General features: G+C 67.8%; 90 protein-coding genes and 4 tRNA genes (2 of these 94 cut by a window edge). 39 read left to right on the top strand and 55 right to left on the bottom strand.

Annotated features, from left to right (window positions below; translation table 11 throughout):
• Window positions 1-4,630, top strand: the 3' portion of a protein-coding gene (pks13, locus tag Q9K23_RS11195) for a polyketide synthase Pks13 (RefSeq protein ID WP_053776674.1). It extends 665 nt beyond the left edge of the window; only the last 4,630 of its 5,295 coding nucleotides appear in the window; its start codon lies off the left edge, out of view; it ends in the stop codon at window positions 4,628-4,630.
• Window positions 4,631-4,664: 34 nt separating this feature from the next.
• Window positions 4,665-6,215, top strand: coding sequence for an acyl-CoA carboxylase subunit beta (locus tag Q9K23_RS11190; RefSeq protein ID WP_053776683.1), 1,551 nt, complete (start codon window positions 4,665-4,667; stop codon window positions 6,213-6,215).
• Window positions 6,216-7,143: 928 nt separating this feature from the next.
• On the opposite strand, the gene Q9K23_RS11185 is transcribed toward Q9K23_RS11190, so the two are convergent.
• From Q9K23_RS11185 to Q9K23_RS11175, 3 genes are all read right to left on the bottom strand, one after another.
• Complete coding sequence (locus Q9K23_RS11185; protein ID WP_020793241.1) at window positions 7,144-7,893, bottom strand: VIT family protein; 750 nt, start codon at window positions 7,891-7,893, stop codon at window positions 7,144-7,146.
• Window positions 7,894-7,956: 63 nt separating this feature from the next.
• Window positions 7,957-11,244 (bottom strand): arabinosyltransferase domain-containing protein, encoded by a 3,288-nt coding sequence (locus tag Q9K23_RS11180; protein ID WP_053778637.1) that lies wholly within the window; start codon window positions 11,242-11,244, stop codon window positions 7,957-7,959.
• 103 nt (window positions 11,245-11,347) lie between these two features.
• Window positions 11,348-14,746, bottom strand: coding sequence for an arabinosyltransferase domain-containing protein (locus Q9K23_RS11175; protein WP_053778636.1), 3,399 nt, complete (start codon window positions 14,744-14,746; stop codon window positions 11,348-11,350).
• A gap of 115 nt (window positions 14,747-14,861) precedes the next feature.
• On the opposite strand from Q9K23_RS11175, the gene Q9K23_RS11170 reads away from it, so the two are divergent.
• The gene (locus Q9K23_RS11170) at window positions 14,862-18,254 is read left to right on the top strand and encodes an arabinosyltransferase domain-containing protein (protein WP_053778635.1); all 3,393 of its coding nucleotides are present in this window, start codon (window positions 14,862-14,864) and stop codon (window positions 18,252-18,254) included.
• Window positions 18,251-21,568 (top strand): arabinosyltransferase domain-containing protein, encoded by a 3,318-nt coding sequence (locus tag Q9K23_RS11165; protein ID WP_053778634.1) that lies wholly within the window; start codon window positions 18,251-18,253, stop codon window positions 21,566-21,568. Before Q9K23_RS11170 ends, Q9K23_RS11165 begins: the two co-directional genes overlap by 4 nt.
• A gap of 901 nt (window positions 21,569-22,469) precedes the next feature.
• Here Q9K23_RS11165 and Q9K23_RS11160 read toward each other — a convergent pair.
• Window positions 22,470-25,796, bottom strand: coding sequence for an arabinosyltransferase domain-containing protein (locus Q9K23_RS11160; protein ID WP_053778632.1), 3,327 nt, complete (start codon window positions 25,794-25,796; stop codon window positions 22,470-22,472).
• Between the two features lie 125 nt (window positions 25,797-25,921).
• On the opposite strand from Q9K23_RS11160, the gene aroQ reads away from it, so the two are divergent.
• The 3 genes from aroQ (at window position 25,922) to Q9K23_RS11145 (ending at window position 29,214) form a co-directional block, all read left to right on the top strand.
• Entirely contained in the window at window positions 25,922-26,386 is a 465-nt protein-coding gene (aroQ, locus tag Q9K23_RS11155) for a type II 3-dehydroquinate dehydratase (protein WP_020792182.1), read from the top strand.
• A 260-nt stretch (window positions 26,387-26,646) separates the two neighbouring features.
• On the top strand, window positions 26,647-27,924 hold the full coding sequence (locus Q9K23_RS11150) for an ISL3 family transposase (protein ID WP_261977629.1): 1,278 nt from the start codon (window positions 26,647-26,649) through the stop codon (window positions 27,922-27,924).
• Window positions 27,925-27,972: 48 nt separating this feature from the next.
• Window positions 27,973-29,214 carry an HNH endonuclease signature motif containing protein gene (locus tag Q9K23_RS11145; protein ID WP_261978112.1) on the top strand — a complete coding sequence of 414 codons (1,242 nt, stop codon included), beginning with the start codon at window positions 27,973-27,975 and terminating at the stop codon, window positions 29,212-29,214.
• Between the two features lie 602 nt (window positions 29,215-29,816).
• Here Q9K23_RS11145 and Q9K23_RS11140 read toward each other — a convergent pair.
• From Q9K23_RS11140 to Q9K23_RS11125, 4 genes are read right to left on the bottom strand one after another with little or no spacing between them, the layout of a single operon-like run.
• A complete protein-coding gene (locus Q9K23_RS11140; RefSeq protein ID WP_020791461.1) occupies window positions 29,817-30,569 on the bottom strand; it encodes an MBL fold metallo-hydrolase in 753 nt (250 codons plus the stop codon).
• 9 nt (window positions 30,570-30,578) lie between these two features.
• The gene (locus Q9K23_RS11135) at window positions 30,579-32,534 is read right to left on the bottom strand and encodes a galactan 5-O-arabinofuranosyltransferase (RefSeq protein ID WP_020791464.1); all 1,956 of its coding nucleotides are present in this window, start codon (window positions 32,532-32,534) and stop codon (window positions 30,579-30,581) included.
• 4 nt (window positions 32,535-32,538) lie between these two features.
• Complete coding sequence (locus tag Q9K23_RS11130; protein ID WP_020791467.1) at window positions 32,539-33,300, bottom strand: decaprenylphospho-beta-D-erythro-pentofuranosid-2-ulose 2-reductase; 762 nt, start codon at window positions 33,298-33,300, stop codon at window positions 32,539-32,541.
• A 45-nt stretch (window positions 33,301-33,345) separates the two neighbouring features.
• Window positions 33,346-34,770 carry an FAD-binding oxidoreductase gene (locus Q9K23_RS11125; protein WP_020791465.1) on the bottom strand — a complete coding sequence of 475 codons (1,425 nt, stop codon included), beginning with the start codon at window positions 34,768-34,770 and terminating at the stop codon, window positions 33,346-33,348.
• A gap of 229 nt (window positions 34,771-34,999) precedes the next feature.
• On the opposite strand from Q9K23_RS11125, the gene Q9K23_RS11120 reads away from it, so the two are divergent.
• A complete protein-coding gene (locus tag Q9K23_RS11120; RefSeq protein ID WP_020791460.1) occupies window positions 35,000-36,400 on the top strand; it encodes a hypothetical protein in 1,401 nt (466 codons plus the stop codon).
• Between the two features lie 136 nt (window positions 36,401-36,536).
• On the opposite strand, the gene Q9K23_RS11115 is transcribed toward Q9K23_RS11120, so the two are convergent.
• The 3 genes from Q9K23_RS11115 to Q9K23_RS11105 form a co-directional block, all read right to left on the bottom strand.
• On the bottom strand, window positions 36,537-38,156 hold the full coding sequence (locus Q9K23_RS11115; protein ID WP_020791462.1) for an NAD(P)/FAD-dependent oxidoreductase: 1,620 nt from the start codon (window positions 38,154-38,156) through the stop codon (window positions 36,537-36,539).
• Window positions 38,157-38,197: 41 nt separating this feature from the next.
• Window positions 38,198-39,415: a lipase family protein gene (locus Q9K23_RS11110; protein ID WP_020791463.1), complete on the bottom strand. Its 1,218-nt coding sequence runs from the start codon at window positions 39,413-39,415 to the stop codon at window positions 38,198-38,200.
• A gap of 84 nt (window positions 39,416-39,499) precedes the next feature.
• Window positions 39,500-40,534 carry a S9 family peptidase gene (locus tag Q9K23_RS11105; RefSeq protein ID WP_261978113.1) on the bottom strand — a complete coding sequence of 345 codons (1,035 nt, stop codon included), beginning with the start codon at window positions 40,532-40,534 and terminating at the stop codon, window positions 39,500-39,502.
• Between the two features lie 299 nt (window positions 40,535-40,833).
• Here Q9K23_RS11105 and Q9K23_RS11100 point away from each other — a divergent pair, with 299 nt between their 5' ends.
• The 4 genes from Q9K23_RS11100 (at window position 40,834) to Q9K23_RS11085 (ending at window position 45,541) form a co-directional block, all read left to right on the top strand.
• Window positions 40,834-41,664, top strand: a complete 831-nt coding sequence (locus Q9K23_RS11100) for an aldo/keto reductase (protein WP_020792561.1) — start codon at window positions 40,834-40,836, stop codon at window positions 41,662-41,664.
• Window positions 41,665-41,790: 126 nt separating this feature from the next.
• Complete coding sequence (locus Q9K23_RS11095; RefSeq protein WP_053778704.1) at window positions 41,791-42,222, top strand: GtrA family protein; 432 nt, start codon at window positions 41,791-41,793, stop codon at window positions 42,220-42,222.
• Window positions 42,223-42,228: 6 nt separating this feature from the next.
• A complete protein-coding gene (locus Q9K23_RS11090) occupies window positions 42,229-43,656 on the top strand; it encodes an NAD(P)/FAD-dependent oxidoreductase (RefSeq protein WP_053778697.1) in 1,428 nt (475 codons plus the stop codon).
• A gap of 79 nt (window positions 43,657-43,735) precedes the next feature.
• Window positions 43,736-45,541, top strand: coding sequence for a glycosyltransferase (locus Q9K23_RS11085; protein ID WP_261978114.1), 1,806 nt, complete (start codon window positions 43,736-43,738; stop codon window positions 45,539-45,541).
• Window positions 45,542-46,391: 850 nt separating this feature from the next.
• On the opposite strand, the gene Q9K23_RS11080 is transcribed toward Q9K23_RS11085, so the two are convergent.
• The 7 genes from Q9K23_RS11080 to Q9K23_RS11050 all read right to left on the bottom strand — a co-directional run bounded on the left by Q9K23_RS11080 (window position 46,392) and on the right by Q9K23_RS11050 (window position 52,006).
• On the bottom strand, window positions 46,392-47,270 hold the full coding sequence (locus Q9K23_RS11080) for a TIGR03619 family F420-dependent LLM class oxidoreductase (protein ID WP_053778698.1): 879 nt from the start codon (window positions 47,268-47,270) through the stop codon (window positions 46,392-46,394).
• A 93-nt stretch (window positions 47,271-47,363) separates the two neighbouring features.
• A complete protein-coding gene (locus Q9K23_RS11075) occupies window positions 47,364-47,837 on the bottom strand; it encodes a nuclear transport factor 2 family protein (RefSeq protein WP_020792795.1) in 474 nt (157 codons plus the stop codon).
• A complete protein-coding gene (locus Q9K23_RS11070) occupies window positions 47,830-48,618 on the bottom strand; it encodes an SDR family oxidoreductase (RefSeq protein ID WP_020792796.1) in 789 nt (262 codons plus the stop codon). The genes Q9K23_RS11075 and Q9K23_RS11070 overlap by 8 nt, the downstream gene beginning before the upstream one ends.
• A gap of 68 nt (window positions 48,619-48,686) precedes the next feature.
• Window positions 48,687-49,610 carry a glycosyltransferase family 2 protein gene (locus Q9K23_RS11065; protein ID WP_053778699.1) on the bottom strand — a complete coding sequence of 308 codons (924 nt, stop codon included), beginning with the start codon at window positions 49,608-49,610 and terminating at the stop codon, window positions 48,687-48,689.
• Entirely contained in the window at window positions 49,607-50,425 is an 819-nt protein-coding gene (locus Q9K23_RS11060) for an ABC transporter ATP-binding protein (protein ID WP_152972924.1), read from the bottom strand. The genes Q9K23_RS11065 and Q9K23_RS11060 overlap by 4 nt, the downstream gene beginning before the upstream one ends.
• 17 nt (window positions 50,426-50,442) lie before the next feature.
• Window positions 50,443-51,309, bottom strand: coding sequence for an ABC transporter permease (locus tag Q9K23_RS11055; RefSeq protein WP_053778700.1), 867 nt, complete (start codon window positions 51,307-51,309; stop codon window positions 50,443-50,445).
• 121 nt (window positions 51,310-51,430) lie between these two features.
• Entirely contained in the window at window positions 51,431-52,006 is a 576-nt protein-coding gene (locus Q9K23_RS11050; RefSeq protein WP_020790389.1) for a bacterial proteasome activator family protein, read from the bottom strand.
• Between the two features lie 120 nt (window positions 52,007-52,126).
• On the opposite strand from Q9K23_RS11050, the gene Q9K23_RS11045 reads away from it, so the two are divergent.
• Together Q9K23_RS11045 and Q9K23_RS11040 are read left to right on the top strand one after the other, a co-directional pair.
• Entirely contained in the window at window positions 52,127-53,323 is a 1,197-nt protein-coding gene (locus Q9K23_RS11045) for an aminotransferase class V-fold PLP-dependent enzyme (RefSeq protein ID WP_053778701.1), read from the top strand.
• A gap of 98 nt (window positions 53,324-53,421) precedes the next feature.
• Entirely contained in the window at window positions 53,422-53,919 is a 498-nt protein-coding gene (locus Q9K23_RS11040; RefSeq protein WP_020791626.1) for a MarR family transcriptional regulator, read from the top strand.
• Between the two features lie 226 nt (window positions 53,920-54,145).
• Here Q9K23_RS11040 and Q9K23_RS11035 read toward each other — a convergent pair whose 3' ends face one another.
• On the bottom strand, window positions 54,146-55,120 hold the full coding sequence (locus Q9K23_RS11035) for an NAD(P)H-quinone oxidoreductase (protein ID WP_053778702.1): 975 nt from the start codon (window positions 55,118-55,120) through the stop codon (window positions 54,146-54,148).
• Between the two features lie 74 nt (window positions 55,121-55,194).
• On the opposite strand from Q9K23_RS11035, the gene Q9K23_RS11030 reads away from it, so the two are divergent.
• Window positions 55,195-55,279: transfer RNA gene (locus Q9K23_RS11030), tRNA-Ser, on the top strand.
• Between the two features lie 265 nt (window positions 55,280-55,544).
• Here Q9K23_RS11030 and Q9K23_RS11025 read toward each other — a convergent pair.
• Window positions 55,545-56,645, bottom strand: coding sequence for a Fic/DOC family N-terminal domain-containing protein (locus Q9K23_RS11025; protein ID WP_053778703.1), 1,101 nt, complete (start codon window positions 56,643-56,645; stop codon window positions 55,545-55,547).
• Window positions 56,646-56,975: 330 nt separating this feature from the next.
• Between Q9K23_RS11025 and Q9K23_RS11020 the strand changes: the two genes are divergently transcribed.
• Window positions 56,976-57,146, top strand: a complete 171-nt coding sequence (locus Q9K23_RS11020) for a DUF664 domain-containing protein (protein WP_222838398.1) — start codon at window positions 56,976-56,978, stop codon at window positions 57,144-57,146.
• A gap of 104 nt (window positions 57,147-57,250) precedes the next feature.
• Here Q9K23_RS11020 and Q9K23_RS11015 read toward each other — a convergent pair whose 3' ends face one another.
• On the bottom strand, window positions 57,251-58,528 hold the full coding sequence (locus Q9K23_RS11015; RefSeq protein WP_053778630.1) for an IS256 family transposase: 1,278 nt from the start codon (window positions 58,526-58,528) through the stop codon (window positions 57,251-57,253).
• A gap of 199 nt (window positions 58,529-58,727) precedes the next feature.
• On the opposite strand from Q9K23_RS11015, the gene Q9K23_RS11010 reads away from it, so the two are divergent.
• Window positions 58,728-58,916, top strand: a complete 189-nt coding sequence (locus Q9K23_RS11010; protein WP_020792346.1) for a DUF664 domain-containing protein — start codon at window positions 58,728-58,730, stop codon at window positions 58,914-58,916.
• A 444-nt stretch (window positions 58,917-59,360) separates the two neighbouring features.
• Here Q9K23_RS11010 and Q9K23_RS11005 read toward each other — a convergent pair whose 3' ends face one another.
• Complete coding sequence (locus Q9K23_RS11005; protein WP_053777049.1) at window positions 59,361-60,911, bottom strand: FAD-binding protein; 1,551 nt, start codon at window positions 60,909-60,911, stop codon at window positions 59,361-59,363.
• A gap of 72 nt (window positions 60,912-60,983) precedes the next feature.
• Here Q9K23_RS11005 and Q9K23_RS11000 point away from each other — a divergent pair, with 72 nt between their 5' ends.
• Window positions 60,984-61,970 (top strand): alpha/beta hydrolase family protein, encoded by a 987-nt coding sequence (locus tag Q9K23_RS11000; protein ID WP_020792347.1) that lies wholly within the window; start codon window positions 60,984-60,986, stop codon window positions 61,968-61,970.
• A gap of 289 nt (window positions 61,971-62,259) precedes the next feature.
• Window positions 62,260-62,970: a YoaK family protein gene (locus Q9K23_RS10995; RefSeq protein ID WP_160319592.1), complete on the top strand. Its 711-nt coding sequence runs from the start codon at window positions 62,260-62,262 to the stop codon at window positions 62,968-62,970.
• A 65-nt stretch (window positions 62,971-63,035) separates the two neighbouring features.
• Here Q9K23_RS10995 and Q9K23_RS10990 read toward each other — a convergent pair whose 3' ends face one another.
• From Q9K23_RS10990 to Q9K23_RS10980, 3 genes are all read right to left on the bottom strand, one after another.
• Window positions 63,036-63,410 carry a hypothetical protein gene (locus Q9K23_RS10990; protein ID WP_020792236.1) on the bottom strand — a complete coding sequence of 125 codons (375 nt, stop codon included), beginning with the start codon at window positions 63,408-63,410 and terminating at the stop codon, window positions 63,036-63,038.
• A 265-nt stretch (window positions 63,411-63,675) separates the two neighbouring features.
• Window positions 63,676-64,572 (bottom strand): DUF1524 domain-containing protein, encoded by an 897-nt coding sequence (locus Q9K23_RS10985; RefSeq protein WP_305950504.1) that lies wholly within the window; start codon window positions 64,570-64,572, stop codon window positions 63,676-63,678.
• A gap of 288 nt (window positions 64,573-64,860) precedes the next feature.
• Window positions 64,861-65,166 (bottom strand): helix-turn-helix transcriptional regulator, encoded by a 306-nt coding sequence (locus Q9K23_RS10980; RefSeq protein WP_222838370.1) that lies wholly within the window; start codon window positions 65,164-65,166, stop codon window positions 64,861-64,863.
• 119 nt (window positions 65,167-65,285) lie between these two features.
• On the opposite strand from Q9K23_RS10980, the gene Q9K23_RS10975 reads away from it, so the two are divergent.
• Window positions 65,286-66,128 carry an NAD-dependent epimerase/dehydratase family protein gene (locus Q9K23_RS10975; RefSeq protein ID WP_053777018.1) on the top strand — a complete coding sequence of 281 codons (843 nt, stop codon included), beginning with the start codon at window positions 65,286-65,288 and terminating at the stop codon, window positions 66,126-66,128.
• A gap of 71 nt (window positions 66,129-66,199) precedes the next feature.
• On the opposite strand, the gene Q9K23_RS10970 is transcribed toward Q9K23_RS10975, so the two are convergent.
• Entirely contained in the window at window positions 66,200-67,309 is a 1,110-nt protein-coding gene (locus tag Q9K23_RS10970) for a magnesium transporter CorA family protein (protein ID WP_020792449.1), read from the bottom strand.
• A 26-nt stretch (window positions 67,310-67,335) separates the two neighbouring features.
• Here Q9K23_RS10970 and Q9K23_RS10965 point away from each other — a divergent pair, with 26 nt between their 5' ends.
• Both Q9K23_RS10965 and Q9K23_RS10960 read left to right on the top strand, forming a co-directional pair.
• Complete coding sequence (locus Q9K23_RS10965) at window positions 67,336-68,457, top strand: acyltransferase (RefSeq protein WP_053777019.1); 1,122 nt, start codon at window positions 67,336-67,338, stop codon at window positions 68,455-68,457.
• A gap of 87 nt (window positions 68,458-68,544) precedes the next feature.
• The gene (locus Q9K23_RS10960; protein WP_082365842.1) at window positions 68,545-69,849 is read left to right on the top strand and encodes a hypothetical protein; all 1,305 of its coding nucleotides are present in this window, start codon (window positions 68,545-68,547) and stop codon (window positions 69,847-69,849) included.
• Window positions 69,850-69,856: 7 nt separating this feature from the next.
• On the opposite strand, the gene Q9K23_RS10955 is transcribed toward Q9K23_RS10960, so the two are convergent.
• On the bottom strand, window positions 69,857-70,357 hold the full coding sequence (locus tag Q9K23_RS10955; protein WP_053777020.1) for a thioesterase family protein: 501 nt from the start codon (window positions 70,355-70,357) through the stop codon (window positions 69,857-69,859).
• Between the two features lie 131 nt (window positions 70,358-70,488).
• Here Q9K23_RS10955 and Q9K23_RS10950 point away from each other — a divergent pair, with 131 nt between their 5' ends.
• Window positions 70,489-71,487, top strand: a complete 999-nt coding sequence (locus Q9K23_RS10950) for an alpha/beta hydrolase family protein (RefSeq protein ID WP_053777052.1) — start codon at window positions 70,489-70,491, stop codon at window positions 71,485-71,487.
• A 78-nt stretch (window positions 71,488-71,565) separates the two neighbouring features.
• On the opposite strand, the gene hisC is transcribed toward Q9K23_RS10950, so the two are convergent.
• On the bottom strand, window positions 71,566-72,630 hold the full coding sequence (gene hisC, locus Q9K23_RS10945; protein WP_020789696.1) for a histidinol-phosphate transaminase: 1,065 nt from the start codon (window positions 72,628-72,630) through the stop codon (window positions 71,566-71,568).
• 156 nt (window positions 72,631-72,786) lie between these two features.
• Between hisC and Q9K23_RS10940 the strand changes: the two genes are divergently transcribed.
• Together Q9K23_RS10940 and Q9K23_RS10935 are read left to right on the top strand one after the other, a co-directional pair.
• Window positions 72,787-72,878: transfer RNA gene (locus tag Q9K23_RS10940), tRNA-Ser, on the top strand.
• 38 nt (window positions 72,879-72,916) lie between these two features.
• Window positions 72,917-72,989, top strand: a tRNA-Arg gene (locus tag Q9K23_RS10935).
• A gap of 340 nt (window positions 72,990-73,329) precedes the next feature.
• Here Q9K23_RS10935 and Q9K23_RS10930 read toward each other — a convergent pair.
• The 3 genes from Q9K23_RS10930 to Q9K23_RS10920 all read right to left on the bottom strand — a co-directional run bounded on the left by Q9K23_RS10930 (window position 73,330) and on the right by Q9K23_RS10920 (window position 75,872).
• Window positions 73,330-74,394 (bottom strand): acyl-CoA desaturase, encoded by a 1,065-nt coding sequence (locus Q9K23_RS10930; RefSeq protein WP_053777053.1) that lies wholly within the window; start codon window positions 74,392-74,394, stop codon window positions 73,330-73,332.
• 317 nt (window positions 74,395-74,711) lie between these two features.
• Window positions 74,712-74,918 carry a cold-shock protein gene (locus Q9K23_RS10925; protein ID WP_020789698.1) on the bottom strand — a complete coding sequence of 69 codons (207 nt, stop codon included), beginning with the start codon at window positions 74,916-74,918 and terminating at the stop codon, window positions 74,712-74,714.
• Window positions 74,919-75,083: 165 nt separating this feature from the next.
• Window positions 75,084-75,872: a DUF899 family protein gene (locus Q9K23_RS10920; protein WP_053777021.1), complete on the bottom strand. Its 789-nt coding sequence runs from the start codon at window positions 75,870-75,872 to the stop codon at window positions 75,084-75,086.
• Window positions 75,873-76,180: 308 nt separating this feature from the next.
• Here Q9K23_RS10920 and aqpZ point away from each other — a divergent pair, with 308 nt between their 5' ends.
• The 4 genes from aqpZ (at window position 76,181) to Q9K23_RS10900 (ending at window position 80,466) form a co-directional block, all read left to right on the top strand.
• Window positions 76,181-76,954, top strand: coding sequence for an aquaporin Z (gene aqpZ, locus Q9K23_RS10915; protein WP_020789700.1), 774 nt, complete (start codon window positions 76,181-76,183; stop codon window positions 76,952-76,954).
• Between the two features lie 163 nt (window positions 76,955-77,117).
• Window positions 77,118-78,812: a sodium:proton antiporter gene (locus Q9K23_RS10910; protein ID WP_053777022.1), complete on the top strand. Its 1,695-nt coding sequence runs from the start codon at window positions 77,118-77,120 to the stop codon at window positions 78,810-78,812.
• A gap of 88 nt (window positions 78,813-78,900) precedes the next feature.
• Window positions 78,901-79,797 carry a hypothetical protein gene (locus tag Q9K23_RS10905; RefSeq protein ID WP_152972707.1) on the top strand — a complete coding sequence of 299 codons (897 nt, stop codon included), beginning with the start codon at window positions 78,901-78,903 and terminating at the stop codon, window positions 79,795-79,797.
• A 63-nt stretch (window positions 79,798-79,860) separates the two neighbouring features.
• On the top strand, window positions 79,861-80,466 hold the full coding sequence (locus Q9K23_RS10900; protein WP_020792791.1) for a putative glycolipid-binding domain-containing protein: 606 nt from the start codon (window positions 79,861-79,863) through the stop codon (window positions 80,464-80,466).
• A gap of 71 nt (window positions 80,467-80,537) precedes the next feature.
• On the opposite strand, the gene Q9K23_RS10895 is transcribed toward Q9K23_RS10900, so the two are convergent.
• Entirely contained in the window at window positions 80,538-81,440 is a 903-nt protein-coding gene (locus Q9K23_RS10895; RefSeq protein WP_261977859.1) for a prephenate dehydrogenase, read from the bottom strand.
• Between the two features lie 163 nt (window positions 81,441-81,603).
• Here Q9K23_RS10895 and Q9K23_RS10890 point away from each other — a divergent pair, with 163 nt between their 5' ends.
• The 5 genes from Q9K23_RS10890 (at window position 81,604) to Q9K23_RS10870 (ending at window position 84,666) form a co-directional block, all read left to right on the top strand.
• Window positions 81,604-82,143: a tRNA adenosine deaminase-associated protein gene (locus tag Q9K23_RS10890; protein ID WP_020793121.1), complete on the top strand. Its 540-nt coding sequence runs from the start codon at window positions 81,604-81,606 to the stop codon at window positions 82,141-82,143.
• Window positions 82,144-82,181: 38 nt separating this feature from the next.
• Complete coding sequence (locus tag Q9K23_RS10885; protein ID WP_053777055.1) at window positions 82,182-82,616, top strand: nucleoside deaminase; 435 nt, start codon at window positions 82,182-82,184, stop codon at window positions 82,614-82,616.
• Window positions 82,617-82,712: 96 nt separating this feature from the next.
• Window positions 82,713-82,979, top strand: coding sequence for a hypothetical protein (locus Q9K23_RS10880; protein ID WP_020790234.1), 267 nt, complete (start codon window positions 82,713-82,715; stop codon window positions 82,977-82,979).
• Window positions 82,980-83,068: 89 nt separating this feature from the next.
• Window positions 83,069-83,159, top strand: a tRNA-Ser gene (locus tag Q9K23_RS10875).
• A gap of 145 nt (window positions 83,160-83,304) precedes the next feature.
• Window positions 83,305-84,666, top strand: a complete 1,362-nt coding sequence (locus tag Q9K23_RS10870) for a TIGR01777 family oxidoreductase (protein ID WP_053777024.1) — start codon at window positions 83,305-83,307, stop codon at window positions 84,664-84,666.
• Window positions 84,667-84,759: 93 nt separating this feature from the next.
• Here Q9K23_RS10870 and Q9K23_RS10865 read toward each other — a convergent pair whose 3' ends face one another.
• From Q9K23_RS10865 to Q9K23_RS10845, 5 genes are read right to left on the bottom strand one after another with little or no spacing between them, the layout of a single operon-like run.
• Complete coding sequence (locus Q9K23_RS10865; RefSeq protein ID WP_020790233.1) at window positions 84,760-85,341, bottom strand: lipocalin family protein; 582 nt, start codon at window positions 85,339-85,341, stop codon at window positions 84,760-84,762.
• Between the two features lie 37 nt (window positions 85,342-85,378).
• Window positions 85,379-86,041, bottom strand: a complete 663-nt coding sequence (locus tag Q9K23_RS10860) for a fasciclin domain-containing protein (RefSeq protein WP_053777025.1) — start codon at window positions 86,039-86,041, stop codon at window positions 85,379-85,381.
• A 52-nt stretch (window positions 86,042-86,093) separates the two neighbouring features.
• Complete coding sequence (locus Q9K23_RS10855; protein ID WP_053777026.1) at window positions 86,094-86,597, bottom strand: hypothetical protein; 504 nt, start codon at window positions 86,595-86,597, stop codon at window positions 86,094-86,096.
• Window positions 86,598-86,652: 55 nt separating this feature from the next.
• A complete protein-coding gene (locus tag Q9K23_RS10850) occupies window positions 86,653-88,308 on the bottom strand; it encodes a nitrite/sulfite reductase (RefSeq protein ID WP_020790238.1) in 1,656 nt (551 codons plus the stop codon).
• Window positions 88,305-89,135, bottom strand: coding sequence for a sulfurtransferase (locus Q9K23_RS10845; RefSeq protein WP_053777027.1), 831 nt, complete (start codon window positions 89,133-89,135; stop codon window positions 88,305-88,307). The genes Q9K23_RS10850 and Q9K23_RS10845 overlap by 4 nt, the downstream gene beginning before the upstream one ends.
• A 300-nt stretch (window positions 89,136-89,435) precedes the next feature.
• Here Q9K23_RS10845 and Q9K23_RS10840 point away from each other — a divergent pair, with 300 nt between their 5' ends.
• Window positions 89,436-90,461, top strand: a complete 1,026-nt coding sequence (locus tag Q9K23_RS10840) for a DUF4234 domain-containing protein (RefSeq protein ID WP_261977848.1) — start codon at window positions 89,436-89,438, stop codon at window positions 90,459-90,461.
• A gap of 34 nt (window positions 90,462-90,495) precedes the next feature.
• Here Q9K23_RS10840 and nuoN read toward each other — a convergent pair whose 3' ends face one another.
• The 15 genes from nuoN to Q9K23_RS10765 form a co-directional block, all read right to left on the bottom strand.
• Window positions 90,496-92,211 (bottom strand): NADH-quinone oxidoreductase subunit NuoN, encoded by a 1,716-nt coding sequence (nuoN, locus tag Q9K23_RS10835; protein ID WP_020790673.1) that lies wholly within the window; start codon window positions 92,209-92,211, stop codon window positions 90,496-90,498.
• Window positions 92,208-93,788, bottom strand: a complete 1,581-nt coding sequence (locus tag Q9K23_RS10830) for an NADH-quinone oxidoreductase subunit M (protein ID WP_020790672.1) — start codon at window positions 93,786-93,788, stop codon at window positions 92,208-92,210. Before Q9K23_RS10830 ends, nuoN begins: the two co-directional genes overlap by 4 nt.
• Window positions 93,789-93,791: 3 nt before the next feature.
• On the bottom strand, window positions 93,792-95,708 hold the full coding sequence (nuoL, locus tag Q9K23_RS10825) for an NADH-quinone oxidoreductase subunit L (RefSeq protein ID WP_053777028.1): 1,917 nt from the start codon (window positions 95,706-95,708) through the stop codon (window positions 93,792-93,794).
• A 12-nt stretch (window positions 95,709-95,720) separates the two neighbouring features.
• A complete protein-coding gene (nuoK, locus tag Q9K23_RS10820; RefSeq protein WP_020790670.1) occupies window positions 95,721-96,035 on the bottom strand; it encodes an NADH-quinone oxidoreductase subunit NuoK in 315 nt (104 codons plus the stop codon).
• Window positions 96,032-96,793: an NADH-quinone oxidoreductase subunit J gene (locus Q9K23_RS10815; protein WP_020790665.1), complete on the bottom strand. Its 762-nt coding sequence runs from the start codon at window positions 96,791-96,793 to the stop codon at window positions 96,032-96,034. Before Q9K23_RS10815 ends, nuoK begins: the two co-directional genes overlap by 4 nt.
• Window positions 96,790-97,443 carry an NADH-quinone oxidoreductase subunit NuoI gene (gene nuoI, locus Q9K23_RS10810; RefSeq protein WP_082365837.1) on the bottom strand — a complete coding sequence of 218 codons (654 nt, stop codon included), beginning with the start codon at window positions 97,441-97,443 and terminating at the stop codon, window positions 96,790-96,792. The genes Q9K23_RS10815 and nuoI overlap by 4 nt, the downstream gene beginning before the upstream one ends.
• Entirely contained in the window at window positions 97,436-98,770 is a 1,335-nt protein-coding gene (nuoH, locus tag Q9K23_RS10805) for an NADH-quinone oxidoreductase subunit NuoH (RefSeq protein ID WP_053777029.1), read from the bottom strand. The genes nuoI and nuoH overlap by 8 nt, the downstream gene beginning before the upstream one ends.
• Window positions 98,767-101,157 carry an NADH-quinone oxidoreductase subunit G gene (locus tag Q9K23_RS10800; RefSeq protein ID WP_305950503.1) on the bottom strand — a complete coding sequence of 797 codons (2,391 nt, stop codon included), beginning with the start codon at window positions 101,155-101,157 and terminating at the stop codon, window positions 98,767-98,769. Before Q9K23_RS10800 ends, nuoH begins: the two co-directional genes overlap by 4 nt.
• On the bottom strand, window positions 101,154-103,235 hold the full coding sequence (nuoF, locus tag Q9K23_RS10795) for an NADH-quinone oxidoreductase subunit NuoF (RefSeq protein ID WP_020789674.1): 2,082 nt from the start codon (window positions 103,233-103,235) through the stop codon (window positions 101,154-101,156). Before nuoF ends, Q9K23_RS10800 begins: the two co-directional genes overlap by 4 nt.
• Window positions 103,232-104,557 (bottom strand): NADH-quinone oxidoreductase subunit D, encoded by a 1,326-nt coding sequence (locus Q9K23_RS10790; RefSeq protein WP_020789675.1) that lies wholly within the window; start codon window positions 104,555-104,557, stop codon window positions 103,232-103,234. Before Q9K23_RS10790 ends, nuoF begins: the two co-directional genes overlap by 4 nt.
• Window positions 104,554-105,240, bottom strand: a complete 687-nt coding sequence (locus Q9K23_RS10785; protein WP_053777030.1) for an NADH-quinone oxidoreductase subunit C — start codon at window positions 105,238-105,240, stop codon at window positions 104,554-104,556. The genes Q9K23_RS10790 and Q9K23_RS10785 overlap by 4 nt, the downstream gene beginning before the upstream one ends.
• Window positions 105,237-105,791, bottom strand: coding sequence for an NADH-quinone oxidoreductase subunit B (locus tag Q9K23_RS10780; RefSeq protein ID WP_020792021.1), 555 nt, complete (start codon window positions 105,789-105,791; stop codon window positions 105,237-105,239). The genes Q9K23_RS10785 and Q9K23_RS10780 overlap by 4 nt, the downstream gene beginning before the upstream one ends.
• A 71-nt stretch (window positions 105,792-105,862) precedes the next feature.
• On the bottom strand, window positions 105,863-106,252 hold the full coding sequence (locus tag Q9K23_RS10775; protein ID WP_020792022.1) for an NADH-quinone oxidoreductase subunit A: 390 nt from the start codon (window positions 106,250-106,252) through the stop codon (window positions 105,863-105,865).
• A 212-nt stretch (window positions 106,253-106,464) separates the two neighbouring features.
• Window positions 106,465-106,878: a hypothetical protein gene (locus Q9K23_RS10770; protein ID WP_187343539.1), complete on the bottom strand. Its 414-nt coding sequence runs from the start codon at window positions 106,876-106,878 to the stop codon at window positions 106,465-106,467.
• Between the two features lie 30 nt (window positions 106,879-106,908).
• Window positions 106,909-107,985: a D-alanine--D-alanine ligase family protein gene (locus Q9K23_RS10765; RefSeq protein ID WP_053777031.1), complete on the bottom strand. Its 1,077-nt coding sequence runs from the start codon at window positions 107,983-107,985 to the stop codon at window positions 106,909-106,911.
• 60 nt (window positions 107,986-108,045) lie between these two features.
• On the opposite strand from Q9K23_RS10765, the gene murF reads away from it, so the two are divergent.
• A complete protein-coding gene (murF, locus tag Q9K23_RS10760; protein WP_187343540.1) occupies window positions 108,046-109,362 on the top strand; it encodes a UDP-N-acetylmuramoyl-tripeptide--D-alanyl-D-alanine ligase in 1,317 nt (438 codons plus the stop codon).
• Window positions 109,363-109,375: 13 nt separating this feature from the next.
• Here the strand turns inward: murF and Q9K23_RS10755 are convergent, their stop codons facing one another.
• Window positions 109,376-110,164 (bottom strand): MerR family transcriptional regulator, encoded by a 789-nt coding sequence (locus Q9K23_RS10755; RefSeq protein WP_020792959.1) that lies wholly within the window; start codon window positions 110,162-110,164, stop codon window positions 109,376-109,378.
• 74 nt (window positions 110,165-110,238) lie between these two features.
• Complete coding sequence (locus Q9K23_RS10750; RefSeq protein ID WP_305950502.1) at window positions 110,239-110,685, bottom strand: hypothetical protein; 447 nt, start codon at window positions 110,683-110,685, stop codon at window positions 110,239-110,241.
• Window positions 110,686-110,809: 124 nt separating this feature from the next.
• On the opposite strand from Q9K23_RS10750, the gene tgt reads away from it, so the two are divergent.
• The 3 genes from tgt to Q9K23_RS10735 all read left to right on the top strand — a co-directional run bounded on the left by tgt (window position 110,810) and on the right by Q9K23_RS10735 (window position 114,709).
• A complete protein-coding gene (tgt, locus tag Q9K23_RS10745) occupies window positions 110,810-112,072 on the top strand; it encodes a tRNA guanosine(34) transglycosylase Tgt (protein WP_152972712.1) in 1,263 nt (420 codons plus the stop codon).
• A 244-nt stretch (window positions 112,073-112,316) separates the two neighbouring features.
• Window positions 112,317-113,711 carry a hemolysin family protein gene (locus Q9K23_RS10740; protein WP_020791120.1) on the top strand — a complete coding sequence of 465 codons (1,395 nt, stop codon included), beginning with the start codon at window positions 112,317-112,319 and terminating at the stop codon, window positions 113,709-113,711.
• Window positions 113,708-114,709, top strand: a complete 1,002-nt coding sequence (locus Q9K23_RS10735; protein WP_020791115.1) for a hemolysin family protein — start codon at window positions 113,708-113,710, stop codon at window positions 114,707-114,709. Before Q9K23_RS10740 ends, Q9K23_RS10735 begins: the two co-directional genes overlap by 4 nt.
• 138 nt (window positions 114,710-114,847) lie before the next feature.
• Here the strand turns inward: Q9K23_RS10735 and gluQRS are convergent, their stop codons facing one another.
• Window positions 114,848-115,343: the 3' portion of a tRNA glutamyl-Q(34) synthetase GluQRS gene (gluQRS, locus tag Q9K23_RS10730; RefSeq protein ID WP_020791121.1), read on the bottom strand. It continues 446 nt past the right edge of the window; 496 of the gene's 942 nt are visible here — the last part of the coding sequence; its start codon lies off the right edge, out of view; its stop codon occupies window positions 114,848-114,850.

Raw genomic sequence — 115,343 nt, 5'->3', positions numbered from 1 at the left:
ACTGACCTGGGAGGCGCTCGAGCACGCCCGCATCCCGGCCAGCGACCTCAAGGGCGGCCAGGTCGGGGTCTTCGTCGGCACCTCCACCAACGACTACCAGCTGATGGCCGCGCTCGGCCTCGGCGAGGGATCGGACGAGACCGCCGCATACGCCCTGACCGGTACCGCGACCTCGATCATCGCCAACCGTGTCTCGTACTTCTTCGACTTCCACGGCCCGTCGGTCGCGATCGACACCGCCTGCTCGTCGTCGCTGGTCGCCGTGCACCAGGCGGTGCGCAGCCTGCGGTCGGGGGAGTCCGAGGTCGCCCTCGCCGGTGGCGTCAACCTGATCCTCACCCCGGCTGCCACGGTGGGCTTCGACACCATCGGAGCGGTCGCCAAGGACGGGCACATCAAGGCGTTCTCCGCCGATGCCGACGGCATGGTGCGCTCGGAGGGCGGCGGCATGTTCGTCCTCAAGCGTCTCTCGGATGCCCGCCGCGACGGCGACACCGTCCTCGCGGTGGTCGCCGGGTCGGCGGTCAACTCCGACGGTCGCTCCAACGGGATCTTCGCGCCCAATCCGGAGGCCCAGGTCGAGGTGTTGCGCGCGGCCTACGCCGACGCCGCACTCGATCCGCGCCAGGTCGACTACATCGAGGCGCACGGTACCGGCACCATCCTGGGTGACCCGATCGAGGCCGACGCGCTCGGCCGGGTGGTCGGTCGCGGCCGCGTCGTGGGCGCCCCGGCCCTGTTGGGTTCGGCCAAGACGAACTTCGGCCACATGGAGTCCGCGGCCGGCGCCGGTGCGCTGGCCAAGGTGCTGCTCTCGCTGCAGCACGACACCATCCCGGCGTCGCTGAACTACTCGGGACCCAACCCCTACATCCAGTTCGACGCCACCGGACTCAAGGTGACCGCCGAGCCCAGCGAATGGCCGCGGTACTCCGGGCACGCCATCGCCGGTGTCTCCGGCTTCGGGTTCGGCGGGACCAACGCGCACGTCATCGTGCGTGAGGTGCTGCCATCTGATCTCGCCGAAACCGTTGCGGCCGAGGATGTTCCGGCCGTCACGGAGTCTGCGGTCGTCGACGACGCCGACGACGACGAGGACTTCCTCACCGAGGCCGAGCGGGCGATCCTCGCCGCGCAGGCCACCCGGACGCCGGCGCCGGCCGCCGTCGCCGAGACCGACCCGGCCGCCGGGTTCGCCCCGGCCGCGGTCGACGGAGCGGTTGTGCCGCTGGTGATCTCGGGATTCCTGCCGTCGCGCCGCCGGAAGACCGCCGCCGATCTGGCCGACTGGCTGGAGTCGCCGGCGGGCCGGGCCACCCCGCTCGCCGACATCGGCCGGGCACTGTCGCACCGCAACCACGGCCGTTCGCGCGCCGTGGTGATGGCCCGCACCCACGACGATGCGATCGCCGGTGTCCGGGCCGTCGCCGAGGGCAAGGCCAATCCGGCCGTGTACTCGTGTGATTCGCCGGATGCGGCGTCGGCGGTGTGGCTGCTGTCGGGCTTCGGTTCCCAGCACCGCAAGATGGCCAAGCAGCTCTACACCGAGAACCCGGTGTTCGCGAAGTACGTCGACCGCGTCGATGCGCTGGTGGAGAACGAACTCGGCTACTCGATCGCCGCGATGTTCCTCGACGACGAGCAGACCTACGGCATCGAGACCAGCCAGGTGGGTATCTACACCATCCAGGTGGCCCTCGCCGACACGCTGCGGCACTTCGGCGCACAACCCGGTGTGCTGGTTCCGCATTCGATGGGTGAGGCGTCGGCGGCCTACATCTCCGGCGGTCTGTCCCTGGCGGACGCGACCCGCGTGATCTGCCAGCGGTCCCGGCTGATGGCCGAGGGCGAGGCCACCCTGACCGGCGACGACATCCGGCTGATGGCGCTGGTCGAGTACAGCGCCACCGACATCACCGATGTGCTCGCCGACTACCCCGATCTGGAGATCTGCGTCTACGCCGCTCCCACCCACACCGTCATCGGTGGGCCGGAGCCGCAGGTCGACGCGATCGTCGCGCGCGCCGAGGCCGAGGGCAAGCTCGGTCGCAAACTGCAGACCAAGGGCGCCAGCCACACCTCGCAGGTGGAACCGATCCTGGGTGAGCTCGCCTACGAGCTCACCGGGATCGAGCCGCTGCCACTGGATTTCGGCATCTACAGCTCGGTCGACCGCGAGGCCTACTACCGTCCGCACGCCGCACCGGTGCACACCGTCGAGTACTTCCTCAAGGGTCTGCGGCACAGTGTGTGGTTCTCCCAGGCCGTCGCCAAGACGGTGGAGAACGGACACCGCACCTTCATCGAGCTCTCGCCCAATCCGGCGGTGCTGATCTCGGTGGCCGCGGTGACCTTCACCGCGGGCCTGCACGACGCGGAACTCGTCGAGACGCTCAAGCGCAAGGAGGACGAGAGCCACGGCCTGGTCAACGCGCTGATGAAGCTGTACGTGCACGGACATCCGGTGGACGTCGCATCGCTGTTCGGTGCCGGTGGGTTCGCCGCGATCCCGCGGACCCGTTTCGACCGGAAGCCCTACTGGCTCAAGGCCCGGATCAGTTCCGGTGGTGGCGCCGGATCGGTGCCCGGAGCGCATGTCGCGCTGCCCGACGGCCGGCACGCCTGGGAGGTGGCCGCGGCTGCGGTCACCGATCCGCGTGAGCTCGTCCGGGCCGCCGCGGCGCAGGTGCTCTCCGGTGCCGCGGTCGGTGCGGCCGTCGCCCACGGTGAGTTCCCCGCCGAGGGAACCCTGACCACCACGCTCAGCCCGCACCCGGGCGGTGCGTCGGTCACGGTGCACGTCAAGCAGGACAAGAACTTCCGGTTGCTGTTCGAGGCCGTCGTCACCGGTGACCCGGATGCCGCGGCCACCACGGCACCCGCGGCCGTCGAGTCGGCGTCTGCCGCGGAGCCGTCCGGTGCCGCGGTCTTCGCCGACGACAAGGTGGTCGTCGAGGACGAGGTCGTCGACGACATCGGCGCCAAGTGGAACCCCGAATCCGGTGAGACGGTGGGTGACCGGCTCGCGATCATCGTCGGCGAGGCGATGGGTTACGACCCGCAGGACCTGCCGCGCGAGATCGCACTGATCGAGCTGGGCCTGGATTCGCTGATGGCCGTGCGGATCAAGAACCGCGTCGAGTTCGAGTTCGACATCCCGCAGCTACAGCTGCAGGCGATGCGTCAGGCGAACCTCGACGACGTCACCAAGTTCGTCGAGTACGCCGTCACCCACCGTGACGAGCTGGACTCGCTGACCGAGAACGTCGCCGGTGGAGGAGAACTCGACACCGCGGCGCTCAACGCCTACATCGACGAGCAGAACGCCAAGCGGGCTGCGGGATCGGAGACCGCCGCGGCTGAACCGGCGGTCGAGCCGGCCCTCGCGCCGACCCCGGAGGCCGTGGAGCCGGATACCGCCGCAGAGCCCGAACCGGCTGTGGCGCAACCGGCCCCGACGCCGGTTGCGGCAGCCCCGACCACCGACATCACCGATCAGCGGGCCGTCGCCGAGGCGGCCGGATCGGATGTCCCGCCGCGCGATGCGGCCGAGCGTCTGACCTTCGGTGTGTACGCGATGGTCACCAAGCGCTCGCCGGGCGGCATCTTCAACAAGCTGCCGGTGCTCGAAGAGGATGCGGCGCAGGCGCTCACCGACAAGCTCAACGAGCGCACCGGCGGCGAGATCGACGTCGAGGACATCCTGGACGCCGAGACCATCGAGGAGATGTCGAACTACGTTCGCGACTTCCTCGACGCGTCCGCCGACACCGACGGCTTCCTGCGGTACCTGCGGTTGTCGCCGGAGGGCAAGAAGTCCTACGACCCGGCCGCCGGTGACCCGGTGCCGATCCTGCTGTTCCATCCGGCCGGCGGCAACACCGCCGCCTACGAGGCGCTGCTGAAGCGGCTGCCCGCCGACCAGCCGGTGATCGGCTTCGACCGCGGTGTCGAGGGGACGATCGAAGAGCGTGTGCGCGAGTACCTCCCGCGTCTGCGTGAGCTGCAGCCGAACGGGCCGTACGTCCTGGTGGGATGGTCGTTCGGCGGTGCGCTGGCCTACGGCGTCGCCCAGGTGCTGCGCGAGCAGGGCGAGAACGTCGCCTTCGTCGGTCTGATCGACGTGGTCCGTCCGCGTGAGGACATGACCGAGACCCCGGACACCAAGCGTGCCCGCCTCGAACGCTGGAAGGAGTTCGCGATCCGCAACTACGATCTCGACGCCGACATCCCGATCCCGATGGATCGTCTCGTCGACGCCGACGACGAGGGGCAGTTCGCGATCATCATGGAGATGATGTCGATGTCGGGGACCAAGATCCCCGGCGGCATCATCGAACACCAGCGCACCTCGTTCATCGAGAACCGTGTGTTGAGCAACATCTCGCCGGAGCCGTATGACGGCAAGGTGGTGCTCTACCGTGCCGACAAGATGCATGCCGGCGCGATCGAACTCGAACCCCAGTGGGCCGAGATCGACGAGGACGGGCGATGGGGCGAGGTGGTCGACGACCTGGAGATCATCCACATCGGTGGCGATCACCTGTCGATCGTCGACGAGCCCTACATCGCGAAGATCGGTGCCGATCTCACCGAGCGTGTCGGTCGTATCCGACCGGACGCCCGCTGATCGCACCTGTTTCCGAACCGAAAAGAGACCGACCGTGACCGATACGACCGCCGCCAAGCTCGCCGACCTGCGCCAGAAGCTCGAACTGGCCAGGGAACCCGGCGGGGAGAAGGCGATTGCCAAGCGTGCTGCAAAGGGGATCTGTTCCCCACGTGAACGATTGGCGATGCTGTTCGACCCGGGCACCTTCATCGAGACCGGTGCGCTGGCCAAGATGCCGGGTGCCGCGGAGACCGGCTACGGCGACGGTGTGGTGACCGGTCACGGTCTGGTGCACGGGCGTCCGGTCGCGGCGTTCTCCCACGACCAGACCGTGCTCGGCGGCAGCGTCGGAGAGATGTTCGGCCGCAAGGTCTCTGCGCTGATGGAGTGGGCGGGCAAGATCGGCTGCCCGATGGTCGGTATCAACGACTCGGCCGGTGCCCGCATCCAGGACGCGGTGACCTCGCTGGCCTGGTATGCCGAGATGGGCCGCCGCAACGACCTGTTGTCGGGTCTGGCGCCGCAGATCTCGGTGATCCTCGGCAAGTGTGCCGGCGGTGCGGTGTACACCCCGGCGAACACCGACATCCTCGTCGGTGTGAGGGACCAGTCGTACATGTTCGTCACCGGCCCGGATGTGCTCAAGCAGGTCAACGGCGAGGACATCTCGGCCGAGGACCTCGGCAGTGCCCACAACCAGGCACGCTGGGGCAACATCCATCACGTGGCCGACGACGAGGCAGCGGCATTCGAGTGGGTGCGCGAGTACCTGCAGTTCATGCCGTCGAGCTGCTACGAGAAGCCGCCGGTGATCAATCCGGGTCTGGAGCCCGAGGTCACCGAGAGCGACCTGTCGCTCAACGACTTCATGCCGGACAACGACAATGCCGGCTACGACATGCACGACATCATCCTCAGGTTGTTCGACGACGGACACTTCCTCGAGGTGGGAGAGCTGTTCGCGCCCAACCTGATCACCGGTTACGCGCGCGTCGACGGCAAGTCGGTGGGTGTGGTGGCCAACCAGCCGAACGTGATGTCGGGGGTGCTCGACACCGATTCGTCGGAGAAGGCGACACGTTTCGTCCGCATCTGCAATGCCTTCAACATCCCGCTGGTGTTCCTGGTCGACACCCCCGGAATCCTGCCGGGCCTGGCCGAGGAGCAGAAGGGCACCATCCGGCGTTCGGGCAAGTTCCTGTTCGCCTACGTCGAGGCCGACGTCCCCAAGGTGACCGTGGTGTTGCGCAAGGCCTACGGCGGCGCATACGCGGTGATGGGCTGCAAGCAGCTCGGCGCCGACATCAACTTCGCCTGGCCGACCGCCAAGATCGCGGTGATGGGCGCCGAGTCCGCGGCAGCGGTGCTGACCCGCAGGCAGACCGAGGGCTTGTCGGCCGCCGACGCCGACAAGATCCGTCGCGACTTCATCGACTTCTACAACGTCATGATGGCGACGCCGTACCTGGCCGCCGAGCGAGGCTACATCGACGCGGTGATCGAGCCCGCCGACACCCGCCTGCAGTTGCGGAAGGCCTTGGCACAGTTGCAGGACAAGAACGTGCTGCGCACCCCGCGCAAGCACTACCTGATGCCCATCTGATCGGCCTTCGTAACCGATTGCACCACTGGGCGGTCTTCGTAGTGGGTTGCGCCGCTCGGTGGTCTTCACAACGGGTTGTACCGCTTGGTGGTTGAGCCGGGACCGAGCCGGAAGGGCGAGGACCCGTGTCGAAACCTGGTGGGTCGGCGTTGTCGGTGACCAGTCATCGTGGGTTGTCGGTTTTTGGTTTTCGCAACTGGTTGTAGCGCTTGGTGGTTGAGCCGGGACCGAGCCGGAAGGGCGAGGACCCGTGTCGAAACCTGGTGGGTCGGCGTTGTCGGTGACCGGGGGTTGTGGTCGGGTTGGTGTGTTTGGCTGTGGGAGATTTCGACTCGGGTCCTCGCTGCGCTCGGTCCCGGCTCAATCATCGTGAGGCGCTGGCCGATTGAGTAGGCCGTCGCTGCGTTTGTCGGTCGGGTTGGTTCTTGGTTTTCGCAACCGGTTGTACCGCTTGGTGGTTGAGCCGGGACCGAGCCGGAAGGGCGAGGACCCGTGTCGAAACCTGGTGGGTCGGCGTTGTCGGTGACCGGGGTTGTGGTCGGGTTGGTGTGCTTGGCTGTGGGAGATTTCGACTCGGGTCCTCGCTGCGCTCGGTCCCGGCTCAATCATCGTGGGTTGTGGGGTTTTTGGTTTTCGCAACTGGTTGTACGGCTTGGTGGTTGAGCCGGGACCGAGCCGGAAGGGCGAGGACCCGTGTCGAAACCTGGTGAGCCGACGTTGTCGGTGAGCAGGGGCGTGGGAGCCGTAAGGTCCCGGCTCGATCATCGTGGGTTGTTGGTTTTTGGCTCTCAAAACCGGTTGTACCGCTTGGTGGTTGAGCCGGGACCGAGCCGGAAGGGCGAGGACCCGTGTCGAAACCTCGTGAGCCGACGTTGTCGGCGACCAGGGTGTGCCGGACACAAGGCCCCCGATCGGTCACGGCAAGAACTCAACCCACCGCATGTCCGACGAGGCTGCCGATCGCGTAGGTGACGGCCATCGCGATCGCGCCACCGATCACCACCCGGGCCATCGGCCGCCACGGCCTGGAGCCGCCCAGGACGGCGCCGACCGCGCCGGTCAGTGCCAGCGCGAGGATGACGGCGACAAAGGCGATCGGAATCCGTACGCCTGCCGGTGGGACCAGGATGGCGATCAACGGCAACAGTGCGCCGACGGTGAAGGCGACCGCCGACGAGAACGCGGCCAACCACGGATTGGTCAGTTCGTCCGGGTCGATCCCGAGTTCCACGTCGACGTGCGCGGAGAACGCATCGTGGGCGGTCAGCTCCCGGGCGACCTGGCAGGCGGTGTCGTGGGAGAGGCCTTTGGCCTCGTAGAGACCGACGAGCTCGTCGAACTCGGCCTCCGGCTGCTCGGCGAGCTCGCGGCTCTCTTTGCGCAGCAATGCCTTCTCGGTGTCGCGTTGGGCGCTCACCGACACGTACTCGCCGAGCGCCATCGACACCGCACCGGCGGCCAGGGCGGCGATACCGGCGGTGAACACCGGCTCGCGCTCGACGGTCGCGGCGGCGACGCCGACGACGATGCCCGCCGTCGACACGATCCCGTCGTTCGCCCCGAGCACCCCGGCACGTAGCCAGTTCAGCCGGTTCGCGAGCGCGCCACCGGAATGCGGCTCACCCGCGTGCTGGTGCGGTGCACCGTCGGCACGGGTGTCGACACCCTCATCGGTCATACATCCAGCTAACCGTGGGGTCGGCTCGCCCGCAAGCAAGGTGAGCCGACCCTGGCCGTCGGATCAGTATCCGCTCGACCGCATCGGTGCCGGGTCGTAGAGCCCGGATCGTTTCGCGGTACCCAGCTCGAGGTGTGCCGGGGGCGCCGGATCGATCTGGGTGAAGCGTTGCAGCCCACCCCAGTCGCGTCCCCAGTTGTTGCGCAGATAGGTGGGCAGCAGGGTGGGGGTCAGCATGGCCTCGGTGATGCCGAGCGGGCCACCGGCGGTGCCGGCCATCCAGGTCTGGCTGTTCTTCCGGGTGGCCTCGGCGTCGGGCATGATCCGCCACTGCGGGACCTCGAGGACGCCGTTGCGGACCTTCATCGGCTGCTGGCACGGGAACACCAGCCCGGGCATCCAGTCGATGAACACCGGATCGGTGGTGCCGACGACGTCGTTGAGGGTACCGAGGGTGCTCACCCGCGGCGGGGTGAACGCAATCCACTCGTTGGGGGCACCGGCGGAGTCGGACACCTCGATCCGCACCACGTTCGCGCGGGCCGGGGCGTCGGCGAGCGGGAACCGCAGATTGCGCCACGTGGGTGCCTCGCCGATGTCGATCGGGCTGAGCACACCGACCGGCGTGACCTTCCCGTCCGGGCCGGTGCGGCCGAACCGGGCGACCAGCTTCTGCCCGGAGTGCACGACGCCGATCCCGTCGACCGCCTCCACCGATCCGGCCACCGCGACGGTCAGCAGCGGGGCGTCGTCGGATCGTTCCGGCAGCGAGTACCACGACGTGGTGAGATCGCCGGTGCCGGTGGGGGAGCCGTACGATCCCAGGACCGGGGTGGCGAGCGGGTCGAGGCCGAACGGCAGCTTCACCGTCGATCCGTTGACGCCGGTGGCGCCCTGCCCGCCCTCGGTACCGCCCGCCGCCGACGACGTGTCGGTGGTGGCGTCCTCGGCGCCGGCACCGGACGGGGCACTGTTGGTGGCCGAGCTCGCGGCGCTCTCGTCGACGGTCGAATCCACCGACAACTTGTTCGGGACACCGTTGGGGGAGAAGCCCGCCGGGGGCACACCGTCGGCGGTTCCGGCGAGTGCCGCCGAGACGCTCGGCGCCGGTGCCGATCCCACCGCGGCCGGCCGGAGCAGGCCTGCGGTGGGATCGGCCTCCACCAGCACATCGTTGGCCAATCCGCACGAATTGCCGCTCAGGGCACGCAGATTGGAGTTCAGCCACGACCACGAGTCGCGCTGCACATAGGCGGCCTTGGCGAACGAGGCCACCATGAAGATCACCACGAATGCCGAGATCACCGGCAGCGGCGAGAACGTCAGCCGCGAATACCAGTGCGGCGTACGGCCGGTACGGGTCGCGTCGTCGACGTAGTCGTCGCGGAAGTGGAACCACAGGCCGATCAGGGCGGTGATCACCGCCAGGGCGAGGAACACCCAACCCAGCTTGATCCAGGCGACGGCGGGCGGCCGATCCCACCAGGGGATGCCGTAGCTGCCGATGTACCACCAGCCGTTGGTGCCGGTGAACGAGATCCCGGTGACGGCCAGTACGGCCGCGGCGAAGAACGTGCGATTGCGTCGTGACCGCAGGATCGCCGGAGCCATCATCGCGCCCGCGGCCGCCGCCAGACCGGCGGCGATACCCGCATACACACCGAAGTGGTGGGTCCACTTGGTGGGCGTGAACGAGATGAAGAACATGGTGCCCAGGGTCACCGCGATCAACCGCCAGATCGGTGCGCGCGCAATCCCGTTGGGGTGCTCACGCCGGAGCAGCCGCAGCAGCACCACGATCAGGCACAGGATCATCATCAGGATGCCGTAGCGGCGGGCGAGGGTGCCGTCGGCGGTCGGGAGGATCAGGTAGTAGTACCGGACCGGCTCCTCCCACCACTCCAGGGTGGGGCCGACGTCGGTGGCCACCTTGTTGCCCTCGAGCAGCGGTGCCAGGGGTTGATCGGCGAAGATCTGGAACAGCACCGCGGTACCGGCGGCCAGGATCGGCGCCAGCATGGGCAGCAGACCGTCCCGCTTGCGGCGGGTCACCAGTGCCCGCACCACCGGCCGGATTCCGGCCAGCAGTGCGGCGACGGCCATCAGGCCGCCGGGTGCGAGTGCCAGGGTGAACGCCGCGGTGACCACCGCGATCGCATAGGGGAGCAGACGCCGGGTGGCGATGGCCCGCTCGACGCAGCACCAGGTGAGCAGCGCGCCGACGGCCTCGGCCGGTTCCGGCCGCAGACCGTTGTTGTAGGGCAACCAGATCGCGAGGAAGACGAATGCCGCCGACCACACCGCGGGGGTGCTGTTGCGCACCGCCCGGCCGAGGCGCGGGATCACCTCACGCGAGATCAGCCACCAGCCGAGCAGACCCAGCGCAAAGGCGGGCAGCCGCATCCACGGTGTGGCGGTGGAGATCTGCGTCATCCAGGAGATCACCTGGAAGTGCCAGCCGAACGGGTCCTGCGGCACGCCGAAGTAGCGGAAGTAGTTGTCGGCATACCCGGCGTCGCCGGTGATCCGGCCGACGGTGAAGTTGTAGCCGTCGTCGGAGGTGTTGGCACCGGCGATCCACCAGAACGCCAGGATCGCGAACACCGCGACGTCCGAACCGCGGATGGTCCACCACCCCGACGGCAGGAAACGCTTGTGCCCGCGCCCGTCCCGATGATCGAGGATGCCCAGCATGACCAGCGAGACCAGGGTCATCAGGATGCCGACGACGATCGCGGTCACCTTCAGCGGTGAGGGCGAACTGACGTATCGGGTGTCGATCGTGGCGTGCAGCGAGAGGCCCTCGCGCGGAGCCGATTCCGGAAGATCGGTGTAGATGCCCACGATCTGCGGGCGCATCTGGTGATCGGGGACGGAGAAGGTGTGCAGTCCGTCGCCGGCCAGGGCCGGTGCGGTCGCCGCGTCACCGGGGCCGCCGGCGAAGCGTGCCGAGACACCGGTGCCGTCGGCATGGAACAGGATGCGGCAGTCCGGGTTCTGCTGTGCGGCCGCGCGGGGCGTGGTGAGGATGACGACGTCACGGTCGGTGACGGTCAGGGTGTCGGCGGTGGCCCGGATGAACAGTGCGCGCGCACTGGCCTCCTGGCCGGCGGTGGGCAGCGTCGACAGCAACACCCCGCCGGAGGCGGGCAGGCGGGTCGCCAGCGAACACGGCACCGACAGATCCATGTCGATCGGCACGAACGACACCAGTGGTGCGGTGACGCTGCCGACCTTGTCGTCCTGCGGCCAGTTGAGCTCTGCGGTGGTCTGATTCACCGGCAGCAGCGGGGTGGCCACCGCGAGGAGGGCGCCGAGCAGGCCGGTGACCACCGCGAGGATCTTGACCATCCGTGGGCTCGGCCGCCACTGCGCCGGCCGGGTGTCGTTGCATACCGACCCCGCCTCGTCCGGTGCACCGCGCGTCCCGGGGGTGCCGTCGTCGTTGCGTGCGTCAGTCGTCATCGGACGTCTCCACCCTGATCGAACCGTTCCGCGACCATCCCCAGCGGGTCTGCGGTGATGTCGCCACCCGGGCCGGGGCGGCGTCGGGGACCAGCGGGGTGAGCCGTTCGAGCGCACCCCAGTCCTGTGTCCAGTCGTCCTTCAGATAGGTCGGCACCGCCAGCGCCGACGTCGTCGCCTCCGAGATCGCCAGCAGGCCACCGTCGTCGGCGTCCTGCCAGGTCTTCGACTGCGAGTTGGCGGTCGCATAGTCGGGCAGGATGCGCCAGCGCGGGATCTCGGCGACCCCGTTGTGCACCTGCAGCGGCTGCTGGCACGGGAAGTGCGCGGCCACCATGAAGTCGACCAGCGTGGGTGCGGAGTCGCCGACGACCTGCTGCAGGGTCTGCAGGCGCGGAGCCCGCGGCGGGGTGATCGCCAGGAACTGCTTCTCGCCGAGGTTGTTGTCCAGCAACGACAGTCGCATCACCGTCGCCGCGGGCGGAACCGCCGACATCGGTACCCGCAGATTGCGCCACGGACGGTTGGTGATGATCGGCCCCGGGTCGATCGGCAGCACGTCGGGACCGATCTGCTCGAACGAGCCGTCCGCGCCGGGCCTGCCGAACTGCACGGTCAGCTTCTGGCCGAAGACGTGCACGCCGAAGACGTCCACGGTGGCGACCGCGCCGGCGGCCGAGACCACCAGCAGCGGTGAGGCGTCGCGGTCGGGCAGGTCGTACCAGCCGGTGGTCAGGCGTGCCTCGCCGGTCGCGCCGTAGCTGCCCAGGACCGGTGTGGTGGCCGGGTCGAGTCCATACGGCAGTGCGACATTCGAGCCGTTGACCGTGGTGGGGCCGCGGCCGCCGGTGGTGCCGGCGCCGAGCCCGCCGGACACCACGAACGGCCGGGAGAACGGGTTGGCGACGTTCATCTGGCCCGGGCGGGCGCTGCCCGGCTCCGGCGACAGGTCGTCGGGCACCCCGTCGGGGGTGAATCCGACTGCGGTGGTGCCGCTTCCGGACCCCGACAACGCGGCCGTCTGCGACTGCCCGTTGGCCGGGGTCAACACCCCGGCATTCGGGTCGGATTCCACCAGCACCGCGTCGGCCATACCGCAGGTGTTGCCGCGCAAGGTGTTCAGGTTCTCGGCGAGCACCGTGGTCGCCGGATACCGCACCACCGCGGCCTTGGCGAACACCAGCAACTGCGAGATCACCATCAGCCCGGCGATCACCGCGATCGGCGACGATGCCAGGAACAGCCGACGACGATCGGCGGCCGAGTCGGCCTTCCCGGAACTGCTGTGTGCCAGACCGCGATTGGCCACATAGTCCAGACGTAGGTGCTGCCACACCGCCACCACGACGGCGAGGACGGCCAACGCCAGGAAGATCGTCGAGATCGGGATGCCGGCGAGGACCGGGGCCCGGTCGAACCACGAGATGCCGTATTCGTAGGCGAACGGCCAGGCGTTCTTGCCCGCCATCGCCGCGGCCAGGGCGAACAGCAGGCCCGCGACGAACACCGTCAGGTTGCGTCCCGACCGCGCCGCCGACTGCACCACCGCGACGGTGGCGACCGCGGCGATCGCCGCACCGAGACCGGTGAACACACCGAACTGGATGGTCCACTTGGTGGGGGTGAACGCGAACAGCAGCAGGGTGACGCCGGTGGCGCCGATCAGCCGCCACGTGGGGCCGCCGTCCACACCGCGGATCCGGCCCTGCCGCAACATCACCGCGACCGCCACCATCAGGCCGGCGAACAGCAGCAGCAGCGGGACGCGGCGGGTCAGCGCGCCGTCCTTGGTGGACACCGTCAGGAAGTAGTAGCGCAGGTACTCCTGATGCCAGCCGATGATCGGCCCGGTGACATAACGGGTCTTGATCGCCTCGAGCACTGTGGCCAGTGTCTGGTCACGGAAGACCACCACCAGCACCAGCAATCCGGCGGCGGCCAGCGGTGCGAGCAGGGCGGCCAGTCCGGCCTCACGGCGTCGGGCCACCAGGATGCGCAGCAGCGGACGGGCGGCGACGATCAGGATCGCCACCCCGATCACGCCGTGCGGGGCCAGCGCCAGGGTGAAACCGGCGGCGACGGCGGCCAGCGCGGCGGGCAGCATCCGGCGGGTCGCGATGGACCGCTCGGCCGCCCACCAGGTGAGCAGCGAGCCCAGCACGATGATCGGTTCGCTGCGCAGGCCGCTGCAGAACGGCATCCAGAACGCCAGGAAGGTCAGTGCGGCCGCCCACATCGGCCAGCCGCCACCGAGCAGCCGGGTCACCCGGCCCGTGCCGCCGCGCACCGCGGCACCGAGCCGCGGCAGCAGCACCCGCGCCAGGATGAACCACGACGCGAGGCCGGCGATCAGCGGCGGCAGATGCATCCACAGGATCGACGGGGACACGCTCGCCCAGTGCGCCAGGAAGGAGTAGTACCAGTCGAACGGCGCCTCGGGGATGCCGTAGAAGCGGTAGTAGTTCGCCAGATAGCCGAAGGAGTCGGCGGTGCGCCCCATGGTGAGGATGTAGCCGTCGTCGGGGGAGCCGGCACCCAGGAACAGCCACACCAGCAGCACACCGGTCACCACCAGGTCGGTGCCGCGGGGCCGCAGCGCCGCCCACAGGCCCGGGCGCGGCCCGATCCGGCGATGATGGCCGTACAGGCGGTCGAGCAGGGCCAGTGCGATCAGCGCGACGACGACGCACAGCACGGCCAGGATCATCACGATCTGCTTGAGCAGGGTCGGCGACGACGCATAGCGGTTGTCGATCTCGACGTGCACCCGCAGGCCGTCGGCGGCCCGGACCTGCTCGGTGCTCAGCGAGGTGAACACCCCGTCGATCTGTGGCCGCTTGCCGGGGTCGAGATCCGACGCCGGGCCGAGCCCCACGAAGCGGGCGCCGGTCGAGGTGCCCGACGACCAGATGTGCAGCGTCGAACACCGGCCCAGTTCGGCGCGCGGTGCACTCGCGGCCAGGTTGTTGCGGAAGGTCACCGAGACGGTGTCCCGCCCCGCCGACACGTACAGGGCCTTGCCCTTGCTGCCCGGCGCCGACGTCGGCATGGTCGCCAGCACCACACCGCCCTGTGCGGGCAGATCGGCCAGGGTGGCGCACGGGATGGAGATGTCCAGGGAGCGGGGCACCTGCGCGATCAGCGGTGCGGTCACACTCGCAGAATTCGCCAGCGGTTGGCCCTGCGGCCAGTCGAAGGACGCCTGGGTGGACTGCACCGGCAGCAACGGCACCACGGCACACAGGACGGCGCCCAGCACGCCGGAGACGATCGCGATCAACCGGATCATCCCGGATCGGGCGCTGAGCTGGGACGATCGTCCGTCGCCACTCGCCGGTGCGGCCGACGGGTCGGCTCCGGGGGCTGGAGACGGGGCTGACGCAGACACGAAGACTGATCGTATGTGACCTGCCCACCAGGTCATAAGCGGACGAGCGTTGCGGGCCCGTCATCCGGTGATCCCCAGAAAGCTCACAGATTCATTCCACTAGTGTTGCGGACTGATGACTGCCTCCTCGACGCCGACGTCCGCCACGCCCGATCGGCGTGGCGGTCAGCGTGTGCTGCACCTCGGTTCCCGCACCCTGCCGTCGTCGCCGCGGACCTGGGCCGTGGTCTCCGCAGTGGCCGGGTCGATCGCCGTCCTCGCGGCCGTCCTGACCCCGTTCCTGCCGGTCACAGCCCACACCGCCACCATCACCTGGCCCCAGGCCGGCGCCGCCGCGACACCGTCGGTGACCGCGCCGCTGGTCGCGCAGACCGCGTCGGGTCTCGACGCCACCATCGACTGCCGGGTGCTCACCGAGCGGCCGGCCGACGCCGACGCCACCAGCGCGGTCACCGTGCTCTCGACCATGCCCCGCGCATCCCAGAAGGCCACCGACAATGCGTTGATCGTCACGTCGGGCCCGTCGGGGGTGACCGTGACCACCCGCGGCAAGCCGCTGGCCACCGCCACCACCGATCAGCTGGGGCAATGCACCCGGCTGCACATCTGGTCGTCGTCGACCGGCGTGGGCGCCCGTTTCGACGGTGTGCCCGGCCCCGATGCGACCGGCACCGCCGAGGCGTCGGCCCAACCGCAGATCGCCGGGCTGTTCACCGCGCTGAACGCCGAGCAGGTCCGTCTCGGCGACGGCATGGCCGTGCGGATCGACGTCGACAACCGCTTCGACACCAGCCCCACCGCACTCAAACTCGTCGCGATGATCATCGGCATCCTCGCCGCGATCATCGCGTTCATCGCGATCGCCGCCCTCGACGTGATCGGCGGCCATCACCGCCGGATCGGCCGGGTGGACCTGCGCCGGTTGCTGATGCCGCGCGCCGCCGACATCGCGGTCACCGCGATCCTGGTGATCTGGCATTTCCTGGGGGCGGGCAGCTCCGACGACGGCTACATCCTGGAGATGGGCCGCAACAGCTCCGACGCCGGTTATCTGGCGAACTACTACCGCTTCTACGGGGCTCCCGAGGCGCCGTTCGACTGGTACTACTCGTTCCTGGCGCACTGGTCGTCGGTGTCGACCGCCGGTATCTGGATGCGGCTGCCCGCGCTGATCGCCGGGCTGCTCGCCTGGTTCGTGCTCAGCCGGGTGCTGCTGCCGCGGCTGGGCGGGGCGGTGCGCCGCTCGCAGTGGGCGATGTTCACCGCCGCCGCGGTCTTCCTGGCGTTCTGGATGCCGTTCTGCAGTGGCCTGCGTGCCGAGCCGATCATCGTGCTCGGCTCACTGCTGACCTGGTGGGGTGTGGAGCAGGCGGTGGCCACCCGCCGCATGCTGCCGGCCGCCGGGGCCACCCTGGCCGCGTGCCTGACCCTGGCGCTGGGCCCCCACGGTGTGATCGCGGTGGCTCTGCTGCTGGCCGGGTCGCGGCCGATGCTGCGCAATCTCCGCCGCCGCGACCGTGAACTGCGGATCACCTGGCGTGGGCGTCCGCTGCCCGGTACCGGGCTTGGGGCGCTGCTGGCCCCGATCGGGGCGGCCGTCGCCGTCGTGGTGATCGTGGTGTTCCGCGACCAGACCCTGATGAACGTGCTCGAGGCCATCCGGATCCGCTACACCGTCGGCCCCACCCTGGCCTGGAACCAGGAGTTCCTGCGCTATTACTACCTGACGCTGAGCACCCAGGACGGGTCGCTGGTGCGGCGCGTCCCGGTCACCCTGCTGGCCGCCGGACTGTTCGTCACCCTCGCGGTGATGTTGCGGCGCAAGCGTATCCGCGGCATCGACCCGTCCCCGGTGTGGCGGCTGATCGGTGCGGTGCTGCTGACGGTGCTGCTGCTGTCGTTCACCCCCACCAAGTGGACCGTCCAGTTCGGCATCTACGCCGGTCTGGCCGCGGCCCTGGCCGCCGTCGCGACCGTCGCCGTCGCCCAGTCGTCGCGGCGGTCCCCGCGCAATGTCGCGATGTACGTGGCGGTGTTGCTGTTCGCCTGCGCGGTGTCGGTGGCCGGCCAGAACGCGTGGGGCTGGTCGTATGACTTCGGTATCTCCTGGTTCGACAAGGCGCCGGTGATCGGCGGACATCCGCTGTCGACGATCTTCCTGATCCTGACCGTGGTGGCCCTCGCGGTGGCGATGTGGTTCCACCTGCGCATCGACGTCGACGCCGAGCACCACCGCGTCCGCGACGCCGGCGGCACGCCGACCCGCACACAGACCGCGATCGCGTCGTCGCCGATGCTGGTGATCGCGACGCTGGTGGTGCTCATCGAGCTGGTGCTGTTCGCCAAGGCGGCCGTCGCCCGCTCCGACACCTACTCGACCCTCGGGTCCAACCTGCGGGCGCTGACCGGCAACAGCTGCGGCATGGCCGACCGCGTACTCGTCGAGGACGACCCGAATGTCGGTGCGCTGCAACCGATCGGCACCACCGACATCTCTCGTGCGCTGGCCGGTGACGACAACGGTTTCACTGCCGACGGCGTGGCCGGTGATCTCACCCCGGATGCGACGTCGCTGGGTGCGGGCACCATCAACACCTCCGGCAATCTCGCGCAGCCGTTCGTCGTGTCCGGCGGGGCGCCCGGCACCACCGGCGGTGTGATCGCCGACCCCGGTGTCAACGGCTCGCACGCCGCGCTGCCGTTCGGGCTCGACCCGGCCACCACCCCGGTGATGGGCAGCTACGGCCACGACAACGGCACCGCCGAACTCACCACGCTGCCCTATGCGCTGCCCGCACGGGATTCGTCGCCGCTGATCGTGATCACCGCCGCCGGGCCGATCGCCTCGATCGACCAGGACGGCGTGTACACCCCGGGCCGGCTGCTGCAGGTGCAGTTCGGCCGGGTGTCCGGCACCGGTGCCTTCGAGCAGGTCGGCGAGCCGTTCACGCCGATCGATCCGGGCCCCGACCGTCCGAACCGGTCGTGGCGCAATCTGCGTATCCCGATGTCGGCGGTACCGGCCGAGGCCACCGCCCTGCGGATCCACGCCCTCGACGACAACCTCGCCAACGACCAGTGGCTGGCCATCACCCCGCCGCGCGCGCCGCGGCTGACCACCCTGCAGTCCACCGTCGGCACCACCGACCCGGTGCTGCTGGATCTGTCGGTGGGCAGCCAGTTCCCGTGCCAGCACCCGATGACGGTGTCCGACGGGATCTCCGAGATCCCGCAGTGGCGGATCGTGCCCGACCAGGTGACCACCAACTCCAAGTCCAAGACCTGGCAGGCCAGTGTCAACGGGGGCATCCTCACCACCGTCGACGCGCTCACCTCGTCGTCGACGATGGCCACCTACCTGGAGAACGACTGGTACCGCAACTGGGGTGGGCTCCAACGGCTCACACCTCTTGTGCCCGACGCGCAGCCGGCCGCGGTGAGCGTCGGTGAGCAGCGCGTGTGGGGCTGGACCCGGGACGGATCGATCAGAGTGGTGGCGCAGAAATGACCGACCGGACCGTCCGTATCGCCAAGATCGTCGCCGTGGTGACGGGTCTGATCGGCATCGTGCTGGCCGTCGCCATGCCGTTGCTGCCGGTCAGCTACACCAAGGCCACCATCACCTGGCCACAGGCCGGTCAGGTGCGCAATGTGGTGGCGCCCAACGTCTCCTACACGCCCGTCGCGATGGACATCACCGTGCCGTGTGCCCTGGCCGCAGACCTGCCCGCCGGTGGTGGCGTGCTGTTGTCGACGGTGCCGGAGAGCGGTGTGGACGCAGGCAAGGTGGGTCTGTTCGTCCGTGCCACCTCCGATCGTCTGCTGGTCACGCAGCGAAATGTGGTGCTGCTCAGCGTTCCCCGTGCCGACGCGCAACGTGCCGCCGGATGTGTGGTCGCGATCTCCGCCGACACCAGCGGGATTCGCGGTGAGATCCGCGGGCTGTCCACCGACGGCGGTGCGCCGCCGAGTTTCGCCGTCGACGACCCCAATGCGCGACCGCAGATCATCGGTGTCTACACCGATCTGCCGGAGACCGCGAATGCCGAAGGGCTCTCGTTCTCGTCGACCGTCGACACCCGGTTCGTGTCGAGTCCGACGACGCTGAAGTTCGTCGCCGCCCTGGTCGGCGTGCTGATGACGGTCGCGTCGATGATCGCCCTCGCCGTCCTCGACCGCCAGGACGGCCGCCGGTCGCGGCGCTGGCTGCCCGGCAAGACCCGCCACGGTGAACCCGGTGCGCCGCAACGTCCCTGGTGGCGTCCCACCCTGCTCGACGGCGTGGTCGTGGTGGTGCTGGTGATCTGGTTGTTCGTCGGCGGCAACACCGCCGACGACGGCTATCAGGTGACGGTCGGCCGGGTCGCCCCGGACGCCGGATACCTCGACAACTACTACCGCTATTTCGGTGTGCCGCAGGACCCATTTGGCTGGCACTACCAGTATCTGGCGCTGTGGATGCAGGTCTCCACCGCCACCCCGTGGCTTCGCCTGTTGCCGTTGCTGTTCGCACTGGCCGCCTGGTTCATGCTCTCGCGTGCGGCCTTCGGTCGGATCGGTGCGGCGGTCCGTACCTCACCGGCCGCCCGCTGGGCCGGTGCCTTCGCCTTCCTCGCGGTGTGGCTGGCGTTCAACAACGGTATCCGGGTGGAACCGTTCCTGGCGGTGGGCATCCTGCTCACCTGGCTGCTGGTGGAGCGGTTCATCGCCACCGGCCGGCTGTTCCCGCTGGCCCTGGGTATCGTGGCCGCCGCCTTCACCCTGACGGTGCATCCGGCCGGTGCGATCGCCGCGCTCGCCCTGGTGGCGGCGCTGCGCCCGATCGTCAAGCGGCTGCGTATCCGCATCCGTCGCGACGGCTGGTTGCCGGTGCTGGTGCCGATCCTGGCGTCGGGTCTGCTGGTGGTCTACGAGATCTTCGCCGATCAGCCACTCGCCTCGATCCTCGAGGGCGTCAAGGTGCAGGGCATCGTCGGACCCACCAACAAGTGGTGGACCGAGGCCATGCGGTACTACATTCTGCAGAACCCCACCACCGATGGTTCGATCGCGCGTCGCATCGGCATCTTCGTGACGTTCTTCGCGGTGCTGATCATCGTGCTCACCCTGCTGAGCCGGCGCCGGGTGCCGCGGGTGGCCACCGCCCCGCTGTGGCGCCTCGTCGCGATCCTGGCCGGAGCGGTTGCGGTGCTGGCGTTCTCGCCCACCAAGGCGACCCACCAGCTCGGTGCCTTCGCCACGCTTGCCGGTGCGCTGGTCGCCGCGGCGACGGTGCTCATCTCACCGGCGGTGATGCGACGACGCAGCAACCGCACCTTTGTCGCCGCCGCGGCCGCCTATGTGCTGGCCGTGACCTTCGCCGGACGCAACCAATGGTGGTACGTCGGCAGTTACGGCATCCCGTGGGCCGACGACACCCCGAATGTGGCCGGGGTCAACCTGTACGTCCCGATCCTCGTGGTCGCCTTCCTGCTGACCCTGCTCGGCGCGTGGCAGTACTACCGCGACGACCGTCTTGCCCAGGACGGGCAGTCGCTCGAGCCGAGGCCGGCCGGCCGCGTGCGCACCCTGTTCCGGGGGATGCCGACGTATTCGCTGGCGATCGTCCTGGCGATCGTCCTGGTGTTCACCATGATCTCGTTCGCCAAGGCGATCGTGACCCAGCGCGGCTCGTGGACGTGGGCCAGCTCCAACGTCGATGCGCTGCGCGGGCACCCCTGTGCACTGGCCGATGCGGTGCTGGTGGAGGCCGACCCCAACAAGGGTCTGCTCGCCCCGGCCGATGTTGCCGGACAGAACAATCCGTCACCGGGTGCCGCTCTCGCCGGGGCCGGGATGACCGGGTTCACCCCGGACGGTGTGGGGTCCAACCTGGAGGCCATCGCCGACGGCGATTCGTCCGAGGTCGATCGCACGCAGACCGATCCGAATGCCGCGCAGGAGGAGCCGACCGGTTCGTCGGGGTCGGCCGACACCGGTGGCGGCACCACCAACCGCAAGGGTGTCAACGGGTCGTCGGTCAAGCTGCCCTTCGGTCTGGATCAGTCGAAGGTGGCGGTGCTGGGCAGTTACGGCGCACCGAACGGCCGGGCGCAGTTGACCTCCGACTGGTATCAGATGCCGGCTCGCAGCGCCGGTGCACCGCTGGTGACGATGTCGGTGGCCGGTGCCGTCGAGTACGTCGACGAGCTCGCCGTCACCCACCCCGGCCAGAAGCTGCGCCTGGAGTTCGGTCGGGTGGAACCCGACGGCAGCGTCACCACCGTGGCGTCGATGGTTCCGCTCGGGATCGACACCGCGCCCGAATGGCGTAACCTGCGTTTCCCGCTCGACCAGGCGCCGCCGCGCGCCTCCGTCGTGCGGGTGGTGGCCGCAGACACCAGTTCCGATCCGGCCCAGTGGCTCGCCCTCACGCCCCCGCGTGTGACCACCCTGACGACGCTGAACGACCTTGTCGGTAGCGAGGATCCGGTGCTGCTCGACTGGGAGGTCGCCTTGGCCTTCCCCTGCCAGCGTCCGGCGACGGTGCGTAACGGCATCCTCGAGGTCCCGCAGTGGCGCGTCACCCCCGACGCCGACGGCGAGCGCGTGAACTCGCGCCGCTGGATGGCCGGCGACTACGGCGGCCCGCTCGGCATCGTGGAGAACGACTTGCGGCCGACGGTGCTCCCGTCCTACCTGCGCAATGCGTGGGCCAAGGACTGGGGCAGCCTGCAGCGCCTGACGCCGTTGGTGGACCAGGTTCCGGCACACCTCGAGATCACCCAGGACGTCCACACCGGTCTCTGGACCCCCGGCCCGATGCGCGCGATCAAGAACTAGCGTCAACTGCCTGCTGGGCCTTGGTGATCGAGCCGGGCGGCCTTCGGTGATCGAGCCGGGACTTCTTTCGGTGATCGAGCCGGGACTTCCTTGGGTGATCGAGCCGGGACCGAGCATCGCGAGGACCCGTGTCGAAATCTCCGCAGCGGACGTCGGGTGGTGACCACGTCGGTGGTGGTCGCGTCCGCGACTTGGCTGTCTGAGGTTTCGACTCGTCTCGTCGCTGCGCTCCTCGTCGGCTCAACCATCAATGGCCCGTTGGTGATTGAGCCGGGACTACTTTTGGTGATTGAGCCGGGACCGAGCATCGCGAGGACCCGTGTCGAAATCTGTGTAACCGACGACGGGTGGTGACCACGTCGGAGGTGGTCACGTCCGCAACTCGGCTGTCTGAGGTTTCGACTCGTCTCGTCGCTGCGCTCCTCGTCGGCTCAACCATCAATGGCCCGTTGGTGGTTGAGTTGGGAGTGGGTGGGGTGTTCTTGGGTGATTGAGCCGGGACCGAGCTTCGCGAGGACCCGTGTCGGAATCTCCGCAGCGGACGTCGGGTGGTGACCACGTCGGTGGTGGTCGCGTCCGCGACTTGGCTGTCTGAGGTTTCGACTCGTCTCGTCGCTGCGCTCCTCGTCGGCTCAACCATCAATGACCCGTTGGTGGTTGAGTTAGGAGTGGGTGGGGTGTTCTTGGGTGATTGAGCCGGGACCGAGCTTCGCGAGGACCCGTGTCGAAATCTGCGTAACCGACGTCGGGTGGTGACCACATCGTTCCTCGTCAGCTCGATCAGCAACGAGCCGTCGATGATTGACCAGGACAGCCTCGCGTGGCGAGGCCGACCGGCCGTCGGAATCCGGTGGGACACACATGTCCGCAACCAGAACCGACGTCTCCGTCACGCGCCGTGTCAGTACCGGATCGGCGCGGGGCTCCACAGTCCGCTGCGGGTTTCGGTACCGGTCGTGATCTCCGCCGGGACGGTCGTATCACCGTAGGGGACAAGCCGTTCCAGTGAACCCCAGTCGCGGCCCAGGTCGCCCTGGAGATATGTGGCCAGCGCCGTCGGGTCCAGCAACACCTGCTCCCAGCCGAGCGGGCCGCCGCCGAACGAACCCTGCCAGGCGGCGACGGCGGCTTTCAGATCGGCGCCGGGTTCGATTCGCCATTCCGGGATCTCGGCGACGCCGTCGTGGTGGGTGAACGGACGCTGGCAGGGGAACACCAGCCCCGACGTCCAGTCGACGTGCACCGGATCGTCGCTTCCGACAACCTCTTGCAGCGTCCGCATCTCGGGCACACGCGGCGGGGTGACGACGATGTAGCGGTCGGTTGCGAGGTTCTCGTCGGTGGCGGCGATCCGCACCGCGGTGAGCCCCTCCGGCAGATCCGTCGTCGGGATACGCACATTGCGCCACGACGGCCGAGGGCCGGGATCGATCATCGCGACGTCGCCGGTGGCTTTCAGATCGGCATCGCGGGTCGACGACGTGATCGGGTCATCGGTGTACTCCAGCAACAGGTCTCGCGGATTGTCGAACTGGCCTGCCACCGAGAAGCTCAGCACCGGCCGGGATCGATAGTCCGAGGGCAGTGCATACCAGCCCGACGTCAGCCGGGCAGGCACCTGATCGTTCTTGGAGTAGCTGCCCAGCACCGGTGTGGTCGCCGGATCGAGTCCGAAGGGCAGTGCGGCGTGGCTGCCGTTGACCCCGGCGGTGGCGTTGGTGCCGCCGCCGGTGCCACCGGAGTTCGCGATGAGGACGTCCGGGTCGGCGAAGGCGTCACCGGCGAGTACGCCGAGCGATCCGGCCGGCGCCTTGGTGTCGATGTCGTCGGGGATGCCGTCGGGGGTGAAACCGCTGGTGGCCGACCGCGACGATTCCGGTTGGGTGGCCGGTCCGGCGAGCGGGTCGGTGAGGGTGCCGTCGACCGGCTTCAGCTCGAAGCTGCTGGGGTTCTCCTCGACCCACACCTTGTCGGCCATGCCGCACTGTTTACCGGCGAGGGCCTCGAGGTTGGAGCGTGGCACCGAGTACGAATTGCTCTGGTGGATACCGGCGAAGGCGGCGGTGACGAGCTCGAAAAGCACCACCACGGCGGCGATCCAGGCGAGTGGGGCACCGGCCATCGAATGCCAGAGGCGCCGATACCACCGGTGATGTTCCTGTTTCCACTGTTCGTCGGGTTCGGCGACCGGATCGGTTCCGGAGAACGGTTCCCGGAAGTGGAACCACAGCGCGAGCAGCAACAGCAGCAGCGCGATCACCAGCAGCACGGTCCCCACGCGGAAGACGATGGTGACCTGTCCGACGCCCCATGGCATCCCCCACGCCGAGGAGTAGTAGTACGAGTTGGGCGCGGTGAAGGCGAGCCCGGTGATGAAGAAGACGAGTGCCGCGTACAGGGTCCGGTTGCGGCGTGAGTGCATCGCGCTCTGGCTCGCCGCGATCGCCGCGATGGCGGCCAGGGCTGCGGCGAGTCCGGCGAACACGCCGAAATGGTGGGTCCACTTGGTGGGGGTGAACATCAGGAACACCAACGACGCAAAGGTGATCCCGACGATACGTCGGGACGGCCCGAGTGCCGTCCCGGGGATCCGGGACTTGCGGATCAGCACCGCCGCCGACACCACCAGGCCGAGGATCATCGCGAGCACGGCGAAGCGGCGGGCGATGGAACCGTCGGCGGAGAACGCGAACAGCGAAGAGTAGCGGTCGATCTCGTTGTACCAGTGCAGCGACGGGCCGAGCGCCGACTTCATGCTCGACGCCTCCATGAAGGAGCGCAGCGTGAGGTTGGAGAACACGGCGAAGATCACCAGGGTGCCGGCGGCGAGGATCGGGGAGATCAACGCCAGATAGGACGTCCACCCCGAACCGATCACCCGTGCCCGTTTGAGCAGCGCGAGGATCATCGGTCGGGCACCGGCGATCAGTGCGGCGACGGCGAGCAGACCGGTGGGTCCGGCCGCCAGACTGAACGCACCGAAGATGCAGGCGATGGCGGCCGGGAGCAGTCGCCCGGTGGCGATCGACCGTTCCACCGAGCACCAGGTCAGCAGTGCGCCGAGGCAGATGATCGGTTCCGGGCGCAGACCGTTGTTGAACGGGAACCACGACGCCAGGAAGACGAAGGCCGCCGTCCAGCCGACGGCCGGACGGATCAGTGCGGCCCGGCCGAGGCGGGGCAGCACCTCGTGGCTGATGATCAGCCACGACGCGATCCCGCACAGCAGGGCGGGCAGTCGCATCCAGGGGCTGGCCACCGAGATGTGGCTGAGCATGCCGAAGACCTGGTAGTACCACCCGAACGGTGCCTCGGGTGCGCCGTACCAGCGGAAGTAGTTGGCCGTGTACTCGCTGTTCTGGGCGACCCGCGACATCGTCATCAGGTAGCCGTCGTCGGAGGTGTTGGGGCCGATGAAATGCCAGATCAGCAGGCCGCCGATGACGACATAGTCGCGGGCGTTGAGCCGCCACCACCGTGCCGGGAAGATCCGACGATGACCGCGGCCGTCGGTGGAGTCGAGTACCGCCAGCGAGGCGAGGGAGATCAGGGTGCACACGATCCCGACCGCCAGGACCAGCCACTTCAGCACGGTGGGGGTGGAGGTGTAGCGGGAGTCGATGGTGACGTGGGCGCGCAGGCCCGGCAGGTCGGCGGCGGCCCCGGACAGGTCGGTGAACAGGCCGGTGACCTGCGGTCGCTGATCGGAGCTGAACTGGTTGGTGTCGACTCCGGTGAGTGCCTCACCGGAGTCGTTGTGCATGCCGACGAACTCGGCGGTCACCTCGGAGGAGTCGGCGTGGACGACGATCTCGCGGCAGTCCTGTGACCGCATCTGGGCGACTGTCGCCGACACCAGCGGCAGATTGCGGTTGACCACCTCGACGGTCTGGCGGTCGGGGGCGTCACCGGCCTGACCGGTACGGCGGATGAACAGACCGCGTTCGGAACTCTTCTCCGCCTGCTTGGGCAGCGTCGAGAGCAACACGGACTCGCCGTCACGCAGGTCACCGACCGCCGAGCACGGGATGGCGATGTCCAGGTCGATCGGGACGTAGGCGGTCAGCGGCGCCGAGACGGAGTTGATCTGCCCGTTCTGCGGCCAACTGATCTCTGCGGTGGTCTGGTTGACCGGCATCAGAGGGGTGGCGAGGGCGAGGATCAGACCCGCCAGTCCGGTGATGATCGCGAGGAGCTTTGCTCTCCCCACCCTCGACGTTGCTGGCACAAAGAGTGATCGTAGTGGGTGAGTCTGTGCGGGCCGCGCCGTGGCAGCGGGCGGCCTCCCACCGGGCGTGACCTCAGCGGTGTCGGGCCCGGCCCGGGCCTCGGATGGACTTGTAGGCTGACCCCATGTCGACCGACCCCACCGAGTCAACCCCGCTGCCGATCCTTCTGCTCAACGGCCCCAACCTCAACACCCTGGGCTTGCGGCAGCCGGAGATCTACGGGTCCGACACCCTCGCCGACGTCGTCGACCTCGCCGAGCGCACCGCGTCCGAGCTGGGCTATGGGCTGCGTGCCGCGCAGACCAACCACGAGGGCGAGATGATCGACTGGATCCATGAGGCCCGCGGCCAGGTGTCGGGGATCGTGATCAACCCGGCCGGCTGGACCCACACGTCGGTGGCGCTGGCCGACGCGCTGGTGATCCCGGAGGTGCCGATCATGGAGGTGCACATCTCCAACGTGCACAAGCGGGAGGCGTTCCGGCATCACTCGTACGTGTCGCCGATCGCCGCCGGGATCATCGTCGGTTATGGCGTCCGCGGGTACGAGTACGCCATCCGACGTCTCGTGGAACTGATCTCGGACTGACACGAGCGCGGCACCGGCGACCGAGGGTTTCGTCCCACTCGACAGTCGCGCGGGGAGTTGCCGGTTGAGTGGTTGGCCGCAACGACCCCCAACAACCCCAGGGGTGAACCCGAATCCCCAGGGTGAACAGCTTTCACAACTTATCCACAAATACTGTTCTACTGGAGAATTCGCAGATTTCTCGTACATGTGTGGCACTACTGACGATTCTGTGGGCACCCAACGGTGCGCCTAAAGCACGCAACGCCCTGTCTCCCATAATGTTTGGTTTGCGAAGACTAAACAGAAGGAGCAAGGCGTTGCGCACGACCACTGTACTGCAGAAGCTACTGGGAGTCGAGCACCTGACGGTGCTCGATGTGGAGTTTGTCGACAATGTCGGCACGTCGGGAGTAGTGGTGACGGTCCGGGCTCACGCCCAGACGCGATCTCGATGTCCTCGATGTCATAAGCGTTGTCCTGGATACGATCAGAGCAATCAGCCACGACGTTGGCGCCACCTCGACCTCGGTGGCTGGCGCTGCTATCTGCAAGCCTCGGTACGACGAGTACGGTGTCCAGAACACGGTGTGCTCACCGAAGAAGTGCCCTGGGCCAGGCCTGGGGCCAAGGTGACCAGGGCGTTCGACGACACTGCCGCGTGGTTGACCGCGCATTGTCCGGCAACGGCGGTGTGCGAGTATCTCCGCGTGTCATGGCGGACTGTGACCCGGAGCGTCGAACGCGTCGTCACTGACTACGTCGGAACTATCGACCGCCTGGATAACCTGCGGCGCATCGGTATTGATGAGATCGCCTACCGCAAAGGTCACCGATACCTGACCGTGATCGTCGATCATGACTCCGGCCGGCTGGTATGGGCGCGAGAGGGGGCCAGGAAGGAGACCCTGCACACCTTCTTCGATGAGCTCGGGGAGCAACGCACCGCGCAGTTGACCCATGTCAGCGCTGACGCCGCCAAATACATAGCGGTGGTCGTCGCCGAGCGCGCCCCAGACGCTATCTGGTGCATGGACCCGTTTCATGTGGTCCAGTGGGCGACAAAAGCTTTGGACCGAACCCGGCAACGAGTCATGCATCGGATCACGGGCCTGAGTAAAGTTGAGCGACGGAATCTGCGGTGGGCGATGCTGAAGAATCCAGAGAACCTGACCGATACCCAGTTGCATCTGCAGCACAAAGTCGTTTCTCGGGCAAACGATGAGTTGGCCCGCGCCTATCAACTCAAAGAGCAACTGCGGTATGTATTCCACGGCAAGCACAACGACCCCTGGCGGGCGATCGGGCGGTGGATCATCTGTGCTCGAGAGAGCGGGATCATCGAGATGCGCGGACTCGCCACCAGCGTCGAGGCGCAGAAGACTCAGATTTACAACTCGATCGTGAGTGACGTGTCGAACGCGCGGGTGGAAGCCACCAACACGCACCTTCGTGCAATCACGAAACGCGCATACGGATTTCATACACCCGAAGCCCTTATCGCGATGTCGACACTCACGCGGGGAGGTGCGTGTCCTACTCTCCCGCAGCGTAATTGACCCACAGAAAGATCAATAGAGCCACATGTGTTCGCTACAATGGAACACATGCAGGGGGAGCTGGAGACCATTCTCGACGCACTCATCGATTGTCGTTTCGACGACGATCCGACCGGGCCGGACGTGTTCATGGACATGCGGACACTGGTCACCATCAGGAATGTCGTCGACGCGCTGACCGCGTCGGGAGCCGGGCATTTGGATCGGCTGGGGGTGGCGCAACGGCATGGGCACAAACCGATCGCCTTGTTGATCGAGATGGGGTACGCGCCTTCCGTCGCTGCGCGGATGCAGCGGATCGGCACCTCGGCGGTGGTGGACTGCACACTGAAACATGCGGCCGACGGCGCGATCTCGGGTGAGCATGTCGATGCGATCGTGCGTGGGCTCAACCAGATCGGCTTGCGTGCCGGGGAGGCTCCGACTGCCGAGACCTGGGCCGAGTTCGAGGGTGATCTGTTGGCGCAGGTGTTGTCGGGGGCCAAGCCTGCTGAGGTGATGGCACGGGCACACCAGTTGGGTGACCATCACTCGTCGGATGCCGAGGGTGGACGCCCGGCGAAAGAGGACCGCAATCTGAATGCCCTGGATATCGGGCGGACCGATGATGGGCGGGTCGCCGTCTCGGGGAGTCTGGATGTGGTTGTCGGCGAAAAGCTCGCGACGGCGATCGAACAACTGTCGGCGCCGGTGCCCCAGCCGGATGGTTCGAACGATCCCCGTGAAGCGCCCCGACGTCGCGCTGACGCGTTGGAGATGGTCTTGGATACGGCGGCTGGTGCGGGGGATCGGTCGGTGACCGCTCTACCGTCGGCGTTGATCAACCTGTCGGTTCCCGCGGACGCACCGGACAAGTCGGCGTTGGCGTTCGGTGGGTCGATCACCCACGGCACTTTGTTGGAAACCAGTTGTGACGGCGTGGTGGTCATGACCATCGTCGACGGCGAACGCGTCCCGTTGGATATGGGCCGGTCGAAACGGTTGTTCACCGCCGGCCAGCGGCGTGCGTTGTTCGAGCGGGATCGGTGTTGTATCAAGTGTGGTGCCCCGGCGTCGAGGACTCAGGCTCATCATATTGCGCATTGGTCGGATGGTGGTGCCACCGACCTGGCGAACGGCTGTTTGTTGTGTGCGTCGTGTCATGCCGATGTGCATCACAACGGGTGGGATGTCTATATGGGGCCGGATGCTCATCCGTGGTTGATTCCGCCTGAGGTGGTGGATCTGCGTCGTCGTCCGATTCCGGCGTATAACAGGCGGTTTGCTGATGAGTTGCCGAATGCTGCCTGACCTTTTGTAGAAGCTTGTGTTCTTTGAGAACTTCATAGAGATTTGGGTGGGTGTCGGAGCCTCCGTTGGTTGCGTTGGTGAGTTCGGCCGGTGGAGGTTTCGACACGACTTGTCGCTTCGCTCCTCGTCGGCTCAACCATCAACGGAGCGTGGCTGATTGAGCTGAGCCCTCTTGCATGATTGAGCCGCGCCTACCTTGCTGATTGAGCCGCGCCTACCTTGCTGATTGAGCCGGGACTTCTACGATGATTGAGCCGGGACCGAGCGTAGCGAGGACCCGTGTCGAAATCTCCGTAGCGTGGGTTGGGTGGTGATCACCTCGGAGGTGGTTGGGTTGGCGAGTTCGGCTGTCTGAGGTTTCGACTCGTCTTGTCGCTTCGCTCCTCGTCGGCTCAACCGTCAACGGAGCATGGCTGATTGAGCCGGGACCGAGCGTAGCGAGGACCCGTGTCGAAATCTCCGCAGCGTCCGTTGGGTGGTGTCCACTTTGGTGGTGGTCATGTTGGCGAGGTCGGCCGGCGGGGGTTTCGACTCGACTTGTCGCTGCGCTCCTCGCCGGCTCAACCACCAACGGAGAGTTGATGTTCGATCAGTAGTCGTGCTCAGCGGTTCAGCGCCGTGCGGGCCATCTCCGCAACCGAGCCGTCCACGCGTGGTCCATGCCCGGGGAACAGGACGGAGGCGTCGAGGCGGGTGAACTCCTCGATGGTGCGGCGAGCGGTGGGGACGTCGTGCTGGAACACATCAGGAAGGCACTGACACCCCGACACCGCCGAGATCGGATGGTCGCTGACCAACGCATCCCCCGACACCAAGACCTGACCGTCGGCGACGAGGTAGGCGCTGTGGCCGTCGGTATGACCGTGCGCGGCGACCGGTTTCGGTGCTCCGGGCAGGTCGAACGGGTCGGGGAAGGGCTGTGTGGCGTCGATCCCGGCATGACTCAGCACGCCGAGTGGGGTGACCATCGCCAGCCACCGCAGCACGCGGGGCCGGTAGGCGATCGCCGCGATGCCGGCCGGGGTGGCCTGCTGCAGGTAGTCGCGGCGGGCATGACCCACCTCGTCCGGATCGGCATACACCGGGAAACCATGCTGCTCCGCCAGTTTCGCGAGACCACCGAGATGGTCGACGTGCGCGTGGGTGAGCAGCGCCCCGCGGATGTCCGACGGTGATCCGCCGATCCGCCAGATCGACTCCACCACCGCGCCGGCCTGTCCGGGGTAGCCGCCGTCGATCAGGGTCAGACCCGAATCGTCCTGCAGGATCACCCAGTTCACCGCCGGTGTCGACACCAGATGTGCCGTCGACGACGCGCCGGTCACCGAACTGATCTCGAAATCGTTGCGGGACATGGAGAGCACCTACTTCCGGACTACCAGGACGAACGGGCCGACCTCGGTGACCTCGAACCGGGGGTCGTCGAACAACGTGCGGTCGAAGGTCACCGTGTAGCGCTTGACGTTCGGATCGTTGGGATAGACGTCCTCGGCCAGCCGCAGCGTGTATCCGTCGGCGGCATAGCGGAACAAGAACACATTCGGGGCCGGCCACGGCGAACGGTCGATCCGGCCGATCAGGTCGTCGGCACTGGTCGCCTCCGACCAGGCGGAGATGGTGGCGGCACGTTTGTCGAACTCGGCCAACGGGTTCGCATAATGCGAGGTGAGGCCCTGGAACCCCCAGAACGGGTAGATCGACAGGAAGCCGTAGTCGGCGGTGAGCACGATGTTCTCGGTGTCGGGCCGCCCGGTCTGCTGCTCGATCAGGTGCCGCAGTTGCGGATAGAACGATTCCGCACCGGCCGGCCGCTGGTCGGCACGCTCACCGTAGCCGTCGGTGTCGGTGTAGGCCGTGGTGATCTCGTGCGACAGGTATCCGGGGATGCCCTGGGCCAGGGTGATCGCGGCGGCGGTGGCCACCGCACCGATCACGAACCGGATGTCGCCGAATCTGCCCACCGCCCACCTCGACAGCTCGGCCACACCGAACACGCCTGCGGCGGCGAGGATCCCGACCAGGATGGGGTCGAGGCGGAAGCTCAGCAGGGTCGACCCGGTCGCCGTGCGGATCATCGACAGCAGGCAGAACAGGTAGATGCCGACCACCGCGATCCCGAACGCCAGGGCGATGGTGCGGGTGCGGAAGCGCAGCAGGATCCAGATCAGGCCGATCAAGGTGATCAGCCCGATCAGATTGGTCTGGAACATCGGAAGGGGCAGCAGGGCACCACGTTCGGGCAGGTAGTGTTCGGCGGTCCCACCGCTGGCCGGGGCGTTCCGCAGACGGTCGAGCACATACGGCGCCCACACCAGGGCCGCCACCACCATCGCGACCACGGCCATCACGACCAGCCGGACGAGGACGGCGAGGACCGCGCCGCGTCGGGTCTGCATCACGGTGTCGCCGGGTACCGCCTTGTTCCCGGCCCGCCGCCAGGCGTCGACGATCAGCACCAACGCCATGAGCACGGCAATACCGGCGAACAGGCCGGCATAGAGGGTGTAGAAGGTGGCACACAGACCCAACATCAGGCCGACCGCCACCACCGACACCCAACTCGTCCCCGCGGCGAGCGAAGCGGTCGGACCGTCGGCCAGGCGTGAGCGTCCGCGCAGCGCGTACAGCATCGGGATCAGCATCGGGATGCCGATCAGCACCAGCACCGCCGCATACGGTTCGGGGGAGGCGTACATCAGGGTGGTCACGGTGACCGCGAGCGCGATCGCCGCACCCCGGTCGCCGCCGACCATCCGGTTCCACAACACCACGGCGATCGCCGCGGCGATGGCGATGGTCAGGATCGCCCACGGCTTGTAGGCCTCCCAGGCGGGCATACCGGTGGCCTCGGCGTAACGCCCTCCCCACCAGAACCAGCCGGCCGGATAGTAGGGCGCCAGATCGATGTAGGTCATGTCCGCCAGTCGCGGACTCGACGTCAACCGGGTCAGGTACTCGGTGCGGAACTGCTGGTCCACCGACAACCCGAACAGGTACAGCCGGGTGGCACCCAGCGGCATCCCGAGGGTCACCGTGACCAGGCCGGCCACGCCGATCGTCGAACACAGTGTGGTGATCCAGCGACTGCGCCCGTACCGGTAGGCGATCGCTCCGACCAGCAGGAAGGCGATCGCGATGACCTGCCCGACGGTGGTCAGCGCACGCGTCACATTGGACGAGTTGAACGCCGGCCACTGGACGGTGTCGATCACCTTGACGCCGACGAGGCCGATGATCGCGGCGACGACGACGGCGGCGACGAGTTCGAGCAGCGTGGTCAGACGCGGATCGAGGCCGCGCCGGGTCACCGTGGAATTCACCTGATCACACCGGGAGCTTCCGGAACACCTTCCGCGGGATGTGCCGCAGCACCATCATGATGTAGCGGAACGTGCCGGGCACCCACACGATCTCCTTGTGCGCGTCGGCGGCGGCGACGGCCAGCCGGCCGACGTCCTCCTTGTTCACCGTCAGCGGGGCCTCGGCCACGTGCGCCGACAGCCGGGTGCGGACCTGGCCCGGGCGCACCACGAGGACACCGATGCCGTCGGCGGCCAGCGCCTCACCGAGACCGAGGTAGAAGCCGTCGAGGCCGGCCTTGGTGGAGCCGTACAGGAAGTTGGAACGCCGGACCCGTTCACCGGCAACCGAACTCATCGCGATGATCTGGCCGTGGCCCTGCTTGCGCAGCTTCTCGCCGAGCAGCACGCCGACACTCACCGCGGCGGTGTAGTTGATGGTCACCTCGGTGACGGCCTTGGCCTGGTCCTGCCACACGGCCTCGTCGTCGAACTGCACACCGGCGGCGACGATCGCGACGTCGATGTCGCCGTTGGCGAAGGCCTTTTCGATGACGGCCGGGTGGGTGTCGGGGGCCAGCGCGTCGAAGTCGATGACCTCGACGTCGGTGGCACCGGCCTGCTTGATGGTGGCAGAGGCGGCGTCGACGGCGGGATCACCGGGGACGGCGGCCAGCACCACGCGGGCCGGTCCGCGCTTGAGGTACTCGGCGGCGATGGCCAGGCCGATCTCGGAGCTGCCACCGAGGATGAGGATCGATTGCGGGGCGCCTACGGCGTTGAGCATGGGTGTCCTGTCTGTTCAGGGAGGAGAGTGGATTTCGGTTGCGCGTCAGGCGAGTTCGAGTCGGCGTGCCATGTCGGACATGAACACCCCGGTGGGGTCGATCTCGCGGCGCTTGGCGATCCAGGTGTCGATCTGCGGGTACATCTTGTGGAAGCTCGCCGCCGAGGTCCGCGAGTCCTTCGCGGTGTAGAGGCGTCCGCCCATCTCCATCACCCGCCGGTCGAGGTCGTTGAGGAACTCGGCCAGACCGCGCTTGACCGGGAAGTCCAGGCAGACGTTCCAGCCGGCGAACGGGAAGCTCAGCGGGGCCTTGTTGCCCTCGCCGAACAGTTTGATCACGTTGAGGAAGCTGACATTCCCCGACGCCTGGATGTCGATGATGAGCTGCTTGAACTCGGTCTCGTTGCCGGTCGGCACGATGAACTGGTACTGGGTGAATCCGCCGCCACGGCCGTAGGCGTTGTTCCACTCACCGATGATGTCGAGCATGTGGTAGAACTGCGCCAGATTCTTGATCTTGCCCTGCGAGTTGGAACCGATCCGGTAGTAGGCCTCGCCGACCAGCATGAAGTCGAGCTTGTTGGCCAGACCCCGCGGGAAGACGTTCGGCAGGCTGATCAGCGGCTTGTTGTTGAAGCTCAGCGGATCCTTCTGGTACTTCGCCGGCAGCTCGTCGAAGCTCGCGAGATCGCCACGGCTGAACGAACCACGGCCCAGCTTGGCGCCGCCGCTGATGGTGTCGAACCATCCCGAGGCGTACTCGTAGCCGTCCTCGTAGCGCTGCTCGAGGTGCAGGGCGATGGTCTCGTCGAGGTTGTCGGTGACGAACGAGTCGGCCAGGAAGAACGCCGACTCGGTGCGCTTCATCTGGATCTTGGCGCGCAGCACGATGCCGGTCAGGCCGATACCGGCGACGGTCGCCCAGAACAGCGAGCCGTCGGCGTCGTCAGGCGAACCCTCCGGCCGCAGGGTCAGGATCCGGCCGTCGGCGACGAGCAACTGCAGCTCGACGACGTGACTGCCGAAGCTGCCTGCGCTGTGGTGGTTCTTGCCGTGGATGTCGTGGGCGATCGCACCGCCGACGGTGACCTGCCGGGTTCCGGGCAGCACCGGCACCCACAGGCCGTGCGGCAGGGCGGCCATCATCAGCGCATCCAGCGACAGACCGGCGTCGACGTCGACGATGCCCGTCTCGTCGTCGATGGAGTGGATACGGGTCAGAGGCGTCATGTCGATCGTGAGGCCACCGGAGTTCTGCGCCGACTCGTTGTACGACCGGCCCAGGCCGCGGGCGATGACGCCGCGCTTGAGGTAGTCGGGCTTGTCGGCGTTGCTGTCGGCGACCCGCGCCACCGCGTCGGCGATGACCTCGGGGTACGGCGTGGAGAGCACGTGCCCTTCGATCGGGGTGGTGCGAGACCATCCCACGAGGGTGCGCGTGGTGATCGGCAAGAGCTCTTCTGTAGACATCGGCCAAGATCCTACCCGCCCGTAGCCACGGCGCCCGGGGGTTGACCAGGCGGGGGAGAGCCCGCTCACGCCCGAGTGGGTGTGGGCCGACGGCGGAATGTGCCTCGACCGAGGGAACTATCGGCGAATTGTCGGTACAGAACCGCGAATCCGACGCAGAGATGGGCGTCCGCTATTACTGTTTCGCGTGTTATGTGCGTCACATTCTTTCACTGATGAGGGAGCCGCCATGTCGACATCGATCGCCCGCAGGAACCGACGACGTGGGCGGCGCCGAGCCGCGGGAGTGCTGGTGGCCGCCGCGGCGACCACAGCGCTCGCCATCGGAGGAACCAACTCGGCCGCGCAGGCGGCCCTGGTGCCGACGGTTCCAGGGGCTTCGGCAGGATGTGATGCGGGGGACGCCGAGGTCCGGGGCGGTACGTTCCTGTTGTCGGAGGTGCTCGCGGACTGCACCGGGTCTTCTCCTTCGATCGTCGCGCAGATTGCCGACGGGCTCATCGGCGTATTCGCACCGGATCTGCCGGTGCGGTTGTCTACGTTCAACGGGGCGAACGCGACGACGGCACTCCCCGGTGTCGGTCCCTCGGCGTACGCCACGATCGAAGGCACCGGCTACGCCTCGGCTTTGGTCGCACTGGGCGGGTACGCCACCGCGAACGCTCAGAACCACGTCAGCGGTGCCATAGCGATCGCGGGCCTGGGCGGCATCAGCAACGCCGACGCCAACCTCTTGGGCCTGGCGTTGGCGCTCACCGCGGGGCCGGGGACCGCCAACGCCACTGCGTTGCCCGGCGGCATCGTCATCGTCGATGTGTTGGGTGATCTGATCCCGATCGGCGGGACCGTGACCGCGGAGGCGACCGCACTGGGTGGCATCGCGAGTGCCCTGTGGAATCCGATCGACGGCGGGCAGGCGATCTGCACCGCGGTGTACGCGACGGCGAGTGTGTCGCGAGGCGGAAACAACATCGACTCCTGCACGAGCGTGCTGTTCATCTTCCAGAAGTACCAGCACGGTGACGGTCCGGAGGTGTACGCGATCAAGAATCCGTTCTCGGTGGTGCTGGTGTCGCCGCTCTCGGATTCACTTGCCGGCTCCATCGCCGCGATCGCCGAAGCCCTGGGCATCCCCGAGGATGTCGCCGCTCTCCTTGCCGGACAGTTCATCCCGAAGTTCGACCAGGATCTGATCCGGGTGTCGTTCGGACCGGACGGACCCGACATCGGCACCGACCTGTTCTCCACGACGACGACCACGACGTCGGCCCGAGTGGCGAGTGCTCCGGTCGTCGCCGCTGCCGAGATCGCCTCCGCCGACGACGTCGTCGCCGACACCGGCGACGCGACGGTCGAGACCCCGACGGTCGAGACCCCGACGGTCGGCGATGCCGATGACACCACGCCGACCACCGAGCCCGACGCCACCGAGCCCGAGAGCACCGAGTCCGAGAGCACTGAGCCCGACGCCACCGAGTCCGAGGGCACGGAGCCCGAGGCCACCGAGCCCGAGGCGACGGATACGGAGACCACAGGCACGGGGACCACGGACACGGAGAGCACGGACACGGACAGCCCGGAAACCGAGGCCGGCGCGTCCGACAACAGCGAGCCGACCGAGGCGGAGTAACCGGCTTCCCGCGTACTGGACGTCCTTCCCGCTTGTCGGCTCCGGCGAGCGGGAAGGACGTCGGTACACCGGAACCCCGGGACCCGAGCTCAGCCAACCCGAGCTCAGCCCACCGCGATCTCAGTCCACCGCGATCTCAGCCCAGTGCCGCCATCGCGGCATTGCGGCCGGGGATGCCGCTGACGCCGCCACCGCGGCGGGCTCCGGCCCCGCACAACAGCAGTCGGGGGTGGCGGGTCTCGACACCCCAGGTGCCCACCTCGTCGTCGGTCTCGGCCCACGGCCACTGCAACGAGCGGTGGAAGATGTTGCCGCCCGGCAGGCCCAGGGTGGCCTCGAGATCGAGCGGGGTCTTGGCCTCCAGGCATGCGTTGCCGTGCACATCGGTCGCGATCACCGATGAGATGGGTTCGGCCAGAACCGAATCCACCGATCGTAGGGTGGCGTCGACGGCGTGCTGGACCGCGCCGGGCGCGGCGAACACCTCCGGCGGCAGATGCAACCCGAACAGGGTGAGCGTGTGTTTGCCGTCGAGTTCGGGGCCGAGGATGGTGCGGTCGGACAGGGTGTGGCAGTAGATCTCGCACGGCGGGACGTCGGGCACCTCGTCACGTCGCGCCTGTTCCCAGGCCGCCCGTAACTGGTCGTAGGACTCGTTGATGTGGACGGTCCCGGAGAACGCGGCCTCCGGTGCCACCGACCGGTCGCGCAGCCCGGGCAGCCGGTCGAGCAGCAGGTTGATCTTCAGCTGCGACCCCTGCGGCGCCGGTTCGGTGTCGATCGGGTCGTCGAGCATGGTGTTGAGCACGGCCGGCGCGCATGCGCCGTAGAGCATCGAGCCGCGGGCGGTCCCGATCCGCTGCCGGGTACCCCCGACAACGTATTCGACGGTGCCGTCGGCCGGGTCGACGCCGATCACCCGTGCGCCGGTGCGGATCTCGGCACCGGCAGACACCGCCGCCTGATAGAGCGCCCCCGACACCGCGCCCATCCCGCCGACCGGGACGTCCCAGTCGCCGGTTCCGCCGCCGATCAGGTGATACAGAAAACAGATGTTCTGCCGCAGGGATCGGTCGTGCAGGTCGGCAAAGGTGCCGATCAGCGCGTCGGTCGCGACGATCCCGCGGATCACGTCGTCGTCGAAGTACTTCTCGATCAGCTCGCCCAACGGCCGTTCGGTCAGCTGATCCCACAGCTCGGCGACACCCGGATCGCCGCTCGGATCGCCGCTCGGATCGCCGCTCGAATCAGCACCGACGACGAGTTCCCGGATCTGTTCGACGCCGCGCAACGGTTCGAGCATGCTGGGGAAGACGCGGCGCGCGATGGTGCCCATGCGGTCGTAGAACCGCTGCCACGCACCGAAATCGGCGTCCGAGCCGGTGACCGCACGGAATGCTGCGGCGGTGGCATCGGGGTCGGCGGTGTCGACGAGCAGGCCACGCGCCGGATCGCCGGGTACCGGGGTGTAGGAGGAGTGGCGGCGCCGGATCAGCGTGATGTCGAGGTCGAGGTCGAGGTCGGTGATGATCTGCCGTGGCAGCAACGACACCAGGTACGAATAGCGCGACAGCCGTGCCGGCATACCCGGGAAGGGCATCGCCGACACGGCTGCACCACCGACATGATCGGCCGCCTCCAGCACCAGAACAGAACGGCCTGCCCGCGCCAGATAGGTGGCGGCGGTCAGGCCGTTGTGTCCGGCACCGATGATGATGTCGTCGTGGGATTCCGGACCGATCCGTTCAGGAGTCATCGGCCCCAGAATCCCACGGACTCACCGGTGGGCGGGCGGGATCAGCGCATGATCTTCGCGAGCCACGGGGTGGAGTCGGGCATCGACGCCAGCACCGCACCCGAGTGATCCTCTTCGGGGTACACGTGCAGGGTGACCGGCTGGTTGTTCGCCTTCATCTGCGCGTACAGCGACAGCGCCGACGGTGCCGGCACATCGGCGTCCTTGAGGCCCTGGCCGAGGAAGATCGGCCGGTCGTAGCCCTTGTACGGCGTCTTCATGTACTCACGCAGGGCCGGAGCGGCACCCGGGATCGACATCAGCGGCTTGCTGAACCAGGTGTTCACCTCGTCGCCGCTGAGCTGCTGCTTGAGGATCGGGTAGCAGGTGGTGCGACCCTCTTCCAGACGCTGCAGACCCTTCTTGTTGAGCACCGAGGTGATCTTGAGGTCCGGGCGGGTCTCGTTGAAGCCGGCCAGGATGAACGCGGTGTAGGCGTTGAGGCTGCCGGGCAGGGCGAACGGCGGGACCTGCGGGCCCAGGTTCTGGTACAGGTACTCCAGGTTGGCAGGGATGCCGGTGGCGACCACGCCGCGGTAATCCAGACCCGATCCGCGGCTGAACTCGGTGGCATAGCGCGCGCCGTTGAGTGCGGCGGCCGCACCCTGCGACTGGCCGATGATGGCCCACTTCTTGCCCAGCGGCAGACCTGCCTGCTGCGAGGCGACGACGATGTCGACGATCGAATGTGCGGCGGCCTTGCCGTTCAGGTAGGCCATCAGGCCGGGGGTGCCCAGGCCGACGTAGTCGGCGGCGACGACGGCATAGCCCTGGTCCAGCCAGTGGCCGAGGTACTCCACGTCGCGGGCGCTGCGCGGGAACGCCGACGGGGTGCAGTCGTCGTTCATGCCGACGGTGCCGTGCGCCCACGAGATCACCGGCCAGCCACCGGCGGGTGCGGTGCCCTTGGGCACGAAGACCGCACCGGTGCTGGTGGCCTTCTTGTTGTGCTGGTCGAGGGTGGAGAACTGCACCCGGTAGGCCGAGCTCGCGGCGGGCAGGGTCAGCGGCTGCGCCAGCGGCACCTTGGCCATCAGCGTGCCGGGCTTCGCCGGAATGGCACCGGAGTACTCGGTGACGTCGAGGCCGGACCAGTTCGGGATGCCCACGACCACTTCGTCGTCGGCACGGGCGATCGGTGTCGCCACCGCCACGCCGAGCAAGAGCAGGAAGGGGATGACGAGCAGCCGGAACCGGCGACGTCGGGCTGTGTTGAACATGTGGCGAAGCTTAGAAACTTCTGTGGCAGATGTTAAGCCCGATCCGTGCCCGGTTCTGGTGTGATTCGTGCCCGGGGATCGCGGTCAGCGCATGATCTTCGCCAGCCACGGGGTGGAGTCGGGCATCGACTGCAGCACCGATCCCGCATGATCGGCGTCGGGGTAGACCTTCAGGGTGACCGGCTGGTCGTTGGCCTTCATCTGTGCGTACAACGACAGTGCCGACGGCGCGGGCACGTCGGCGTCGAGCAGGCCCTGGCCGAGGAAGATCGGACGGTCGTAGCCGCTGGACGGGGTCTGCATGTACTCGGTGAGTGCCGCCCGCGCATCGGGGATGTCGCTGACCGGCGCGGACAGGAACTGATCGAGCCGCACACCCTTCACCGCCGTCGCCATCTCCGCATTGCAGAGGGTGCGGGCATTGGCCACCAGTGCCCGCCCGGTGTGGGTGAGCACCCGCTCGGGGTGCAGATCGGGGCGGACGTCGGCGAATCCGGCGAAGATGTAGGCGGTGTAGGACGTGAGCGCCTCGGGTAGCGAGACCGGGACCGGTGGTGCCAGGGCCACGACCTGTTCGATGTTCGCGGGGGTGCCGGTGGCGACGACGCCGCGGTAGTCCAGTCCGCTGCCCGCCGACAACGTGGTGGCGGCATGGGCGGCGTTCAGGGCGGCCCCGGCCCCCTGTGAGTGCCCGACGATCGCCCATGTGCGCGACAGGGGTGCGTCGAGGTGCATCCGGTGGGCGGCGAGCACCGAGTGCACCACCGAGTTCGCCTCCACCTTGCCGTTCAGGTAGTCCATGATCCCCGGGGTGCCGAGTCCGACGTAGTCGGTGGACACGATCGCGTATCCCTGGTCGAGCCAGTGGTCGAGGTAGACCGGGTCGACGTCGCCGCGGGTATGCGCCGACGGTGTGCAGTCGTCGCCGAGCCCGGTGGTGCCGTGGGCCCACGCGATCACCGGATACCCGCCGGCGGGGGCGGGGGTACGGGGCAGGAACACCGCGCCGGTGCTCACCGCCGGCCGGTCGTGGGCGTCGCGGGTGGCATAGAGCACGCGGTAGGCGTGACCGGCCTTGGGCAGGCTCAGCGACTCGTCCAGCGGGACCTGGGCCAGCACCGTCCCCGGTGCGCCGATGGGGCCGGAGTACTCGCGGGCGTCGAGCCCCGACCAGATCGGGGCCGGTGTCGGGGGCGCCGTCGGCGCGTGCCGGGGTGTCGATGCCGACCAGCGTTCCGGTGACGGCCGCGGCGATCGCGGCAGCGGCGATGCGGTTCCGGATGGTGCGTGGTGCGCGCGAGTTCATATGTCCGACACTATCGTTAGGCACGCGAATGATATGCGTGGCGACGCGAACAGAAGACTGTGGGATATCCGTTTTCGGGCGGAGATGTGGTAGGGCCCACTATTCTTGACGCGTGCAGATCCCGACGGTCGACCTCACATCCGGTCAGGCCTTGCCCCTGGTCGGCCTGGGGACCTTCGACATGTTGGGAATGCCTTGTGCGCAAGCTGTTTCACATGCGATCCGGGTCGGATACCGGCTGCTCGACACCGCGTCGAGATATGCCAACGAACGCAGCGTGGGAATCGGGATCGAAGAATCCGGCATCGACCGCGCCGACATGATCGTGCAGACCAAGCTCGGCGGCGGCGATCACGGATTCGACGAGGCGATCAACGCCGCGAAAGACAGCGCCCGCCGGCTCGGGGTGTCCTACATCGACGTCTATCTGATCCACTGGCCGTGCCCGAGTCTGGGCCGCATGGTGGATTCGTGGAATGCCCTGCTGACGCTGGCCGACGAGGGGTTCATCCGGACACCGGGGGTGTCGAACTTCAAAGTCCATCACCTGCAGGCGCTCTACGACGCCACCGGCCGCTGGCCCGCGATCAACCAGATCCAGTGCTCACCGGCGCTGGCGCGGTGCGAAGTCCGGGAATTCATGGAGGCCAATGGGATTCATGCACAGGCCTGGCATCCCACCGGTCGCAAGGAAGCCATGCTCGGTGACGCCGAGATCATCCGGCTGGCACGCAAATACGGCAAATCGCCCACCCAGATCGCGTTGCGGTGGGCGGTGCAGCAGGGGATCGGTGTGGTGCCGAAGTCCTCGCACAAGGGACGCCAGCGCGAGAACATCGACCTGTTCGACTTCACCTTCGACGCCGACGACATGGCGGCCCTGGAGAGCCTCGATCGCGGGGAGCAGGCGGCCCGTGACTCCGACGTCGAAGAGGAGTTCTGACGGCACCGGGATCGCCGAAGGCATCGGGTCGACTAGGGTGGCAGGGTGTCTGACCCAGGCCACGAGCACGATCCCGCGGATCCCGTCGTCCACCATCATGAGGACTACGCCCACCGGCATGCCCCGATGCCGGTGGAGTTGCCCCTCGACGACGAGGAGGCATCGACCGACGTCGACCTGAAGACCCAGCTGATCCGGTTCGTCATCACCGGTGCCGGGTCGGCGGTTCTCGACTTCGGCCTGACCATCCTGTTGCAGTACGCGCTCGGCGCACCCTATGCCCTGTCCAAGGCGCTGGGCTTCCTGCTGGGCACCACCGTCGCCTACCTGATCAACCGGCGCTGGACCTTCCGCGCCGAGCCGAGCACCGCACGTTTCATCGCGGTGATCGTGCTGTACGCGGTGACCTTCGCGGTGAACGTCGGGCTCTACGCGTGGCTCTCGTCGCTGTGGGAGGACGGCCTGCTCTACAGCGCGATCGCGTTCGTGATCGCGCAGGGCGCCGCCACCGTGATCAACTTCGTCGTCCAGCGTGCGGTCATCTTCCGTATCCGGTGACCGGCCGTGACCGCGCGGGCGGTGGTGGTCGGGTCGGGGCCCAACGGGCTGTCGGCGGCCGTCCGGCTGGCCCAGGCCGGGGTGTCGGTACAGGTGATCGAGGGTTCCGACGAGATCGGCGGTGCCACCGGAACCGGTGAACTGTCGGTTCCCGGTGTCCGCCACGACCACTGCTCGGCCGTCCACCCGCTGGGGGTCGCCTCGCCCTACCTCGCCACGCTGCCCCTCGAACGGCACGGCCTGCGGTGGCGGTGGCCCGAGATCGACTGTGCCCACCCGCTCGACGACGGCACCGCCGGGCTGCTCCACCGCGACCTCGACACCACCGTCGCCGGTCTCGGCGCCGACGGCCGACGCTGGCGTGCCCTCGTCGGGCCGCTGACCGACCGGTTCGACGCCATCGCCGCCGACATCCTCGGTCCGGTCCTGCGCGTTCCCCGGCATCCGTTCGCCACGGCCCGATTCGGGGTCCGGGCACTCGCCCCGGCGAGCACCCTCGCCCGGACGCTGCGCACCCCTCAGGCCCGCGCCCTGCTGATCGGGATGGCCGCCCACGGCTTCACCCGGCTCGACCGGCCGGGATCGGCGGCGGTCGCGATGATGCTCGTCGCGGCCGGACACCGCAGTGGCTGGCCGGTCGCCGAGGGCGGATCGTCGGCGATCACCGCGGCGATGGCCGGCCTGCTGACCGAACTCGGCGGCACCATCACCACCGGCGTGCACATCCGGCGCCGCACCGATCTGCCCGACGCCGACCTGGTGCTGCTCGACGTGATGCCCCCGGCGGCGGCGGAGATCCTCGGGGCCGAGCAGCCCCGGCGGATCGGACGCGCCTATCGGCGTCGGCGGTCGGTGGGGGCGGCCTACAAGGTCGACTATGTGATCGACGGCGAGGTGGGTTGGACGGCAACCGATTGCGCGCGGGCCGGAACCGTCCACCTCGGCGGTTCGGCGGCCGAGATCGTCGAGGCCGAACGTCAGGTGGTCTCCGGGGTGATGCCGGAGCGGCCGTTCGTGCTGATCGGGCAGCAGTGGCTGGCCGATCCGGGCCGGGCCGCGGGACGGTTGCGCCCGCTGTGGGCGTATGCCCATGTTCCCGCGGGGTACCCCGGAGACGTCACCGATGCCGTGACTGCCCAGATTGACCGATTTGCACCAGGTTTCGCCGATCGCGTGGTAGCGGCGCATGTGACCACGCCGCAGGAATCACAGCGCCGCAATCCCAATCACGTCGACGGTGACATCGGAGGTGGCCCCAATGATCTCCGGAACTTGATCGGACGACCCAGGTTGTCGATGAACCCTTATGCCACTGGGGTTTCCGGGGTGTACCTGTGTTCGTCGGCCACTCCTCCGGGTGGTGGTGTGCACGGGATGTGCGGTGTCCACGCGGCGCAGGCGGCGCTGCGCTACCTCGCATCGGGGTCGCGGTGAGTTAGTCTCGTGGCGAGACGGGGAAGCCAGATGAGATCCCGCACGACAGGTGAGGCCCTGCATGCAGCACGAGCATCGGATGACCGTTCAACGAACACTGTTCGCCGGACCCGATCCCCGGGTGGTCCCGGGCATGTACGTCGACGCCGATCTCGCCCGAATCCGGCCCGAACGCACCGCACTACGGCTCGAACCCGGTGCCGTGGTGAGCACCAACACCTACTTCGGCAGGTTCGCCGCGAGCTACTGGCAGCGCTACACCGCCGTCACCGACGTCCGGCTGACCCTGCACCACGCGTGTGGGCCGCAGACGCTGCTACGGCTCGACGTGGTGGCCTCCGATGCGAGCGGTCGGCGCCGTCCGCTGCAGACCCGGGAGATCACCGGTCAGGGCGAGGTGAGTGTGGATCTCGAGATCCGTCGCTTCGTCGACGGTGGCGGGATCTGGTTCGAGCTGACCGCGATCGGCGGGGGCGCACAGATCTCCGAGGTCACCTGGTCGGTGCCCGCGCCGGAACGGGACCGGCGGATCTCGGTGGTGATGTGCACATACGACCGTCCCGCGGAGGCGATCTCGACCCTGCTGACCCTCGGCGGTGACGCCGCGGCCGCCGACCTGATCGACGCGGTCCACGTCGTCGACCAGGGGACCCGACGCGTCGAAGACCACGACGAGTTCCATCGCGTGAAGAGTCTGCTGGGCGATCGGCTCCACTACGTCACGCAGCCGAATCTCGGTGGGGCGGGCGGCTTCAATCGCGGCATCCGCGAACTGACCCGCTCCGGCGAGTGCAGCACCGACATCGTCGTCATGGACGACGACATCCTGTGCGAACCCGAGTCGGTGATCCGGTTGTCGGCGATGTCGGCCAACGCCACCCGCCCGATCCTGGTGGGTTCACAGATGCTGTTGCTGTCGGAGACCTACCGGGTGCACATGACCGGCGAATGGGAGGCGCTCGACGAGCTGAAGGCCGGACGTCCCAGCGCCAACGGCAGGAACGGGCTCGACGCGCTGACCGATCAGCAGGACGTCCGCACCGACGCCGGCTGGAACGGGTGGTGGTCTTGTCTGCTGCCGGCCGAGGCGGTGGCAGCCGTGGGGCTGTCGTTGCCGTTGTTCTTCCAGTGGGACGACATCGAGTTCGGCATCCGCGCCCGCAAGGCCGGTTTCCCCACCGTCACACTGCCGAATGCCGGTGTGTGGCATGCCGATTTCCACCTGAAGGACTACAACGACTGGACGCGCTACTTCAGCTGGCGCAACGCGATGATCGTGTCGGCGATCCACGGCCGGTTCGATCCGAAGCAGATCAGTGGGGTGGTCGCCCGCGAGATCACCCAGCACATCGTCTCGATGCAGTACGGCCTGGCCGAGACCTTCCTGCTCGCGGTGCGTGACTTCATCAGCGGGCCATCGGTGCTGCACGACGGCGGGCAGGCCAAGCTCGGTGAGCTGGCCCGGCTGCGGGCCGACTACCCCGACACCGTCCGCGTGGACGCCGCGACCGGACTCGCCGCCGATCCGCCGATCGTGGTGAAAGGTCCGGATCCGCAGCGGGATAGGCTGGATCAGGTGCTGGCCAAGCGGGTGGTCAAACAATATCTGGGCCGGCTCGCCCCGGGTCGCGTCGCGATCTCCGCCCACGACAATCGCTGGTGGCATGTCGGCCTGTTCGCCGAGGCCGTCGTCACCGACTCCTCCCAGACCGGTGTCCGAATCCGACGCCGGGACAAGGGTATCGCCGTCCGGCAGGCCCGTGAGCTGGCGCGCCTGTGCCTGGAGCTGCGGCGCCGGGGTCCCGAGCTGGCCGAGATGTGGCGGTCGGCGGTCCCGGAGCTCACCGGCCCCGACAACTGGCAACGCCTGTTCGACGGAGAGTGACAACCTAATACGGTGGTTGAGCCGGGACCGAGCGTAGCGAGGACCCGTGTCGAAACCTCGGTAGGGCACTTCGGGTGGTGACCACCTCGAAGTGCACGGTGCCCTCGCTACGCTCCTCGTCGGATCAACCATCCATGGTGGCAACCCAATTCGGTGGTTGAGCCGGGACCGAGCGTAGCGGGGACCCGTGTCGAAACCTGGTGAGTCGACGGTGTTGGTGACGATCTCGAGCCTGGTGGTTGTGTTCCGAATTCGGGCGGCGGAGGTTTCGACTCGTCTCGTCGCTTCGCTCCTCGTCGGCTCAACCATCCATGGTGGCAACCTAATACGGTGGTTGAGCCGGGACCGAGCGTAGCGGGGACCCGTGTCGAAACCTGGTGAGTCGACGGTGTTGGTGACGATCTCGAGCCTGGTGGTTGTGTTCCGAATTCGGGCGGCGGAGGTTTCGACTCGTCTCGTCGCTTCGCTCCTCGTCGGCTCAACCATCCATGGTGGCAACCTAATACGGTGGTTGAGCCGGGACCGAGCGTAGCGGGGACCCGTGTCGAAACCTGGTGAGTCGACGGTGTTGGTGACGATCTCGAGCCTGGTGGTTGTGTTCCGAATTCGGGCGGCGGAGGTTTCGACTCGTCTCGTCGCTTCGCTCCTCGTCGGCTCAACCATCCATGGTGGCAACCTAATACGGTGGTTGAGCCGGGACCGAGCGTAGCGAGGACCCGTGTCGAAACCTCGGTAGGTCACCTCCGATGGTGACCACCTCGAACTAAACGGTGCCCTCGCTACGCTCCTCGTCGGATCAACCATCGACGGCAGCAGCACTATTCGTTGATTGATCCAGGACGGAGAATCGCTATCGGTTCACCTTCGCGATGACGTTGTCGGCGTACCAGTTGAGGTGGTCGATCTTCTTCTGCAGCGGTTCGGTGTCCTGCCCGATGATGTAGGGCACTCGGAATCCGACGATCACGTCGGTGATCCCCTTGTCCTCCAGCCGCTTGCATCCGTCGACGGTGTAGGCGTCGAGCGAGATGACATGGATCTCGAACGGGTCGTCGGCCTTGCCCTCGGCCTTGCGGATGGCCGCGATCCGGTCGAGCAGGGCGTCGAGTTCCTCGGCGGGACCGCCGCCGTGCATCCAGCCGTCACCGCGGATCACCGCGCGGCGCAGTGCGGCGTCGGCGTGCCCGCCGACGAGCAGCGGCACCGGCTCGGTGGGTGCCGGGGTCATCTTGACCTTCGGGATGTCGTAGAACTCGCCGTGGAACTCGAAGTACTCGCCGGTGGTGAGTCCGCGGAAGATGTCCATGCACTCGTCCATGCGCTTGCCGCGGCGGGCGAAGTCCACCCCCATGACGTCGTAGTCCTCGGGCCACGGGCTGGTGCCCACACCCAGGGCCAGCCGGTTGCCGGTCAGGTATGCCACCGACGCGGCCTGCTTGGCGACCAGGGCCGGCGGGCGTACCGGAAGCTTCAGCACGAATGGGGTGAACCGGATCGACGAGGTCACCGCACCGAGTGCGGCGGCCTGGATGAAGGTCTCGATGAACGCCTTGTCCTCGAGGAACTCGCGGTTGCCGTCGGGTGTGTACGGATAGGTGGCATCCGACTCCTCCGGGTAGGCGAGTGAATCGGGGATGGTGAACCCGGCGAATCCGGCCTTCTCGGCGGCCTGCGCGAGTGGCGCATAGTAGGCGGGATCGGTCATGGCCTCGGCGAAGGTGAACCGCACGATATGCCTCCTCGGGTGGGCGGGACGACTACCACGCTAGAACACGTTCTAGTCGAAGGAATGGGGTTTGTCCGGATCGGTCGGAGTGAATCGTCAGGCGAGGGCCGGGCCGGGGGTGAGATGGAATCGCAGACCGCCGAGGTTCATCGTCGCCTCGTAGGTGCGGTCGTAGGCGGTGGCAGCGATCCGCCAGCCGTCGGCGGTGCGCCGGTAGGTGTCGCGATAGAACGCCGCACCGATCAGCATGAAATCCATCTCCGACACGATCACCCGGTCCTGCAGATACCACTCGCCGGTCGCGGTGTCGCCGTCTACGACGATGACCGGATGGGTCACCCGATGTTCGGTGATGACCGACGGCCCGAGGGTCTGGCGCATGTAGGCCACCAGGTCGGCGCGATTGTCGAAGGCGAGCGGTGTGCCGTCGACGGTGGAGCCGTATGCGGCGGTGACGTCGTCGGCGAGGGTGGCGGCGAAATCGTCCCAGTGTTTGGTGTCCAGGCCGCGCAGATACCGGTACTTGAGGCGTTCGATCGCGGTGCGGTCGGCACCGGCGGGATCAGACATCGGGGATCTCCAACTCGAAGTTGGGGGCGACGAGTCCGCCGTCGGGTTCGAGCAGCTTGCCGGTCAGATATGCCCCGGCGGGAGACGCGAGATACAGTGCGGCAGTGGCGATGTCCTCGGGTTCGCCGAGACGGCGCAGCGGGGTCTTCTGTTCGATCGCCGAGCGAAGGTTCTCGTCGGCGGCCACCACCTCCAGCGCCGAGGTGACGATGGATCCGGGTGCGATGGCGTTCACCCGGATGTGGGGATTGAGGTCGAGTGCGGCCAGTCGGGTGTAGTGCACCAGCGCGGCCTTGACCGTCCCGTAGGTGGCGAATCCGCGGCCGGAGAGGTGCCCCACGGCCGAGGCGATGTTGATGATCGATCCGCCGCCCGGTGCCTGCCTCAGATGCGGAACTGCCGCCAGTGTCAACGAATGTGCGGTCAGGACGTTGAAATCGAATGCTCGCGCAAGGTCTTTCGTGCGCGTGCGCATCAGCGGCGACGGATAGGCGCCGCCCACATTGTTGACGACTATGTCGAGACGACCGAACTCCTCGATGGTCGGTGCGACGAGATCGCCGGGTTCGGTGGCCGCCAGATCGGCGGGGACGACCAGGGCGCGGCGCCCGACTGAGCGGACCTGCTCGGCGACCGATTCGAGCTCGTCGACATTGCGGGCCGAGAGCACGACGTCGGCACCGGCCTCGGCGAAGGCGGTCGCGATGGTGGCACCGATACCCCGTCCGGCACCGGTGACGACGGCAACCCTGTCGTCGAGGCGGAAGCGGTCAAGAATCACGTTCGCAACTCTAAATTAGAACGTGTTCTACCGTCAATCGGTGGCGGTGAATGCCGATTCCGGCGCATTCACGGTCGGACGAAATGCTCTTTTCGTCCCAGTCGTTGCAGGCGCAGCCATTCGCGGAAACCGTCGACGTCGCGCTGCTGGACGAGGAAATACCACCCGAACCGCGCGTACTCCTGCGGCAGCAGTCTGCGCATACCCGGCTGGCTCATCAGGTAGCCGCGATTGCGGTAGGTGAAGAACCGTTTGGTCGCGTTGTCGGGGTACTGGGTGTGCATCCGCCCGCCGAGGATCGGCCGGAACTCGTCGGAGCCGTACGGATGCAGATACGCCGTCGTCAGGCAGGTTCCGAATGCCAGACCCGACCGCTGCAGCCGGCGGTGCATCTCCACCTCGTCGCCGCGGAAGAACAGCCGCAGGTCCGGGACGCCGATCATCTCGAGGGCCTCGGCGCGGAACAGTGCGCCGTTGAACAGCGATGCGATGTCGGGCAGCAGGTCGTCGCCGCTGTCGGCACCGTTCTCGAACAGTTCCGAACGCTTGCGGCGCCACACCAGTCCGCGTCGCAGCGGGAAGGCGAGGGTGTCGGGGTCGTCGATGTTGGCGACCACCGGCGACACCTCCGACAACTCGTGGCGCCGGGCGCAGTCGAGCAGGGTGGCGAGTACCTCGGGGCCCTCCGGGCGGCCGTCGTCGTCGGCGCACCACACCCAGTTCGCGCCCAGTGCCAGTGCGTGCAGCATGCCGAGGGCGAATCCGCCGGCCCCGCCGAGATTGCGTTTCGATCCGAGGTAGGTGGTCGGAACCGGTTGTGCGGCAACCAGGTCGGCCACCTGCTGTTCGTCGGCGTTGTCGACGACGACGATGTGGTCGACCGGGCGTGACTGCTCGGACACCACGGCCAGTGAGGCCTTCAGCAACTCGGCGCGGCGATGGGTCACCACCACCGCGACCACGGTCTCGGAGGTGCTGTGCGGCACGCTCATTCGGCGGATTCCTGTCGAGCCATCCCGGCGATCACCTCGCGGACGTGTGCGGCGGCGTCCGGGCCCTCGTAGGCGCCGACCACCTCCTCGATCCCGCCGTCCATCCGGATCTCGCCGTGGTCGACCCACAGGGCACGGTCACACAGCTGGGCGAGGAACTCGTTGGAGTGGCTGGCGAAGACCAGGATGCCCGACCGCTCGACGAGTGCGGCCAGTCGCGCGCGGGCCTTCTTCATGAACTCGGCGTCCACCGCGCCGATCCCCTCGTCGAGGATCAGGATCTCCGGATCGATGCTGGTCACCACGCCCAGCGCCAGACGCACCCGCATGCCGGTGGAGTAGGTGCGCAACGGCATCTGCAGGTAGTCGCCGAGTTCGGAGAACTCTGCGATCTCGTCGATCTTCTTGAGCATCTCCTTGCGGCTCATGCCCAGGAACATGCCGCGGATGATGATGTTCTCGTAGCCGGAGATCTCCGGGTCCATGCCCACGCCGAGGTCGAAGACCGGTGCCACCCGGCCGGTCACCTGGCAGGCGCCACGGGTGGGCTCGTAGATCCCCGACAGCAACCGCAGCAGCGTCGACTTGCCGGCGCCGTTGTGGCCGACCAGGCCGATGCGGTCGCCGTGCTCGAGATGCAGGTCGATGTTCTTGAGCGCCTCGACGACGACCACGTTGGAGGAGTTGGAGCCGATCACGCCACCGGCGGCCCCGATCACCGATTTCTTCAGCGAGCGGGTCTTGGCGTCGAAGATGGGGAAGTCGACGCAGGCGCCCCACGTGTCGACGCGGACCGAGCTGTTCATGCTGGTCATGCTCATCTGTGTCTCTCTCACACCCAGTAGGCCACGCGGGCCCGGTAGTTGCGCATCACCAGGATCGCCATCAGCCAGCCGACGGCGGTGCAGGCCAGCACGATCAGCCAGTGGTAGAAGGCCACCGACTGCCCCAGCAGCGGGCCGCGGGTGATCTCCAGGTAGTGATACATCGGGTTGAGCTCGACCAGCTTGAGCCGCTCGGACTGCTCGCCGGTCTGCCGGCCGAGGCTGTCGGTGGTCCAGATGATCGGGGTCATGAAGAACACCAGCTGCACCGCGGTGGTCAGCAGCTGACCGATGTCGCGGAATCGGGTCGACAGGATGCCGAACACGATGGTCACCCAGATGCCGTTGAGCACGAACAGCGCGATCGCCGGGATGACCAGCACCACGGTCCAGTTCAGCGGCTGCGGGAAGACGATCAGGATCACCAGGTAGATGACGATGTTGTGGGCGAAGATGATCAGCTGCCGCCACGAGTTGCGATACACGTGCACGCTCACCGGTGCGGGCAGCTGTTTGATCAGGCCCTCGTTCTTGGAGAACACCTCCGCGCCGTCGAGGATCGAGTTCTGGATGAAGTTCCAGAAGATGAACCCGAGCGTCACGTACGGCAAGAAGGTCTTGATGTCCATGTGGAACAGCTCGCCGTAGAGCAGGCCCATCGCGACGGCGGTGACGCCGGTGGCGATGGTGATCCACAGCGGACCGAGCACCGAGCGCCGGTACCGCTGCTTGATGTCCTGCCAGCCGAGATGCAGCCACAGCTCGCGGGACCGCAGGCCGGCCGCCATGTCGCTGAATGCCCGACGCAGGCTCCGCGACTGAATCCCCGGCGGGGGCGGCGGGATGATCCGCTGGTCGTTCACTTCCGCTGACACGAGCCCCCACAATACTTGCCGGTCAGAACTGCGCCGCCGCCGACCGAGGGAACCGGGCGGACACCGGCGCGCAAGCCGGGGCCGCTGCCGCGCGGGTCGTCGGCGACGGCGCAGACGATGGTCAGAGGTACTGCCCGGTGTTGCCGTGCCCGCCGACCGGCGGCGTCATCCCCGGTGGGAGCGCACCCTGACGCATCTGTTCGAGCTGTGCGCGGGCCGCCATCTGCTGGGCGAACAGCGCGGTCTGGATGCCGTGGAACAGGCCCTCCAGCCAGCCGACCAGCTGTGCCTGCGCGATCCGCAACTCGGCGTCGGACGGGGTGGCGTCGTCGGTGAACGGCAGTGCGAGGCGTTCGAGTTCTTCCCGCAGTTCCGGGGCGAGGCCGTCCTCGAGTTCCCGGATCGACGACTGGTGGATCGCCCGGAGACGGTTGCGGCTCGCATCGTCGAGCGGAGCCGCCCGGACCTCCTCGAGGAGCTGCTTGATCATGGTGCCGATCCGCATCACCTTGGCCGGCTGCTCCACCATGTCGGCGACGCTGTGGCCTTCGTCGGAGTTCTCGGCGGCCGCGGTGGCACCGAGCGGGGCACTCGCGCCGACGAGGACGACGCGGTCGTCGGGGGAGCCGTGCTCGCCGTCGGGATCGGGGTTGCCGAACGGGTTGTCGGGGTTGGCGTCGATGACCATGCGCTCCATTGTGCCAATCGTGACCGACGGCGGGGCGGGCCGACGGCGCCCGGGTGGGCGTGCCGGGGTCGGGGCGCGGGGCGGGCGATCCCGGGCGGTACGGGACCGGCCGGCGTCTATCGTGTTCGCATGGCGTTCGACGTCGCGCATGTCCGTGGACTCTTCCCCTCGCTCGGCGACGGTTGGATCCACCTCGACCCGCAGGCCGGCATGCTCATCCCGGACTCGGTGGCCAGCGCCGTGTCCACCGGGTTCCGCCAGCTCGTCGCGGCTCCCGGCGGACGGTATCCGGCCGCGGAGGCCACCGCCGAGGCACTCGACGGTGCTCGCCGGGCCCTGGCCGACCTCACCGCGACCTCCCCGGGGGCAGTGGTGCTCGGGCCGTCGCGCAGCGTGCTGCTGTGGACCCTGGCCGAGGCGATCAACCCCAACACCTGGCTGACCGGGAACGTGGTGGTCAGCCGCGCCGACGACGAACCGAACATCGTGCCGTGGGTGCGGGCGGTGGGCCGGGTGGGCGGCCGGGTGCGGTGGGCCGAGATCGACGTGGAGACCGGTGAGCTGCCCACCTGGCAGTACGACGACCTGATCGACGAGCAGACGGCGGTGGTGGCGGTGCCGCTCGCGTCGTCGACGATGGGCACGCTGACCGACGTGTCGGAGATCGCCCGGCGTACCCGCGAGGTGGGGGCGCTGCTGGTGGTCGATGCGTCGAGTGCCGCCCCGTATGTGCCGCTCGACGCCGCCGAACTCGGTGCCGACGTGCTGGTGGTGTCGGCGGAGAACTGGGGTGGGCCGCGGATGTCGGCGCTGGCCTTCGCCGACCCGCACACCCTCGACCGACTGGCCACGCTGTCCTCCGATCCGCGGACCACCGGGCCCGCACGGCTGGAGGTGGGTGAGCACCAGGGGGCGCTGCTGGCCGGGGTGGTCGCGTCGGTGGAGCATCTCGCCGGGCTCGATCCGGATGCGCTGGGCAAACGCCGACGCCGGCTGGTCACCGCGCTCGACGGGGTCGGGGAGTACCTGCAACGGCTCGGCTACTACCTGACCACCACTCTCGACCAGCTCAATCACGTCTCGGTGATCGGTGGCGGAGACCGGCGGATCCCGCTGGTCAGCTTCGCCGTCGACGGGGTCGGTGCCGACACCGTGGTGCGTCGCCTCGCCGACAACGGGATCTGTGCGCTCGCCGACCGTCCGAGCCGCGCCTTGGCCCGGATGGGGGCCGACGACTTCGGCGGAGCGGTCACCATCGGTCTCGGCCCGTATTCGGCGCCGTACGAGGTCGACCACCTGGTCCGCACCCTCGGGTCACTTGCCTGACGGGTGGAAGGTAGCTTGCCTGACGGGTGGAAGATTGTCGTCTCTCCGATGGACGCCCGATTGGGCTGAGGTCGGGGACCTGAACTATGTTGAGGAAAGTGAACACTGGGAAGTCAGATGCGGGGAGCGACGACCTACCGGCGGCAGAAGGGCGCGATCAACGCCTGGGTGCAGACCAGCTGAAGGTCTGGCACACCTTCGTCGACGGTGGGTGGGCACTGATGGCCCAGGTGCAAGCGCACTTCGGGGCGCAGGGTGTGGTGGCCACCGACATGCGGTTGCTGGAGATCATCGCCGAACGTGAGTCGGCCGGGATCAGTGAACTCGCCACCGCCATGCATGCCGGGTTGAGCACTGTGTCCCGGGTGGTCAGCCGCCTCCTCGACGAAGGGCTGCTCGATCGGGTGCCGTCGCACGTCGACGCCCGCCACCGGCTCGTGCGGATCACCGAGGCCGGCCGGGCCGAACTCGACCGGCAGCTGGTCCTGCGCGACCAGGTCATCCGACGCTGCGTCGTCGACGCGCTCAGTGAAGACGAGTACCGGCAGATCGGCGACATCTTCGCCAAGGTCCGCGACGCCTGCGTGGAACCCTAACCGGGCGCCCAACCGCGTTGACCGGGTACCCGATCTCGTTGGCCGGGCTCCCGATCCCGTTGACTGGGCACCCGATCCCGTTGACCGGGCGCCCAATCCCGTTGACTGGGCGCCCGATCCCGTTGACTGGGCGCCCAATCCCGTTGACTGGGCGCCCAATCCCGTTGACCGGGCGCCTAACCGTGTTGACTGGGCGCTCGATCGCGTTGACCGGGTACCGATCTCGTCAGTCGGCCACCCGCAGCAGGATCTTGCCGACCGCATCGCCGCTCGTCAGCCGCGAATGCGCCTGATCGGCGTCGGCGAGATCGAAGACGCCGTCGACGACGGGCCGGATCTTTCCTGCCTCGATCAGTGGCCAGGTGACCTCGCGGGTTCGGGAGACGATGTGGCCCTTGCCATCCGCGCCGTCGACCGGACGGGCGCGCAGCGTGGTGCCGATCACCGATGCGCGCTTGTTCATCAGCGTCGCGATCGACAACTCGGCCTTGGTGCCGCCCTGCATCCCGATGATCACCAGACGTCCACCGGTGGCGAGCGCGGACACGTTCTGCGCCAGATACTTTGCGCCGATGATGTCGAGGATGACGTCGGCGCCACCGTGCTCGAGCACCACCTCCGCGAAATCCTCTGCGGTGTAGTCGATCAGGATGTCGGCGCCGAATCCCGCACAACGCTCGAGCTTGTCCCGGGTGCGGGCGGTGACCGCCACCCGTGCGCCCAGGGCGTGTGCCAATTGAGTTGCATGCGTACCGATTCCGCTGGAACCTCCGTGGATCAGCAGGAGTTCGTCGGACTGCAGGTGTGCCGCCTCGACGAGATTCGACACCACTGTGCAGGCAACCTCGGGCAGGGCCGCGGCATCGCGTAGGGACACCCCGGCCGGTACCGGTAGTACCTGTGGTGCGGGGACGACGACGCGTTCAGCGTAGCCGCCGCCGGCAAGAAGGGCGCAGACCTCGTCGTCGACGGCCCAGCCGTCCACACCCTCACCGATCGCCGAGATCCGTCCCGACACCTCCAGGCCCAGGGTGTCCGGCGCACCCGGCGGCGGCGGATAGTGCCCGGCACGCTGCAGCAGATCGGCACGGTTCACCCCCGCGGCGACGACGTCGATCACCACCTCGCCGGGGCCGACGACGGGGTCGGGGATGGTGGAGATCGACAACTCACCGGACGGGGACACTGTGATCGCGCGCATGTGCCGATCGTGGCACATCTCGTCACCGAGTCGGTGTGACCCCACGTCGGGAGGTCACGTACCCTTTGCGGCAGGGAAGCGTGGCAGAGCGGCCGAATGCACTCGCCTTGAAAGCGAGCGTGGGTAAAACCACCGGGGGTTCAAATCCCTCCGCTTCCGCCGAGGCCCTCACCTGTCTGTGCAGGTAGGGCTCTTTTACCGTACGGCGGGGGCGTCTGTGGGCCTTGCTGCCCACGATTCGCCCACACCCGCTGCTGATCAGGCGAGTCCGTGGGCTACACCGACGGTATCGGGATCCTCGTCGTACAAGTCGGTCGGGAGCTGTAGTGCCAGGTCGCGAGCTCCAGATGTAACCTAGGTCACTAAAAACTGCTAACTTTGTTAGCTGTTTTTCATACTTTTTCGAGCCATGTAAACATCCTTTCTATGTCGCGACCAGGGGCTCAGGGCGAGCCAGCACACGCAGGAACTCGCGGTTGATGAACAGGCGGTCGCGCCCAACTTTGATGTCCTGAAGTAGCCCGGCTGCGGCGAGAGAACCGAGCCAGCTCGTAGCCGTCGGACGTGACACGTCACAACGCTCTACCACTGTGTTGATGCGGCAGTAGGGCTGCTCGAACAGGAGCGACTGAAACTCAGAGTGTGCGGTGCCCTTGTTGATTGCACGCGAACGCTGTCCGAAGCTTTCCTGGAGATCGCGTATGGCGTCGATCTTGCGGAGGGTCATCAACGACGTGCTCTCGATACCGGCGAGAATGTAGAGCACCCACTCTTCCCATGCGCCTTCCGACGTGACGGCGAGAAGGAGTCGGTAGTAGTTGTTCTTGGTGTCGATGATGTAGCGAGACAGGTACAGGACTGGCATCCGTAGGAGTTCTGCCTCAACCAGCATCAGGACGTTCAGAATTCGTCCGGTTCGTCCGTTGCCATCCGAGAACGGATGAATCGCTTCGAACTGGTAGTGAGCGGCAGCCATACGGACGAGGGGGTCGAGTCCGTCTTCGGCATGAACGAAGTGTTCCCATGCGTTCAGCTTCTCCACGATCAAGTCCCGCCCCTCGGGTGGGCTGTATACGACCTCGCCGGTGCCAGGGTTCGCGATTCTCGTCCCTGGGACGGCTCGTACCTTCATCTCGCGGGCCTTGATGATGCTGCACACGGCCGACGCAGTTGAGGCCGTAAGTCCCCGTTCCTGGGTAAGGGAGAACCCTCTGCGTAGGGCGGTGCGGTAACGCAGGGTCTCGCGAGTGGCTGCGTCGGCTGACGCCTCGTCGTCGTCGATGTGGCGAAACAGTTCGTCTGTCGTGGTGACGATGTTCTCGATCTCGGAGCTGGCCTGCGCCTCCAGGACGGGGATCGAGTTGATCAGGACGGTCGGGTTGGGCATTGAGAACGCAGCCTGGTCAAGCTTTGCAAGAGCAGTTCTCGCGCCGATGGCTGCTTTGAGTACAGACCTGGTCTCCAGTACGTCAACCTCGGGTGGTGGTGGTAGTGCGTTGTATGGCTTCTCGGGCTCCCAGGTCATGCGGCTGACCCTCTCACAGCTCGCCACAATATGTAAAGTTTGAGGCAAGATTTTTACATGTTTTGGTGGTATGTGAACTTAGTTTGCAGTTGTGTCGGGCCCCAACTGGGGCCTCCTCGTGGTCGAGGTGTCGGAGACGGGCCGCCCACGTGTTGCCGCAATTGCGCGCGAACAGGGGTGATGCGAACCAACCGGGGATGCTTCACAGGGCCTGGTGAGGTGTCGGTGGTGAGTGAGCATGTCTCATGGTGTGGGACCCGCATCTGACATGCCGGGGCGGTCGATGCGTCCGCGGAGGTGGCCGGTGTTTCGGTGCCCAGGAGGGCTGCGATGATCAAGCGATTGGTCGAAGACCCGCGAGTTCACCCGCCGCAGAGCGCAGGCGAACGTGCCTCGCTGACTGCGTTCCTGGACTACCACCGCGCAACGCTCGCGATGAAGTGCGAAGGGGTGACGGACGACGACCTCAAGCGCGGTGCGCCGTCCCGCCGTCTGCTCTGACACTGCTCCGGCTGATCCGACACATGGCTGCCGTGGAGATGAGCTGATTCAGCGTCGTGCTCGACGGCGCCGAGTTATTGTCAAGACCTGTGGATGGGCGAGTTTCAGGCGGCCTCCTCGGAGTCTGAGTTGGGGTCGGGTTCGACGAGTTTGCCTTTTTCGAAGGTGGCGCCGTCACGGACCAGTTTCACCAGGTGCGGTGCGTTGACCGCCCGCCATTTCGATTGGGCAGCCTCGATCAACTTGTAGGCCATCGCGATGCCGGCGGCCCGTGATCCGGGGCCTTTGGTCACCTTGGTCCGCAGTCGCACGGTCGCGAACGTGGACTCGATCGGGTTGGTGGTGCGCAGATGTATCCAGTGTTCGGCCGGGTACCGGTAGAACTCGAGTAGCACGTCGTCGTCATCGACGATCTTGGCCACGGCCTTCGGGTACTTGGCGCTGTAGGCTTTCTCGAACGCGGTGATCGCTTGGCGGGCGTGGTGTTCGTCTTCGGCGTTGTAGATTTCCTGCATCGCCTTGATCGCGTTGGGGTGGGCTGATTTCGGTAGCGCAGCAAGAACATTGGCTTGTTTGTGGAACCAGCATCGTTGCTCACGCGTGTCGGGGAACACCTCCCGGATCGCGGCCCAGAAGCCGAGCGCCCCGTCCCCGACGGCCAGAGCCGGCGCCGGCATGCCGCGGCGTTTGCACGACCGCAGCAGATCCGCCCACGACTCGGTCGATTCCCGATACCCATCAGCGACTGCGATGAGTTCCTTCTTGCCGTCGGCGCGGACCCCGATCATCACCAGCAGGCACAGCTTCTCCTGCTCCAAACGCACCTTGAGGTGGATACCGTCGACCCACAGGTACACATAGTCGGCGGTGATAGCCCGGTCGGCGAAGGCGGCGGCCTCTTTCTGCCATTGCTTGGTCAGCCGGGTGATCGTGGCCGCCGACAGTCCGGCGCCCGACCCCAGGAACTGCTCGAGCGCCGGCCCGAAATCACCCGAGGACAGCCCATGTAGATACAGCAACGGCAGCACCGCGGAGATCTCCGGACTCTTACGCGCCCACGCGGGCAAGATCTTCGACGAAAACTTGTGCCGCTCCTCGGTTTCGGGGTCGACACGCTTGTCATTGACCCGCGGTGCTTTCACCGTGACCGCACCCGCGGCGGTCATCACCTCCCGCGCGTTGTGGTACCCGTTACGGACTACCAGTCGGTGCCCGTTCTCGTCGACCTGATCGGCGAACTGGTCGATGTAGGCGGCCACCTCCGCGCGTAGCGCCGCGGCAAGCATCTGTCGGGCGCCGTCACGCACGATCTCATCGAGGATCGAGCGGCTCTGATCGTCGGCCGGGTTGGAACCTTCATTGGTGTTGACTACCGTGAGCACGAGGCGTGCCTTTCCGCCAGCGCTGCAACGCTGACTTGATCAAGTGACTACCGGGATCATATTTGCGGGAAGGCACGCCCTCCCAGATCCACAGGTCTTGATCATTCCTCGACGGCGCCGACGCCCAACCAATATGGGCGACGAGCGCCGACGGCAGCTTCGAGGTGGACGCTTCCGATGCGCGGGAGACATTCATTCGATGGCACAACGCGTGCAGGACCTCGCGCGGCGTTCTCGCGCAGCTCCCGACCTCGACTACACGGTGGAGTCTGACGGTGAGGCCTACTCGGTACGGTACGTGCTACTGCACATGATCGAGGAGCACGCCCGCCACAGCGGGCACGCCGACCTTCTTCGGGAGGCTATCGACGGTCAGGTCGGCGAGTAGCGACTATCTGACGATCGGCGCTCGCCGGACCGTCGCGCGCATCGGATGCATCAGTGACTTCTATTGCCCGCGAGCATATCTCGCAGTCTCGCTCGCCAGAATCTGTGCCTCGTCCACGGGTAGCATCATCGCCGGCCCGTCGCCGAAGCGGTGCAGGTTCGGACCCGTTACGCGGACGACGACGTGCGCGGGTGGCCCATTTGGCGGTCGGCCCGGAGGGGCGATGATCATTCCGTCGAGGCGGATGGTGGCAGGGTCGTCGAGGGAGCCCGGCGCGATGTACCAGTGTGGCCGGGTCGTTGCACGCATCCGGTGTCGAGGAGACGATTGCGCTGGGTCGGGATGCCGGTCTCGACGTCATGCCGGCCAGACGGGTGAATCGTCGATCGGGACCGTCAGAGTGCCTTGGGCACAACAGGACCGAATTCCCGCGGTGATCACGGTTCACGTCGTGACACCGAGCTCGTGGGTGAAGCAGCCGAGTGGATCCCACCGGGCTTTCGCTTCTTGTAGGCGAGCGTAGTTCGTTTGGTGGTAGAGGACATGCCAGGGCACGTCCGGGTTCCATTCCGGGGCGGCCATGTCGGAGTCGGGATAGTTGACATAGCAGCCACCGTTGGCGTCGTCGGGCTTCGGGACCCCGCCGGTGTCGGCGTAGAGAGTCCGATAGAAGTTCCGAACCCAGGCCAATTCGTCGGTGCCCGCACGTGACCGGGGCCAGGCCGCGACCATCTGCAGTTTTGCGATCGAGGACCGCTCGGCGAGCGCCGTCTGGGCGGGTGAGACCGCATTGATCTGCCCGCCCACGGTGAAGAGTTCGATACCCGACCCTCCGTCCACGATGACGGGATCGCTGAGGAACCGATGGAGTGTTCGCAGTTGCCGGTCGGAGAACGGTGCACGCAAGAAGGCCGACTTGGTCTTGATCGCGGAGGTCGCCGCGCCACGAGGTGTGCAGTACTGCAATGTGGCGTCCAGGAAGGGGCCCTCGACGGGCCGTGCCGGAACCGGTGGTGGCCATACCCCGCGCGACAGATCGGCGGCGAATTCGTCGTAGATGTGCCGTGCCTCCGCGTTGTAGTACGTCTCGACACGGACACCACCGGTGTGGAGTGACCCGGCGTGGAGCGTGCCGTACATGCTGCACCCAGGTGAACCGGGTGTGGAGTGAGCGGAAAAGTAGCGCAGGAAGTTGCCGACGAAGGCCGTGAACGCACTGATCGTGGGCACCGCGAGATGCACCTTTCCCACCCGTATCCGGGCGGGTGGTCGGGGTAGAGCGGTCCGTGGATCATGACCATCGGACCCAGCCGATCGTAGTAGGAACCTGGTGATCACCCCGAAGTTCCCACCGCCGCCACCGGTGTGTGCCCACCAGAGGTCGCGATGTGGGCCGTCGCGGGTGGCCAGGACCGGTCTTGCCTGTCCACTGCCGTCCACGACGACGACCTCGACGCCGTATACGTGGTCGGCCACTGCCCCGAACTGGCGGGACAATCCCCCGAATCCGCCCCCGCTGATATGCCCGGCCGCACCGACGCCGAGGCATGTTCCACCCGGGATCGTGACCCCCCAGCCTCGGGCAAGCCGCCGGTACGCCGTACCCAGATCTACGGAGGCACCGAGTGAAAAACTGTTGTGTTCGCGGTCGAACCCGAGGCCGCCCAACTTCTCGAGGTCGATGAGGACGCGTGTCTGAGGGCCGTCCACGAAATCCTCGAAACAGTGTCCGCCGGAGCGTAATCCGATCCGTGCCCCGGCATCGACGGCCCGCTGGACGGCGAGGATGACAGCCTTCGGGTGATGCGGCACCAAGATCTCCCGCGGCGTGGCCCTGAAACGGGGGTTGTAGCCGCGGGATGCCAGTCGCGCATATCCCGGGTCGCCCGCAGACAGCACGTCCATGTCACCACCGGGAGTCGCCATGGCACGGGTTGCCGGGCCGGTGGCAGCAAGGCCGGCGGCAGCGGCGAGAAACGCTCGGCGGGTGACCATGGTGGCCACGGTAGTCATCATCGGTGCCGACGCCAGTGCGACAGCGGAATTCGACACGACAGCGCTTCGGCGATGGCCACGATCATCGCCGAAGCCGTCGTGATCGTCGGAATCATTTGTGTACTAGCACTTTTACCGATGTCGCCGCTCCCTGCGGCCGCCCAGGCTTTCCCGAACTCTTCTCCGACGAGGGGTGAGCGGGTGAGTTCCGTTGCCGTGCATTCACCGTCGATGAATCGCGACATAGATCTCACCGTCATCACACCCGCCGACAACTCGCGGCCACGGGGCGTGCTCTACCTGATGAATGGCGCCGCCGGAGGAGAGAATGAGGCGAATTGGCTACACAAGACCGATCTGGTGCGGTTCCTGGCCGACAAGGACGTCTACGTCGTCATCCCCACTCAAGGTGCCTACACCTACTACACCGATTGGCTTCGATCTGATCCACGACTGGGTGTGAACAAGTGGTCGACATTCCTGGGTGAGGAACTGCCGTCGATCATCGACTCGCGGTATCCGACGAACGGGCACAACGTGATCGCCGGGATCTCCGGATCGGCGACGTCGGCATTGAACCTGGCCATCGAGCATCCCGGGCGGTTCCGCGCCGTCGCTTCCTACAGCGGGTGTGCGGCAACCTCGGACGCATTCGGGCAACTCGCTGTTCGTTCGGTGGTCGAGTTGCGCGGTCAGTCGGATGCGACGAACATGTGGGGCGCCTACGGGGGGCCGGTCTGGCGTGCACACGACCCTGTCGTGCACGCCGACAAGCTGCGAGGGCTGACGCTGTTCCTCTCGTCTGCATCGGGGCTACCGGGTGAGCATGACAGTTCCCGCGAGGTCCCTGATCCCGCTCACCTGATCGACCAACTCGCGGTCGGTGGTGGAATCGAGGCGGCCACGATGTACTGCACCCGGCAGTTGCAAGATCGACTCGAGAATCTGGGAATTCCCGCCACATTCGACTTCGTCACCCGCGGCACCCACTCGTGGCCGTACTTTCAGGAGGCAATGCATCGCTCGTGGCCCTTCCTGGCCCCCGCGCTCGGTGACTGATTCACCGTGGTCTGAGCCGATGGCGGCGCCTGGATCAACGTCGCGTTCTCGGTTGCTGATGTCCATCGGCGTTCCCGCCGCGACGTGCCGGCGGCGGCCCGGCCAGAAGCCGGGTCGTGGCTGTTCGGTTCGCAACTCCCCGCAAGATGATCGGATGGCCGATACTCGTCAGCGGACCCAGATCTCCGCGGACCGTCGGAGGCCGGGCCCGATGACGATGTCGTGTCCCTTGGGTGCAGGCTCTGCGGCACCACGGGGGACACGCGAGGAACTCGACCAAAGGTTGTGCGTGACTGCGAGAACCGCCCGTGCGGAGAGAAGCGCCCGCCTGGGCTCGTCGGACGTCGTCCTCGGCGTATGGCTGCTGGGTCTGGCCGGATTCGTCGACGCGATCGCATTCGTCGTGTTGCAGGGCAGCTTCGTGGCGTTCATGTCCGGCAATTCGACGATCCTCGGGTCGTCGACGGCGACCGGTCACTGGGGTCTGGTCGGGCTGACGGCGTTGCTGGTCGTCCTGTTCTTCGGGGGGTGTTTCGCCGGCGCGGCCATCGTTCGATGGGTCGGGCACGCCCATCGAGTGGTCATGGTGGCGATCGCCGTCGTGATCCTGGTCGGTGCGATCGTGGCCACCACGGCATCGGAGTGGTCGGGCATGGTGCTGATCGCCCTCGCCGGCGGCCTGATCAGTTCGGCATTGTCGGCGGGCACCGACGTGCACGTCGGGTTGACCTATGTCACCGGAACTCTGGTGAAGGCGGCCCATCAACTGGCCGCGGGCATCGGGACCGAGCACCCGTGGAGCTGGCTGTCCACCGTCGGCTACTGGTTCTCCTTTGCCGTCGGCGCGGCGCTCGGCGGGCTCGCCTTCCGCGGGTTCGGTGCGCAGGCGTTGTGGATCGCGGTGGGACTCGCGGTGGTCGCCTGCGTGCTCCCGGTGCGGCGTGAGACCGACGCGCCCGACGACGCCCCGGTGCCGGCGCCCGATCCTGAACACCGCTGACCCGGGATTCCGCATCGCCGGTCTCACACTCGGCCGGGACGCCGCGCCCACCCTGCCCCGATCGGTCAGTAGCAGCTCGCCCAGCTGTAGTACTCCGAGTTGTCGTTGGACTTGGCGACGACCCGGCCGTTGACCCAGATGGTGCACGACACCGCGCCGCCGTCCTCGTCGGTCACACTCGCCGAGGCGAAGCCGCCGTATTCGTCGGTCTCGGTGAATCGGTAGTACCGGCAGCCGTCGGACATGTCGACGAATTCCTTCTGGGAGTTGCCGTATTTGTTGGTGAACTCCAGTTCGGCGACGTCATTGTTGCCGCAGAACTGGTACTGCACCGCGTCGTACTGGTCGGTGGACTCGGCGTGCGCCGGCGTGGAAACCAAACCGATTGCTGCACAGCTCATACCGATGATGAGCGCGGCGCGCTTGGATGCCTTGGTCATTCTCGTCTCCTGGGGGAGTGGGGGGAAGAACTCCGTACGCGAGAATGTTTATCAACCGGCTCCGACAAACACGGATTCGTCGTCGTTCCACTGTCATTCGGCTGATCGACAATGGTCGAAAGGATTCCGTGACCATATCCGGGCATCGAACGAACGATGCGGTGTGCACAGGCCGCCGGCCCCTGATCGGGTCGGCGATCCGCGCACACCGCATCCGGTGTCGCTGTTGGCATGTGGGGCCGGACTCGGTGTCCGGCCGCAGTGGCTACTCGCAGGCCACGCCGTCACCGTCGCGGTCGAGGGCGGACCGGTATCCGGGCTGGCCGCGGTAGAGCGGGGCGGCGCCGGCAGCACGGGCCTGGCTGCAGTTCTTGAAGTACACCGAGCTCGGGCTGGACTGCTCGGGCGCGGACTGGCGCGGGGTGGTGGTCTGCGGAGCGGACTGCTGCGGGACCGCGGGCACCGGCTGCTGCGGTGTGACCGCGGCACCACACGACGACAGGATTCCGCGGATCGCATCCTTCTCGGCCTGGGTGACCCACAGACCGTAGGCCTTCTTCACCGATACCTGCTTGGTCACATAGGTGCAGCGGTAGGACTTGTTGGCAGGCAGCCAGGTGGCGGCGTCACCGGCACCCTTCTGCTGATTGGCCGGACCCGACACCGCGAGCAGGTTGGCCGGATCGTTGGCGAAGTTGCGGCGCTTGTCGGCGCTCCACTGCTGCGCACCCTTCTGCCACGCATCCGAGAGGGCGACGACGTGGTCGATCTGCACCGCCGACGAGGTGTTGCTGCCGCGGACGAAGTGGATGGTCTGGCCGGTGTACGGGTCGTTCAGGGTGCCCGAGGCGACCACGCAGTTCTGCGTGCCCGGCTTGATGGTGATGGCGGTGAGGTCACGCCGCAGGATGTCGTTGCGGGTGTCGCAGCCGTTGTGACCACCGGTCACCGTCACGTCGTCGGACCACGCCTGCCCGAACTGGGCCCGGTCGTAACCGGTCTTGGGGGCACGCCCCTTGACGGGAAGCGACTCGAGATCGCTCAGCGCGCTGGTGGCGTTCGCCGCGGGCGCCGCGTGGGCGGGGGTCGAGCCGGCGACCGCCGGACCTGCGAGCACCGCGGCCGCGGCGATTCCTCCGACGAGCAATGACTTGATACGCACTACCGAACACACCTTCCTGCTGCCCCACCCCGGATGCATTCTGCCCGGCCAAGGGACGCAACGGAAATCGGTTCCTGTCATTCGACCGGTGGAATTCGCCGGCGGTGTGATCCGGGCGGGGGACGTCTCGACGTCGTCGAAAAGTGTTTTTTCGCAGGAGGTTTCGGTTCTTCTCGATGCCTGCTGCGGTGGTCCGGTGCTCCGTCGGCAGGCTCGTGACACTTCCCGTCCAGCGCTCCTGGCGGGCACCGGCTCGGGTCACGGCAGCCGGCCGTCCGGAGGACAGCGCTAGCCGGCAGTCATCACGGCGTCGAGGAGTCCGGGCATCCGCTCGTCGAGGTCGGCCAGGCGTAACTGGTTGATGATCGACGTCCCCTGATAGTGCTGGCTGATGATGCCGGCCTCGCGGAGCACCCTGAAATGGTAGGTCTGCGTCGATTTGCTGACCGGGAGTGCGAACTGGCTGCAGGTCTGTGTTGCGCCGCCGTCGAGCAGTTGTCGCACGATCCGCCGACGCATCGGGTCGGCGAGCGCCGCGAGGACAGCGTCCATGGTGATCTCGTCGGTCGTGGGATGTTCCAGGGTTCGCACGATGCCTCCTCTCGCAACTGTATGACATACCCCCCTTGATCTTAGTACGAGAAATCTAGTAGTACTGGAACCGTCGTAGTACGAGATGCTACGTACTAGTCGATTCGAGAGGAGTGCATGCCATGAAGGTTCTGCTCACCGGTGGTACGGGATACATCGGCGGTGCGGTGCTCACCGAGCTCGTCGCCGCCGGGCATGAGGTGGTCGCCGCGGTGCGCAGCGACACCGCGGGACAGGCGGTCGGCGCCGCTGGGGCAACCGCGGCGATCGGTGATCTCACCGACGTCGGGTGGTTGTCCGAACAGTTGTCGGACGTCGACGCGGCCATCCACACGGCGTCGCCCGGCGATGCGTCGAGCGCCGCATTCGACACCGCGGTCGCCGATGCGGTGATCGGCGCATTCGGCGGAACGCCCAAGCCGTACCTGCACACCAGTGGCGTGTGGATCTGGGGAAACGGATCGGATCTCACCGAGGACGGCGTGCTCTCGCCACCGGACATCGTGTCGTGGCGACTGCCGCTGGAGCGGCGCCTCCTCGACTCGGACGTCGCCGTGACCCTGCCCGCTCCGGGAGTGGTGTTCGGCAACCGGCAGGGCATTGTCGCCACGTTGCTGCCTGCCGGTCACGACGGGGTGGTGCCGCTGGTGGGTACCGGTGACCAGCACTGGACACTGGTGCACGTGGACGACCTGGCCAAGCTGTATGTCCTTCTGCTACAAGCTGACTCGCCTGCCGGTCACGTACTGGGCGTGTCCGGCCTGAACGCGACGGTGCGGGAGATTGCCGCCGCTCGATCGCCGCAGGCCACGCTCACGCCCGAGACCACCGACGAGAGTGGTGCCCGTCTGGGAGAGCTGTTCGCCGAGGCGCTCCTGCTCGATCAGCAGGCTTCCGGATCGAAGGCCAGGTCGCTGGGCTGGACACCGCGATACACCTCGCTGGACGACGTCGCACGGTCCTGACCCCCGACCGACGCCGGCACCCCCGTTTCCCGGGGTGTCGGCGTCGTGCGTCGGTCGGCGGGGTGCACCGGTCAGAGCCAATCCCGACGCCGGAACTGGACATAGAGCAGCCCCACCACCACCACGATCAGCACCGTGCTGACGAGATAACCGATGGTCGTCCCGAACAGGGGGAAGTTGACGTTCTGTCCATAGAACCCGGTGATGGCGGTGGGCACCGCGATGATCGCCGCCCATCCGGTCAGCTTCTTCATCACGGTGTTGAGGCGGGCGTCGTTGAGCGCCAGATTCGTCTCGAAGACGGTGGTGATCATGTCGCGCAGCGACTCGGTCCACTCCGCCGCGCGCAGGGCGTGGTCGTAGAGGTCGGAGAAATGCGGATCGAGTTCGGCCGGGGCGTGGTTCTCGAATCGCCGACGCTGGATCGCGGCGATCACCTCGCGCATCGGCACCACCACGCGGCGCAACAGCACCAGGTCCTTGCGCAGGTCGTAGGTGCGGCGCTGCAGGGGCCGGTTGCCGGTGGACTCGTCGAAGAGCAGTTCCTCGAGTTCCTCGATGTCGGCGTCGAGGCGCTGGACGGCATCGAAGTGTCCGTCCACCACCACGTCGAGCACACCGTGCAGCAGCGCGCCGATGCCGTACTGCTCGCCGCCGACGTCGTTCCACCGATCCACCACCTCCTGGATGTCGAATCCCGGGGCCAGCCGCACCGTGATCAGGGCATTGCTCATCAGGAAGATCGAGATGCGCTGCAGGGTGAACGATTTCGCCCTGCGGGCGAACGGGGAGTGGCGGTCGACGCCGAGTGCGGTCAGGTCGACGTCGGAGTTCTCGGTGCCGCCATCGCGCGCCCCGGGATCGGTCACGCCGGGATCCTTCGGGGGCCGGGGGATGACGGCGTAGACGGTCATGAACGTGTAGTGGCCGTACACGACGGTCTTGACGCGTTCGGCGGCGGCGATGGTGTCCTGGATCGCGAACGGGTCGAGGTCGAGTTCGGTGGCCAGCGCGGTCAGGGTGCCGTGGTCGGGGCAGTCGAGATCGGCCCAGATCAGGGTGTCCGGGGCATCGAGATGCTCGGAGATCTCGTCGAGGCGAAAGCCCTCCACCGGTTTTCCGTGCCGCCAGATCTGGCCCCGCACCACTTCGCGGTGGCCGGTACCCGCTGCATCCGACATGGGCCCCATCTTGGCAGGATCGGGGGATGGCCGCGCGCGTACCCTCGCTCACCGGCGTCCGGACCGTGGCCGCGCTGTCGGTGGTGGCGACCCACGCCGCGTTCTGGGTCGGTGACTACACCGACGACTACCCGGGCCGCCTGTTCGCCCGGTTCGAGGTGGGCGTCCCCGTCTTCTTCGTCCTCTCCGGGTACCTGCTGTTCGTGCCGTGGGTACGAGCCGCCGCCGACGGCACACCCGCCCCGGACACCGGCCGCTACCTGTGGCATCGCGCCCGGCGCGTCCTGCCCGCCTACTGGCTCACCGTGATCGCGGTGTACCTGCTCTACGGCTTCGCCCCGCCGGGGGGTGTGGACTCGGCCACCGGGACGGGCTGGTGGGGATTCGTGCGCAATCTGACGCTGACCCAGGTGTACGGCCCGGGCCACCTGCACGGCGGTCTCACCCAGATGTGGAGTCTGGCCGCCGAGGTGGTCTTCTACCTGGTGCTGCCCCCGATCGGCTGGGTGCTGGTCGTCGGGCTGGCCCGCCGGAGTTGGCGACCCGATCTGCTGATCGGTGGACTCTCGGCGCTGCTGCTGGTCAGTCCGGTGTGGATCGTCGTCGTGGCCGGCAGTGACGGGCTGTCGCCGACGGCGCGGCTGTGGGCGCCGTCGTTCTTCGGCTGGTTCGTCGGCGGGATGCTGCTGGCCGCCTGCGCGCCGCTGGTGCGCCGGTGGAACACCACCGGCTGGCTGCTCACCGCCTTGGCCGCCTTCGTGCTGTCGGGGACCGCGATCGCCGGCGAGCCGACCATCACACCCACCACGGCGTCGGCCACCCTGGTCAAACACGTTCTCTACCTGGTGATCGCGGTGGGCGTGGTGGGTCCCTTGACCGCCGACGACCAGACGTCGTGGTGGACGCGACTGTGTGCGAGTCGCCCGATGGTGTGGCTCGGCGAGACCTCCTACGAGCTGTTCCTGGTGCACGTGATCGTGTTGGAGTACGTGATGGCCCTGCTCGGCTATCCGGTGTTCACCGGGCATGTGGTGCCGGCGTTCGTGGTGACCGTGCTCATCTCGGTGCCGGTGGCATGGGCGCTGCACCGGGGCACCCGCCCACTGTGGCGGGCGCGAACCCCCGGGACGCAGATTTCCCGCAGGTAGCATGGGTGGGGTCGGTTGCGAACGCAGGCGGCGGACCCATCCGGATGTCCCGCGCCGCGACGCACGACGCGGAAGTGAGGGGCGATGATGACCGACGACGGATCGACGCGGGGCGACGGGGCGCGTCCCGGTGGGAGCCGCACCGGTGGGGGACGTGCCGCGGCCGATCGGGGACGGCCCCGCAGTTTTCCGGCCCCGGGTAGCAACGACATCCGTTCCTGGTGTGACCACTCGGCGGTGCCGGGGGAGCGGCCCGAACTCTCCGACACCTCGGCCACGCTGATCGCATCGGGCTATCTGACCCCCTCCGGGCGTGCGATCCTGGTCCGCCGGATCTCGATGGGCCTGCCGATCCCGGCCCTGATGACGGGTTTCGGGGACATGCGCCGCCTGCAACGTTCGATCGCCCAACTCGAGTCACAGCTGGCCGGGCCGATGCTGCCCGGCGTGGTGGCCGCGGTGCTGCGCAACCGGCTCAACGGCCTGGTCCGGCGCCGCGAGGAGGCCCGCAAGACCATCGTCACCGGTAAGGGCGTGTTCGCCGGCAGCACCCGCGCCATCCGGCGCGAGCGCCGCGAGAACGTCTACCTCGAGATCGACGAGCGGGAACGGCTCTTCGCGGGTCTGCTGTGCACCCCGACCCCCAACGTCAACACCATGCGGTCGGTCCGGCGCGCCGGGTCGGTGGCCGTGGAGCGGATCGCCGGTGTGGTGGGTCAGGTCGCCGCGAAGTCGGGCAGCCGGCAGGTCGAGCAATGGGCCGACCAGATCGCCGCGGCCACCCCCCGGGACACCCCGGCACCCGCGGCCCCGGGCTCGGCCAATCTCGTCGACGGTTACGAGACGCTGCTGTTCGTCGCCGGCCACTACTACGACCGGATCATGATGAATCCGGCCTGGCGGTCGGATCACTTCGCGGTGCAGCGCACCCAGGTGAACCTGCATGCCGAGCTCGCCGAGATCGCCACCGACGTGATCGCGCTGCGTGCGGTGCGGGTGGATCTCGACCGGGCCAAGGCCGGTGGCGGGTTCGACCAGGCGTTCGCCGAACAGATCGATCGGCGTGAGAGCGCGCTGCGACCGGTGTGGACCGAACTGATCGACCGGGTGCAGGCGCTGAGCGAGGTCGCGCACGTGGTGGAGTCCGCCGCAACGGAATTGCGCATCCTGGCCGAGTACGACAAGGCGGCCACCATCGACGACCGGATCGACGCACTGATCGCCCGCTCCGGTGACCGGGAGATCTCGGTGGACAACGCCAAACGGCTCACCGAGCAGGTACGCTCCGGCGAGGAGCAGCTACGCATCTATCGAGATGTGTTGCAGGGCAACATTGCCCGACTGTCACCGTCGGTGCCTCGTGAACTGCCCGCACGCTACGAGCCGTCCTGACCCGGGGTCAGCGTGACCAGGTTCGCAGGTGGTCTTTCTCCATCGGCGAGAGGCGACGCAGGGTGTGTGCCTCGACGTCGACGACGGCCATCTGGGTGCTCGCGATGCAGGCGGGTTTGCTCGCGGGAGTGGCAGCGGAGCCCCGGATCTCGTAGCCGATGGTGAAATCCACCGAACGAAATCGCTTGATCCACATACCGATCTGCAGTGGCGAATCGTCGTGGCGGAGTTGCGCCTGGTAGCGGATCTCGACGTGGACGATCATCGCGCTGGTGATCAGCGGTGCATACTCGTCGCCGGCGGAGAGCAGCCACTGGATGCGGGCCTCCTCCATGAGCGTGATCATCCGCGCATGGTTGATGTGACCGAATGCATCCATATCCGACCACCGCACGGGAACCCGTGCGGTGAAAGCGAACTCGTCTGCTCCCAGGCCGCTGCCGACTGCGGTGCCGGTCGAGTTGTCCGGGCGCTGTGACGGGGTCGCATCTGGGGTCGGTGTGGTCATCTCCGGTCGCGCTCCTGATGGGTGCCTGTGAAGTGGCGCTGCCGACTGTCTGTCCGGCGGCCTCGCCAGTAGTGTGGCAGTCGACGACTGTCGCATGGCGCCCGGGGCGCGCCGTGCGCGAAGGGGATGGGATGAAGTCAAAGCGCATGGCCGTGCTGCTCGCGGCATTGGTCGGTTTCTCGGCGCTGATCGGTACCGGCTCGCTCGACCCTGCGGTCGCCGACGCCGCACCGGGCGTGCGCGTGGCCAAGCGGGTGGCCGTGAGTCCATTGCGGACCGATATCTGGGTGTACTCGCCGGCGATGCGTCAGCGGGTCAAGGTGTCGGTGCTGACCCCGGTCGGTGCCACCGGCCCTCGCCCGACGGTCTACATGCTCGACGGCGCCGGTGCCGAGGGGCAGGTCAGCGACTGGATCACCAAGGGACACGCGGGCCGGTTCTTCGCCGACAAGAACGTCAACGTCGTCCTGCCGGTCGGCGGGGCGAGCAGTTTCTACACCGACTGGCAGCGCACCGACCCCAAGGTCGGCAAGCCGATGTGGGAGACCTTCCTGACCTCCGAGCTCCCGCCGGTGATCGACAAGACCTTCAACGGCTCCGGTCGCAACGCCGTGATCGGGCTGTCGATGGGTGGGCAGTCGGCGTTCGCGCTCACCGTGCGCCATCCCGAGCTGTACCAGGGACTGGCATCGCTGAGCGGATGTCCGCCGGTCACCGGACCGGCCAACGAGGCCTACGTCCGCACCACCGTCGGCCGTTCCGGCGGTGACGCGACCAACATGTGGGGACCGTTCGGCTCTGTCGGATGGACCGCCCACGATCCTGGTTCGCACATGGACCGGTTGCGCGGTAAGGACATCTACCTCTCCGCCGGCTCCGGCGCGGTGGGTCCGCTGGATCTGCAGCGCAAGATCGACCCGGAGGAGGGGCCGCCGGTGGCGGTCACCGCGTCGTCGTCGGCGCTGGAGGCCGGTGCCTACCGCTGCTCGCTGGAGTTCGCGGTGCGGATGCGTGCGGCCAACGTGCCCTACACCGACGGTTTCCGTCTGATCGGTACCCACACCTGGGGGTACTGGGAGCAGGACCTACCCGCCGCCTGGCAGACGGTCTCGCGGCACCTGTACTACTGATTCGGCACTGCCGACGATCGGCGACGCCGGGGACCGAACGGTTCCCGACGGGGTCCCGCCGGGTGCCGCGCGGGCGGGCTACGCCTGCTGTGCCCAGGTCTCGGCAAAGGTGAGGAACTGGTCGTTCTCGGCGGCCTCGGTCACCGTCACGCGCACACCGTCGCCGTCGAAGGGTCGCACCACCACGCCGGCCTCGACGCCTGCCCGTGCGAAATCCATTGCACGTGAACCGAGGTCGAGCCAGACGAAGTTGGCCTGCGAATCGGGTACCCGGTAACCGGCGGCGCGTAGCCGCGTGATCACCCGATCCCGTTCGGCCGCAACGGCGTCGGTGCGTGCGAGAAGTTCCTCGCGGGCGTGCAGGCAGGCGATCGCGGCGGCCTGCGCGACGCTGTTCACCGAGAACGGGACGTGTGCCTTGCCGAGTGCGGTGATCACGGTCGGGTCGGCGACGGCATAGCCGACGCGCAGCCCCGCCAGCCCATAGGCCTTCGAGAACGTGCGCAGCACAACCAGGTTCGGGAACTCGCGATGCAGTGCGAGGGAATCGTAGGCGTGCTCGGCGTCGGGGCGGGTGTACTCGAAGTACGCCTCGTCGAGGGCGACGACCACGTCGGCCGGCACCTGCTCGAGGAAGGCCCGCAGTTCCGCTGCGGTGGCCACCGTGCCGGTGGGGTTGTTCGGGTTGCACACGAAGATCAGGCGGGTGCGGTCGGTGATCGCCCGGGCCATCGCGGGCAGGTCGTGCACGTCGTCGGCGGTCAGCGGGACCCGTACCGCGGTGGCCCCGATCAGCTGGGTCGCCAGGGGGTAGGTCTCGAACGAGCGCCAGCCGAACAGCACCTCGTCGCCGGGTCGGCAGGTGGTCAGGATCAGGTTCTGGCAGAGGATCACCGATCCGCAGCCCACCTGGATCTCCTCGGGACTCACGTCGAGGTTCTTGGCCAGTTCCGTGGTCAGCTCCACCATCCCGTTGTCGGGGTAGCGGTTGACCGACGACGCGGCGGCGGTGATCGCCTCCATCACGCTGGGCAGCGGCCCGAAGGTGACCTCGTTGCTCGCGAGCTTGACCGCGTCGGGGAAGGTCTTCCCCGGCACGTACACGGGCAGGTCATCGAGGTCGGGGCGGATGCGCGGGGTCACCCGTCAACTGTAGGCCCGCGGGCGACCGCCGCCGATCGCGGCCGGGTGAACGCGACACCACCGCTCGGTAAAATCGTCCTGACCAGCCGATTTGCGTCTATTGGTGCGCGGTGTGTAAGTTTCTATCCGGCAGTTCGGCAACGAACTCCCCGCTAAGGAGGCGTGCCAGAGCGGCCGAATGGGACTCACTGCTAATGAGTTGTCTCGCTAAAACGGGACCGGAGGTTCAAATCCTCTCGCCTCCGCCAACCGCGGTCGGCCGACTGCGGTACAACTGAATAGCTACGCGCCCGTAGCTCAACGGATAGAGCATCTGACTACGGATCAGAAGGTTTGGGGTTCGAATCCCTACGGGCGCACGAAGAAACCCCAGGTGAGACACCATTTCGATGGTCGGATCGCCTGGGGCTTTTTCTGTGCGAGGAGGTTCAACTGTGATCCGGTTGCGCTCGCGGCACCTTGAACCCGCACTGCTGTGGTCCACGGGAGGTGCCGGTTGCGTGAACGGCGCATGCGACGGGCAGCTCTGCGTGCACCTTCTGAACGACGGTCTCGGTCCGCAGGGGCCGGTTCGGGGTGACCGCAGCAGTAGGCCTGGCCGGCGTCAGGACGCTCGGTGAGGTGGATTGTGCGCCCCGACGACCTCGGACGGCACCGGGATGAGCGCGCAGGCCTCCGTGAGCCCGGTGGATCGTCGGCTCACCGGTACATCCGGACGAGCGGGCAGGTGAAGGGGTCGCGATCGCCGAGACCGGCCTGATTGAGGTAGCGGATGACGATCGCGTAGGACTCGAGGAGCGAAGTCTCGGTGTAGGTCACCGAATGGCGCGCACAATGGGCTCGGACGAGTGGGCGGACCTTGGCCAGGTTCGGGCGCGGCATGCTCGGAAACAGGTGATGCTCGATCTGATAGTTCAGGCCGCCCATCATGAAGTCGGTGACCCGCCCGCCTCGGATATTGCGTGACATCAGGACTTGCCTGCGCAAGAAGTCCACACGAATATCTTTGGGAACCAACGGCATTCCCTTGTGATTGGGTGCAAAAGCACCACCCAGCAGCAGGCCGAAGACCGCCAGCTGGACCAGGATGAACACGATTGCCTGGGCGACGGTCATGACCAGGAAGGGCACCGCGAATCCCACGGCGAGCCGAACGATGACCAAAGACAACTCCAGAATCCGTTGCGGGACAGGAGTTCTCGACAGAAGGCCCTGGATGCTTGCCGAATGGAGTGCCGCCGCCTCCAGTGTCAGCAGGGGGACGAAGAACCACCCCTGCCGTCGGGTGAACCATGCATACGCACCGGAGCGGGTGGCGGCGACCTCCGGGACGAATGCGATCGGGCCGCCGTCGATATCGGGGTCGACGCCGATCTGATTCGGCGATTTGTGGTGACGATTGTGCTTGTTGCGCCACCAGTGCAGTGACAGCCCGGCGCCCAGGGAGGCGACGAGGCGTGCCGTCCATTCGTTCGCCACCTTGGAGGCGAAGATCTGCTGGTGTGCGCCGTCGTGTCCGAGGAACCCGAACTGGGTGCTGATCACGGCGAGCACGACGGCGATGCCGATCTGTGCCCAGGAGCTCCCGATGAGCACGACCGCCGCCCACGCGGCCACGAAACTCACCGTGGTGGCAGTGATGCGGACGAGGTAGTAGGTGCGCCTGCGTTCGAGGAGCCCCGAGGCGCGGACCTCTGCGGCCAACTCGGTGTAGGTGCTCACATAGCGATTGCTGCGGGTACGGGTCTGGTCGGTGTGCGACAAGGCGCCTCGATGCTTTCGGCTGGGTACATGGAATTCGTCCATTGGGACACCGAGACCGGTTGTGTCAAGGCGGAGGGTTGAGAACGCACGTCGGTGCGTGGATGTACGGAATGGGGCCGCTCGGGCGGATACGCCTTCTGTTGTCTCGACAGTACAGGAGCGATGGTGCCGGCCACGCCGATTCTCGGGGCCGGTGACAGGGAAAAGGCGGGGGCGGGCGCTCACCGGTGGCGGCCGCCACGGTGGTTGACCCACCCCGGAAATGCACAACACCCCGGCACTGCCGGGGTGTTGAGGTGTCAGACGTCGACCAGAGGTCAGACGACACTCACGTTGACGGCCTGGGGTCCGCGGTTGCCCTGTTCGATCTCGAACTGAACGCGCTGGGACTCTTCGAGATTGCGGTATCCGCTGCTCGCGATGGCGGAGTAGTGGACGAAGACGTCACCCTTCGAGGTGTCGTCGGGGGCGATGAAGCCGAAGCCCTTGTCGCCGTTGAACCACTTGACGGTTCCTTGTTCCATGCTGTTGTTGCTACTTTCTTCAGTGCGTAGGGCCAAAGACTGGACCCCACGTGTCCATTGTCTCATGGATTCGCGAATCGTGCTGCGGTTGGCCCGGGAACCGACGTCACGGGCATCCACTCGGCCCACGACGGCGATCGTGGGCTGTGGCGCAGCGTGGTCGGTCTACCCCGCATCCGACCCGTCGCGTCCGAGCGTGGTCTCCGGGGTGGCGTCGGGGCGCGTCCACTGCGGTGTCGGTCGACCTGTGGGGCCCCAGGTCGCCTCACCGTCGACGTCGACCCGCCAGTACCAGCACGCATGGTTCCCCTCGGGTCTGTCGTCGGGGGTGTCCTCCCAGGTCTCGCCGCGTCCGTACGGTGTCCGGTCGAGCGCCCCGAAGGCGCCGGCCAGGGGTTCCAGGCCACGGCCGGTGGTCCGGTAGGTGAGGAAGGTGCGGTCGCCGTCGCGTAGATAGACGGTGTAGAAACCCATGTCACCGCCGATCGGCTCATCGAGTCCGCGGACCGAGAACCAGGGGATGCGGTAGTCCATGAAACCGGTGTAGGGCTCCACCTCGCCCCATGCCCCGACGGTGAAGATCGCCGGGGAGACCCCGCGTGCGGCGAGGTAGGGGGCGGCGTTCTGCAGGTGCCACGCGGTCACGGTGCAGCCTTCGCACTGGCCCTGGTGCGGGGCCCCGTCGTGCCACATGTGCTTGTAGACGGCGAGTTCGTCGCGTCCGCCGAACAGGTCGATGAACCGCACCGGGCCGGACGCGCCGACAACCTCCGCGGTGCCGTCGAACTCCACCATCGGCAGCCGTCGACGTTCGGCCGCGAGCCGGTCACCTGCGCGGGTGTGCGCCTTCTCCCGGACGAGGAGGTCGTCGACGGCGCGCTGCCAGGTGCTGTGGCCGACGATCGGTGGCCGGCCGGGCAGGTCGTCAGGGCGCGGGGTGGAGATGAAGGTCATGGTGTCCTCCCGGATGGTTCGTCCCGGATGGTTCGTCGGGCGCCGGGACTGCGGCACCCGGCTGTGGGGACAGACCGGTGGGCGGCGCAGGACTCATCGGATGGGCGATTCGACCGTTTGGCATCGGTTCGGTGACATGGGCGCCAACGGGATGGCACGGTCTGGTCTCAGAGTGGTCACCGGGACCGGTTCCGCCTAGGCGATTCACGCCGGCGGATGTTTGAATTGCGTTACGCAAGTCTCAGGAGTTGCTGATGTGACTCACGTCAGCATGCCTCACATTCCCCGTTCTGTGGAAGGTATCGCGAATGATCCCCGAACCGATCAACAAATACCTCGCCGAACTGTTCGGCACGTTCTGGCTGGTCTTCGGTGGCTGTGGCACCGCGATCTACGCGGCGAAGCAGGTGGCACAGGGCGACGACAAGGGCACGCTGATCCAGTTGGGTGTCGGTTTCCTCGGCGTCGCGCTGGCCTTCGGCCTGACCGTCGTCACCATGGCCTACGCCCTGGCACACATCTCCGGTGCCCACTTCAACCCGGCCATCACGCTGGGCGCCGCCATCAGCGGCCGGTTCGCGTGGAAAGACCTGCCCGGCTACTGGATCGCGCAGGTCGCCGGTGGGCTGCTCGCCGGCCTGGCCCTCTGGGGTATCGCCTCGGGCAAACCCGGCTGGAACGCCACCGGCAACATGGCCGCGAACGGCTACGGGGAGCACAGCCCCGGCCATTACACCCTCGCCGCGGTGATCATCGCCGAGATCCTGCTCACCGCGTTCTTCCTGATCGTGGTCCTCGGTGCCACCGACGGCCGGGCGCCCGGCGGCTTCGGGCCGCTGGCCATCGGTCTCACCCTCACCCTGATCCACCTCATCTCCATCCCGATCTCCAACACCTCGGTCAACCCTGCCCGCTCCACCGCGGTCGCCTTCTTCAACGGTGACGGCGCACCCGGCCAGCTGTGGGTCTTCTGGGTGGCACCACTGATCGGCGGACTCATCGGTGGCCTGATCTACCCACTGCTGTTCGAGGACGGAAAGTTCCGGTTCGGTGCGGCAAAGCAGGAGGTGAGTGCTTCCTAGAACACTCGACGCCGGGGCAGAAATCGCCCCTCACCAGGCGAACCGCCCGGACTCGGATGTCCGCCGCACGGACATCCCCCGGGCGGTTCGCGCCGTCGGAGATCGTTCGGTCGGTCGATTCGAGTCCGACGGAAACGGACACCGGCTGACAGAATCTGTCCTCATGGAATTGCTGATCCTCGTCCTCGTCGGCGCCGTGATCGTCACCGCGATCGCCGACCGGCGTGGCATGCAGCCCGCGCTGATCATCGTCGTCGTCGCCCTGGCGGTCTCGTTCATCCCGGGTATGCCGCACGTCGAACTCGAATCGGAGATCCTGCTCACCGTCGTGCTGCCGCCGCTGCTCTACTCGGCGGCGCTGGGCTTCTCGGTGCCCAACTTCATCCGCAACATCAAACCGATCCTCGGCCTCGGAGTCGCGATGGTGGTGATCACCGCCTTCGCCGTCGGCTGGATCACGTCGCTGGTGCTGCCGGAGTTCACCTTCGCGCTCGCCTTGCTGCTCGGCGCCATCGTCGCCCCGCCCGACGCGGTCACCGCCGTCGCGATCGGCCGCAAACTCGGTCTGCCCAAGCGGCTGATGGCCATTCTGACCGGTGAGAGCCTGGTCAACGACGCCGCGGCGCTGTCGCTGTTCGCGATCGCCATCTCCCAGATCGCCAGCACCCATGCCTTCATCGAGAACCCGTTGCTGCTGTTCGGCTACAACGCCGTACTCGGCCCGATCGTCGGGCTCGTCGTCGGCTTTCTCACCCTGTGGATTCGCCGTCATCTGCAGAACCCGGCACTGGAGACCGTGCAGGGCTTCGTGGTGCCGTTCGCCGCCTTCCTCGCCGCCGAACACATCCATGCATCCGGGGTGCTCGCGGTGGTCGTGGCCGGCTTCGTCGTCGGATCGGGGTCGGTACACGCCGGCTATCAGACCCGACTCCAAGAACGCTACGTCTGGCATTCGGTGGACGTCTTGCTCGAGGCGTTCGTCTTCGCGTATATCGGTCTGCAACTCAGGTTCATCGTCGAGGATCTCCGCGAGGCGCGAGAATCGTTGTGGCACATCATCGTAGCGTCGCTGTTGGTGCTCGTCGTGGTGTTGGTGGTGCGACCGCTGTGCATCTTCGTGATGTTCGGGCGTGGCGTGGTCAGCAGGCGCCTCGACAGCGCCGTCGACGTCGAGGTGCCGTCCAATCCGCGTCGGCCCGCCGCCGGTCGCAGCGGCGCGAAACCGTCTGCGCTGCGGGAGAAGTGGCGCAAACGCATCGACAACCGTCCGCTCACCTGGCAGGAGTCGACGGTGGTGGCGTGGACAGGGATGCGTGGCGTGGTCACCCTGGCGGCGGCGTCCGGTATCCCGCTCACGATCGCCGACGGGTCACCGTTCCCGGAGCGTTCGGCGATCCAGGCCATCGCGTTCGTCGTCGCGGTGGGCACCATCCTCATCCAGGGACCCACCCTGCCGTGGCTGATCGCCCGGGTGCACCTGCGCAACGAGGACGAGGAGCGCTACGACTTCGAGCAGACCGCCAAGGCCGAGGAGATCGTGCACTGCGCCGCCGACGCGGTGATCGACGACTTCGTGCACAACCCGCCCGCCGGACTCGACGAGGACACCGTCGCCTTCATCAAGGAGACCGTCGCCCGGCAGTCCCGTGACGCCGAGGAGATGCCCGACCCCGAGGCGCACACCGCCCGCAACGACGCCTTCGCGGCGCTCTACCGGGATGTGCTGGCGGCGCAGCGGGACGCCCTGGTCGACCAGCGCGACGCCGGGGCCGTGGAGGACGAGGCGGTGCGCGCGATGCTCGAGCGTCTCGACCTGCAGGAGGCCGGACTGTCGGCGCGCCTGGAGAGCCGCCTGTAGCGGGCGCACCCGGTGTCGGCCCGTAAGGTCGTAGAGAAGACGACCGGGCACGACGCGATGTCCGGGACCGGATTCGATGGAGGGCACGATGGCAGGGCCCGACGGGCGGCCACACGGTGGCGGATCATCCGCAGTGGGTGGACCCGCTGCCGGTGGATCCGAAGGTGGCGGATCCGGGGGCACGAAGGGTCCGCGCGACGACTACCGCGTCCCCCTGCTGCCCGGCGGCTACCCGCCGCTCGGATACTCGCCGACCGGTGCGCCCCGCTTCACCCCCGCCGACCTCGGCACGGGCATCCCGGGATCGGCGTCCGGTCCCACTGCCTCCGGCCTCATGACCCCGGGCTCGATCGGACCGGGCTCGCCTGCCGCGTCGGCGACCGGTTCTCCGACAACCCTGTCCGGACCGGCCCCCGGATCTCCGGGCGGCCCCGCCGGACCTCCGGGCGGTGACGGACCGACCCCGCCGCCCCGCCGCCTCTTCGGCATCGAACCGGGTGTCGGGACCACCGTCGGGGTGTTCGTCGTGGTGGGTGCGCTGGTCGTGGGACTGCTGCTGGTCGCGGTGAACTCGCTGCGCGACCGGCCGGAGGAGATCACCCTGCCGCCGGCCACGATCACCGACGAGTACACCCTGCCGACCCTCACCCCGAACCGGACACCCACGCCCAGCCGACCGCGGACCACCCGGCCGACGGTTCCCGGCGGGGGAGTCGGTCCGGTCGGCGAGTCGGTCACCTACACGGTGACCATCGAGGGGTCGGGCACCATCCTCTACGTCGACGACACCGGCGTGCACACCGAGTTCAGCCCGCCGCCCACGTGGACGCTGACCTTCACCGCCGACACCAATCCGCTGCGGCTGGTGGTGGTGGTCGGGCAGGGATCGTCGGCGCAGTGCTCGATCAACGTGGGGCAGGAGCAGGTGGTCACCGACACCGTCGCAGCCGATTCGACGAGGCGAACCGCCAGCTGCATCGCCTGATCGTCGTGGTCGTTTTGCGGTGCTCGTGGTGTGGGCGCGGCCCCGGGTCGCTACCGTGGTCATGTGAGTTCTCCGCAGACAGCCGGCCAGACGTCCACCGCCGGCGACCTCAAGACCCTGCTCACGTGGCGCGGCGACGAGGGTGTCAACCGCCTCGAGCAGGTTCGGCTCAACGTCAACGGCGCCCGTGTCAAGGCCTACGGACGCATCATCGCCGCAGCCCACGGCGATCAAGAAGCCTTCTCCTGCTCCTATGAGCTGGTCACCAACGACGCCGGTGTCACCAAGCGGCTGTCGATCCACCTCGTCCGCGCCGACGGCGAGAGCCAGATCGGGATCACCCGCGACGAGGAGAACAAGTGGCTCGTCCGGGCCGGTGGCGAGATGATCCGCAGTGACTTCGACGGTGCCGAGGACGTCGACGTGGCGCTCTCGCCGATGTTCAACGCACTGCCGATCCGCCGTCACCGCCTCGTGGGCGGCACCGGATCCGTCGAGGTCCCGGTGCTGTACGTGTACCTGCCGTCGTCGCGGATCGAACCGGCGACGCTGACCTACACCGCCGGCCCCGACTCCATCACCGTGGATTCCCCGGTCGCGAACTCGGCCCTGACCGTCGACGAGAACGGGTTCGTCATCGACTACCCGGGCCTGGCCACCCGCGTCTAGGTCCCGTCCGCGTCCGGTGCGGTCCGCGTCGGGCGCGGTCCCGCCAGGGGCTCCCGGCCGGGTCGTCCCGACTAGTCGTCCCGGCCCAGCCAGACACGCCCCTGATGGGCCTGCCTGCGCATATCGGCCTGCCATCCGGGCGCGCCGATCTCGACGTCGGCGATCAGTGCACGCGGCGACTGCGCCATCGACTCGTAGGCCAGCCGGGCGCGATGCCCGTCGTCGACGAGGATGCTGGTGGTCCCGTGATCGCGCAGCTCGTCGCGGGCGGCGATCAGCCGGTCGATGGTCTCGCTGAGCACATTGAGGACCGCGACCCCGTTGGCCTCGATCATCGCCCGCTGCAATGCCGGTGCGGTGCCGGCCACGCGGGTGCCGTCGCGGAAGCTGCCGGCCGCCAGCCGCAGCGCCAGATCGCTCTCCCCGGCCCCGACCGTCGCGGTGGCCGCCGCGGTCAGATGCGGTAGGTGCGAGATGGCCGCGACCGCCCGGTCGTGGGCATCGGCGGCCGCCGGTACCACCGCGGCGCCCAGCAGCAGCGCGATGTCGGCGACGGTCTCCCAGTCGGCGGCGTCGGTGGTGTCCTCGGTGGTGACCATCCACATCGCGCCGGTGAAGAGTGCCGGGTCGGTGGCCGCCCACCCGGAGTGGTTGGTGCCGGCCATCGGATGCCCGCCGACGTAGCGGGCCTGCGGGTGCACGCGGTGGACGATCTCGGCGACCGGACGCTTCACACTGATCACGTCGGTGACCAGAGCGCCGGGTGCGTGCTCGGCGATCGCCGCGAGGATCGGCTCGATCGTGGTGACCGGGGTGGCCAGCACGATCACCGCGTCGGAGTCCGCGGCGCGGCGCAGGGTGGCGACCAGATCGGTGGACGCATCATGTCCCGACGCGGTGGCGGCCTCGACGGTGGCCGCAGAACGATTGTGGCCGAACACCTCTCGGCCCGCATCGTGCAGCGCGCGCATCATCGATCCGCCGATCAGTCCGAGTCCGAGGATGCACACCGGCCGGTTGGGGAGCTCAGTCACGCCCTCCAGATTTCCACACGCGCGGTGTCCGGGGCACGGCAGTTCGGCGGATGTGACCATTCGGGACTTGGGGAGGACCCCCGATTCCGGCTACCGTGACCGCATGGCAGGTGCCGGCGCGGTTTCGGGTTCCAACAGCAAGGACGTCGTCGACGGCGTCGAGGGTTTCGCGGTCGCGGTGGTCCGCGAGGACGCGAAGTGGAAGGTGACGGCACTCAAGGAGCCGGCGCTGTCCGACCTCGCCGCAGCCGAACGGCAGTTGCTCGAATTGCGCGCGGCGGGCGCGGTGTTCGGGTTGCTCGACGTCGACGACGAGTTCTTCATCGTGATCCGGCCTGCCCCCGGCGGCGCCCGGATGCTGATCTCCGACGCCACCGCCGGAGTCGACTACGACGTCGCCGCCGACGTCCTCGAGGCCCTCAACATCGATGTCCCCGACATCGACCCCGATGAGCTCGACGACGTCGACCCCTGGGAGGAGGGGGATCTCGGCATCCTGTCGGACCTGGGATTGCCCGATGCGGTGATGGGCGTCATCGTCGGCGACACCGACCTCTACGCCGACGAGCAGATCGGGATGATCGCCGCGCGTCTGGGCTTCGCCGACGAGCTCGGGCGGGTCCTCGACACCCTCGGTCACTGATGCCCGGCGGCGCGAGCCGGCAGGTCGTGTGGGAGGCGATGATGACCTCCGCGCTCGAGGCGGCCGCGCTCTCCGGGGGTGACGACGTCCCGATCGGGGCGGTGGTCTTCGATCCCGACGGGGTGGAACTGGCGCGGGCGGCCAACCGGCGCGAGGCCGACGCAGACCCGACCGCCCACGCCGAGATCCTCGCGCTGCGGGCCGCGGCCCACGCCTTCGGTGACGGCTGGCGGCTGCCCGGCTGCACCCTGGCGGTGACCGTCGAACCGTGCACGATGTGCGCGGGGGCCATCTCGCTGTCGCGTGTCGAGCTGTTGCTCTTCGGTGCCTGGGAACCCAAGACCGGGGCCGTCGGATCGCTGTACGACGTGGTGCGCGATCCGCGACATCCGCACCGGCCGCAGGTGCGCGGCGGCATCCTCGAAGAGCCGTGCCGCGCCCTGATGGTGGACTTCTTCACCGACCGCCGGTAGCGGTTGTCGCCGGAGTGGTGCGCTGATCGGTCGTCGGTGGGAGGCTGGTGAGGGGCCGGGGAATCCGGCACATCATCCAGACCACAGGAGGACGCCATGTCCGATGCGACGGACAAGGTCAACGAGGTCATCGGCACCGCGAAGGACAAGATCACCGAGCTCGCCGGCAACCCCAAGGTGAACGAGGCGATCGACTCGGCCAAGGGCAAGCTCTCCGAGCTGGCCGAGAACGAGAAGGTCAACGAGGTCATCGGGACCGCCAAAGAGAAGATCGACGAGCTCGCCGCCAACCCCAAGGTGCACGACGCGCTCGGCGCGGCCAAGGGCAAGTTCGACGAGCTGAAGGGCAAGCTGGGCGGCTGACATCGGCCCGGCGAGGGCTGATACCGGCGATTCACCTCGCTGACCAGCCGATTTAATGCTCAGGCAGGTGCTGCGGTACAGTTTTCCGCGGTGGCGTGTCCGAGCGGCCGAAGGTGCAGCACTCGAAATGCTGTGTGCGGTAACCCCGTACCGAGGGTTCAAATCCCTCCGCCACCGCCAGAAATGGCCCCGTACTCTCGATGAGTACGGGGTCATTTCTTGTTCCCGCGCCCTGCAGTCCTGGGGCGACCGACCCGGGGCCTCAGACATAGGCAACCGCAGATTCGCCGGCCACGCTGGGGCGGTCCGCGTGAAGGGAAGCACGATGGGTATCGAGTATTCGAGTGTCGTCGACGCGCCACCGGATGAGGTGTTCGCCTGGCACGGCAGACCGGGCGCGATCCGGCGGCTGGTGCCGCCGTGGCAGCCGATGCAGGTGATCGAGGAGGCGTCGTCGTTGGCCGACGGCCGCGCGATCCTCGGGCTGCCCGGGGGTCTGCGCTGGCCCGCCGACCACCAACCCGCGGCCTACGACCCTCCGTGGCGGTTCGTCGATGAACTCGGCCGTGATGGTCTGGCCTCCCTCCCGGTCGGTCTGGTCGGCCGATGGCGACATGACCATGTGTTCGAGGCGGTCGATCCGGGGCGGACGCGGGTCGTCGACCGGGTGGACACGCCGATCCCTGGGAGATTTCTCCGGCAGACGTTCCGATACCGGCACCGGCAACTCGCCGACGACGTCGATGCCCATCATCGGGCACGGAGCTGGGCCGCGACCCCGGTGACCGTCGCCGTCACCGGCGCATCCGGGCTCGTCGGCAGTGCACTCACCGCCTTTCTGACCACCGGTGGGCATCGGGTCGTCCGACTGGTGCGGCGACCCGCGTCGGGGCCGGACGAACGGTACTGGGACCCGATGGATCCGGCCGACCACCTCCTGCAGGGGGTCGACGCCGTCGTCCATCTGGCCGGCGCGTCGATCGCCGGTCGCTTCACCGGCGGCCACCGCACCGCGATCCGTGACAGCCGGATCACACCCACCCGGTTGCTGGCCGAGCGCGCCGCGGTCAGCGGCGGACCGGGTGTGTTCGTGTCGGCGTCGGCGATCGGGCTGTACGGCTACGACCGTTGCGACGAGCTTCTCGACGAAAGCAGTTCTCGCGGTTCGGGATTCCTCGCAGACGTGGTCGCCGGCTGGGAGGCGGCGACGTCACCGGCGCAGGCGGGGGGCCTACGCGTCGTGCAGGTGCGCACCGGCATCGTGCAGTCCGGGCGGGGTGGCACGGTTGCATTGCTGCGCCCGTTGTTCACCGCGGGTATCGGCGGCCGGCTCGGCGACGGCCGGCAGTGGACGTCCTGGATCGACATCGAGGATCTGGTCGACGTCTACCACCGGGCGATTCTCGATCCGGAGCTCGCCGGACCGGTGAACGCGGTGTCACCCGAACCGGTTCGGAACGACGAGTACACCCGGACCCTGGCGCGTGTACTCAACCGACCGGCGTTGTTGCCGGTGCCGTCGCCGATCCCGGAGTTGCTCCTGGGCCGACAGGGCGCGCGGGAGTTGGCCTTTGCCGACCAGCGGGTGCAACCGCGTCTACTGCTCGAGCGCGGTCACGCCTTCCGACGCCCCGATCTCGAGGACAGCCTGCGTCACCAACTGGGCCACATTCGTGGGTCGGGGTGACTGCGCGGCCGCGGTCGTCGGAGCCGAACGCACGAGTGGCCGGTGACCTCACCGGGTCACCGGCCACCTCGACGGGTCAGGCCCTCGGCCCGCTCACACGGTGCACAATGGCTTGATCTCCTGTAGACCCTGCGTGGTCGGCGACGTCAGCATCAGGCACGAGTTGTACCCCGAGGCCTCGACGACTCGACGGATCTTCTGCCAGGCCGCCTTGTCGACCGCCGGAGACCGGGACAGGACGAAGCCGGACACACGGCTGGGATCGCCGACGAGTGCCCAGGAGTAATCATCGGCGAGGTAGGTCACCAGGTAGTTGCTGGGTCCGTCGAGCGACTCCTGCGTGGGCACTCCGGGGAAGGAGACGTGCAGTGACGCAACGCCGTTGACGCGTGCGTTGCCGACGATCCCCCGCCGCTGGCCGGTGATCGTCGTACACGAATTCTCCACGCGCACATCCCGTTCACCGAGGAGGGTGTACTTCGCGGTGGTGTCGCGCACACAATCCAGGTTGTAGGGCGCCGGATTGGCGGCGAGCTGATACCACGTCCCGACGTAGCGTTCGACGTCGAGTTGCGGTACCGGTGTCAGCGGTCCCGCGTGAGCGGGAGCGGCGGACACCGCGAAACCGGCCGCGGCGAGGACTGCGGTGAACAGTCCCAGAACAATTCTCCTCATCGGATCTCCGTTTCTCGATGCCTCGTGGATGCGGTGATCACTGCGGGGGCAGCAGCACGCCGTCGATCAGGTACACGGTCGCGTTCTGGGTCTTGATACCACCGCAGACCAGGCCGGCATCGTTGAACTTCAGACTGTCTCCGGACCCGGTGACGGTGACCTTCGCGCCCTCGACGGTGGTCTGGTCGCCGGCGATGTCGGCGGGTGCGATCTGACCCGGGATCACGTGGTAGGTCAGGACCGAGGTGAGCAGGTCGGAGTCGGTCTTGAGCTTCTCCATCGTGGCGGCGTCGACCTTGGCGAAGGCTTCGTCCACCGGTGCCAGGACGGTGAACTGGCCGCCGTTGAGCGTCGACACCAGGTTGACGTTCGGATTGAGCTGCCCGGACAGTGCCGCGCTCAGGGACGTCAGTACCGGGACGTTGCCTGCGGCGGTGGCCACCGGCTGATCACGCAGCTCCGCCACCGAGCCGGGGCCGGTGGGGACCTGCTGTGCGTACGCGGCGCATCCCGGTCCGACGAGCTCGGTCGCCGATGGGATGGTGCTCGTCGCCATGGAGGAGGTCGACGTCATTTCGGACGCCATCGAGGTCGACTCGGCGGATGTGGTCGTGTCCTCCGAGGAGCATGCGGCCAGACCGATCACCGCTCCTGCGGCGATAACGCTCAGCGCCAAGCTCTTTCGTGTCCTGTTCGCCATCGTTGATCAACTTTCTGTGTGGAGGGCCCGGCGGGCCCGGCACGGTGGTGGGTCACAGGGCCATTCGCTGCCATCGACGATCCGGATGGGTCGAATCGAAGAATTTCTTTCGGCCGGTGGCCGACGATGTGGCGAGCATGGTGGCCGACGACGCGGCGAGCACGGTGACCGAGAGCTCTGAAGGTGCTCCGATCGGGGTGTGCCGCCGAGAGCCGGGGTTCGCCATGCCGGGGGTCGCGCGCAGCGAGATCACGACCCCGCCGACGCCGAGCCGGCCGGGTATGGGGTGCGAGGACGACGGTGGCGGACCACCGTCGATGTCATCCAGATCCGCGCCGGTGAACAGTTGTCGACGGTCGATGACCGCACGATGGTGCGGCGAGTGGTGGGCGCCGAACCCGACGAGATGCAGCAGCGCCCGGCTTCTGCTCAGTGGATGCAGGGGTGGACCGCGATGGTCGAGGCGGCCCGAGGACGCTCGGTCCCGCACCTGGGCGATGGGGATCAGCGGTGGCTTGTCGCCGCCCGGAACGAGTCGGCTCGTGGCGGAACGCACAGTGCACAGCCGCTCTCGCGGTAAGGCGAAAGCGGCTGTGCGGGAGTCGTTGTGATCAGCGGAGCTTCGGTTCGTCGGCGCGGCCGACCCACGTGGCGAAGGTCTCGTCCGGCAGTCGTTCCCGGAGGTAGTGGGTGACCACGCGGGTCACGTAGTCGTGCAGATCCGACGAGAGCACCTTGTGTCCCCGCAGTTTGCGTCCCATCCCCGCGTCGAAGCCCAGGCTTCCGCCGAGATGTACCTGGAAACCGTCGACGATCTCGCCGTTCGGTGCGGCGACACGCATCCCCTTCAACCCGATGTCGGCGACCTGGATGCGGGCGCACGAGTTCGGGCAGCCGTTGAGGTGGATGCTGATCGGGGTCCCGAGCTCGCCGGCGATGCCGGCCAGCGACTGCTCGAGTTCGGTGATCAGTTGTGCTGCGCGGTGTTTGGTCTCGACGAGGCCGTACTTGCAGTACTCGATCCCGGTGCACGCCATGGTCGAGCGACGCCACGGTGACGGCTCGACGGCCAGGCCGATCCGGTCGAACTCGCCGGTGAGCTGTGCGACGTGATCGTCGTCGACGTCGAGCACGACGAGCTTCTGCATCGGGGTCAGTCGCACCCGGTGGGAGCCGGCGGTCTCGGCGGCATCGGCGACGGCCCGCAGCTGTGTACCGCTCGACCGGCCGGCGGTGGGTGCGGCCCCGATGGCGTTGAGCCCGTTCTTCTGTGGCTGTACCCCGACATGGTCGCGGGGTCGCGCCAGTCGGGTCGGACCCGGACCGTCGGCGAGTGTGCGGCCGAGGTACTCCGTTTCGAGTACGTCGCGGAACCGCTGCGCACCCCAGTCGGCGACGAGGAACCTCAGTCTGGCACGGGTCCGGACCCGACGATATCCGTAGTCACGGAACACCGACACGATCCCGGCCCACACCTCTGGTACGTCCTCGCTCGGCACCCAGGCGCCGAGCCGGACGGCGAGCATCGGGTTGGTCGATAGTCCACCACCCACCCAGACGTCGAAGCCCGGGCCGTGCTCGGGGTGGTCGACGCCGATGAAGGCGACGTCCTGGATCTCGTGTGCGACGTCCTGGAGTCCCGACACCGCGGTCTTGAACTTGCGCGGCAGGTTGGAGTACTCGGGATTCGCGAGCAGGAGATCTCGCAGTGCGGTCAATGCCGGTGTCCCGTCGAGGACCTCGTCGGCGGCGATTCCGGCGAGCGGTGACCCGAGGATGACTCGTGGTGTGTCACCGGCGGATTCGCCGGTCGTCAACCCGACACCCTCCAGCCGGCGCCAGATCTCCGGTAGGTCCTCGACCCGTATCCAGTGGAGTTGGATGTTCTGGCGGTCACTGATGTCTGCGGTGTCGCGCGCGAACTCGGTCGAGACGTCGGCGATGGTGCGCAACTGTTCGGTGGACAGACGGCCGCCGTCGACCCGCACGCGCAACATGAAGTACTCGTCTTCGAGGTCGGCGATGTCCAGGGTCGCGGTCTTGCCGCCGTCGATGCCGGGTCTGCGCTGTGTGTAGAGACCCCACCATCGGAAGCGGTTGCGGAGGTCGGTCTTCTCGATGCTCGCCCACCCCCGCTCGGAGTAGATCTCCTCGATCCGGGCACGGACGTTCAATCCGTCATCGTCGGCCTTGATCTGCTCGGCGTCGTTGAGGGGGACCTGTCCGCCGACCGCCCACTGACCTTCGTCGCGGCGTGTCCTGGTCACAGTTCGACGGGGACGCCCACGAGCGAGCCGTACTCGACCCAGGAGCCGTCGTAGTTCTTGACGTCGGACTGACCGAGGATCTCGTGCAGCACGAACCAGCTGTGCGCGCTACGTTCACCGATGCGGCAGTAGACGATGGTGGGGCTGTCGTCGAGCGTCACGCCGGCATCCTGGTACAGCGCCGTCAGCTGCTCCTCGGGGAGGAAGGTGCCGTCCTCGGCGACCGTCTTCGCCCACGGGATGTTCTTGGCGGTGGGGACGTGGCCCGGCACCTGCGGCTGTTCCTGCGGGAACGAGGCCGGGGCGAGGATCTGGCCGGTGAACTCGGCGGGTGAGCGCACGTCGACGATGGTCTTGGTGCCGATCGCCGCCTGTACCTCGTCGCGGAATGCGCGCAACGTGTGGTCACGTTCGGAGGCGCGGTACTCGGTCCGCGGATACGCCACCTCGATGGTGCTCAGCGGGCGGCCGTCGAGTTCCCACTTCTTGCGGCCGCCGTCGAGGAGGCGGACGTCCTGGTGTCCGTAGATCTTGAAGTACCAATAGGCGTAGGCCGCGAACCAGTTGTTGTCGCCACCGTAGAGGATGACGGTGTCGTCGTTGTCGATGCCCTTGCGCGACAGCAACTCCTCGAATCCCGCACGATCGATGAAGTCTCGTCCGACCGGTGCACGCAGATCGTCGCGCCAGTCCAGTGCCACGGCACCGGGCAGGTGATCGGTGGCGTAGGCGTCGGTGTGCTCGTCGACCTCGACAAAGGCCACCCCTGCCGAACCCAGACGGCTCTCCGCCCAGTCGGCGTCGACCAGAACGTTTTCTCGACTCATTGTTCCTCCATGCGCTATTTGATCGTGCACTAACTAGTTGTAGGCGACAGTTCTTGGAGAGGTCAACGAGAGGCGCGACTTCCGCTCACGCTGAGCGAAAAGATTCGGACGTCGGCCCGATCGACAAGCCGTCGCCGTGACCTGCGGATCGGCTCCGCCGTGACATGCGACGCGTGGAAGGCGTGATGATCGCGTTCGGGGATCGGCGAGACAAGGGATAGGGGAGAACGCCCGATTCGGGGTCCACCGTTCGCACGATATCGCTGGTCCCGGCCCCGCTGGTGGGGGATGATACGACGCGTGAGCACTCCGCAGAACCCGGAAGACGAGCAGCGACCGGCCGGTCCATCGGAAGCGACCACCCGTCTGAACCAGAAGTACACGCCGCCGACGCCGATTCCGTCGGACGGCGGTGCAGCGGCTCCGCACCATCCGCCGCAACCGTCACCGGATGCCGCGTCGGAGGCCAAGACGGAGTTCGTGTCGCGTCCGGCCCCGCCACCGCCGAGTGCGGCGCCGACCGCGGTCTACACCAAGACCGGCGTTCCGGCGGATGCGCCACGGCACGCGGAGCCGCCCCGGCATCAACCATCCCCGCAGCAACCGCCCCAGTATCAGACACCTCAGCATCAGACACCTCAGCATCAGGCGCCCCAGCATCAAGCGCCGCAGGGTCAGCCGCCCCAGGGGTACCAGCCCGGACCGCCGCCGCAGTTCCGCCCGGGACCGCCGCCGCAGTTCCAGCCGGGACCGCCGCCCGGTGTTCCCGCATCCACTGCGCCTGTACCCGGCGCTTCTGCACCCGGCGCTCCTGTACCCGGCGCTTCTGTGCCGAATGTGCCCGCGCCGCATGTCCCGCCGCCGTCGGACGGTGTGCCGGCCCATCTCGCATCGCAGCAGCCCGCCCCCGGTGCGGGGCGTCCGGTGGCCGACGGGCTGTCGATGAAGCATCGCAATCCGCTCGGCGTGTGGATCGGTCTGCCGCTGATCACCTTCGGCATCTACGGGCTGGTCTGGTACTACAAGATCCACAAGGAGATGGCGCAGTTCGATCCGCGCAAGGAGATCCCGGTGGCAGGGCCGCTGCTGGTGATCATCTTCCTGGGTTGGACGATCATCGCGCCGATCATCAGCTACAACAACGCGGGCAAGCGGATTCGTGATGCGCAGCGTGCGGCGGGGCTTCCCGAGACGTGCAACCCGCTGCTGTGCTGGCTGCTGATGTTCGCCTTCGGTCTCCACACCTGGTACATGCAGACCGAACTGAACAAGGTGGTCGACCGCTACGGCGTCGAACCCGGAACCCAGGTTCCCCTGTTCGTCTGACAGATGGTCCTGTTCGGTTGGGCCGCAGCAGTTCTCACAGGAACGACGCCGCGTTGCCGACCAGGTCCAGCAGTGGCTGCGGGTAGAACCCGAGGACGATGGTGACCGCGGTGCACACCGCGATCGGCACGGTCGTCAGCGGGCTCGGCCGCACCACGTGCGGGGCGTCGAGGGGGACGTCGTCGAAGAACATCGCGACGATGATCCGGATGTAGAAGTAGGCGGCGATGGCACTGCCGATCACGCCGATCACGACGAGCACCGCGCCGCCGTTTCCGGCGACCGCGGCGAAGACGTCGAACTTGGCGATGAATCCACTGGTCAGCGGGATTCCGGCGAAGGCGAGTAGATACATCGAGAACATCGCGCCGACCAGCGGATAGCGGCGGCCGAGCCCGGCCCACTGGTCGAGTCCGGTGGCCTCCCGCCCGGACAGATGCGGTCCCGACACCCCGGCCCGCTTTCCCGCGTGCACCGGCTCACGCACCACCGCGGTGGTCGCGAATGCGCCGAAGGTCGAGAAGGCATATGCCGCAAGGTAGAACAGCGTCGCCGACAATCCCGGCTGATCGGTGCGGCCGGGATCGAAGGCGATCACCCCCAGCAGGATGAACCCGGTGTGGGTCACCGACGAGTACGCCAGGAGGCGTTTCACATCGGACTGGGTGACCGCCATGACCGCCCCGGCGATCATGGTCAGGATCGCCACCGCCCACAGCACCGGACGCCACTCGTCGACGAGCGGGCCGAACGCCACCCAGAACACCCGCAGGAGCGCGCCGAAGGCGGCGATCTTCGTGGCCGCGGCCATGAAGGCCGTCACCGGCGTCGGAGCACCCTGATACACATCGGGCACCCACGCGTGAAACGGCATGGCGCCCACCTTGAACAGCAACCCCACGGCCAGCATGGCCAGGCCGATCACGGCGAGCCGGGTGACGTCGGTGCCCCCGGCGCCGAGCGCGGCACCGATCTCGGCGAGGTTCAGCGATCCCGTTGCGCCATAGGCGAAGGCGGCGCCGAACAGGAAGAACGCCGACGAGAACGCGCCCAGTAGAAAGTACTTCAGCGACGCCTCCTGGGAGAGCAGGCGGCGACGGCGGGCCAGTGCGCACAGCAGATACAGGGGCAGCGAGAACACCTCGAGCGCGATGAACATGGTCAGCAGGTCACCGCACGCGACGAACAGCATCATCCCGCCGACGGCGAGCAGGGTCAGGGGGAACACCTCGGTGGTCACCCCGCCGGCGCGCGTCGCCTCGAACTCGTTGTCGGAGTTGGGCACACTCGCCCCCGATGGGGTGAACAGGTCGGCGTCGGCGCCCTCGAGGGCCGCCTGCGCGGCCGCACCGGGTCCGTTGCTGAACCGCCTCGACGGTGCCACCACACGTTCGAGGCCGCGTTCGGCCATGAATGCCACCGCGAGCACCGAGATCACCAGCAGCAGGCCCTGCAGGAACATGGCGGGACGATCGAGCACCACCGCCCCGGACATCGCGGTACGGCCCTGACCGCCGTCGCGGGTCAGGATCACCGCCACCCAGATCACCGCGGCCAGCGCGGCCACCAGGCCGACCAGCGACAGCACCGGCTGAATCCGCCGACGTCCCGAACGCGATGCGAAGGCCTCCACCAGCACACCCGCCACCGCGACCCCGAAGACGATCAACATCGGTGAGAGCAGCGAGTATTCGACATCGGGCGGGGTGATCGCCGCCAGTGTGGTGACGGTCGTGGGATCGGGGGTCATCGCGCACCTCCGGACTCGGGCTGCACCGTCGAGATCGTGTGATCGACGACGGGATCGATCAGGTCGAGCAGCGGCTGCGGATAGAAGCCGAGGACCAGCAGGAGGACGAGGAGCGGTGCCACCACCACCCGCTCACGCAGCCGCAGATCCGGCATGGCCGCCCGCGCCGCGCCCGGTCCCTCGACCGGCCGGACCGGCCCACCCATCATCCGCTGATACAGCCACAGGATGTAGATCGCCGACAGCACCAGCGCGCTCGTCGCCGCCACCGCCGCCACCGGATACCGCGTGAACGTACCCACCAGCACCAGGAACTCACTGACGAACGGGGCCAGGCCGGGCAGGGACAGCGTCGCCAGTCCGGCCACCAGGAAGGTGCCGGCGAGGACCGGTGCCACCTTCTGCACTCCGCCGTAGTCGGCGATCATCCGGCTGCCGCGCCGCGACACCAGGAACCCCGCGATCAGGAACAGTGCGGCGGTGGAGATTCCGTGATTGACCATGTAGAGCGTGGCCCCGCCCTGGCTCTGCGGGGTGAGCGCGAAGATCCCGACGATGATGAACCCGAAGTGCGAGATCGAGGTGTAGGCGATCAGCCGCATCACATCGGTCTGCCCGATGGCGAGGATCGCGCCGTAGACGATGCCGGTCACCGCGAGGGTGATGATCAGCGGCGCAAAGGTCTTGGATGCCTCGGGGAACAGCAACAGACAGAACCGCAGCATCGCGAAGGTGCCCACCTTGTCGACCACCGCCATCAGCAGCACCGCCGACGCCGGGGTGGCGGCCACCGCGGAGTCGGGCAGCCACGAATGGAACGGCCACAACGGCGCCTTGATCGCGAAGGCGATCATGAACCCGCCGAACAGCAGCATCATCACACCGGAATCGGAGTGCAGCCGACCGTCGGCGACGGCGTCGGCGATGGCCGGCAACCCGAAGGTCCCGTGCCCGCCGACGCCGATCGACGCGTTCGCGGTCACCACGTACAGTCCGATCACCGCCGCGAGCATCAGCAGCCCACCGAACAGGTTGTACAGCAAGAACTTCACCGCGGCCGCCGAGCGCGCCGGGCCGTTGCCGAACCCGCCGATCAGGAAATACATCGGGATGAGCATCGCCTCGAACACGAGGTAGAACAGCAGCACATCGGTGGCGACGAAGCTCATCACCACCATCGCCTCCACCGACAGCATCAACGCGATGTAGACGTGCGGCCCCTTCTGCCGCCGCCCACCGGCGTGATCCAGCGAGCCGGCGTGGTCGGCATCCGGCCACCCGGCCACGATCAGCAGCGGTAGCAGCACCGTGGTCAGCAGCACGAGGACCAGTCCGATGCCGTCGAGACCCAGCTGATAGCGCGCACCGAACGACGGAATCCACTCCACGTCCGAGCGGAACTGGTAGCGTGCGCCATTCGGATCGAACCCGACGGCCAGGCCGATCGAGACGGCGAGTGTCACCAGGGATCCGGCGAGGCCGATCCACTTCGCCACCTCGGCACGCGAGGCCGGCACGGCGAGCACTCCCACCGCGGTCACGGCCGGCACCAGCCACAGGACGGTCAACCAGCTCATCGCCTACAACCCCCTCAGCAGCATCAACGCGGCCACCACGACGGTGGCACCGGCGAGTATCGACAGTGCATACGAGCGCACATAACCGCTCTGCCACAAACGGATTCGATTCGACGAGGCGGTGACCAGCGCGCCCACGCCCTGCCCGGCACCGTCGACGGCACCGGCCTCGACGCGGACCAGGGAGCGGGTGAGGGACTGGCCCGGCACCATCAGGACCTTCTCGTTGAACGCGTCGCCGTACAGATCGCGCCGGGCGGCGCGGGTCAGTGCGTTCACGTCGTCGGGCGCGGTCACCGGGATCGGGCGGCGCGCGTACACCACATATCCGGCGGCGAAGCCCACCGCCACCACCGCGAGGATGATCGCGGTGAGCACCCATGTGGGCATCGGCAGCTCGGGATGCTGCTCGCCGACAACCGGTGCCAGCCAGTTCACCAGCGAGTCCCCGGCCACCAGCAACGCCCCCGACGCCGCCGACCCGACGGCGATCAGGATCATCGGACCGGTCATCACCGGCGACGACTCGTGCGGGCGGGCATCGGGCGCCCAGCGGCGGTCCCCGAAGAACGTCATCAGCATCATCCGGGTCATGTAGAAGGCGGTGATCCCGGCACCGAGGAGTGCGGCACAGCCGAAGATCACGCCGCGTGCCCCACCGGAACCGAACGCCGCCTCGATGATCAGGTCCTTGGAGAAGAAGCCGGCGAACGGCGGCACCCCGATCAGGGCGAGATAGCCGATCCCGAAGGTGGCGAACGTGATCGGCATGACCGACCGCAATCCGCCGAGGCGTCGCATGTCGGTCTCGTCGTCCATCGCGTGCATCACGGACCCGGCGCCGAGGAACAGGCCGGCCTTGAAGAAGCCATGGGTGAGCAGATGCATGATCGCGAACGCATAGCCGGCCGGTCCGAGTCCCGCCGCCAGCACCATGTAGCCGATCTGGCTCATCGTGGACGCGGCGAGCGCCTTCTTGATGTCGTCTTTGGCGCAACCGATCACGGCCCCGAACAGCAGGGTGACCGCACCCACCACGCACACCGCGAGCCGGGCGTCGGGGGCGAGATCGAAGATCGGATTGGACCGCGCGATGAGATACACCCCGGCGGTGACCATGGTGGCGGCGTGGATGAGCGCCGACACCGGGGTCGGGCCCTCCATCGCATCGCCGAGCCACGACTGCAACGGCACCTGGGCGGACTTGCCGCAGGCGGCGAGCAAGAGCAGCAGCCCGATCGCGGTGAGCGTTCCGCGGCCGGTGGAGTCGGCGCCGGCGAACACCGTCTGGAAAGAGACCGAACCGTAGGTGGCGAACATGACCATCAGGGCGATCGCCAGACCGGTGTCGCCGACCCGGTTGACCACGAACGCCTTCTTGGCGGCGGTCGCGGCCGCGGGCCGCTGCTGCCAGAACCCGATCAGCAGGTAGGAGGCGAGACCGACACCCTCCCAGCCGAGATAGAGCCCGAGGTAGGTGTCGGCGAGGACCAGCACCAGCATGGCTCCGAGAAACAGGTTGAGGTAGGCGAAGAATCGGCGTCGATCGGGATCGTGGGCCATGTAGCCGACCGAGTAGATGTGGATCAGACTGCCGACACCGGTGATCAGCAGGACGAAACACATCGACAGCTGATCGAGATAGAGCCCCATGTCCACCGACAGCCCGCTCGACCCGCCGGCCGGGGCGATGTCGAGCCAGGTGTAGGCCACCGTGTGGACGGCACGGTCGGTGGCGGGTCGCCCGAGCATCCCGATGAACAGCGCCAGTCCCACGACGAACGACGCCACTGCCAGCGCACAGGCGAGCAGGTGGCCCCACCGGTCGGTGCGGCGCCCGGACAACAGCAGCACCAACGCACCGGCGAGCGGCAGCAGCGGCACCGACCACAGGACGTCCCCGGACATTTCGGTACTCATGCCGCCCTCCCGCTATCGCCTCAGCAGCGCCGCGTCGTCGACGGAGGCGCTCCGCCGGGACCGGAAGATCATCATGATGATGGCCAGCCCCACCACCACTTCCGCGGCGGCGACCACCATGGTGAAGAAGGCGATCACCTGACCGTCGAGATTCGGTGTGCCACCGGAACTCTGCTTGCGGGCGAACGACACGAACGCCAGGTTGGCCGCGTTGAGCATCAGCTCGACACACATGAACACCACGATCGCGTTGCGCCGCAGCAGGACCCCGGCGGCACCGATCGCGAAGAGCACGGCCGCGAGATACAGGTAGTTGTCGGGGTTCATCGCCGGTCCTCCGTCGGCGTGCCCGACACGGGTTCTGCCGGGGTCGGAGCCGGGGGTGCATCGGGTTCTCGCGAGCGCAGGATCGCCGACACCGACAGGTCGGTGGGGTGTCCGTCCGGCAGCAGGGCCGGTACGTCGACGGCGTTGTGGCGGGCGTACACCCCGGGGCTGGGGAGCGGGGTGATCCCGGTGCCGCGGCGAACCCGCTCGATCGCCAGTTCCCGCTGGGACCGCTTGGGGCCGAATCGTTCCCGGTGGGCGAGGATCATCGCGCCGAGGGTGGCGGTGATCAGCAGCGCGCCGGTGAGCTCGAATGCCCACAGATACCGGACGAAGATGAGTTGGGCGATGGCCTCGATGTTGCCCTGGGTGGCGGTCGGTACCCCGGTGGTGGGGGTGGTGGTCGCGGCCACCGCGGCGGTGCCGATCCCGCCGCACAGCAGGGCACCGAACCCGATCCCGATGATCACCGCAGCGATGCGTTGTCCACGAAGGGTTTCCACCAGCGAGTCCGACGAGTCGACGCCGATCAGCATGAGGACGAACAGGAACAGCATCATCACCGCGCCGGTGTAGACCACCACCTGCACCACCCCCAGGAACAGTGCGCCCTGGGCCACATAGGCGACGGCGAGGACGATCATCGTGGTCGCGAGGAACAGCGCCGAGTACACGGCCTTGGCGGCGAACACCACTCCGAGGGCACCGGCCACGGCGATCACCGCGACGATCCAGAACAGGACGCCCTCCCCGGTCATGCCGAGACCGTCCCGATGGTGTCGTGCACCATGCCGTCCGCGCCGACCCGGCCACGGTAGTAGTCGGATTCGGTGGGGGCGGTGCCGGCGGCGACCTGCGCGGTCACATCATGGGGCGTCGGTTCGGTGTCCGGCGGGAGCGGTGCGAGCAGCTGGTTCTTCTCGTAGATCAGGTCGGCGCGGTTGTCGTCGGTGAGTTCGTAGTCGCCGGTCATGGTCAGCGCCCGGGTGGGGCACGCCTCGATGCACAACCCGCAGCCGATACACCGCAGGTAGTTGATCTGGTACACCCGGCCGTAGCGTTCCCCGGGCGAGAAGCGTTGGGCGTCGGTGTTGTCGGCGCCCTCGACGAAGATCGCGTCGGCGGGGCACGCCCACGCACACAGTTCGCACCCGACACATTTCTCCAGCCCGTCGGGATGCCGATTGAGCTGGTGCCGACCGTGATAGCGCGGTGCCAGGGGCCGTTTCTGTTCCGGATACTGTTCGGTGACGGTGGGGCCGAACATCGCCTCGAAGGTGCGGCGCAGACCGCCGACCGGGCCGAACGGATCCTGCCGGGGTGCATCGGTGCGAGTGGCCCCCGGCCGGGGTGCGTCGGTGGGGGCCGGTGCGGCGCCGGCCGATTCTGTACGCGAGGTGTCAGGCATCGGAGGTCTCCTTTGCGGTCGGCGTGGGGCCCGGCGTGTGGCCGGGTAGGGACTGGCCGGGGAGCGGGGGTACCGGGAAGCCACCGGCGAAGGCATCGAAGGCAGGCGCGCCGGATGCGGTTGTCGCACCGGCGGTCGCAACCGGGGGAGCTGCGGGACGGCGGGGGCGCATCGCCCGACGGATGATCAGCAGCAGGCCGACGGTGACGACGAGTCCGGCGGCCGCCGACACCAGCGCCCGCGGCACCGTGTTGTCGGCTCCGGGGATGCACACCCGGATCAGCGCCACCACCATCACCCACATGAGCGACACCGGGATCAGCACCTTCCAGCCCAGATTCATGAACTGGTCGTAGCGCAGTCGCGGCAGGCTGGTGCGCAGCCAGATGAACACGAACAGGAACACCCAGACCTTGATGGTGAACCACAGGATCGGCCACCATCCGGAGTTGGCGCCGTCGATCAGCGACAGCGGCCACGGGGCCTGCCAGCCGCCCAGGAACAGGGTGGTGGCCAGTGCCGACACGGTGACCATGTTGATGTATTCGGCGAGCATGAACATGGCGAACTTGAGTGACGAGTACTCGGTGTGGAAGCCGCCGACGAGTTCGCCCTCGGCCTCGGGCAGATCGAACGGGGCGCGGTTGGTCTCACCGACCATCGACACCGCATAGATCACGAACGACGGCAGCAGGACCAGGGCGTACCAGTAATTGTGCTGGGCGGCCACGATTCCCGACGTCGACATGGTGGTGGCGTCGAGGAACACCGCGGCAAAGGTCAGCCCCATCGCGATCTCATAGGAGATCACCTGCGCGGTGGACCGCAGCCCGCCGAGCAGCGGATAGGTCGACGCCGACGACCATCCGGCCAGGACGATCCCGTACACCCCGACCGAGGCCATCGCGAGGATGAACAGCACGGCCACCGGCAGATCGGTGAGTTGCAGTGGCGTGTGGTGACCGAACACCGACACCATCGGGCCGAACGGGATCACCGCGAACGCGATGACCGCCGGCACCACCGCGATGATCGGGGCGAGCAGGTAGATCACCTTGTCGACGCCGCTCGGGGTGATCCCCTCCTTGAGGGCCAGTTTCACGCCGTCGGCCAGGCTCTGCAGCAGTCCGCGTGGACCCACCCGATTGGGTCCGATCCGGTTCTGCATGCGCGCCATGATCTTTCGTTCGGCGAGGATCGCGACCAGCGGGTTGACGATGAGGAAGGCGAACACCGCCACCGCCTTGACGATCACCAGCCACCACGGATCGTGCCCGAAGTCGGTGAGTGTCGGGTACTCGGTGGCAGCGGAGAACGAGGTGGTCATCGGTCACCTCCCGGTCGGAGTCCGACGACGTCCCCGGCTCCGGCCCCCAGCAGCGCGGGCAGTGGGGCGCCGGCGGAGTTGGTGGGCACCCACACCACGTCGTCGACCATCTCGGTGACCGCCAGCGGAAGGACCAGCGATCCGGTGGCCGTGTGGATCTCGAGGAGGTCCCCGTCGCCCACGCCCACCCGTGCAGCGGTCGTCGCCGACAGCCGTGCGCGGGCGGGATGGGCGGTGCCGGCGAGATGCGGTGCACCGTCCTGCATCCGGCCGTGATCGAGCAGGTGGGCCCAGCACGCCAGGACCGCCTGTCCGTCACCGACATCGGGTGGGCCGGATGCCGGGGTGGACGAGCGGAGCTCCCGGGGTCCGCTCCACGGCCCGATGGTGCCGAGTTGGGTCAGGATGTCCTCGGCGTCATCGCATTCCAGGTCGACACCGGTGTGGGCAGCCAGCGCGTCGAGGACCCGGTGGTCGGAGATCCGGCCGGTCTCACCCAGCGCGGCCGGGAAACTGCGGGCCCGTCCCTCCCAGTCGAGGAAGGTGCCGGACTTCTCGGCGACGGTGGCCACCGGGAGCACCACGTCGGCACGATCGGTGACCGCCGAACGTCGGATCTCCAGGCTCACCACGAAGGCCGTGTCGAGTGCTCGCACAGCGAGATCGGGTTTCGCGAGATCGGCGGGGTCGACCCCGCCGACGAGCAGCGCGTCGAGGTCGCCGGCGGCGGCCGCGGCCAGGATGCCCGAGGTGTCGCGGCCGGGGCGGGTGGGTAGGGACCGCACCCCCCAGGCCACCGCCATCTCGGTGCGGGCGGTGTCGTCGGAGACCGGGCGCCCGCCGGGCAGCAGGCCGGGCGTCGCACCCACCTCGAGGGCACCGCGTTCCCCGGCCCGCCGGGGAATCCAGACCAGCCGGGCGCCGGTGCGCGCCGAGAGCGACACCGCCGCCGACAGGCCACCGGGACTGGTGGCCAGACGCTCACCGACGACGATCACCGAGGCCGGATCATCCAGTAGCGCTGCGGTGTCGGGATTCTCGAGGAGTGCTGCCTCGCCGCCGGGGGCGGTCGGCAGCAGCGTCGCCGACAGCTTCGCGTTCCCGGGACTGCGCCACGGGGCGATGGTGACCACCCGGGTGCGGGACTCCCGTGCCGCCCGCCGCAACCGCAGGAAGACGATGGGGGACTCCTCCTCGGGTTCGAATCCGACCAGCAGGACCGTCGGCGCGGCGACCAGCTGGGCGTAGGTGAGATCGTCGGTGCGGGAGGCGATCCGGTCGGCGAGAAAGGCGCTCTCCTCCGCACTGTGGGCTCGGGCTCGGAAGTCGATGTCGTTGGTCTGCAACACGGTTCGCGCATACCGCGAGTACCCGTAGGCGTCCTCGACGGTGACCCGGCCACCGGTCAGCACCCCGGTGCGGCGGGTGGCGAGACCTTCGGCGGCCGCGCGCAGTGCATGGGCCCACGACACCTCGCGGAGGTCGCCGTGGGCGTCACGGACCAGCGGGGTGGTCAGCCGGTCCGCGGCGGTGGCATACGCGAACGCCCAGCGGCCCTTGTCGCAGTTCCATTCCTGGTTGACCTCGGGGTCGTCGGCGGCCAGGCGGCGCAACACCGTTCCGCGCCGGTGGTCGACCCGCTGGGCGCAGCCGCTCGCGCAGTGCTCACACGCGCTCGGGGTGGAGACCAGATCGAACGGCCGGGCCCGGAAGCGGTAGTCGGTGCCGGTGAGCGCCCCCACCGGACAGATCTGCACGGTGTTGCCGGAGAAGTAGGAGTCGAACGGTGTCCCGTCGGCGGTACTGACCTGTTGCAGCGCACCGCGATCGGCGAGATCGATCAGCGGGTCACCGGCCACCTGATCGGCGAAGCGGGTACAGCGGGCGCACAGCACACATCGTTCACGATCGAGCAGGATCGCCGTGGACAGCGGCACCGGCTTGACGTAGGTGCGTTTGGTCCCGGTGAACCGTGAGGTGGCGCGACCGGCGGTCATCGCCTGGTTCTGCAGCGGGCACTCGCCGCCCTTGTCGCAGATCGGGCAGTCGAGGGGATGGTTGATCAGCAGCAGCTCCATCACCCCGCCCTGCGCCTTGGCCGCGGCGCCGGAGGTGAACTGGGTGTGCACCACCATGCCCTCGGTGACCGTGGTGGTGCACGAGGCGAGTGGTTTGCGCTGACCCTCGACGTCGACGAGGCACTGCCGGCACGCACCGACCGGTGCGAGCAGCGGATGATCGCAGAAGCGGGGGATGGTGATGCCCACCTGCTCGGCCGCCCGGATCACCAGGGTGCCGGGGCGGACGTGGATCTCGATGCCGTCGATGGTCGCCGACACCGGATTCGCCTGTTCGGTGCCGGTGGGGCGGTCGGACAACGCGGTCATCGGACACCTCCGTGATCGGCGAACACCGTGGCCGCGGCTGGATCCAACGGACAGCCACCGGGGCCGTGGCCGGTGCGCGCGTGGGCGAGATACTCGTCGCGGAAGTGGGCGAGCGAGGACGTGATGGGGCTGCCCGCGCCGTCACCGAGTGCGCAGAACGACTTCCCGACGACCCCGTCGGTCACGTCGGCGAGGACGTCGAGGGCCGCGACGATCTCCGGTTCGGTGAGCTGCCCGGACTCGATCCGGCGTAGTTGCTGGACCAGCCAGTAGGTGCCCTCGCGGCAGGGCGTGCACTTGCCGCACGATTCGTGGGCGTAGAACCTCGTCCACCGCAGCACCGCCCGCACCACGCAGGTGGTCTCGTCGAAGATCTGTAATGCCTTGGTGCCCAGCATCGAACCGGCCGCACCCACCCCCTCGTAGTCGAGCGGGACGTCGAGGTGCCCGGCGGTGAACATCGGGGTGGACGAGCCGCCCGGGGTCCAGAACTTCAGGGTGTGCCCCGGCCGAACCCCGCCGGCCCGGGAGAGCAACTCCCGCAACGTGATCCCCAACGGGGCCTCGTACTGGCCGGGGTTGCGCACATGTCCCGACAGCGAGTACAGCGTGAAGCCCGGCGACCTCTCGGTGCCCATCGCCCGGAACCAGTCGATCCCGTTGCGCAGGATCGCCGGCACACTCGCGATGGACTCGACGTTGTTGACCACCGTCGGACTGGCATACAGTCCGGCGACCGCGGGGAACGGCGGTCGTAGTCGGGGCTGCCCGCGACGACCCTCCAGCGAGTCGAGCAGTGCCGTCTCCTCACCGCAGATGTAGGCACCGGCCCCGGCGTGCACCAGCAGTTCCACGTCGACCCCGGAACCGAGGATGTTCTCACCCAGATAGCCTGCGGCATAGGCCTCGTCGACGGCGGCGCGTAGCCGTTGCAGCACACCGACCACCTCGCCGCGCAGATAGATGAACGCATGCCGGGCCCGGATGGCATAGGCGGCGATGATCGCCCCCTCCACCAGCGAGTGCGGGTCGGCCAGCATCAGCGGCATGTCCTTGCAGGTGCCCGGCTCGGATTCGTCGGCGTTGACCACGAGGTAGTGCGGCGGCGCGTGCGGGTCGTCGGACTGGGGGATGAACGACCACTTCATGCCCACCGGGAAGCCTGCGCCTCCGCGCCCGCGTAGCCCGGAGGCCTTGACCAGTTCGATCACCTCGTCGGGTGCCATCCCGAGTGCGGTGCGCAGGCCGCGATAGCCGTTGTGCCGCAGATAGTTGGGCAGCGTCCACGACTGCGGCTCACCCCAGTGCCGGGTGAGCACCGGAACCTCGGCGGGTTCGGGTTCGGGTTCGGCGGTGGCCTCGGACGAATCCGGTGCAGAGGGACCGGCGGCCGGGCGTGCCCCCACGTCCACCCCGGCCAGGATTCGTTCGGTGTCACGGAATCCGCACAGCGTCGACGACCCGCGTGACGGCGCCCGGACCAGCCCGGCACGCAGATCCTCGGCGATCTCGACGATCGACTCGGGGGTCTGGGTGTCGAAGAACTCCCAGTTGATCATCACCACCGGCGCGCGATCGCAGGCCGCGTTGCACTCGATCTCCTCCACGGTGATCCGCGAATCAGACGTGGTGCCACCGGGTTCCACACCCAGGTGATCACACAGCCGGCGCAGGATCTCCTCGCCGCCGACGATCCCGCACAGTGTGTTGGTGCACACCCCGATCAGGTACTCGCCGGTGGGCGTGCGCCGGAACATCGAGTAGAAGGTGGCGACGGCGGCGACCTGTGCGTCGCTGAGGCCGAGAACCTCGGCGCAGAAGCCGATTCCGGCGCGGGAGATGAGTCCGTCCTCCGACTGCACCAGGTGCAGCAGCGGCAGCAGCGCCGAGCGGGACTGCGGATAGCGGGCGATCACCGGACCGGCCTGTGCACGCAACCGCGCGAGGACGTCGTCGGGGTAGGAATCGGGTCCGGAGAACGTGATCGGTGGATGGGCGCCGGGGCCGCCTGTGGCCGGGGGTTCGGCGACGGGGTCGGGCGGGCCCACCCCGAGCTCGACGAAGACGGGTTCACTCATCGGTCCACCCCTCCCATCACGGGGTCGATACTGGCCACCGCGGTGATCACGTCGGCCACCATGCCGCCCTCGCACATCGCGGCGACGGCCTGCAGGTTGGTGAACGACGGATCGCGGAAATGTACTCGGTAGGGCCGGGTTCCGCCGTCGGAGACCATGTGTACGCCCAGTTCGCCGCGGGGCGATTCGATCGCCACGTAGCACTGGCCGGGCGGGACCCGCATCCCCTCGGTGACCAGCTTGAAGTGGTGGATCAGCGATTCCATCGACTCGCCCATGATCTCGGCGATGTGTGCGGGCGAGTTGCCCAGACCGTCGGGTCCGACGGTGAGGTCGGCGGGCCAGGCGATGTCGGCCTCGGAGACCATCACCGGGCCGGGCCGCAGCCGCGCCAGACACTGCTCGACGATCCGCACCGACTCGTACATCTCCCGTACCCGGATCACGTACCGGGCGTAGGAGTCACAGGTGGTGTCGGTGATCACGTCGAACTCGTAGTCCTGGTAGCCGCAGTAGGGTTCGGACCTGCGGACGTCGTGGGGCAGGCCGGTGGACCGCAGCACCGGTCCGGTGATGCCCAGGGCCATGCATCCGGCGAGGTCGAGATATCCGACGTCGCAGGTACGTGACTTCCAGATGTAGTTGTCGGTCAGCAGATCCCCGAGCTTGTCGAGCTCGCCGGGTAGGTCGGCGAGGGTGGCCGCGATCGCGTCGGTGGCGCCGTCGGGCAGGTCGGCGGCCACACCGCCGGGCCGGATGTAGGCGTGGTTCATCCGCAGGCCGGTGACGAGCTCGAACAGGTCCAGGATTCGTTCCCGGATGCCGAATCCGCTGAACATCGCGGTGACCGCACCGAGTTCCATCCCGCCGGTGGCCAGGGCGACAAGGTGGCTGGCGATCCGGTTGAGCTCCATCAGCATCACCCGGATCACCGACGCACGCTCGGGGATCGCATCGGTGATACCGAGCAGCTTCTCCACCGCGAGGCAGTAGGCGGTCTCGTTGAAGAACGGTGACAGATAGTCCATCCGGGTCACGAAGGTGACCCCCTGAATCCAGTTGCGGTACTCCAGGTTCTTCTCGATCCCGGTGTGCAGGTAGCCGATTCCGCAGCGGGCCTCGGTGACCGTCTCGCCCTCGATCTCCAGGATCAGGCGCAGCACCCCGTGGGTGGAGGGATGCTGGGGGCCCATGTTCACCACGATGCGCTCCTCGCCGGGGTGTTCGGCGGCCCGCGCGGCGACCTCGGAGACGATCTCGTCCCAGTCCTGTCCCGACACGGTGTAGGTGTGCTCGGGATGACGGTGCTCCACATTCGTCATGAGTACGACCTCCGCCGGTCCGGGGGCGCGATGCGGGTTCCCTTGTACTCCACCGGGACACCACCCAGCGGGTAGTCCTTGCGCTGCGGATGTCCGACCCAGTCGTCGGGCATCTCGATCCGGGTCAGGGCGCGGTGCCCGTCGAAGACGATCCCGAAGAAGTCGTAGGTCTCCCGCTCGTGCCAGTCGTTGGTGGGGTAGACATCGCACAGGCTGGGGATGTGCGGATCGGCGTCGGATGCGGCCACCTCCAGCCGCAGGCGGCGGTTGTGGGTGATGGAGGCCAGCGGATACACCGCGTGCAGCTCGCGGCCGGCGTCGTCGGGATAGTGAACCCCGTTGACGCCCAGGCACAACTCGAAACGCAGCGCCGGATGGTTACGCAGGGTCAGTGCCACCGCGGGCAGATGTTCGGCCACCACGTACAGCGTCATCTCGCCGGCGTGGATCTCCACCTTCTCGATCGCGGCGTCGTAGGCCGGACCGCCGGCGTCGGCGAGTGCGGTGGCCAGGTCGTCGGCGACGGCGTCGAAGTACCCGCCGTACGGGCGTGCCGCGGCGGGCAGGGTGACCGGCTCCACCAGGCCGCCGTAGCCGGAGGTGTCGCCGCTGCCGTGCACCCCGAACAGGCCGCGGCGTACGCCGATCACCTCGTCACCGGCCTGCCGGTTGTGTTCGCTCATCGCAGCAACCCCTTGAGCTCGATGGTCGGAGTCGACTGCAGCGCAGCCTGTTCGGCGGCCCAGATCGCCTCCTCGCGGTTCACCCCGAGCGGGGTCTGCGCGATCTTGTCGTGCAGCGCGAGGATCGCGTTGAGCAGCATCTCGGGGCGCGGCGGGCAACCGGGCAGATAGATGTCGACGGGGACCACGTGGTCGACGCCCTGGACGATCGCGTAGTTGTTGAACATGCCGCCCGACGACGCGCACACCCCCATCGCGAGAACCCATTTGGGTTCGGTCATCTGGTCGTAGATCTGCCGCAGCACCGGTGCCATCTTCTGGCTCACCCGGCCGGCGACGATCATCAGGTCGGCCTGCCGGGGGGATGCGCGGAAGGCCTCCATGCCGAAGCGGGCGAGGTCGTAGCGGCCCGACGTGGTGGCCATCATCTCGATCGCACAGCACGCGAGGCCGAAGGTGGCCGGCCACAACGAGCCCTTGCGCATGAATCCGGCGAGTTCCTCGACGGTACTCAGCAGGAATCCGCTGGGCAGTCTCTCCTCGAGACCCATCGGGCACCTCCTCGTGTCGCCGGCGGTGCTGTCGGCCCCGGTTCAGGGGCGTCGGGCACCAGCCGGAACGGTCAATCCCAAGCGAGTCCTCCGCGGCGCCATTCGTAGGCGTAGGCAACGGAGACGTTGACGATGAACAGGGCCATCGCGGCCAGGCCGAACCAGCCGAGGGCGTCGAAGGCGACGGCCCACGGGTACAGGAACACGATCTCGATGTCGAAGATGATGAAGAGCATGGCGGTGAGGTAGTACTTGACCGGAATGCGTTGCACCACCGACGGTCTGGAACCGGATGGGGTGGCAAAGGCACCTTTGCCGAGTGGCTCGATGCCACATTCGTAGGCTTCGAGTTTGGCACGGTTGTCTCGGCGCGGGCCGACCGCCGATGCGATGAACACCGAGAACACCGCAAACGCCACAGCGATCGCCCCGAGCACCAGGATCGGGACGTAAGCGTTCATACGATCGAGCCCTCCGAGTACTCCACCGGGACTGGTGTGAGGTACACCACAACCTTACAAGCGGTGTCGGAGAAGTCGACTGTATTCACCGAGTTTGCCGTGCTGATTTCGGCGTTCTCGGCTGCCGAGGAGCCGAAACCGGTGGTCAGAGACCTCGATCCGGGGAGTGGGGCAGTGCTCGTGACCCGCCGGCGCCCGCGATCGGGCCGCGCTCAGAACTCGGCGGTGCGCAGCATCGTGACGAAGGCCTGCGGCAGGCCGATCGGATCGACCGGCAGGGATGCGGTGGCGTCGGCCCGCGACCAGTCGGCCAGCCAGCGGTCGTCGGCGCGGCCGAGCAGCACCAGGGTGGGTGGGCGCGGGTCGTACTCGTCGCTCATCTGCTTGGCGATCCCCATCCCGCCCTGCGGACTGGCCTCCCCGTCGAGGATCGCGACGTCGATGTTGCCGGCGTCGAGTTGGGAGAACACCATCGGACCGGTGGCGACCTCGAGGAAACTCAGTTCCGGTAGTTCCGGGTCGGGACGGTGCCCGAGGGCGCCGATCACCTCACGTCGGGTGGTCGCGTCGTCGGAGTACACCAGCACGCGCAACACCGAAGGCGGGCGCGGCTGCACGTCGGTCACGTCCCCGATGTTACGACACGACAATCGGTCTCAGTGCTCGGTGGAGAAACCCGAGCGTCGCTGATGGGACTCCAGTGCCAGAGTGACCAGGCGGTCGATGAGGTCGGCGTAGGGCACGCCGGTGGCCTCCCACAGCTTGGGGTACATCGAGCCGGGGGTGAAGCCGGGGATGGTGTTGACCTCGTTGAGGAGCCAGCCGCGGCCGTTCTCCTCGAAGAAGAAGTCGACCCGGGCCAGCCCGGTGCACCGCATCGCGCCGAACACCTGCGCGGCGAGCTCACGTACCTGTGCGGCGTCGGCGTCGGGAAGCGGTGCCGGGATGACCAGTTCGGCCGCACCGGTGACGTATTTGTCCTCGTAGTCGTAGAACTCGCTGCCCGGCACGATCTCGCCCGGCACCGATGCCTCGGGCAGCATGTTGCCGAGCACGGCCACCTCGATCTCGCGGCCGGTCACCATCTCCTCGATCACCACGACGTCGTCGTAGCGCAGCGCCAGGTTGATCGCGGCATCGAGCTCGGCGGCGTCGTGGGCCTTGGTGATCCCCACCGACGAACCCATGTTGGCGGGTTTGACGAACACCGGCAGACCGAGTTCCTCGATCGCCCGGAAGGTGATGGTCTTCGAGTCGTCCACACCGTCGCGGAACTCGACCCACTTGCACTGCGGGATTCCGGCCTGTGCGGCGACGACCTTGGCCATCGCCTTGTCCATGCACACCGCCGAGCCGAGCACCCCGGTGCCGACGTAGGGCAGACCGAACAGCTCGAGCATCCCCTGGATGGTGCCGTCCTCGCCGTGCGGGCCGTGCAGCAGCGGCAGCACGACGGTGAGCGCGGCCTCGGAGTGGGCGCGCAGTTCGGCGAGCGGGGCGACGATGGTGCCGGCGATCTCCAGCTCCGACGGCAGCGGGGTGCCGTCGGAGAGCGCGGCGATCACCTTGTCGTTGCGTACCCAGGTGCCGTCCTTGCCGATGCCGATCGGGACCACCGAGTACTTGGCCGGATCGGCGGCGGCGATGACATGTGCCGCGGTCACCCGGGAGACGTCGTGTTCTGCGGACGCGCCACCGTAGAGAACAACCAGACGCAGCAGGGGAGTCGACATGCCTGTCACCTTACGGCCACCGACCGTGGCAGTTCTCGGCATGGGGCCTAGGGTTGTGGCGTGCGTATGCAGGCGAGTGATGTGGCCGACGCGGTCGGTGGAGAACTGATCGGACCCGACGTGACCGTGACCGGGGCGAGTATCGACTCCCGGGCCGTGGCCGAGGGCCGGCTGTTCGTCCCGATCGTCGCCGCCCGTGACGGACACGACTTCATCCCGGCCGCGGTCCAGGCCGGTGCGAGTGCCTACCTGACCGCCACCGGACCGGTCGCCGGAGTCGACGCCACCGCCATCACCTGCGCCGACACCGCCGAGGCGTTCTCCGATCTGGGCCGCGCGGTGCGGCGTCGGCTGCCCGAGCGGGTGGTCGGCGTGACCGGATCGGTCGGCAAGACCTCCACCAAGGATCTCCTCGCCGGGGTGCTCGCGACCACGTTCGTGACCGCGGCGAGTGAGAAGTCGTTCAACAACGAGCTCGGCCTGCCGCTGACCCTGGCCAACGCCCCCGACGACACCGAGGCCGTCGTCGCCGAGATGGGTGCCCGTGGGATCGGCCACATCGCGCATCTGTGTTCCATCGCCCATCCCACCGTCGGCGTGATCACCCGGGTGGAGGCGGTGCACCTGGAGCTGTTCGGCAGCATCGACGCCGTCGCCCAGGCCAAGGGGGAGCTGATCGAGGCCCTGCCCGCCGACGGCATCGCCGTGCTCAACGCCGACCACGAGGTGGTCATCGGGATGGCGCCGCGGACCAGTGCGCGGGTGCTCAGCTACGGGCTGACACCGTCGGCGGATGTGTCGGCCACCGACATCACCCTCGACGACCAGCTGCGCGCATCGTTCCGGCTGCACACCCCGTGGGGATCGACGGCGGTGCGCCTCGGTGCCCGCGGCGAGCACCAGGTGGCCAACGCCCTGGCCGCGGCCGCCGCGGCCGGTGGCCTGGGTGTGCCGGTGGAGGCGATGGCCGGCGGTCTGCTCGGTGCCGCGCTGTCGGGGCTGCGGATGGAGATGACCACCACCGCGGCCGGGGTGATCGTGATCAACGACGCCTACAACGCCAACCCGACGTCGATGTCGGCGGCGCTGCGCTCCCTCGCCACCCTGAACGCGGGTCGTCGGGTGGCGGTGCTGGGCAGCATGGCCGAACTCGGCGACGACTCCGACCGCCACCACGTCGCCGTTGCCGAACAGGCCCGTGACCTGGGCATCGAGGTGATCGCCGTCGACGAACCGGCCTACGGGCCGTCGGCCACCCATGTTGCCGGCGTCGACGAGGCGGTCGCCGCACTCGCCGGCACCGCCGCCGGTGACGCCGTGCTGGTCAAGGGCAGCCGTGTGGCCGCCCTCGAACGCGTCGCCGACCGACTCGCCTGAGGCGGGTCGCGCCCTACTCGGCTCCGGCGTTCGCGCGGATCACCGCACGGAGGTATCCGGCGAGGCCGGATGCGATGTCGTCGTAGTGCGCGGTGAACCGCGGGTCGGCGACGTACATGTCGGCCAGGCACACCTGCATCGCGTGATCGCAGTCGTAGAAGCGTGCGATCTGGGCGCGATGCTCCTCGGCCAGGGCATTGCCCTCGGTCGAGCCCGGCCGCACCCCGCGGGTCATCGCGTCGGCGAGGCGGGCCTCGAACTCGTCGGTCTCGGCCTTGACCTGTTGCCAGTCCTGTGTGGTGAACGACGCGCTGCGTTCGCGGCTCTGCGCCCACGCATCGGTGTCACCCCAGCGCTGTTCGGCCTCCTCGGCATACTGCTCGCCGAGCCAGTCGTCGCCGAAGATCTCCGCCTGCTCGGCCGCCGACAGATTCATTCCGGTCTTCTTCGCGTTCATCATCGCCTCCACGGCTGCGACCGTCCGGTGCAAGCGTGCGATCCGTTCGTTCAGCAGGTCGCGCTGGACGGCCAGATGCTCGAGTGCATCGGCGGTCGGATCGTCGAGCAGGGTCGCTATCCGCTCGAGCGGAAATCCCAACTCCCGGTACATGAGTACCTGGTGGAGCCGTTCGACGTCGGCGTCGTGGTAGACGCGGTAGCCCGCCGGGGTACGCCCGGACGGGACCACCAGCCCGATGGCGTCGTAGTGGTGCAGAGTGCGCACGCTGACACCGACGAGCCCGGCGGTGGCGCCGACGGTCAGTTCGCACCGCCCGTCGTCGCGGGGATCTCCTTCGCTCACGACTCACCACCTTCGGGGCTCACGCGGCGTGAGGGTCAAATACCGCCGGTGTGCGTTGCCGGGCGACCGGCAACTCAGGGTGCGAATCCGACCGTTGCGCCGTCCTTGGTGCAGGTCGAGAGGAAACCGGCCTGCGACGACGGCTCGCAGTCCCATCCGTCGACGGTCTGCGGGGCGCCGGTGGCGATCTTCGGCCCGTACGCCTCGGCGAGCGCCTTCGCGTCGGTGCAGCTGGTGGAGCCCTCGAGGATGATCACGCGCAGGGCGCCATCGGGGCCGGGGGTGGTGCCGCAGACCTCACGGGAGGCGGCGACGGTGTCGGAGACCGAGCGGGTGGGGCTGGCCGGGCGGGGACCGGCGACCACCGGGGCCGAGCCCGACGGACCCGCGCCGACCGGCGCAGATGCGGACGGGGGGGACTCGGCGGAGGACGATTCCTGCTCGTTGCCACAGGCGGCGAGGGTGAGCGCGGCGGCCCCGGCCACCGCGGCGAGGGTCCAGCGGGTGATGCGGTGCGACATGGTCTTCACCGTATCGAAAACACCGATCGGCTCCCGGCCGGTGGCCTGCCGTCGCGAGGCGGTCCGGTTTGGGTGAGCCGGGCCGTCCTGGGAAGATGCACCCGTGAGCTCGCACGACACCCCGATCGACAGTCCGGCCGGCACCTCCACCGACACGCACGGCTTCCGCGTCGGCACCCGGCTGCCCGGCACCCTCGGCCGCACCGGGGTGATCTCCACCCCGCACGGCGAGATCGCGACGCCGGCGTTCGTCCCGGTCGGCACCAAGGCGACGGTCAAGACGGTGCTGCCGGAATCGGTGGCCGCGCTCGGCGCCCAGGCGGTGCTCGCCAACGCCTATCACCTCTACCTGCAGCCGGGCCCGGAGATCATCGACGCGGCCGGCGGTCTCGGCGCGTTCATGAACTGGTCGGGACCCACCTACACCGACAGCGGCGGATTCCAGGTGATGTCGCTCGGCGTCGGGTTCAAGAAGGTCATCTCGATGGATGTCACCGGTCAGCAGGACGACGACATCATCGCCGAGGGCAAGGAACGGCTCTCCCGCGTCGACGACGACGGGGTGACGTTCAAGTCGCATCTGGACGGATCGTTCCACCGGTTCACCCCCGAGGTGTCGATGCAGATCCAGCATCAGCTCGGCGCCGACATCATCTTCGCGTTCGACGAGCTCACCACCCTGATGAACACCCGTGGATACCAGGAGAACTCGCTGGAACGCACCCGGCTGTGGGCGATCCGCTGTCTGGCCGAACACAATCGGCTGTCGGTGGAGCGTGCACACCGTCCGCAGCAGGCACTGTGGGGTGTCATCCAGGGCGCCCAGTACGAGGATCTGCGCCGCAAGGCCGCCCGCGACCTCACCGAACTGAGCCGTCGCGACCGGGACGCCGGTGGGAAGGGCTTCGGCGGGTACGGGATCGGTGGAGCGCTGGAGAAAGACAACCTGGGCACCATCGTCGGTTGGGTGAACTCCGAACTGCCCGAGGACGCCCCGAAACACCTGCTCGGGATCAGCGAACCCGACGACATCTTCACCGCCATCGAGAACGGCGCCGACACCTTCGACTGTGTCTCACCGACCCGCGTCGCCCGCAACGGTGCGGTGTACTCGCGCGACGGCCGGTTCAACATCACCAACGCCCGGTTCCGTAACGACTTCGGGCCGATCGATCCGGAGACCACCAACTACACCTCGCAGTACTCGCGGGCCTACCTGCATCACCTGTTCAAGGCCAAGGAAGGTCTCGGCGCGACCCTCGCCACCCTGCACAACGTGGCCTTCGTGATCGACCTGGTCGACGGTGCCCGCAAGGCGATCGAGAGCGGCGACTACGAGGCCTACCGCGACGACTTCCTCGGTCGCTACTACGCGAAGAAGGTGTAACCGTACAAAGCGGACATCCGGAGGTCTGCGATATCCGGGAACTCCGCCGCGTTCTGCGACGTTGGGGGTGCGTACCCTGATGTCCCGATGGACCCCGGTCCCTGACGTCTTGTCCACCGACCACGAAAGATGCGATGTCCCGCGCGCAGCGCAAACGCAAGAAACCCCGACGAACCGGCCCCCAATCGGGGGCAACCATTCCTGAGCGAGCCCTGGTCTCCGCCCACCCACGCGGTGATGGCCGATGATGACCGTGCTCGGCATCCTGCTCGGAGTCCTGGTGGTGGTCGTGATCACGGCCCTGACCGGCTACTTCGTGGCGCAGGAGTTCTCCTTCATGGCGGTCGACCGTTCCCGCCTCAAAGCCCGTGCCGAGGCCGGTGACGCCACTGCCAAGCGCGTCCTGTCGGTGACCGGCCGAACGTCGTTCATGCTCTCCGGTGCCCAGCTCGGCATCACCGTGACCGGCCTGCTCGTCGGCTATGTGGCCGAACCGCTGATCGGTGCCGGCGTCGGCGACCTCCTCGGTGACGCCGGTGTGCCGGTGGCGGTGGGTGTCGCGATCGGCGCGATCGTCGCGCTGCTGGTGTCCACCGTGGTCCAGATGGTCTTCGGTGAGCTGTTCCCCAAGAACCTCGCGATCGCGCGGCCCGAGCCCGTCGCGCGACGCCTCGCCCTCTCCACCAACATCTACCTGCGCATCTTCGGACCGATCATCACCCTGTTCGACGCATCGTCCAACCTGCTGCTCAAGCTGCTGCGGATCGAACCGGTGCACGACGTCGAACACTCGGCCACCCCTCGCGACCTCGAGCACATCGTCGCCGAGTCGGCCGAATCCGGTGAACTGCCCGCCGAACTGTCGCAGCTGCTCGACCGCGTGCTCGACTTCCCGGACCGCAACGCCGAGCACGCGATGGTGCCGCGACCCAAGGTCGACACCGTGCACGCCGACCTCCCGCTGCCCGAGGTCCGCACCCGGATGGCCACCGGTCACACGCGATACCCGGTGCTCGACAACGCCTCCGACGACATCATCGGTGTGGTGCACCTCGGTGACATCCTCGACTGGTCGGCCGACGGCGACGCGACGGCATGTACCGCACGTGACCTCGCGCGGTCGGCGGTGATCGTGCCCACCACGCTGCCGCTGCCACAGGTGTTGGACCGGATCGTCGCCGCCGGCGACGAGATGGCGGTCGTGATCGACGAATACGGCGGTGTGGCCGGCATCGTCACCGCCGAGGACATCGCCGAGGAACTGGTCGGCGAGATCGACGACGAGCACGACCCGGATGCGCCGCAACCGGTCGAACCCATCGACGGTGGCTGGCTGATCCTCGGTGACACCCACCTCGACGAGGTGTCGCGGGCGATCGGACACGAACTGCGCGAGGGCTACTACGAGACCCTCAGCGGTCTGGTGATCGCCGCGGCCGGCACCCTGCCCGCGGTCGGCGACACCGTCGAACTCCCGGTGGAACAGGATCCGGGCGACTTCGCCGAAGCCGATGTGCCGGCGGCGCCCCGCCTGATCGCGACCGTGGTCGAGGTGGTCAACCGGGTGCCCGGCCGGGTTCGGGTGAGTGTCGCCGAACCGGCCACGGCCACCGCCGATCCCGAGGAGGACCCGCGATGAGCAACCCGTGGGTGGTGCTCGTCGCCACCGTCGTCCTGATCGCGGCCAGCGCCTTCTTCGTCGCCGTCGAGTTCGCACTCATCGCGGCACGTCGTCATCGCCTCGAGGACGCCGCCCCGACCAGTCGATCCGCCCGCGCCGCCCTGCGCAGCGCATCGGAGCTGTCGGTACTGCTGGCCGGATCGCAGCTGGGTATCACCATCTGCACCCTGGCTCTCGGTTCGATCACCAAACCCGCAGTGCATCACTGGATCACCCCGGCCATCGAGCACCTGGGCGCACGGTTGTGGCTGGCCGACGTGGCCGGCTTCATCCTCGCCCTGATCATCGTGACCTTCTTGCACCTGGTGATCGGCGAGATGGCACCGAAGTCGTGGGCGATCGCCCACCCGGAGCGCTCGGCCATGATGCTGGCGGTCCCGATGCGGGTGTTCATGTGGTTCACCCGCCCGATCATCGTGCAGCTCAACAAGCTTGCGAACTGGGTGTTGCGCAAGGTGGGTGTGGAGGCCGTCGACCAGGTCGGTTCCGGCCAGGATCCGGAGACGCTGCGCCAGCTCGTCGAGCATTCCGTGATGGTCGGCACCCTGGAGGATCGTTACAGCGAGCACCTCACCAGCGCACTGGATCTGGCGTCTCTGACCGTCGGTGATGTCGCCGGCGTCGGAGAGCCGAGCGGCGTGGATCGCACCGCGGGTGTCGGCGAGATCCAGGAGTTGTCGAGGGTGACGCGGCATCGCCGCCTGGTGGTGCGCGACGGCAGCCTCATCTGCGGGGTGGTGCACGTGCGCGACAGTCTGGATGCGCCCGCCGACGCCACCGCGGTGGATCTGATGCATCCGGTCCTCGAGGTGTCGCCGACGGTTCCGGTCTACGACGTTCTCAACCGGATGCGCCAGAGCCGCAACCACATCGCCGTGGTGGTCGAGGACGGGGTCGCGACCGGCATCCTGTCCATCGACGACGTGCTGACCAGATTGCTGGCCACCGCGCGATAGTCCTCGGTGAAGCGGCCCGCCGGCGGGTGGCGCCGGCAGGTGACCGCCGCCGAGGTGGTCACCTACGCGCTTCGGCCGCAGGAGGTTTCGACGGCCGCATCGTCGCCGGTGTCTCTCGGTGTTCGATCCGCGCGCACCTCACCACTCGTCGTCGGTGAGAATCCAGGGGTGTCTGGGTAGGGTCGCCGGATCGAATCGTTCGGCCAGCATCGGCAGGTCCACCCGCTCACCGACGGCGCCCAGGCCCAGCGATACCGCGATGTGCGAGAGCACGGTGGCGGTGTCCACCCCGCGGGCGGACAGATCGGCCAGGGTGATCGCCCCGTCGCGTTTGCTCAGCCGAATGTGGTCGGCGTTCAACACCATCGGGACATGGGCGTATACCGGCGGGGCATAGCCCAGCAGTGCCGTCAGATACGCCTGGCGTGGCGCCGAGGCGAGCAGGTCGTCGCCGCGGCACACCTGGTCGACACCCTGCTCGGCGTCGTCGACGATGGCGGCGAGGTTGTAGGCGGGGGTGCCGTCGCCGCGTTGGATGACGAAGTCGTCGACGGCTCCGGTGTACTGGCCGGCGAGCACATCGGTGACGGTGAACTGCGTGACGTCGGCGACGATCCGGATGGCCGGCGGGCGA

Origin of the sequence: Gordonia sp. NB41Y, assembly GCF_030718915.1 — a bacterium.
GTDB classification, from domain to species: Bacteria; Actinomycetota; Actinomycetes; order Mycobacteriales; family Mycobacteriaceae; genus Gordonia; species Gordonia desulfuricans.
The sequence above is the reverse complement of the archived record's forward strand: the minus strand, read 5'-3'. Positions and strand labels throughout refer to the sequence as shown.

Coding starts and splice junctions, on each gene's coding strand:
- Q9K23_RS11005 (WP_053777049.1), bottom strand. CDS start 60,911: ATGGTCACCCGCCGAGCGTTTCTCGCCGCTGCCGCCGGCCTTGCTGCC.
- Q9K23_RS10775 (WP_020792022.1), bottom strand. CDS start 106,252: ATGAACGCTTACGTCCCGATCCTGGTGCTCGGGGCGATCGCTGTGGCG.
- Q9K23_RS11115 (WP_020791462.1), bottom strand. CDS start 38,156: ATGACTCCTGAACGGATCGGTCCGGAATCCCACGACGACATCATCATC.
- Q9K23_RS11050 (WP_020790389.1), bottom strand. CDS start 52,006: ATGGAGCGCATGGTCATCGACGCCAACCCCGACAACCCGTTCGGCAAC.
- Q9K23_RS11145 (WP_261978112.1), top strand. CDS start 27,973: ATGCAGGGGGAGCTGGAGACCATTCTCGACGCACTCATCGATTGTCGT.
- Q9K23_RS10895 (WP_261977859.1), bottom strand. CDS start 81,440: ATGATGCGCGCGCTGCACGATGCGGGCCGAGAGGTGTTCGGCCACAAT.
- Q9K23_RS11150 (WP_261977629.1), top strand. CDS start 26,647: ATGTTTGGTTTGCGAAGACTAAACAGAAGGAGCAAGGCGTTGCGCACG.
- Q9K23_RS10950 (WP_053777052.1), top strand. CDS start 70,489: ATGAAGTCAAAGCGCATGGCCGTGCTGCTCGCGGCATTGGTCGGTTTC.
- Q9K23_RS11000 (WP_020792347.1), top strand. CDS start 60,984: ATGGCCACGATCATCGCCGAAGCCGTCGTGATCGTCGGAATCATTTGT.
- nuoK (WP_020790670.1), bottom strand. CDS start 96,035: ATGAACCCCGACAACTACCTGTATCTCGCGGCCGTGCTCTTCGCGATC.
- Q9K23_RS11095 (WP_053778704.1), top strand. CDS start 41,791: ATGCCGGTGGAGTTGCCCCTCGACGACGAGGAGGCATCGACCGACGTC.
- Q9K23_RS11120 (WP_020791460.1), top strand. CDS start 35,000: ATGTCGACATCGATCGCCCGCAGGAACCGACGACGTGGGCGGCGCCGA.
- Q9K23_RS10750 (WP_305950502.1), bottom strand. CDS start 110,685: ATGTCGCACCGCATCACCCGCTGGACCCTCGCCGCGGTGGCCGGGGCC.
- Q9K23_RS10870 (WP_053777024.1), top strand. CDS start 83,305: ATGGGTATCGAGTATTCGAGTGTCGTCGACGCGCCACCGGATGAGGTG.
- Q9K23_RS11170 (WP_053778635.1), top strand. CDS start 14,862: ATGACTGCCTCCTCGACGCCGACGTCCGCCACGCCCGATCGGCGTGGC.
- Q9K23_RS10780 (WP_020792021.1), bottom strand. CDS start 105,791: ATGGGTCTCGAGGAGAGACTGCCCAGCGGATTCCTGCTGAGTACCGTC.
- Q9K23_RS10955 (WP_053777020.1), bottom strand. CDS start 70,357: ATGACCACACCGACCCCAGATGCGACCCCGTCACAGCGCCCGGACAAC.
- Q9K23_RS10890 (WP_020793121.1), top strand. CDS start 81,604: ATGGCAGGTGCCGGCGCGGTTTCGGGTTCCAACAGCAAGGACGTCGTC.
- Q9K23_RS11025 (WP_053778703.1), bottom strand. CDS start 56,645: ATGACCTGGGAGCCCGAGAAGCCATACAACGCACTACCACCACCACCC.
- Q9K23_RS10765 (WP_053777031.1), bottom strand. CDS start 107,985: ATGTCGACTCCCCTGCTGCGTCTGGTTGTTCTCTACGGTGGCGCGTCC.
- nuoI (WP_082365837.1), bottom strand. CDS start 97,443: ATGCCTGACACCTCGCGTACAGAATCGGCCGGCGCCGCACCGGCCCCC.
- Q9K23_RS11110 (WP_020791463.1), bottom strand. CDS start 39,415: ATGTTCAACACAGCCCGACGTCGCCGGTTCCGGCTGCTCGTCATCCCC.
- Q9K23_RS10785 (WP_053777030.1), bottom strand. CDS start 105,240: ATGAGCGAACACAACCGGCAGGCCGGTGACGAGGTGATCGGCGTACGC.
- Q9K23_RS10975 (WP_053777018.1), top strand. CDS start 65,286: ATGAAGGTTCTGCTCACCGGTGGTACGGGATACATCGGCGGTGCGGTG.
- Q9K23_RS11165 (WP_053778634.1), top strand. CDS start 18,251: ATGACCGACCGGACCGTCCGTATCGCCAAGATCGTCGCCGTGGTGACG.
- nuoF (WP_020789674.1), bottom strand. CDS start 103,235: ATGAGTGAACCCGTCTTCGTCGAGCTCGGGGTGGGCCCGCCCGACCCC.
- Q9K23_RS11180 (WP_053778637.1), bottom strand. CDS start 11,244: ATGGTCAAGATCCTCGCGGTGGTCACCGGCCTGCTCGGCGCCCTCCTC.
- Q9K23_RS10970 (WP_020792449.1), bottom strand. CDS start 67,309: ATGTCGGATGCAGCGGGTACCGGCCACCGCGAAGTGGTGCGGGGCCAG.
- Q9K23_RS11035 (WP_053778702.1), bottom strand. CDS start 55,120: ATGCGCGCGATCACAGTGTCCCCGTCCGGTGAGTTGTCGATCTCCACC.
- aqpZ (WP_020789700.1), top strand. CDS start 76,181: ATGATCCCCGAACCGATCAACAAATACCTCGCCGAACTGTTCGGCACG.
- nuoH (WP_053777029.1), bottom strand. CDS start 98,770: ATGACCACCTCGTTCTCCGCTGCCACCGAGTACCCGACACTCACCGAC.
- Q9K23_RS10910 (WP_053777022.1), top strand. CDS start 77,118: ATGGAATTGCTGATCCTCGTCCTCGTCGGCGCCGTGATCGTCACCGCG.
- Q9K23_RS10990 (WP_020792236.1), bottom strand. CDS start 63,410: ATGACCAAGGCATCCAAGCGCGCCGCGCTCATCATCGGTATGAGCTGT.
- Q9K23_RS10925 (WP_020789698.1), bottom strand. CDS start 74,918: ATGGAACAAGGAACCGTCAAGTGGTTCAACGGCGACAAGGGCTTCGGC.
- Q9K23_RS11075 (WP_020792795.1), bottom strand. CDS start 47,837: ATGTCTGATCCCGCCGGTGCCGACCGCACCGCGATCGAACGCCTCAAG.
- Q9K23_RS10960 (WP_082365842.1), top strand. CDS start 68,545: ATGACCGACGACGGATCGACGCGGGGCGACGGGGCGCGTCCCGGTGGG.
- Q9K23_RS11085 (WP_261978114.1), top strand. CDS start 43,736: ATGACCGTTCAACGAACACTGTTCGCCGGACCCGATCCCCGGGTGGTC.
- Q9K23_RS10740 (WP_020791120.1), top strand. CDS start 112,317: ATGATGACCGTGCTCGGCATCCTGCTCGGAGTCCTGGTGGTGGTCGTG.
- Q9K23_RS10965 (WP_053777019.1), top strand. CDS start 67,336: ATGGCCGCGCGCGTACCCTCGCTCACCGGCGTCCGGACCGTGGCCGCG.
- Q9K23_RS10860 (WP_053777025.1), bottom strand. CDS start 86,041: ATGGCGAACAGGACACGAAAGAGCTTGGCGCTGAGCGTTATCGCCGCA.
- Q9K23_RS10830 (WP_020790672.1), bottom strand. CDS start 93,788: ATGAGCTGGTTGACCGTCCTGTGGCTGGTGCCGGCCGTGACCGCGGTG.
- Q9K23_RS10815 (WP_020790665.1), bottom strand. CDS start 96,793: ATGACCGGGGAGGGCGTCCTGTTCTGGATCGTCGCGGTGATCGCCGTG.
- Q9K23_RS10880 (WP_020790234.1), top strand. CDS start 82,713: ATGTCCGATGCGACGGACAAGGTCAACGAGGTCATCGGCACCGCGAAG.
- Q9K23_RS10885 (WP_053777055.1), top strand. CDS start 82,182: ATGATGACCTCCGCGCTCGAGGCGGCCGCGCTCTCCGGGGGTGACGAC.
- Q9K23_RS10865 (WP_020790233.1), bottom strand. CDS start 85,341: ATGAGGAGAATTGTTCTGGGACTGTTCACCGCAGTCCTCGCCGCGGCC.
- Q9K23_RS11065 (WP_053778699.1), bottom strand. CDS start 49,610: ATGAGCGTGCCGCACAGCACCTCCGAGACCGTGGTCGCGGTGGTGGTG.
- Q9K23_RS10920 (WP_053777021.1), bottom strand. CDS start 75,872: ATGACCTTCATCTCCACCCCGCGCCCTGACGACCTGCCCGGCCGGCCA.
- Q9K23_RS10735 (WP_020791115.1), top strand. CDS start 113,708: ATGAGCAACCCGTGGGTGGTGCTCGTCGCCACCGTCGTCCTGATCGCG.
- Q9K23_RS11185 (WP_020793241.1), bottom strand. CDS start 7,893: ATGACCGATGAGGGTGTCGACACCCGTGCCGACGGTGCACCGCACCAG.
- nuoN (WP_020790673.1), bottom strand. CDS start 92,211: ATGACCCCCGATCCCACGACCGTCACCACACTGGCGGCGATCACCCCG.
- Q9K23_RS11060 (WP_152972924.1), bottom strand. CDS start 50,425: ATGACCAGCATGAACAGCTCGGTCCGCGTCGACACGTGGGGCGCCTGC.
- Q9K23_RS11140 (WP_020791461.1), bottom strand. CDS start 30,569: ATGTCCCGCAACGATTTCGAGATCAGTTCGGTGACCGGCGCGTCGTCG.
- Q9K23_RS11045 (WP_053778701.1), top strand. CDS start 52,127: ATGGCGTTCGACGTCGCGCATGTCCGTGGACTCTTCCCCTCGCTCGGC.
- nuoL (WP_053777028.1), bottom strand. CDS start 95,708: ATGAGTACCGAAATGTCCGGGGACGTCCTGTGGTCGGTGCCGCTGCTG.
- Q9K23_RS10845 (WP_053777027.1), bottom strand. CDS start 89,135: ATGAGTCGAGAAAACGTTCTGGTCGACGCCGACTGGGCGGAGAGCCGT.
- Q9K23_RS11010 (WP_020792346.1), top strand. CDS start 58,728: ATGGCACAACGCGTGCAGGACCTCGCGCGGCGTTCTCGCGCAGCTCCC.
- aroQ (WP_020792182.1), top strand. CDS start 25,922: ATGTCGACCGACCCCACCGAGTCAACCCCGCTGCCGATCCTTCTGCTC.
- Q9K23_RS10790 (WP_020789675.1), bottom strand. CDS start 104,557: ATGACGAATGTGGAGCACCGTCATCCCGAGCACACCTACACCGTGTCG.
- Q9K23_RS11130 (WP_020791467.1), bottom strand. CDS start 33,300: ATGCTCAACGCCGTAGGCGCCCCGCAATCGATCCTCATCCTCGGTGGC.
- Q9K23_RS11020 (WP_222838398.1), top strand. CDS start 56,976: ATGATCAAGCGATTGGTCGAAGACCCGCGAGTTCACCCGCCGCAGAGC.
- Q9K23_RS10905 (WP_152972707.1), top strand. CDS start 78,901: ATGGCAGGGCCCGACGGGCGGCCACACGGTGGCGGATCATCCGCAGTG.
- Q9K23_RS11125 (WP_020791465.1), bottom strand. CDS start 34,770: ATGTCTACAGAAGAGCTCTTGCCGATCACCACGCGCACCCTCGTGGGA.
- Q9K23_RS10800 (WP_305950503.1), bottom strand. CDS start 101,157: ATGACCGCGTTGTCCGACCGCCCCACCGGCACCGAACAGGCGAATCCG.